The 104642-nt window shown below is 34.2% G+C and carries 94 protein-coding genes and 1 pseudogene (1 of these 95 only partly in view); 64 read left to right on the forward strand and 31 right to left on the reverse strand.

From position 1 onward, the window contains the following. From FF52_RS03795 to FF52_RS03815, 5 genes are all read right to left on the reverse strand, one after another. Positions 1-135 carry the start of an ion transporter gene (locus FF52_RS03795; RefSeq protein WP_008463086.1) on the reverse strand. The gene continues 705 nt to the left of window position 1, outside the view, so the window shows 135 of its 840 coding nt (coding positions 1-135); the start codon lies at positions 133-135; the stop codon falls past the left edge of the window. A gap of 31 nt (positions 136-166) precedes the next feature. Beyond that, complete coding sequence (locus FF52_RS03800; protein ID WP_008463088.1) at positions 167-1528, reverse strand: exonuclease domain-containing protein; 1362 nt, start codon at positions 1526-1528, stop codon at positions 167-169. Between the two features lie 73 nt (positions 1529-1601). Beyond that, on the reverse strand, positions 1602-2258 hold the full coding sequence (locus FF52_RS03805; RefSeq protein WP_008463090.1) for a YggS family pyridoxal phosphate-dependent enzyme: 657 nt from the start codon (positions 2256-2258) through the stop codon (positions 1602-1604). Between the two features lie 11 nt (positions 2259-2269). Then, positions 2270-3157 (reverse strand): 3-hydroxyacyl-CoA dehydrogenase family protein, encoded by an 888-nt coding sequence (locus FF52_RS03810; RefSeq protein WP_008463093.1) that lies wholly within the window; start codon positions 3155-3157, stop codon positions 2270-2272. A gap of 86 nt (positions 3158-3243) precedes the next feature. Beyond that, positions 3244-4209, reverse strand: a complete 966-nt coding sequence (locus FF52_RS03815) for a Gfo/Idh/MocA family protein (protein WP_008463096.1) — start codon at positions 4207-4209, stop codon at positions 3244-3246. A gap of 312 nt (positions 4210-4521) precedes the next feature. On the opposite strand from FF52_RS03815, the gene FF52_RS03820 reads away from it, so the two are divergent. After that, on the forward strand, positions 4522-5163 hold the full coding sequence (locus FF52_RS03820; protein WP_008463097.1) for a protein-L-isoaspartate(D-aspartate) O-methyltransferase: 642 nt from the start codon (positions 4522-4524) through the stop codon (positions 5161-5163). Between the two features lie 28 nt (positions 5164-5191). Here FF52_RS03820 and FF52_RS03825 read toward each other — a convergent pair whose 3' ends face one another. The 3 genes from FF52_RS03825 to smpB all read right to left on the reverse strand — a co-directional run bounded on the left by FF52_RS03825 (position 5192) and on the right by smpB (position 7495). Further along, entirely contained in the window at positions 5192-6241 is a 1050-nt protein-coding gene (locus FF52_RS03825) for a Fic family protein (RefSeq protein ID WP_008463099.1), read from the reverse strand. Positions 6242-6323: 82 nt separating this feature from the next. Next, a complete protein-coding gene (locus FF52_RS03830; RefSeq protein WP_008463101.1) occupies positions 6324-6959 on the reverse strand; it encodes a hypothetical protein in 636 nt (211 codons plus the stop codon). 80 nt (positions 6960-7039) lie between these two features. Beyond that, positions 7040-7495 (reverse strand): SsrA-binding protein SmpB, encoded by a 456-nt coding sequence (gene smpB, locus FF52_RS03835; RefSeq protein WP_008463103.1) that lies wholly within the window; start codon positions 7493-7495, stop codon positions 7040-7042. A gap of 136 nt (positions 7496-7631) precedes the next feature. Here smpB and FF52_RS03840 point away from each other — a divergent pair, with 136 nt between their 5' ends. After that, positions 7632-8270, forward strand: a complete 639-nt coding sequence (locus tag FF52_RS03840; protein ID WP_008463105.1) for an outer membrane beta-barrel protein — start codon at positions 7632-7634, stop codon at positions 8268-8270. A 107-nt stretch (positions 8271-8377) separates the two neighbouring features. Beyond that, positions 8378-8602, forward strand: a complete 225-nt coding sequence (locus FF52_RS03845; RefSeq protein ID WP_008463106.1) for a VF530 family DNA-binding protein — start codon at positions 8378-8380, stop codon at positions 8600-8602. Between the two features lie 3 nt (positions 8603-8605). On the opposite strand, the gene FF52_RS03850 is transcribed toward FF52_RS03845, so the two are convergent. From FF52_RS03850 to FF52_RS03860, 3 genes are all read right to left on the reverse strand, one after another. Next, the gene (locus tag FF52_RS03850) at positions 8606-9160 is read right to left on the reverse strand and encodes a DUF3575 domain-containing protein (RefSeq protein ID WP_008463108.1); all 555 of its coding nucleotides are present in this window, start codon (positions 9158-9160) and stop codon (positions 8606-8608) included. 107 nt (positions 9161-9267) lie between these two features. Further along, a complete protein-coding gene (locus FF52_RS03855) occupies positions 9268-9816 on the reverse strand; it encodes a GNAT family N-acetyltransferase (protein ID WP_008463110.1) in 549 nt (182 codons plus the stop codon). 8 nt (positions 9817-9824) lie between these two features. Further along, a complete protein-coding gene (locus FF52_RS03860; protein WP_008463112.1) occupies positions 9825-10676 on the reverse strand; it encodes an aldose 1-epimerase family protein in 852 nt (283 codons plus the stop codon). A gap of 185 nt (positions 10677-10861) precedes the next feature. Here FF52_RS03860 and FF52_RS03865 point away from each other — a divergent pair, with 185 nt between their 5' ends. Beyond that, positions 10862-13129, forward strand: a complete 2268-nt coding sequence (locus FF52_RS03865) for a M1 family metallopeptidase (protein WP_008463113.1) — start codon at positions 10862-10864, stop codon at positions 13127-13129. Positions 13130-13320: 191 nt separating this feature from the next. Here the strand turns inward: FF52_RS03865 and FF52_RS23580 are convergent, their stop codons facing one another. Further along, positions 13321-13488: a hypothetical protein gene (locus FF52_RS23580; RefSeq protein WP_157498507.1), complete on the reverse strand. Its 168-nt coding sequence runs from the start codon at positions 13486-13488 to the stop codon at positions 13321-13323. A 201-nt stretch (positions 13489-13689) separates the two neighbouring features. Here FF52_RS23580 and FF52_RS03870 point away from each other — a divergent pair, with 201 nt between their 5' ends. The 11 genes from FF52_RS03870 (at position 13690) to argH (ending at position 25361) form a co-directional block, all read left to right on the forward strand. Continuing rightward, positions 13690-14325 (forward strand): GNAT family N-acetyltransferase, encoded by a 636-nt coding sequence (locus FF52_RS03870; RefSeq protein ID WP_008463114.1) that lies wholly within the window; start codon positions 13690-13692, stop codon positions 14323-14325. 64 nt (positions 14326-14389) lie between these two features. Beyond that, the gene (locus FF52_RS03875) at positions 14390-15583 is read left to right on the forward strand and encodes an argininosuccinate synthase (RefSeq protein ID WP_008463115.1); all 1194 of its coding nucleotides are present in this window, start codon (positions 14390-14392) and stop codon (positions 15581-15583) included. Continuing rightward, the gene (gene argC, locus FF52_RS03880; RefSeq protein ID WP_008463116.1) at positions 15576-16553 is read left to right on the forward strand and encodes an N-acetyl-gamma-glutamyl-phosphate reductase; all 978 of its coding nucleotides are present in this window, start codon (positions 15576-15578) and stop codon (positions 16551-16553) included. The genes FF52_RS03875 and argC overlap by 8 nt, the downstream gene beginning before the upstream one ends. A gap of 87 nt (positions 16554-16640) precedes the next feature. Beyond that, the gene (locus FF52_RS03885; protein WP_008463117.1) at positions 16641-17780 is read left to right on the forward strand and encodes an aspartate aminotransferase family protein; all 1140 of its coding nucleotides are present in this window, start codon (positions 16641-16643) and stop codon (positions 17778-17780) included. Positions 17781-17879: 99 nt separating this feature from the next. After that, the gene (locus tag FF52_RS03890) at positions 17880-19073 is read left to right on the forward strand and encodes a glutamate-5-semialdehyde dehydrogenase (RefSeq protein WP_008463118.1); all 1194 of its coding nucleotides are present in this window, start codon (positions 17880-17882) and stop codon (positions 19071-19073) included. Positions 19074-19284: 211 nt separating this feature from the next. Next, entirely contained in the window at positions 19285-20046 is a 762-nt protein-coding gene (gene proB, locus FF52_RS03895) for a glutamate 5-kinase (protein WP_008463119.1), read from the forward strand. A gap of 414 nt (positions 20047-20460) precedes the next feature. Continuing rightward, positions 20461-20742 (forward strand): hypothetical protein, encoded by a 282-nt coding sequence (locus tag FF52_RS03900; protein WP_008463120.1) that lies wholly within the window; start codon positions 20461-20463, stop codon positions 20740-20742. 22 nt (positions 20743-20764) lie between these two features. Next, positions 20765-21718, forward strand: coding sequence for an N-acetylornithine carbamoyltransferase (locus FF52_RS03905; RefSeq protein WP_035690747.1), 954 nt, complete (start codon positions 20765-20767; stop codon positions 21716-21718). Between the two features lie 103 nt (positions 21719-21821). After that, positions 21822-22598, forward strand: a complete 777-nt coding sequence (argB, locus tag FF52_RS03910; RefSeq protein ID WP_008463124.1) for an acetylglutamate kinase — start codon at positions 21822-21824, stop codon at positions 22596-22598. A 247-nt stretch (positions 22599-22845) separates the two neighbouring features. Further along, on the forward strand, positions 22846-23916 hold the full coding sequence (locus tag FF52_RS03915; RefSeq protein ID WP_008463126.1) for a M20 family metallo-hydrolase: 1071 nt from the start codon (positions 22846-22848) through the stop codon (positions 23914-23916). A 164-nt stretch (positions 23917-24080) separates the two neighbouring features. Next, positions 24081-25361, forward strand: coding sequence for an argininosuccinate lyase (argH, locus tag FF52_RS03920; RefSeq protein WP_008463128.1), 1281 nt, complete (start codon positions 24081-24083; stop codon positions 25359-25361). 81 nt (positions 25362-25442) lie between these two features. Here argH and FF52_RS03925 read toward each other — a convergent pair whose 3' ends face one another. Next, on the reverse strand, positions 25443-26762 hold the full coding sequence (locus tag FF52_RS03925; RefSeq protein WP_008463130.1) for a T9SS type A sorting domain-containing protein: 1320 nt from the start codon (positions 26760-26762) through the stop codon (positions 25443-25445). A 261-nt stretch (positions 26763-27023) separates the two neighbouring features. On the opposite strand from FF52_RS03925, the gene FF52_RS03930 reads away from it, so the two are divergent. Next, positions 27024-28025: a DUF2157 domain-containing protein gene (locus FF52_RS03930; protein WP_008463132.1), complete on the forward strand. Its 1002-nt coding sequence runs from the start codon at positions 27024-27026 to the stop codon at positions 28023-28025. After that, positions 28022-29188 (forward strand): hypothetical protein, encoded by a 1167-nt coding sequence (locus FF52_RS03935; RefSeq protein WP_008463133.1) that lies wholly within the window; start codon positions 28022-28024, stop codon positions 29186-29188. The genes FF52_RS03930 and FF52_RS03935 overlap by 4 nt, the downstream gene beginning before the upstream one ends. Before the next feature lie 189 nt (positions 29189-29377). Here the strand turns inward: FF52_RS03935 and ytxJ are convergent, their stop codons facing one another. Then, on the reverse strand, positions 29378-29767 hold the full coding sequence (gene ytxJ / locus FF52_RS03940) for a bacillithiol system redox-active protein YtxJ (RefSeq protein WP_008463134.1): 390 nt from the start codon (positions 29765-29767) through the stop codon (positions 29378-29380). Positions 29768-29973: 206 nt separating this feature from the next. Here ytxJ and clpB point away from each other — a divergent pair, with 206 nt between their 5' ends. From clpB to FF52_RS03970, 5 genes are all read left to right on the forward strand, one after another. Then, positions 29974-32571 (forward strand): ATP-dependent chaperone ClpB, encoded by a 2598-nt coding sequence (gene clpB, locus FF52_RS03945; protein ID WP_008463135.1) that lies wholly within the window; start codon positions 29974-29976, stop codon positions 32569-32571. 399 nt (positions 32572-32970) lie between these two features. Then, on the forward strand, positions 32971-33855 hold the full coding sequence (locus tag FF52_RS03955; RefSeq protein WP_008463137.1) for a DUF808 domain-containing protein: 885 nt from the start codon (positions 32971-32973) through the stop codon (positions 33853-33855). 339 nt (positions 33856-34194) lie between these two features. After that, positions 34195-34608: a hypothetical protein gene (locus tag FF52_RS03960; protein ID WP_008463138.1), complete on the forward strand. Its 414-nt coding sequence runs from the start codon at positions 34195-34197 to the stop codon at positions 34606-34608. A 175-nt stretch (positions 34609-34783) separates the two neighbouring features. Then, positions 34784-35197, forward strand: a complete 414-nt coding sequence (locus FF52_RS03965; protein ID WP_008463140.1) for a hypothetical protein — start codon at positions 34784-34786, stop codon at positions 35195-35197. Positions 35198-35365: 168 nt separating this feature from the next. Continuing rightward, the gene (locus FF52_RS03970) at positions 35366-36256 is read left to right on the forward strand and encodes a carbon-nitrogen hydrolase (RefSeq protein WP_008463142.1); all 891 of its coding nucleotides are present in this window, start codon (positions 35366-35368) and stop codon (positions 36254-36256) included. Between the two features lie 243 nt (positions 36257-36499). Here the strand turns inward: FF52_RS03970 and FF52_RS03975 are convergent, their stop codons facing one another. Continuing rightward, the gene (locus tag FF52_RS03975) at positions 36500-37759 is read right to left on the reverse strand and encodes an OmpA family protein (protein ID WP_008463144.1); all 1260 of its coding nucleotides are present in this window, start codon (positions 37757-37759) and stop codon (positions 36500-36502) included. A 201-nt stretch (positions 37760-37960) separates the two neighbouring features. After that, positions 37961-39481, reverse strand: a complete 1521-nt coding sequence (locus FF52_RS03980; RefSeq protein WP_008463146.1) for a choice-of-anchor I family protein — start codon at positions 39479-39481, stop codon at positions 37961-37963. Between the two features lie 184 nt (positions 39482-39665). On the opposite strand from FF52_RS03980, the gene FF52_RS03985 reads away from it, so the two are divergent. Further along, positions 39666-40706, forward strand: a complete 1041-nt coding sequence (locus FF52_RS03985) for an agmatine deiminase family protein (protein ID WP_008463148.1) — start codon at positions 39666-39668, stop codon at positions 40704-40706. Between the two features lie 169 nt (positions 40707-40875). Here FF52_RS03985 and fahA read toward each other — a convergent pair whose 3' ends face one another. After that, positions 40876-42159, reverse strand: a complete 1284-nt coding sequence (fahA, locus tag FF52_RS03990) for a fumarylacetoacetase (RefSeq protein ID WP_008463150.1) — start codon at positions 42157-42159, stop codon at positions 40876-40878. A 109-nt stretch (positions 42160-42268) separates the two neighbouring features. Here fahA and glyA point away from each other — a divergent pair, with 109 nt between their 5' ends. The 4 genes from glyA (at position 42269) to FF52_RS04010 (ending at position 46067) form a co-directional block, all read left to right on the forward strand. Next, positions 42269-43543, forward strand: coding sequence for a serine hydroxymethyltransferase (gene glyA, locus FF52_RS03995; RefSeq protein ID WP_008463151.1), 1275 nt, complete (start codon positions 42269-42271; stop codon positions 43541-43543). A gap of 164 nt (positions 43544-43707) precedes the next feature. Then, entirely contained in the window at positions 43708-44301 is a 594-nt protein-coding gene (locus FF52_RS04000) for a tRNA-(ms[2]io[6]A)-hydroxylase (protein WP_008463152.1), read from the forward strand. 226 nt (positions 44302-44527) lie between these two features. Further along, a complete protein-coding gene (locus FF52_RS04005; RefSeq protein WP_008463153.1) occupies positions 44528-45568 on the forward strand; it encodes a GMP reductase in 1041 nt (346 codons plus the stop codon). A gap of 1 nt (position 45569) precedes the next feature. After that, positions 45570-46067: a GNAT family N-acetyltransferase gene (locus FF52_RS04010; RefSeq protein WP_008463154.1), complete on the forward strand. Its 498-nt coding sequence runs from the start codon at positions 45570-45572 to the stop codon at positions 46065-46067. A gap of 132 nt (positions 46068-46199) precedes the next feature. On the opposite strand, the gene FF52_RS04015 is transcribed toward FF52_RS04010, so the two are convergent. Then, positions 46200-46778, reverse strand: coding sequence for a pentapeptide repeat-containing protein (locus FF52_RS04015; protein WP_008463155.1), 579 nt, complete (start codon positions 46776-46778; stop codon positions 46200-46202). A 156-nt stretch (positions 46779-46934) separates the two neighbouring features. Here FF52_RS04015 and aspA point away from each other — a divergent pair. The 6 genes and pseudogenes from aspA (at position 46935) to FF52_RS04045 (ending at position 53871) form a co-directional block, all read left to right on the forward strand. Further along, a pseudogene (aspA, locus tag FF52_RS04020) lies at positions 46935-48343 on the forward strand (aspartate ammonia-lyase). A 157-nt stretch (positions 48344-48500) separates the two neighbouring features. After that, positions 48501-49787 (forward strand): BamA/TamA family outer membrane protein, encoded by a 1287-nt coding sequence (locus tag FF52_RS04025; RefSeq protein ID WP_008463156.1) that lies wholly within the window; start codon positions 48501-48503, stop codon positions 49785-49787. Positions 49788-49950: 163 nt separating this feature from the next. After that, entirely contained in the window at positions 49951-50625 is a 675-nt protein-coding gene (locus FF52_RS04030) for a response regulator transcription factor (RefSeq protein ID WP_008463157.1), read from the forward strand. Position 50626: 1 nt separating this feature from the next. Then, positions 50627-52009, forward strand: a complete 1383-nt coding sequence (locus FF52_RS04035; protein WP_008463158.1) for a HAMP domain-containing sensor histidine kinase — start codon at positions 50627-50629, stop codon at positions 52007-52009. Positions 52010-52092: 83 nt separating this feature from the next. Then, positions 52093-52815, forward strand: a complete 723-nt coding sequence (locus FF52_RS04040; RefSeq protein WP_008463159.1) for a hypothetical protein — start codon at positions 52093-52095, stop codon at positions 52813-52815. Positions 52816-52923: 108 nt separating this feature from the next. Beyond that, positions 52924-53871 (forward strand): bestrophin family protein, encoded by a 948-nt coding sequence (locus FF52_RS04045; protein ID WP_008463161.1) that lies wholly within the window; start codon positions 52924-52926, stop codon positions 53869-53871. Between the two features lie 302 nt (positions 53872-54173). Here FF52_RS04045 and FF52_RS04050 read toward each other — a convergent pair whose 3' ends face one another. Continuing rightward, the gene (locus FF52_RS04050) at positions 54174-55595 is read right to left on the reverse strand and encodes a PLP-dependent aminotransferase family protein (protein ID WP_035690752.1); all 1422 of its coding nucleotides are present in this window, start codon (positions 55593-55595) and stop codon (positions 54174-54176) included. A 111-nt stretch (positions 55596-55706) separates the two neighbouring features. On the opposite strand from FF52_RS04050, the gene FF52_RS04055 reads away from it, so the two are divergent. Further along, a complete protein-coding gene (locus FF52_RS04055) occupies positions 55707-56621 on the forward strand; it encodes an EamA family transporter (protein ID WP_008463163.1) in 915 nt (304 codons plus the stop codon). A gap of 215 nt (positions 56622-56836) precedes the next feature. Then, the gene (locus FF52_RS04060) at positions 56837-59095 is read left to right on the forward strand and encodes an acyl-CoA dehydrogenase (RefSeq protein WP_035690755.1); all 2259 of its coding nucleotides are present in this window, start codon (positions 56837-56839) and stop codon (positions 59093-59095) included. A gap of 120 nt (positions 59096-59215) precedes the next feature. Here FF52_RS04060 and FF52_RS04065 read toward each other — a convergent pair whose 3' ends face one another. Further along, a complete protein-coding gene (locus FF52_RS04065) occupies positions 59216-59560 on the reverse strand; it encodes a 5-carboxymethyl-2-hydroxymuconate Delta-isomerase (protein WP_008463166.1) in 345 nt (114 codons plus the stop codon). Between the two features lie 115 nt (positions 59561-59675). On the opposite strand from FF52_RS04065, the gene FF52_RS04070 reads away from it, so the two are divergent. The 4 genes from FF52_RS04070 (at position 59676) to FF52_RS04085 (ending at position 65849) form a co-directional block, all read left to right on the forward strand. After that, complete coding sequence (locus FF52_RS04070) at positions 59676-61322, forward strand: DUF6377 domain-containing protein (protein ID WP_035690740.1); 1647 nt, start codon at positions 59676-59678, stop codon at positions 61320-61322. A 206-nt stretch (positions 61323-61528) separates the two neighbouring features. Continuing rightward, the gene (locus FF52_RS04075) at positions 61529-63745 is read left to right on the forward strand and encodes a glycoside hydrolase family 3 C-terminal domain-containing protein (RefSeq protein WP_008463168.1); all 2217 of its coding nucleotides are present in this window, start codon (positions 61529-61531) and stop codon (positions 63743-63745) included. A 202-nt stretch (positions 63746-63947) separates the two neighbouring features. After that, on the forward strand, positions 63948-64595 hold the full coding sequence (locus FF52_RS04080) for a DUF1349 domain-containing protein (RefSeq protein ID WP_008463169.1): 648 nt from the start codon (positions 63948-63950) through the stop codon (positions 64593-64595). A gap of 120 nt (positions 64596-64715) precedes the next feature. After that, positions 64716-65849: an acyltransferase family protein gene (locus FF52_RS04085; RefSeq protein WP_008463170.1), complete on the forward strand. Its 1134-nt coding sequence runs from the start codon at positions 64716-64718 to the stop codon at positions 65847-65849. Positions 65850-66097: 248 nt separating this feature from the next. On the opposite strand, the gene FF52_RS04090 is transcribed toward FF52_RS04085, so the two are convergent. Both FF52_RS04090 and FF52_RS04095 read right to left on the reverse strand, forming a co-directional pair. Beyond that, positions 66098-67204, reverse strand: a complete 1107-nt coding sequence (locus tag FF52_RS04090; protein WP_008463171.1) for an NADH:flavin oxidoreductase — start codon at positions 67202-67204, stop codon at positions 66098-66100. Positions 67205-67211: 7 nt separating this feature from the next. After that, the gene (locus FF52_RS04095) at positions 67212-67514 is read right to left on the reverse strand and encodes an ArsR/SmtB family transcription factor (protein ID WP_008463172.1); all 303 of its coding nucleotides are present in this window, start codon (positions 67512-67514) and stop codon (positions 67212-67214) included. A gap of 305 nt (positions 67515-67819) precedes the next feature. Between FF52_RS04095 and FF52_RS04100 the strand changes: the two genes are divergently transcribed. Continuing rightward, a complete protein-coding gene (locus FF52_RS04100) occupies positions 67820-68314 on the forward strand; it encodes a TlpA family protein disulfide reductase (RefSeq protein ID WP_008463174.1) in 495 nt (164 codons plus the stop codon). Between the two features lie 212 nt (positions 68315-68526). Here the strand turns inward: FF52_RS04100 and FF52_RS04105 are convergent, their stop codons facing one another. Continuing rightward, a complete protein-coding gene (locus FF52_RS04105) occupies positions 68527-68907 on the reverse strand; it encodes a hypothetical protein (protein ID WP_008463176.1) in 381 nt (126 codons plus the stop codon). Positions 68908-69120: 213 nt separating this feature from the next. Between FF52_RS04105 and galA the strand changes: the two genes are divergently transcribed. The 4 genes from galA to FF52_RS04125 all read left to right on the forward strand — a co-directional run bounded on the left by galA (position 69121) and on the right by FF52_RS04125 (position 75216). Continuing rightward, the gene (galA, locus tag FF52_RS04110) at positions 69121-71940 is read left to right on the forward strand and encodes a beta-galactosidase GalA (RefSeq protein ID WP_008463177.1); all 2820 of its coding nucleotides are present in this window, start codon (positions 69121-69123) and stop codon (positions 71938-71940) included. Between the two features lie 408 nt (positions 71941-72348). Continuing rightward, positions 72349-73218 carry a helix-turn-helix domain-containing protein gene (locus tag FF52_RS04115; protein WP_008463179.1) on the forward strand — a complete coding sequence of 290 codons (870 nt, stop codon included), beginning with the start codon at positions 72349-72351 and terminating at the stop codon, positions 73216-73218. A gap of 311 nt (positions 73219-73529) precedes the next feature. Beyond that, positions 73530-73928, forward strand: a complete 399-nt coding sequence (locus FF52_RS04120) for a cupin domain-containing protein (RefSeq protein WP_008463182.1) — start codon at positions 73530-73532, stop codon at positions 73926-73928. Positions 73929-74163: 235 nt separating this feature from the next. Beyond that, complete coding sequence (locus tag FF52_RS04125) at positions 74164-75216, forward strand: NAD(P)-dependent alcohol dehydrogenase (RefSeq protein WP_008463184.1); 1053 nt, start codon at positions 74164-74166, stop codon at positions 75214-75216. Positions 75217-75438: 222 nt separating this feature from the next. On the opposite strand, the gene FF52_RS04130 is transcribed toward FF52_RS04125, so the two are convergent. Beyond that, positions 75439-76041: a DUF4142 domain-containing protein gene (locus tag FF52_RS04130; protein WP_008463185.1), complete on the reverse strand. Its 603-nt coding sequence runs from the start codon at positions 76039-76041 to the stop codon at positions 75439-75441. A 124-nt stretch (positions 76042-76165) separates the two neighbouring features. Here FF52_RS04130 and FF52_RS04135 point away from each other — a divergent pair, with 124 nt between their 5' ends. From FF52_RS04135 to FF52_RS23330, 5 genes are all read left to right on the forward strand, one after another. Continuing rightward, positions 76166-76402, forward strand: coding sequence for a hypothetical protein (locus FF52_RS04135; protein WP_008463186.1), 237 nt, complete (start codon positions 76166-76168; stop codon positions 76400-76402). A 27-nt stretch (positions 76403-76429) separates the two neighbouring features. After that, the gene (locus FF52_RS04140) at positions 76430-77020 is read left to right on the forward strand and encodes a hypothetical protein (protein WP_008463187.1); all 591 of its coding nucleotides are present in this window, start codon (positions 76430-76432) and stop codon (positions 77018-77020) included. A 234-nt stretch (positions 77021-77254) separates the two neighbouring features. Further along, positions 77255-77494, forward strand: coding sequence for a hypothetical protein (locus FF52_RS04145; RefSeq protein ID WP_008463188.1), 240 nt, complete (start codon positions 77255-77257; stop codon positions 77492-77494). Between the two features lie 68 nt (positions 77495-77562). Continuing rightward, positions 77563-78630 (forward strand): DNA topoisomerase IB, encoded by a 1068-nt coding sequence (locus tag FF52_RS04150; protein WP_237718518.1) that lies wholly within the window; start codon positions 77563-77565, stop codon positions 78628-78630. Positions 78631-78707: 77 nt separating this feature from the next. After that, the gene (locus FF52_RS23330) at positions 78708-78872 is read left to right on the forward strand and encodes a DUF1328 domain-containing protein (protein ID WP_008463190.1); all 165 of its coding nucleotides are present in this window, start codon (positions 78708-78710) and stop codon (positions 78870-78872) included. Between the two features lie 202 nt (positions 78873-79074). Here FF52_RS23330 and FF52_RS23585 read toward each other — a convergent pair whose 3' ends face one another. Next, a complete protein-coding gene (locus FF52_RS23585; RefSeq protein ID WP_008463191.1) occupies positions 79075-79620 on the reverse strand; it encodes a hypothetical protein in 546 nt (181 codons plus the stop codon). 188 nt (positions 79621-79808) lie between these two features. Here FF52_RS23585 and FF52_RS04165 point away from each other — a divergent pair, with 188 nt between their 5' ends. The 3 genes from FF52_RS04165 (at position 79809) to FF52_RS04175 (ending at position 81903) form a co-directional block, all read left to right on the forward strand. Then, positions 79809-80393 carry a ferritin-like domain-containing protein gene (locus FF52_RS04165; RefSeq protein ID WP_008463192.1) on the forward strand — a complete coding sequence of 195 codons (585 nt, stop codon included), beginning with the start codon at positions 79809-79811 and terminating at the stop codon, positions 80391-80393. A gap of 68 nt (positions 80394-80461) precedes the next feature. Continuing rightward, a complete protein-coding gene (locus tag FF52_RS04170) occupies positions 80462-81193 on the forward strand; it encodes a DNA-formamidopyrimidine glycosylase family protein (RefSeq protein ID WP_008463194.1) in 732 nt (243 codons plus the stop codon). After that, positions 81190-81903 carry a DUF72 domain-containing protein gene (locus FF52_RS04175; protein ID WP_008463195.1) on the forward strand — a complete coding sequence of 238 codons (714 nt, stop codon included), beginning with the start codon at positions 81190-81192 and terminating at the stop codon, positions 81901-81903. Before FF52_RS04170 ends, FF52_RS04175 begins: the two co-directional genes overlap by 4 nt. 172 nt (positions 81904-82075) lie before the next feature. Here FF52_RS04175 and FF52_RS04180 read toward each other — a convergent pair whose 3' ends face one another. Beyond that, on the reverse strand, positions 82076-82576 hold the full coding sequence (locus FF52_RS04180; protein WP_008463196.1) for a pyridoxamine 5'-phosphate oxidase family protein: 501 nt from the start codon (positions 82574-82576) through the stop codon (positions 82076-82078). A gap of 230 nt (positions 82577-82806) precedes the next feature. Here FF52_RS04180 and FF52_RS04185 point away from each other — a divergent pair, with 230 nt between their 5' ends. After that, positions 82807-83238: a response regulator gene (locus tag FF52_RS04185; protein ID WP_008463197.1), complete on the forward strand. Its 432-nt coding sequence runs from the start codon at positions 82807-82809 to the stop codon at positions 83236-83238. Here FF52_RS04185 and FF52_RS04190 read toward each other — a convergent pair. Further along, positions 83228-86050 (reverse strand): PAS domain-containing protein, encoded by a 2823-nt coding sequence (locus tag FF52_RS04190; protein ID WP_008463199.1) that lies wholly within the window; start codon positions 86048-86050, stop codon positions 83228-83230. The two genes, FF52_RS04185 and FF52_RS04190, sit on opposite strands and share 11 nt — an antisense overlap. A gap of 199 nt (positions 86051-86249) precedes the next feature. Here FF52_RS04190 and FF52_RS04195 point away from each other — a divergent pair, with 199 nt between their 5' ends. Both FF52_RS04195 and FF52_RS04200 read left to right on the forward strand, forming a co-directional pair. After that, positions 86250-86591, forward strand: a complete 342-nt coding sequence (locus FF52_RS04195) for a hypothetical protein (protein ID WP_008463201.1) — start codon at positions 86250-86252, stop codon at positions 86589-86591. Positions 86592-86970: 379 nt separating this feature from the next. Next, the gene (locus FF52_RS04200; RefSeq protein WP_008463203.1) at positions 86971-87795 is read left to right on the forward strand and encodes a hypothetical protein; all 825 of its coding nucleotides are present in this window, start codon (positions 86971-86973) and stop codon (positions 87793-87795) included. Positions 87796-87866: 71 nt separating this feature from the next. Here FF52_RS04200 and FF52_RS04205 read toward each other — a convergent pair whose 3' ends face one another. Next, the gene (locus FF52_RS04205) at positions 87867-88130 is read right to left on the reverse strand and encodes a SemiSWEET family sugar transporter (RefSeq protein WP_008463204.1); all 264 of its coding nucleotides are present in this window, start codon (positions 88128-88130) and stop codon (positions 87867-87869) included. Between the two features lie 183 nt (positions 88131-88313). Beyond that, positions 88314-89159 (reverse strand): SDR family oxidoreductase, encoded by an 846-nt coding sequence (locus FF52_RS04210; protein ID WP_008463207.1) that lies wholly within the window; start codon positions 89157-89159, stop codon positions 88314-88316. Positions 89160-89548: 389 nt separating this feature from the next. On the opposite strand from FF52_RS04210, the gene FF52_RS04215 reads away from it, so the two are divergent. Genes FF52_RS04215 through FF52_RS04235 form a run of 5 tightly spaced genes read left to right on the forward strand, consistent with a single transcriptional unit; the run spans position 89549 to position 96119 of the window. Next, a complete protein-coding gene (locus FF52_RS04215) occupies positions 89549-90763 on the forward strand; it encodes a response regulator (protein WP_008463209.1) in 1215 nt (404 codons plus the stop codon). A gap of 16 nt (positions 90764-90779) precedes the next feature. Beyond that, positions 90780-94343 carry a response regulator gene (locus FF52_RS04220; protein ID WP_008463211.1) on the forward strand — a complete coding sequence of 1188 codons (3564 nt, stop codon included), beginning with the start codon at positions 90780-90782 and terminating at the stop codon, positions 94341-94343. 17 nt (positions 94344-94360) lie between these two features. After that, positions 94361-94738 carry a response regulator gene (locus FF52_RS04225; protein WP_008463212.1) on the forward strand — a complete coding sequence of 126 codons (378 nt, stop codon included), beginning with the start codon at positions 94361-94363 and terminating at the stop codon, positions 94736-94738. After that, a complete protein-coding gene (locus FF52_RS04230) occupies positions 94735-95547 on the forward strand; it encodes a CheR family methyltransferase (protein WP_008463213.1) in 813 nt (270 codons plus the stop codon). The genes FF52_RS04225 and FF52_RS04230 overlap by 4 nt, the downstream gene beginning before the upstream one ends. Continuing rightward, on the forward strand, positions 95526-96119 hold the full coding sequence (locus tag FF52_RS04235) for a chemotaxis protein CheB (RefSeq protein ID WP_008463214.1): 594 nt from the start codon (positions 95526-95528) through the stop codon (positions 96117-96119). Before FF52_RS04230 ends, FF52_RS04235 begins: the two co-directional genes overlap by 22 nt. A gap of 70 nt (positions 96120-96189) precedes the next feature. On the opposite strand, the gene FF52_RS04240 is transcribed toward FF52_RS04235, so the two are convergent. Together FF52_RS04240 and FF52_RS04245 are read right to left on the reverse strand one after the other, a co-directional pair. Next, positions 96190-96954 (reverse strand): porin family protein, encoded by a 765-nt coding sequence (locus FF52_RS04240; protein ID WP_008463215.1) that lies wholly within the window; start codon positions 96952-96954, stop codon positions 96190-96192. Between the two features lie 10 nt (positions 96955-96964). Next, positions 96965-98086, reverse strand: a complete 1122-nt coding sequence (locus FF52_RS04245; RefSeq protein ID WP_008463216.1) for a hypothetical protein — start codon at positions 98084-98086, stop codon at positions 96965-96967. Positions 98087-98391: 305 nt separating this feature from the next. Between FF52_RS04245 and FF52_RS04250 the strand changes: the two genes are divergently transcribed. From FF52_RS04250 to FF52_RS04265, 4 genes are all read left to right on the forward strand, one after another. Further along, positions 98392-98715 (forward strand): DUF6660 family protein, encoded by a 324-nt coding sequence (locus tag FF52_RS04250; protein WP_157498509.1) that lies wholly within the window; start codon positions 98392-98394, stop codon positions 98713-98715. Between the two features lie 119 nt (positions 98716-98834). Then, entirely contained in the window at positions 98835-101975 is a 3141-nt protein-coding gene (locus FF52_RS04255; RefSeq protein WP_008463219.1) for an efflux RND transporter permease subunit, read from the forward strand. Positions 101976-102108: 133 nt separating this feature from the next. Beyond that, on the forward strand, positions 102109-103239 hold the full coding sequence (locus tag FF52_RS04260) for a TolC family protein (protein WP_237718519.1): 1131 nt from the start codon (positions 102109-102111) through the stop codon (positions 103237-103239). 2 nt (positions 103240-103241) lie between these two features. Beyond that, positions 103242-104519 (forward strand): efflux RND transporter periplasmic adaptor subunit, encoded by a 1278-nt coding sequence (locus FF52_RS04265; RefSeq protein WP_008463223.1) that lies wholly within the window; start codon positions 103242-103244, stop codon positions 104517-104519. Positions 104520-104642 lie beyond the last annotated feature (123 nt).

The raw sequence follows: 104642 nt of genomic DNA on the forward strand, positions 1-104642 counted from the left end.
TATAAGAAGAACGCTCAATAAGATTAAACCCAGCAACACTAAATCGAACATTCGTCCTAGAATGGTGTTGGTGCCATATAGGACGATTTTGACTTTTTCTCTAAAGATTTCGTATTGTGATTTTTTGTTTTTCATATCCTTAAAGATAATGAAAAGTTTCGTTTTGTTAAAAATGAAGTATTTTTAATGATTTACTTTTGCGGATATAACTCTGAATGATGTTCTTTACGTCGCGATTGTGCTGCATCGGAACCAGAATATTTTTTAAGATATCGATATTCGTGATTTGATAATTTAGATCATAATAGGCATAACCTTTGTAAATTCCGTTTTCGATCAGGATTGCGCTTCGTTCGTTTACATTTCTTCCCCTGTCTATCAATACCATGCTTTTGTTTTCGAAACTGTTTTCTGAGATAAATTGCTGTACTCGTAAATTATAAATTTCGGAAGTGACTTCACCAATGCATGCGCCGTCACATTCTTTGATTTTATATTGAAAACATTCTTTTTTGGTTTGGTATAAGCCTGTCAGTTTTTGGCACAAATGATATTTTGCCGTAATTTTAAAAAGCGCATTTTTGCCTTCCTGTAAAGAAGTATAAGAAGTAATTTCTTTTTTACGTCCGTCTGCTTTTTCAAGTATTAAATTGATGTAACCGTTTGAATCTATTTCTGAATATAAAGCGACGGGAAATACTGTTTTTTTCTGCGAACGATTGTATCGCGGACGATTTACTTTAACTTCTTGACTTTCTTTTAAAAGTGCAATTAATTCGCTTCCGGTTTCATCGTAAGTAATGGTGAAAACTTCTGCCTGAATTCGTTTGCTTTTGGTTGTAATTCCTGTAAAATGCTGATTGACTCTTTTTTTGATATTTTGGCTTTTTCCAATGTAGATTAAAGTCCCATCTTCTTTGTAGATATAATAAACGCCTGTTTTAGCCGGCATTTGATTTAAAATGTCTAAGAATTTTGGAGAAATTCCTTTTTCTACTTCTAGTTTTATAAAATCTTTTACGATGGTTTTTTCAACATCTTTTTCCAAAAGCATTTTGAAAAGCTTAGTCGTAGCCATAGCGTCTCCACTCGCGCGATGTCTGTCGGCCATTGGAATTCCGAGTGAACGAACTAGTTTTCCTAAACTATATGAAGGCTGTTCTGGAATTAGTTTTTTGGCTAATTCTACTGTGCAAAGTGTTTTGGCTTCAAAATCGTAGCCTAAACGACGGAATTCTGTGCGAAGGATTCTATAATCGAAAGAAGCATTATGTGCTACAATAACACAATCTTGAGTGATTTCTATAATTCGTTTAGCAACTTCGTAGAATTTTGGAGCAGAACGCAACATCGCATTGTTAATTCCAGTCAGTTTTACTACGAAAGGCTGAATCGGAATTTCAGGATTGACAAGGCTAATGAATTGATCAACTACTTCATGCCCATCAAATTTGTAGATAGCGATTTCGGTAATTCCCTCTTCATTAAACTGTCCCCCAGTGGTTTCTATGTCAAGTATTGCGTACAAATTAAGTGCTCAGTGTTCAGATTTTAGTATTCAGTTTGTAGAGAAGCACCGAAGTGCGTCTTTACGGCAGTTATTAACGACCGCCAAAAATGCTGCTTCCAATGCGAACCATTGTACTTCCGCATTCTATTGCCAATTGATAATCTCCAGACATTCCCATTGAAATAATTGTAAAATCTTTAATGTCTTGTGATTTTTGGATTGAATCAAAAATAGATTTTAAATGGGTAAATTCTTTTTTAATTTGGTTTTGGTCTTCGGTAAAAGTGGCCATTCCCATTAAACCTAAGATACGAATATTTTTTAACTCTTTAAACTCCGCAGAAGTTAAAAATTCATTTAGTTCATTTTCGTCCAAACCAAATTTAGATTCTTCTTCGGCAATATAAATTTGAAGAAGGCAATCTATTGTTCTGTTGTTTTTTAAAGCTTGTTTATTGATTTCTTGCAATAATTTCAAACTGTCAACGCCATGAATTAAAGTCACATAAGGCGCCATAAATTTGACTTTATTGGACTGAACGTGACCAATCATATGCCATTGGATATCTTTTGGCATTTGTTCCCATTTTTCAGTCATTTCCTGAATTTTGTTTTCTCCAAAGATGCGTTGCCCAGCTTCATAAGCCTGCATCAAATCGGATACAGGTTTGGTTTTTGAAACGGCAACTAGAGTTACATGTTCAGGTAAAGTTGCTTTAATTGTATTTAAATTCGATTGAATCGACATGATATTTCTTTTTATAAAAACTGCTTCGAGATTTTCTCTGCCTTTTTGCTTTCGCTATAATCGTAAAAACCTTCGCCAGATTTCACTCCCAGTTTTCCAGCTCTCACCATATTTACTAAAAGTGGGCAAGGAGCATATTTAGGATTTTTGAATCCGTCATACATTACATTTAGAATGGCTAAGCAAACATCAAGACCAATAAAATCAGCTAATTGAAGTGGTCCCATTGGATGTCCCATTCCTAATTTCATTACCGTATCGATTTCGTAAACTCCAGCAACTCCATTATATAACGTTTCGATTGCTTCGTTTAGCATTGGCATTAAAATTCTGTTTGCCACAAAACCTGGATAATCATTTACTTCTACAGGAACTTTCCCTAATTTTTCAGATAAATCCATGATGATTTTAGTTACTTCATCGCTTGTATTGTATCCGCGAATGATTTCAACTAATTTCATAATCGGCACCGGATTCATAAAGTGCATTCCGATAACGCGTTCTGGATGTGCTACAACAGCTCCAATTTGTGTAATTGAGATTGAAGAAGTGTTGGTTGCCAGAATAGTATTGTGAGAGCAAAATTCGTTTAATTGTTTAAATATGTTCAGTTTTAATTCAACGTTTTCAGTTGCGGCCTCAACTACTAAATCAACGCCAACAACTCCGTCTTTTAAATCTGTATAAGTAATAATATTGGTAATGGTTTTTGCAACATCTTCCTGAGTGATTGTTTCTTTAGACAGCATACGGTCTAAGTTGGCAGCAATAGTTGCCATTCCTTTATCTAATGATTTTTCAGAAACATCGATTAATTTTACGGTAAATCCGCTTTGTGCAAAAGTATGAGCAATTCCGTTACCCATTGTTCCTGCTCCAATTACAGCTATTGTTTTCATTTTATGCTAGATATTTTTTTATGATTTAGCCACGAATTCACCAAATAATTCGTGAATTCGTGGCTAATTTATTTTTTGAAATTTTATTATTTTTTGAAACAATCAATAATTTGATAAGCCACGCGTAATGCATCAGTTGCCTGCTCAAGTGTTACAACTGGAGTTGTGTCGTTATTGATAGCATCTGCAAACGAATTTAACTCGTCTAAGATTGCATTGTTTTGTTCTACATCTGGATTAGTGAAATAGATTTGTTTTTTTACGCCTTCAGCATTTTGAAGAATCATATCAAAATCTCCAGGAACTTCTGGTGCATCTTTCATACGAACCACTTCACATTTTTTCTCTAAAAAGTCAACAGAAATGTAGGCATCTTTTTGAAAGAAACGTGACTTACGCATGTTTTTCATTGAAATTCTGCTGGCAGTTAAGTTAGCAACACATCCGTTTTCGAATTCAATTCTGGCGTTGGCAATATCCGGAGTTTCGCTGATAACCGAAACACCGCTCGCATTGATGCTTTTTACTTTAGATTTTACAACGCTTAAAATAGCGTCGATATCGTGAATCATTAAATCCAAAACTACAGGAACATCTGTACCGCGAGGATTAAACTCTGCTAAACGATGCGTTTCTATAAACATCGGATTTTCGATCATTTCCTTAGTAGCGATAAAAGCTGGATTAAAGCGCTCTACGTGACCTACTTGTCCTTTTACGTTATGTTCTTTGGCCAAAGCAATAATTTCTTCAGCTTCTTCAACGGTATTGGCAATTGGTTTTTCGATAAAGATATGTTTTCCTGATTTTATGGCAACTTTTGCACATTTGTAGTGCGAAAGTGTTGGAGTTACAATATCAATCACGTCGACAGCGTGAATGAGTTTGGCAATTGTGCTGAAATTTTTATAGCCAAATTCTTTTGAGATTTTTTCGGCATTTTCTTGATTTTCGTCGTAAAATCCAACTAATTCGTATTTGTCAGATTGTTGTAATAAGCGTAAATGTATTTTACCAAGATGACCAGCACCTAAAACTCCTACTTTTAACATGAGAATGTATTTTAAACAAAAATATAATTTATTTGCTTAACGTGAAAATGAATTTATCTAATTGTGAGTTATGAATTATGAGTTATGAATTTTGAGTTACGATTGGAACTGTTCTTTTTTTGTTTAACACCCTGAGCGAAGTCGGCGGGCGCTTAGTTAGGACGCGAAAAGCTCCAATTTCGTTCAGCATAATAAATGAGAGCTTTCTACTTTCTACTTTTGGCTTTCGACTTTATAAAATTTATTATTTAAAAATCAATATTTGAAATCCTGTTTTGTTTCTTATTTTTGCGAAAATAAAACCTACCCATTTTGAAAGACACTGCCAAACATCAAGGACTTCGTAATCAATTAGTAACCACTTTAGAGCAAAAAGGAATTACTGATAGAGCGGTTCTAGATGCGATAAAAAAAATCCCGAGACACCTTTTTTTGAATTCCAGTTTTGAAGATTTCGCTTATCAGGATAAAGCTTTTCCTATTGGTGCGGGACAGACCATTTCTCAGCCTTATACGGTGGCTTTTCAGTCACAATTGCTCGAAGTCAAAAAGGACCACAAAGTTTTAGAAATAGGAACAGGCTCTGGCTATCAGACTGCTGTTTTGTTTGCTTTAGGCGCAAAAGTATATACTGTTGAGAGACAAAGCGAATTATTTAAAACCACGTCTAATTTATTTCCTAAATTAAATATTCGTCCAAAACACGTTACTTTTGGTGATGGTTATAAAGGATTGCCAAATTTTGCGCCTTTTGACAGTATTATAGTTACAGCAGGCGCACCGTTTATTCCGCAGCCATTAATGGCACAATTAAAAATAGGAGGAAGACTTGTTATTCCGTTAGGAGAAGATGTTCAGATTATGACTTTATTAATCAGGAAAAACGAAACGCAATTTGAAAAACATGAATTTGGAGAGTTTCGATTTGTTCCTTTATTAGAAGATAAAAATTAATGAGAAAGCCCGTTTTGAACGGGCTTTTTTATTGTGTAAGAATTGAAATATATCTTTCCAGACATTCTTTTTCTTTTTGAGCTATAAACAGAAAAAAATCTTCTTTGTTTTTTTGGGTTTGAGCAATTTCTAAAGACTGGTGATATTGCATTCTTGTTTCATAATCTCCTTTAATATTGGCTATTGGATAACCTTTTTGCATCAGAATTAAATTCATTATTAATCTTGAAGTTCTTCCGTTTCCATCAATAAATGGATGAATTGTAGCTAATCGTTCATGCATTTCAGCAGCAAGAATAATGGGGTGTAATTTATTTTTATTGATTTCATACCAAACAAAATATTCTTCCATTTCCTGTGGAATCATTAAAGGTTGTGGAGGCATGTGACTACTTCCCTGAATCATAACTTGAACTTTTCTATAGCGTCCTGCATCTTCTGGAATAATTCCGCGTAAAATTAGATTATGAATAGATAAAAGATCACGTTCGTTTAAAGAATTGTTTTTATTCATTAAATCTTTAATAAAGCCAATTGCTTCCTGATGATTTATAGCTTCAAGATGTTCCCGCATGCTTTTTCCAGAAATTGTCAAACCTTCATTGATGACCATATCTGTTTCACGAAGTGTCATTGTATTTCCTTCAATTCGATTGCTTTCAAAAGTATATTCCAATTCTAAAGCTTGTTTTATTTTAAAGCTGTCATACTGGCGGTAAGAACCTAGTTTTTCTTTTAAGGCATCAATTTCTTTTAAGATTTTTTCTAAAGAAGTAGATAATTTAAGATTTGAAACCGTTTTATTGTATTTGATTTCGTCTTCAGCAACTTTTAATGCTTTTAAGGCAAGTTCGTCATCCCCAATTTCATTAAGAATCTTTTCTTTAAGCCAAGCAATCATTAAAGTTTCATAATCAATTTCTAAAAGTTGAGAAAGTTTAATAATTTGATCTTTGGTTGGTTTTCGTGTTCCTGATTCAAATTTACTAATCAACGCTTGATCAATTCCTGCAAGATGAGCCAATTCACGCGTTTTTAATCCTTTCTGTTCTCTGGCGTTTTTTAATAAAGATTTCATTTAATGAAAATTTTAGTCTTGACAAATTTAGTCAATTTTAGATCAAAAGAAAAGCGATGTTTATACACCGCTTTTTCTATAATTATTTTGGAGGCAGAGAGCCGTCTTTTCTCATTTCTTTCACTACAGCTTGCATAATTGCATCAACCGTCTGGCCTAAATCTGTAACATATTGAGATTCTGTAGTTCCTGTCCAGATTAATTTGTTTTGTTTTAAAGAAAAAACATTGGTTTCTACCATATAAGAAGTGGTCTCCTGATAATAACCTGGATCATAAAAGTTAGGAGAATACATTCCGTACCAGTTTCCAAAACCATATCCATACATTCCGGTGTACATTCCGTCAAAACCTCCGTAATACATTCCTGTATAAGTGCCTGGAACATAATTAACTTCTTTTTCTTTGCTAACTAATCGCATACTGATTACTCCATCAAAGTTTTCATCTTGCAAAACCTTTAGCTTTTGTTCTTGCGTTAATTGAGAAGTTGCGTTTAAATATTGATACGAAGTTTTGAATATCGGATTGGCCGCTGCAATTCTGTTTTCTGTAATTCTTCTTGAAGCTTCGTCTTTGACTAAAGCTACAACCAAAACTTTTTTAAATTGTTCCTGAGTTATAGTTACATCAGGATCTCTCCAGCTGTTTACAATTGAAGTATTACTGCCACAACTTGAAAACACAATAGCGAAAAATAAAACTAAATACTTTTTCATATTTTACAGTTAAATTATTTGTAATAAAAATAACAATAAAATATTATAAATATATCATTAAGAGGAAATTAAATTTGCTATTAGTTGTAAGCTTTTTTAATTCTGTCCAAATCTCTTTTTGTATCTTGTTCTTTTAGAGATTCACGTTTGTCATAGTTTTTCTTTCCCTTACACAACCCGATCTGAAGTTTTGCTAAACCTTTTTCGTTGGTAAATAGCTTTAAAGGTATAATGGTTAAACCTTTTGCCTGAACATTTTTATGAAGTGTTTTTAATTCTTTTTTGTTTAAAAGTAGTTTTCTTTCGCTTCTTGATTTATGGTTGAATTGGTTTCCAAAAGAATACTCTTCAATATAAGTGTTAATGGCGAAAAGTTCCATGCCGCTAAACTCGCAGAAACTTTCGGTAATATTGGCTTTTCCTAAGCGGATAGATTTGATTTCTGTTCCTGCCAAAACAATTCCAGCAGTATAAGTATCGATTATTTCGTAATCGAATCGGGCTCTCTTGTTAAGTATATTGACTGATTTTATCATAGTTGCAAATGTAAGACAAAATTGAAAAATGTTGCAGTTAAAGATAATTAAAGTTTTCTTTTAATATATGATTTAAATCAGTCTTAAGCAGAAACCTTACTCATAAGTTTGTTCTGTAATTAAAAACAAAATAAAAATGAAAAAGATTGTTACCTTAGTGAGTATCGTATTAATCAGTTTAACTGCTAAAGCTCAAGATTCGTCTCAAGGATTAAAAGGGGCTTGGTTTGCCACTTCTCAATTTGGTTATCAGCAGACTAAAAATGAAGGCAATAAAAATACAAATTTATCTGTAATTCCAGTTGTAGGTACATTTGTTACTCCATCGGTTGCTGTTGGAGCGGGTGTAGGGTATATTAATATCAAAGCCGATACAGATGCAGGAACAGCAGCTAAAACAGATTTAATTGTTGTTCAGCCTTTAATTAGAAAATACTGGAATGTAGCTGGTTCGTTATACTTCTTCGGACAAGCAGCAATTCCAGTTATTACAGGTAAAGAAAAAGAGAGTGAGTTGAAAGTTAATCAGGTAGGGCTTTCAGTATCGGGAGGTTTAGATTATTTTGTTACTAAAAACTTCTCTGTAGAGTTCTCTTACGATTTGGCCAATTTTACTTCTACAACACTTAAAGCGAAGGATGGAGAAAAAACAACTGTTACCAATTTTGGTTTGGCACACGTTGCCAATGTAGATCCATTTTACAATACAGCATTAGCAGGAAGTAATCCAAACTTGACTTCTCCTGTTTCTGTCGGATTTAAATTCATATTCTAATTTATTCTTTATTTGATTAATGTAAAATTCTATTTAGTAATTTTGCGAAAAAGGAAGACCGTACTTTTTTGAAGTACGGTCTTTTAATATTGTTTAAAAAGTATAAGATGCAAAATCAATCCAAAGACCCCTTACATGGGATTACACTTCAAAAAATTGTTGAAACTTTAGTCGATTATTATGGCTTTGACACTTTAGGAGAATTAATTCCTATAAAGTGTTTTAATTCAGATCCAAGTGTAAAATCAAGTCTTACTTTCTTAAGAAAAACAGATTGGGCTCGTAAAAAAGTAGAGGATCTTTATATTAAAACGCTTCCTAAATTAAGCTGATTTTTATAATTTATACGAAATCATAACACCACCACGGTAAGGTAGCCATTCACCGCTTTTATTCCAGTGAATTGCTTTTTCATATCTTCCAGGAGTTCCGTCGTTATAATATCCATGATAAAATCCTTGGTGCCATCCGCCACCTACAAAAAAGTCAAGTAAAAATTTATCGCTTAATTTTAGATTGTAACCCACTGTAGCTCCAATTCTGTAACCAAAACCATCTTCGTAATGGGTGGTATTCCAATAATTCCATTTTTGTATTTCGTATTTATCAGCTCCAATGTGTGCGCCAGCATAAAAACCATTGTATTTCTCCTTAAAATGGTAGCGAATTTCTGGAGTAACGGTGACAAACTTCATTGGATTTTTTCCATCAAATGATTCCCAAAAAGAAGCCATTACATCGGCACTAAATGTGGTTTTTTCTCCAATGCTGGTTTCAATACCAATATTTGGGATTAGTAACAAAGCAGTTGCTCCATTAAATTTTACAAAAGTCTGACTTTGCATTTGCACACAAAGCAAAAGAAGAATTAAGGCGGATATCTTTTTCATATATTTTTGGGAATTCAAAACAGCCTTTTAGCTGATTTCGAGCGCAAATATAGCAGATAATGCTTGAGAACTATTAATTATAAGATTATTTTAACAAGTATAAAACTTTACTTTTCTAATAATGAATAAATTACTTTGTCTAAAAATTTTCCGTCCCAAAATTCTACTTCTCTCAGATGTGCTTCTTTAACAAAACCGCATTTTTGTAATACCTTTTCAGAGGCATAATTTTCGGGATCGATTACAGCTTCTATCGAATGTAGTTTTAGATCTTCAAAACCAAAAGTAATTAATTTCTTTACAGCTTCTGGAATAATTCCTTTTCCATGCTGATCAGGCGAAAGAATATAACCTATTTCAGCTCGGTAATTTTCGGGTTGCATTCGATAATAGCCAATAATCCCAAGTAATTTGGTGTTGCCTTTAAGTCTAATAGCCCAATTTATGCCAACATTAGTTTCAATTTTTTCATCAATCGTTCTGATGTGTTCCAGAGCGTCTTCATGGTCTTTCACTAAAGGTCTTGGGATGTATTTCATAGTCTCAGGATTAGAACGCAAGTCAAAAACTTCTTGTACGTCCTTATCTGTAAGCCTGTCTAAAACTAATCTTTCTGTTTCTATTACTGGAAATGGGGTAAAATTAAAATTTAACATTTTTTACTTTATAATATTGTAATACTAAATTTTGCACTGAAATTTTTGTTTTCTTCTAATGTCAAAATCCCTTCTTTGTTATATAAGTCACCTGTATTCTGATCGGTATCAGAATAACCAAGCCAAGGTTCGATGCAAACAAACGGAGCATTTTCTTTTGTCCAGATTCCTAAACTTGGAAAATCGTAATAATCCACCTTCACATAGGGTTTTGAATTGTTAAGAATGGTTAATGATTTTGATTCTAATGTTTTAAAAATCAAGGCGTCATTTTTGAACAGTTCATAATTTAAAGGAATTACATTATTTCTCGTTTCCAAAACTTTAGTCTTAGATGAAATTAAATCATTTTCAAGAAGATAGTATTTTAAATTTTCCTCTTTTTCAAATTGAAACGCATAATTTTCAAAGCTATCAGGAAGTGCTATTGCCGGATGTGCTCCAATAGAGAAAGGCATTTTTTCTTTTCCATTGTTTATTACTCTATATTCAAGCTCCAGTGCATTTTCGCTAAGCGTATAAATAAGTTGCAACTCAAATTCAAAAGGATATTTTGCGAATGTTTCTTGAGAAGATTTAAGAGAGAAAACAGCTTTGCTTTCAGTTTTTTCAATCAATTCAAAATCCATGTCACGTGCAAAACCATGGCGTGGCAAATGATATTCTTTTTCATTAATTGTGTAGGTGTTGTTTTTTAAAGTTCCTACGATTGGAAAAAGTACAGGTGAATGCTTGCCCCAGAAATCTGGATTTCCCTCCCAAATATATTCGTTGTTTTGATTGTCTTTTATAGAAAATAATTCGGCTCCAGCATGTTTGATAGAAGCTTTTAATATAGAATTTGAGATAGTTGTAGTCACAATGTTGAATCTAAAATGAATGTTTTTTTAATGGATGTAAATATATTTTATAAAATTTAGTTTTTTAAGAAAAAGGCTTAAATTATTTTATTGATAAAATTATGCTAAAATTAAATTTATGTTTTAAAATTTCTCTGTAAATAGCTTTTTTTTTCATTAATTTGCTACATAAACAGCTAAAAAATATGAAAAAGCAATCTGCAAAAGCCATTTTAACCGCGGCTTTATTTTTTGGGATTTCTTCAGTATGGGCGCAGCAAACTCCGTCAGCACCAGCAGCAAATCCAGTAAACAATTACAATTACCATGATGCCTTTGGACCTCATTTTTACAGTAAAAATGGTACTTCAACTCGTACTGCGAGCGGTGAACCAGGAGTAGAGTATTGGCAGAATAGAGCCGATTATCAGATTACGGCAAAATTAAATGCAACTACAAATGAGATTGTAGGTACAGATGAAATTACTTATACCAATAATAGCCCTAATAAATTATCATTTCTTTGGCTGAATTTAGATCAAAACTTATTCAAAGACGATTCTAGAGGAAATGCTGTTGTGCCTTTAACAGGAAGTCGTAACGGAGCTCAAGGACAAGTTTTTGATGGAGGAAATAAAATTAAATCTGTAAAAGTAGTTTCTGGAGGAAAAAACAAAACAGAAGTTGATGTTAAATATGTAGTTACAGATACCAGAATGCAGATTTTTCTTCCTCAAGCATTGGCTGCAAAAGGAGGTTCTGTAAAGGTTAAAATTGAATTCTCATTTATTGCGCCTTTCGAAGGATCAGACAGAATGGGGGTTTTGGAAACTAAAAACGGAAAAATCTTTACAATTGCACAGTGGTATCCGCGTATGTGTGTGTATGATGATGTGCGAGGATGGAATACGGCTCCTTATTTAGGTGCATCTGAGTTTTACTTAGAATATGGTGATTTTGATGTGAAACTTACAGTTCCCGGAAATCATTATGTTGTAGCTTCTGGTGAATTGTTAAACGGTCAGGAAGTGTTTTCTGCTGAGCAATTAAAAAGATATAAAGATGCTGCAAACAGTGATAAAACGGTGACAATTCGCTCAGAGCAAGAAGTTAATGCAACAGCAAATAGTAATTCAGGAACAGAAAAAACATGGCATTATAAAATCAAAAATGCGCGTGATTTCTCTTGGGCGTCATCTCCAGCATTCATTTTAGATGGAGCAAAAATTAATCTTCCAAGCGGTAAAAAATCATTGGCATTATCTGCTTATCCTGTTGAAAGTGCAGGACAAGGTGCTTACGGACGTTCTACAGAATATGTAAAAGCGTCAATTGAACATTATTCTAAACAATGGTTTGAATATCCTTATCCAGCAGCTACAAACGTTGCAGGAAATGAAGGAGGAATGGAATACCCAGGAATTGTTTTCTGTGGATGGAAATCTAAAGGACAAGATCTTTGGGGAGTGACCGATCATGAATTTGGACATATTTGGTTTCCAATGATTGTGGGGTCAAACGAAAGATTATTTGCGTGGATGGATGAAGGATTTAATACATTCATCAATTCTTTAAGCACTGCTGCGTTTAATAACGGCGAATACAAAGAACAGCCTACAGATTTACATCAAGAAGCAGAATCTTTCACACGCCCAGATTTGGAAACTATCATGAGTTCTCCTGATAATATGAAAGAAGCTAATATTGGAATGTTATGCTACTTTAAACCAAGCGCAGGTCTTATTTTATTAAGAGAACAAGTCTTAGGAAAAGAACGTTTTGATACTGCTTTTAGAACTTATATTGAGCGTTGGGCATATAAACATCCGCAGCCAGACGATTTTTTCAGAACTATGGAAAATGTGGCAGGAGAAGACTTGAGCTGGTTCTGGAGAAGCTGGTATGTAAACAACTGGCGTTTTGACCAAGGTGTTAACTCAGTTAAATATGTGAAAAACGATCCAGCTAAGGGTGCTGTAATCACAGTTGAGAATTTTGATAAAATGCCAATGCCAATTGTGTTAGATGTTAAAACAAAGAGCGGAAAAGTAACAAGAGTTAATTTACCTGTAGAAATTTGGCAAAGAAATAACTCTTGGTCTTTCAAACATAATTCGACTGAAGAAATTGAGAGCATTACTTTAGATCCTGACCATGCTTTCCCGGATAATAATGAGTCAAACAATGTTTGGACAGCGGGAAAAGGTAAAATAGAAAAAGATCTTATTTTAGATCCATATTTAGGTAATTATGTTACTGCAAAATCTCCTCTGACAATTGAATTGACAGAGAAAAATAGCGTTTTAAATGCAGAACTTCCTAATTATCCAAAATTTGCATTAGAGCCTGTTGCAAACGAAAAAGATACATTCGAATCTGCTAGAGCTGGCTTAAAACTTAAATTTAACGAAGCTAAAAACGGTTTCGATTTGATACTTTCAAACGGTCAAGTAATACCTTTTACTAGAAAGTAATTTAGAATAATAGAGAAAAATTTAAAGCCCGATAGTTATTTTAACTGTCGGGTTTTTCTTTTGTTTTAAGTTTCAAGTTTAGGTTTCAAGTTTTTAATTCGTTCAAGTTAAAAGTAAAACCTTAGAACCTCAGTACCTTAGGATTTTAAAATCTTTAAAAAACAACAAAACGTCAAAAAAATGTTAGAAATTTAATTTTTTGTTTTGTGAATAAAAAAAAGATGTACTTTTGCACCGATGAATAAAATAAGTTTACATATAACTTCTTTGTCACGGACAAACTCACCGATTACTTCTCCCGAAGTACGGACACTATCTCTATAGTGTTCACTGAGTTTTATAGCCGTATATTTATTCATATCCATTTTTCATTTTGAAATCACATAATTTGTCCATTGGACAAACACATCCTAAAAGTATTTATTATTTTGTAAATTTTCTTAATCAATGTTTTGATTTTGAGAATGTTACTTCTTTTATGCTTAATTTTATTGGATTCAATTCTGGATTTCAAGCGAATCAATATGCTTTAATTTTTAACTCTAACTTCAATAATTGAAATGAAGATCTCTATTGTTGTAACTCAAGAAGAACATTTTAAGTATGCGCAGGAAATCTGCGATACGATAGAATCATCTGCCTTATTAAGAGGTACGGGGATTGCTAAAAGAACTCCTGAGTACATTCAGAAAAAAATGGCAAATGGTGATGCAATGATTGCTTTGGCTGACGGAAAATTTGCAGGTTTTTGCTATATAGAAAGCTGGCAGCACGGAAAATTTGTTGCTCATTCTGGATTAATTGTACATCCTGATTATAGAAGTCATGGTTTGGCAAAAAAGATAAAATCGAAAGTTTTTGATTATTCTTTAAAGAGATTTCCAGATGCTAAAATCTTTGGTATTACAACTGGTTTGGCAGTTATGAAAATTAACTCTGAATTAGGTTATAAACCAGTTCCGTTCTCAGAATTAACAACCGATCCAAGTTTTTGGGCGGGTTGTAAAACCTGTACTAACTTCCCAATTTTACAAAGCAAAGAAAACAAAATGTGCCTTTGTACAGGAATGTTATACGACCCAAAAGAAAAACAAAAAACGCCACCAAGACATCCTTTTAACGAGGCTGTTTTAAGCAGACTTAAAAAAATTAAACAGGCATTATTCTTAAACAAAATCTTGTCATTATTTGTCTAAGTCAAATTAACTAGAAAAAATCTCAAACTGCTAAATACGAAAGTATTAGCCAAAATTATAAAAAATGAAAAAAGTAGTATTAGCTTATAGCGGAGGATTAGATACCTCGTATTGTTTGAAATATTTAAAAAATGAAAAAGGATACGAAGTTCATACTGTTCTTGTTGACACAGGAGGATTTTCTGCTGAAGAATTAACAGCTATTGAAAAAAGAGCTTACGAGTTAGGAAGTGCACAACACGCCAACTTAACAATTTTAGATAAATATTACGATAAAGCTATCAAATACTTGATTTTTGGAAACGTATTAAAAAATAACACATATCCATTATCAGTAAGTGCTGAACGTGTTTTTCAAGCAATTGAAGCTATAAAATATGCGAAAAAAGTAGGAGCTACTGCAATCGCTCACGGAAGTACTGGTGCAGGAAACGATCAAATTCGTTTCGATTTGATTTTCCAGACTATTGCTCCAGAAATCGAAATCATCACGCCAATTAGAGATTTAAAATTGTCAAGACAAGAAGAAGTGGAATATCTTCAAAAAAATGGTGTAAGCTATTCTTGGGAAAAAGCACAATATTCTATCAATAAAGGACTTTGGGGAACTAGCGTTGGAGGAAAAGAAACGTTGACTTCAGGACAACCGTTGCCAAGCGAAGCTTATCCATCGCAATTACAAAAAGAAGGAGAAGAGAAAGTAACACTTCATTTTGAGCAAGGAGAATTAGTTGGTTTAAACGGAAAAACGGATAAGCCTTCAAATAATATTGTAGCTCTTGAAAAATTGGCAAGTGCTTACGCAATTGGTAGAGATATTCACGTAGGAGATACCATTATCGGAATTAAAGGAAGAGTTGGTTTTGAAGCTGCAGCTCCGTTAATTATCATCAAAGCGCACCATTTATTAGAGAAACATACTCTTGGAAAATGGCAGCAATACTGGAAAGAACAATTAGGAAACTGGTACGGAATGTTATTCCACGAAGGTCAGTTCTTAGATCCAGTTATGAGAAACATTGAAACTTTCTTGCAAGACACTCAAAAAACAGTAAATGGAACTGTAACCGTTTCATTAAAACCATATCATTTCTCGCTTGACGGAATAGAATCTCCAAACGATTTGATGAACACAGGTTTTGGTCAGTACGGAGAAATGAACAATGCTTGGACATCAGAAGATGCAAAAGGATTTATCAAGATTTTAGGAAATGCACAAAACATATTCTCATCTGTAAACAAATTAGATCATGATTAATGTCGGAATTATTGGTGGTTCGGGTTATACGGCCGGAGAACTCATCAGAATTTTAATGTATCATCCAAAAGTAAACATCGATTTTGTTTACAGTACAACAAATGCTGGAAAGCCACTTTCTGTAGCGCATCACGATTTGATGGGAGATATCGAAATGAATTTCACAGCCGAAATCAATCCAAATGTGAATGTAGTTTTCTTGTGTTTAGGCCACGGAAAATCAATTTCATTTTTGAAAGAAAATCAGTTTGCAAGTCATACTAAGATTATTGATTTAGGAAATGATTTCAGATTGAATAAAGATGCGCATTTTGAAGGGAAAGATTTTGTCTACGGTTTGCCTGAGATCAATAAGGCTGAAATCAAAAAGACAAATTATATTGCTAATCCAGGTTGTTTTGCAACGGCTATTCAGTTGGCTTTATTGCCTTTAGCAAAACATAATCTGCTTAATAATGATGTTCATATTAATGCCACAACTGGAAGTACAGGAGCAGGAGTAGGTCTTTCAGAAACTTCTCATTTCAGTTGGAGAAACAACAATATGTCGCATTATAAAGCATTTGAACACCAGCATTTGGGCGAAATTGGAGAAGGTTTGGTGCAGTTGCAAGATGATTTTGACAGCGAATTGCTTTTTATTCCAAACAGAGGAGATTTTCCAAGAGGGATTTTCGCTACGCTTTATACATTGTGCGATGATAGTTTGGAACAATTGGTTGCTAAATACGAGGATTTCTATAAAAACGAACCTTTCGTAACCGTTACCACAACAAACATCAACATGAAACAAGTGGTGCAAACGAATAAATGTATTATCAGTTTATTGAAAAAAGGAAACCGGGTTCTCATAACATCAATTATCGATAACTTAACCAAAGGTGCTTCAGGACAAGCAATTCAAAACATGAATTTAATGTTCGGATTAGAAGAAAGCACAGGTTTACATTTGAAACCAATCGGATTTTAATATTATAGTTGATGGTTGTTGGTTTATAGTTTATGATATTGAGCTTAAACTATCAACCATCAACCAAAAACCAAAAACTAAAAAAAAATGAACTTATTCAACGTTTACCCATTATACGACATAACTCCAGTAAAAGCAGTAGATTGTACTATTATTGACGACAAAGGAGTAGAATATTTAGATTTATACAGCGGTCATGGTGTGATTTCTATTGGACACACACAGCCGGATTATGTAGCTAAACTTAAAAATCAAATAGATAATTTAGGTTTTTATTCGAATGCTATTCAGAATCCTTTACAGGTTGAATTGGCTCAAAAATTAGGAAAACTTTCAGGTCTTGAAGATTACGAATTGTTTTTATGCAGTTCTGGGGCTGAAGCGAATGAAAATGCTTTAAAATTAGCTTCTTTCCATAACGGAAAATCAAGAGTTGTAGCTTTTGATAATTCTTTCCACGGAAGAACTTCTGCAGCCGTTGCGGTTACAGATAACAAAAAGATCGTTGCGGCAATTAACGCACAGCAAGTTGTTACTTTTTTACCTTTAAATCAAATCGAATTAGTTGAAGCTGAATTAGCTAAAGGAGATGTTACAGCAGTAATTATCGAAGGAATTCAGGGAGTTGGAGGTTTAGACCAGGGAACAACTGAGTTTTTTCAGGCTTTAGAAAAAGCATGCAAAAAACACGATGTTGTTTTAATTTTAGATGAAGTACAATCAGGATACGGAAGAAGCGGGAAATTCTTCGCTTTCCAACATCACGGAATCAACGCTGATATTATTTCAGTTGCAAAAGGAATGGGGAACGGTTTTCCGGTTGGAGCGATTTTGATTTCTCCAAAATTCGAAGCAAGTTTCGGATTATTAGGAACTACTTTCGGCGGAAGCCACCTGTCGTGTGCAGCAGGAATTGCAGTTTTAGATGTAATCGAAAAACTAGATTTACAAAAAAATGTAAATGAAGTTTATGAATATTTCTTAGAGAAAATCAAAGAAGTTGACGGAATCAAACAAGTAAAAGGAAAAGGTCTAATGCTTGGAGTAGAATTTGATTTTGATGTAGCCGCTTTAAGAAAGAAATTAATCATCGAGAAACATATTTTTACAGGAAGCGCTAACAATAAAAATCTGTTAAGAATTTTACCGCCTTTGACTGTGAAAAAAGCTGATATCGATACGTTTGTAAAAGCTTTAAAAGAAAGTTTAGAAGAATTAAAAAACTAAACATAATACTATTATCCTAACAGGTTTCCAAAACCTGTTAGGTATTAATAAGTTTCTATAAAAAGAAACAACCAAAAAACAACCAACCCACTTGAAATTATGAAACCATTATCAATTGAAACACGCAATGCGGTTTTGCAGACTATGGCAAAGCTGGTCGAGCAAGAGCGGAATGAGATAATCTTGACCAATCAGGAAGATCTTGCCGATTACGACGGTTCAGATTTAGCGATGGAAGAACGCCTGAAAGTAGATGATAAAAAAGTCGATGAAATGATTTTATCATTAAACCAATTAGCTTCTCAAGAAGATCCCGTTGGTGTAGAGCGTTTTCATTTTACGCATGATAATGGAATAAAAGTAGTGAATAAAACCGCTGCTTTCGGAACGATTTTAATTATTTACGAATCTCGTCCAGACGTTACAATCGAAGCTGGTGGAATTGCCTTCAAATCTGGAAATAAGATTTTATTAAAAGGAGGAAAAGAGTCTTTAAAATCAAATTTGAAAATCGTAAGTCTTTGGCATAAAGCTTTAGAAGAAAATGGAGTTTCAAAAGACTGGGTGGAATATCTGAATTATAACAGAACTGAAACACAGGCTTTTTTAGAAAAACCAACTCAAAAAGTCGATTTAATAGTTCCGAGAGGTGGAGAAAAACTTATTGAATTTGTAAAAGCACATGCCACTTGCCCAGTTATTGTAAGCGGACGAGGAAATAATTTTATTTACGTTCATGAAGATGCCGATACAGATTTGGCTTTAAAAGTGATTTTAAACGCTAAAACAGCTAAAATTTCGGCTTGTAATGCACTAGATAAAGTTTTGATAAGTTCTAAACTTCCAAATTTTGAAGGTTTTACAGCTATGTTAATCGAAGCTTTAGTAGAATCAAAAGTGGAAGTTATCGTTGATAAATCATTAGAGAATTTTGAAAACACGAAAACACTTCAAAATGAAGATATTTGGTATGAAGAGTTTCTAGATTATAAAATTGTAATCGGAACTATCGATTCTCAGGAACATGCTATTGACAAGATTAATAAGTATTGTGGTGGACATTCTGCAGCAATTATTACCAGAAACGATGAAATCGCACAACAATTTATGGAATCAATAGACGCGGCAGCAGTTTACCAAAATGCTTCGACCCGTTTCACGGACGGCGGACAGTTTGGTTTAGGCGGAGAATTAGCGATAAGTACGGATAAACTCCATCAAAGAGGACCAATTGGTTTACAGCATTTGGTAACCAATAAATGGTACGTGTACGGAGAAGGACAAATACGTTAGAATTTTAGATTTTAGAGTTCAGATTTTAGATTGATGATTAACGATTTTTGATTTCAGATTATTAGAATTTGGAATTTATTTTTTGGAATTTATTATAGATAAAGCTTTGCGAACGTAGCGTTTGTAAGCACAAAGAATATAAAGCCTTGCGCACTTTGCGGTTTTAAAAAAAACTTAGTGCCTTAGCGCCTTCGCGGCAAAAACAAAAGACATGGCAAAAAAACGGATTTTATTAAAAATAGGAAGTAATACTTTAACCAAAGAAACCAATCATATTTCGAGGGGAAAGATTGAAGATCTTGGAATACAGATTGCATCTTTAAATGACGAATATGAATTTATCATAGTAAGTTCTGGAGCAATTGCGGCGGCAAAGCAATTTGTAAAATTGGACAATCAGGATAAAGATGTTTTTGTGAAACAGGCTTTAGCTTCAATTGGACAGCCTCATTTAATGCGGATTTACAATGAAAATTTTAAGGATTTAGGATTAAATACCTCTCAGTGTTTACTTTCTTATTCGGATTTCGAAAAAGAGCAAACCAAAAAGAACATTGTAAATACGATTAATGTATTAGTCAAAAACAATTACATTCCGATTATCAATGAAAATGATACCGTTGCTACAGATGAGATTAGGTTTGGAGATAATGACAAATTAGCGGCTTTAACAGCGGTATTGCTAAATGTTGATATTCTTATAATTGCGACCAATACAAACGGAATTTACACTAAGAATTCAATTCATGATGAAAATCCGGAAACGATTAAATTAGTAAATGATTTAAAAACGCTCGAGAAGGAAATCGGTGAATCAAAATCATCACATGGAACAGGGGGAATGCAATCTAAAATAGAAGCAGCCGCAATTTCAAAAGCAGCAAACATTGAAACCTGGATTGTAAATGGGCTGAATGATAATTTTATTTTGAAGGCGTTAAAAGATGAAATTCCTTTTACTAAGATATTATAATTAAAGATGAGAGTAATTACCTTAATTTTAGTAATCTTTTCATTAAAATTGAATGCTCAGATTGACGGGAAATTTCGACATGAAATATGTAAAGTAGGACCAAATTGTTTTGCTTATCAATTTTATAAAAATGGCGTTTTTGAATTTCATTATAGCTAAGATATTTTAGGAATAGGAATTATAAAAGGTAAATATTTAAAGGTTAAGGATACACTGAAATTAACTCCTGATAAGGTTTATTTTTCTAGGCCTACAAAAGTATTAGAAACTGATGACGGAAATTTAAATTCAACCAGAATATCAATTGTTTATCAGGAGGTTTCTAAAATTGGAGAAACTGGGGAAGATTCAGAAATACAATGGAAAGTTTCGATTAATGACGGAGAATATATTGAAACAGATCAATCTGGTGTTTTGATTTTACCTAAAACAGAAATTAAGAAAATAAAAATTAAGGATTTTTTTTATTTAAACGATGATAAGAGTGGCTTAATTGAAAATACTTTTTATCCAAAATTAAATACAAACAATATTGAGATTTTTGTGTCAGAAAGTGGTGCTGAAGATAAAAATCCAATGGTAAGCTGGATGACAAAATTATTGTTTATAAAAGGCAGAAAGTTGTATCCAATTACTTTTGAAGCTGAACAAGCTTATCTGGGAAAAGAGAAAACATATTACAAGAAGATTGATTGAAACAAAAAACAAAAGAAAACAAATGAACTATATTTCAATAAAAGACATCAACTCATTATCAAAATGGGTAAAACAAGCGATTAAGATCAAAAAGAATCCGCTTAAAAATCAAAGTTTAGGAAAGAATAAAACTCTTGGAATGTTATTCTTCAATCCAAGTTTAAGAACGCGTTTGAGTACTCAAAAAGCGGCAATGAACTTAGGAATGAATGTTATGGTAATGAATTTTACCAATGAAGGCTGGACATTAGAATTCGAAGATGGAGCCGTTATGAATTCTGGTGCGTCAGAGCACATCAAAGAAGCCGCAGAAGTAGTTTCGCAATACTGTGATATTATCGCAATCCGTGCTTTTGCAGGTTTGGTAGATAAAGAAAAAGATTATCAGGAAACAGTAATTTCAGGATTTTTGAAATATGCTACCGTGCCGATTGTTAATATGGAAAGTGCTATCCGTCACCCGCTGCAGTCACTTGCAGACGCAATTACAATGGAAGAATTCAAACCTAGACACAAAGATAAACCAAAAGTAGTGCTTTCGTGGGCGCCACATCCAAAAGCATTGCCACAGGCTGTAGCCAATTCATTCGTAGAAATGATGCAGATGCAGAAAGATATGGATTTTGTAATCACACATCCAGAAGGTTACGAGTTAAGTCCGGAAATCACAAAAGACTGCAAAATCGAATACGATCAAAACAAAGCTTTTGAAAATGCTGATTTCGTTTACGTAAAAAACTGGAGTAACTTCAACGATTACGGAAAAGTAACTAACAGCGATCCAAATTGGACCGTCACCGCTGAAAAAATGGCTTTAACCAACAACGGAAAATTCATGCACTGTCTTCCTGTACGTCGTAACGTAATTGTAAGCGATGAAGTTTTGGACGGAGAAAATTCAATCGTAATTGAACAGGCAAATAATAGAACGTATTCAGCACAATTAGTTTTACAAAAGATTTTGAAGAAATTGTAAATTAAAGTTACAAAGAAACAAAGTTACAAAGTGACAGAGGCTTAAACCTTGTAAAAAAAACTTTGCAACTTTGTTACTTTGTCACTTTGAACCTTTCAACCTCATGAAGAAAGTTACCGTAATAAAAATAGGTGGAAACATCATCGATAATTCAGCAGAATTAGAGCAATTTTTAACCGATTTTTCTAAAATAGAAGGATATAAAGTTTTAGTTCACGGCGGTGGAAAATCGGCTACAAAAATGGCACAGAGTATTGGATTAGTTCCGCAAATGATTGACGGACGCCGAATTACAGATGCTCCAATGCTTGATGTTGTGGTGATGATTTATGCAGGACAAATCAACAAACATATTGTAGCGCAGTTACAGGCTAAAGACAATAATGCGATCGGTTTTTCGGGAGCTGATGGAAATTTAATCCAGTCGACAAAAAGAAATCACCCTACGATCGATTACGGATTTGTGGGCGATGTAAAACAAGTCAATACCAAATTACTAGCGACTTTATTAGAAGCTGCAGTTGTTCCTGTTTTTTGTGCCATCACACACGACAAAAACGGACAATTGTTAAATACCAACGCTGATACAATCGCAAGTGAACTATCAATTGCTTTATCTGAAGTTTTTGATGTTACGCTGACCTACTGTTTTGAAAAACAAGGTGTTTTAATGGATTCAGAAGACGAATCATCTGTAATTACAGAAATCAACGAGACATTATATAATAAACTAAAAGAAGAAAAAGTAATCCATTCCGGAATGATTCCAAAATTGGATAACTGTTTCAATAGTTTGTCAAGAGGCGTGCAGAAAATCAAAATTGGACATCACAGAATGCTTCAAAATTCGGATATTCCACATACAACAATTACATTATAAAAAATGTTGCCACAAATTGACTTTGATTTTTGCTGTTAAAAGAGAAAATAATTTTAGAGAAACATTAAAAAGTTCATTTTGATTTTAAATCTACAACAAAAAAATAATGTTTGGAAATCCGTGTAATTAGTGGCAAAAAAATAGAGCGCGCGAGGTATTTTAAATAAATTTGCGCAAGTAAAAATGGTCAAAGGAAAGCTCAAAAACTTTGCTGCTTTGTTCCTTTGAGCCTTTGAACCTTATTAAAATGAAAAATATAGATACGCTTACCCAAGAAGCAATTAGTTTATTAAAAAGCTTAATCGAAACCCCTTCATTTTCAAGTGAAGAAGATCAGACGGCTCTTTTAATAGAAAATTGGTTCAATCAGAATGAAATTCCTTTCAAGAGAGAAAACAACAATGTGTGGGCTTTCAACAAATATTTCGACGAAAACAAACCGACACTTTTACTAAACTCACATCACGATACTGTTCGCCCAAATCAAGCGTATACCAACGATCCGTTTAAAGCAATCGAAAAAGACGGAAAATTATTTGGTTTAGGAAGTAACGACGCTGGAGGATGTTTAGTTTCATTACTAGCGACTTTTGTACATTTTTACGAAAATCAGAACCTTTCTCACAATATTGTAATTGTGGCTTCTGCGGAAGAAGAAAGTAGTGGTAAAAACGGTTTAAACAGTGTTTTAAAACATTTACCAGAACTAGATTGCGCTATTGTAGGAGAACCAACTTTAATGCAATTGGCAATTGCTGAAAAAGGACTTTTAGTTCTTGATGTAAAAGTAAAAGGAACTGCAAGCCACGCTGCACATCAAAACGACGATAATGCATTATATAAATCAATTCCAGTAATGGAGTGGTTTAAAAACTATAAATTCGACAAAATCTCAGACGTTTTAGGTCCTGTAAAAATGACTGTAACGCAGATTAACGCAGGAAAGCAGCACAATGTTGTGCCTTCAGAATGTGATTTAGTAGTTGACATTCGTGTAACAGACCGTTATACCAATGCCGAAATCTTGGAAGTGGTAAAAGCAAATGTAAACGCTGAAGTAACACCAAGATCAATGCACTTAAATTCATCGTCTATTCCAATCGAGCACGGTTTGGTTCAGGCAGGAATTGCTTTAGGAAGAACAACGTATGGTTCGCCAACACTTTCAGATCAGTCCGTTTTAAGCTGTCAGTCTCTGAAATTAGGGCCAGGAGAAACATTGCGTTCGCATTCAGCAGACGAATTTATTTTTGTAAATGAAATTGTAGAAGGAATCGACCTGTATATCAAAATACTAACGGGTTTCTTTAAATTATAATAAAAGAAAAACCGCCACCAATTCACGAATTGTTTTTTTACTATTGAAATGAAATATTAATTCGAATTAATTCGAAAAAATAATCGCAAAGATTTGAAAAAAATAATTCGTGAATTGCTTCGCCAGTTCGCTAGCGCTCGAGTCGTGGCAAAAAAATAAGACCTATGAAACTTTGGGAAAAAGGAATACCAACAGATAAACAAATCGAACAATTCACCGTTGGAAACGACCGTGAACTGGATTTAGTTTTAGCAAAATATGATGCTTTAGGTTCAATCGCGCACGCCAAAATGTTGGGTCAGATTGGTTTATTAACTCAGGAAGAAACAACATCTTTGGTTGATGCTTTAAACGAAATTATTGCAGATATTGTAGTAGGTAATTTCGAAATCGAAGATAGTTTTGAAGATGTCCATTCTAAAATTGAATATCTGTTAACGGTAAAACTAGGCGATGCAGGAAAGAAAATCCACACCGCGCGTTCTCGTAATGATCAGGTTTTAGTAGATGTTCATTTGTATTTAAAAGATGAATTAAAAACAATCAAAGAGCAGGTAAAAACATTGTTTGATTTGTTGATGGAATCGGCAGAAAAACATCAAAATGTGTTATTACCAGGTTATACGCATTTGCAAATTGCAATGCCATCATCATTCGGAATGTGGTTTTCTGCTTATGCTGAAAGTTTGATCGACGATATTACAATGCTGAATGCTGCTTCAAAAATTGTAGATCAGAATCCGTTGGGATCTGCAGCTGGTTATGGAAGTTCATTTCCAATCAACAGAACGTTTACGACTCAGGAGTTAGGTTTCGAAACTTTGAAATACAATGCTGTTGCGGCACAAATGAGCCGTGGAAAAGCAGAAAAAACAGTTGCCTTTGCAATGACAAGCGTTGCAGGAACGTTGTCAAAATTTGCGATGGATGTTTGTCTGTATATGAGCCAGAATTTCGATTTTATTGGACTTCCGGCGCATCTTACAACAGGTTCGAGCATTATGCCTCACAAAAAGAATCCAGATGTTTTCGAATTAATCAGAGGAAAATGCAATAAAATTCAGGCGCTTCCATACGAAATCACTTTGATTACAAACAATCTTCCAAGTGGTTATCATAGAGATTTACAACTTTTAAAAGAAGGTTTGTTTCCAGCGATTCAAAACCTGAAAGCTTGTTTGGATATTGCAATCTTTTCAATAAAAGACATTACAGTAAAAGATCATATTTTAGAAGATAAAAAATACGATTATCTATTTACTGTAGATACTCTAAACGAAATGGTTGTTGCAGGAATGCCGTTTAGAGATGCTTACAAAGCTGTTGCTGAACAATTAGAATCAGGAACGTATCAGTCTCCAAAAGCGACAAAACATACGCATGAAGGCAGTATCAACAATTTATGCTTAGATGCAATAAAAGATAAAATGAAAGCGGCTTTTTAGTTTTGTTAAATGTGAAAAATAAGCTGTAAAAAGTAAAAAGGTCATTGAAACAAATCAATGACCTTTTGATTTATAGAAGAATTAGTTTTTTACTAATTTAAATGTTTTGCTTCGATTGTCAATTTGTACTTTGCACACATAAATGCCTTTTGCAAGATTGCCAACGTTTAGTTCTAATTTTTCTTCAGGAGATACATTTTTTGAATGCGAATATACTTTCGATCCATTCGATGAAAATAAATGTACTTCAGCTAAACCATTATCTGAACTTGAAAAATCAATATTCAAAAGACGATTTATAACTGATGGATAATACTTCAAATCCAGATTATTTGAATTATTGTCATTAAGGCCTAAATTATTGCAGCTTGTAGAAAGAACGCCTTGAGGAGTAACCTGAAGTGTCGCTCCGGCTCCGCACGAAGCGTTTGAAATATAGCCCGCAACATTCCCGATTGGCAGAACACTATAAGGGTAAGAAGGTTTTGTAACTGCAGTTCCTGAATTTGCAGGCGCATTCAAACAATCTGTAAAGGTAATTCCGATTGTTCCACCATCAGTACTTACATAATTTTTAAAGGCAGTTCCAATTTTAGCAAAATCAGTTCCTTCAACGTAGCAAGTTGTGTTATTACTTCCGCCGCCTAAACCAATGGCTAGTGAACCAGAAACAGAGGTATTATAATAGCAGTTTAAAATATGAAGTTCAGCATTTCTTGCTCTTGGCATTCTTTCTTTGCATCCTTCAGCCCAATAGCAATTTTTAAAAGTGATGCTGTAATGGCCGTCAGAAGGAGCATCAGTTTTAGAAGAGCCCACCAAATCAGAAAAGCGATGATCATCTGCTCCGCCAGAACCTCCAGCTTTTGGCGCTTTCAGATAAATGAATTTGCACCAAGAAACAGTCACGTTATCGGCAGCGCCTTTATTGTCAAAATTGCCATCCACTCCGTCTTGAAATTCGCAATGATCGACCCAAAGATTCGTTGCTTCTGAAGTAAGGTTGTCACGCCCATCAACATCATATGCGCCTGGTCCTTCAAAAATTAAATTTCTTATGATAATGTTATTAGAACCAGGTTTCAAACTTAAAATCCCTGAGCCAGCAGCCGTTTGATCCAGATTTAATAATCGTGAGCCCGGAAGGCCAATTATGGTTTTATCATTCACCAATAAACTCGTATAAGTGCAATTTATAGTTCCTGAAACTAAAATAACCTGTGGTGTAGTTAGTTTTAGTTTTGCAGTCAAATCAGCTAGAGTAGTAACTGTAACGGGAGTTGCATTCCCACCGCCAGTTGCGGAGGCGCCAAATCCTTCGGGAGCACTCATAAAATAATTTTGAGCAAACAGAAAGGAGCAAGGCAGAAGCAATGCTAATAAAATAATTTTTGTTTTCATTTTTTAAAGTGTGGTTTTTTGTGGTTTTAATTGTAAATGTAATCGATTGCACAAATGTAAAAGAATTAAAATAATTTCAAATTAATTTATCAGATTTTGTGTTTTAAGGTTTTGATTTTTAGAATTATAAATGTTGTTTTTACGTTTATAATATCAAATAAATTGTAGATATATTTATAAAAAATAGTAAAGGTTGTTAGGTTAAAAGCAGAAAATTCATGCTAAATACATATATTTGATGTGCCAGTTTAAAACACGCCAATGGAAAAATTCAAAGATCAGTCGACCCTCCATCTTTTTGAGAAAGGCTTAATTACTGAAAATCAGTTTGAAGAAGTTAAAACCTATAGAAGCCTAAAAATCTTTTCATTAAATGCGGAATTAAAATTGTTCCTTTATTTATCAGTATTGCTGTTTACTTCAGGAATTGGAATTTTGATTTATGAAAATATTGATACCATCGGGCATATTGCCATTTTATCATTGCTTTTAATTGTGATTGCAGTTTGCTTTTTTTATTGTTTCAAACATTCCAAAGGTTTTCAGAAATCAGAAACAACATTTGAACATCCTGTTTTAGAATATCTGGTTTTGGCGGGAAATATTCTAACCTGTATTTTCATTGGGTATCTCCAATTTCAATATAAACCCTTTGGAGAGCATTACGGATTGGCGACTTTAGTACCAACCATTGTTAGTTTCTTTTGCGCATATTATTTTGATAATCGAAGCGTTTTAACTATTGCAATTACTGGTTTGGCGGCTTATGTGGGACTTTCAGTTACACCACAAGATATATTTAATGACAGCAATAATTTGTATGCAAGCCAAAGTTTAAGCTATTCAGCAGTAATGTTAGGAGTTTTATTGGTTTTATGGACAATCTATAGCGAGCGAATTTCACTCAAAGCTCATTTTGGTTTGGTTTTTCTCACTTTTGCGCTACACATTGTAAGCATCGCGGCAATTAGTAATTTAACCGGTTATGATACTTTAACTTGGATACTATTTGCTCTAATTTTAGCTGGTTCAACGTATTATTTTTATAAAGCCAGTTATCAGTATAAAGCCATGTCTCTATATGTATTTATGATTGTTTACGCTTATATCGGCGGAAACATTGTTTTGTTCAGAATTTTTGAAAATGTTGATTTCTCTGATATTTGGGAATTACTTATTTTCTTGTTGCCAGCTTACTTTGTTGGTTCGATTATTATGTTTATTAAATTGATTAAAAACTTCCATAAAGAAATCGCAGAATGATAGTATACAACAAACAATTATTGGATAATGAGGTTTTAACGGATGAAGCGGATGCTTTGTACAAAGGAGGTTTTATCAGTAAAGAACAGAAGAAATTTATAGAAAAAGAACTTCCAGTTTTAAAAAGCCAGAAAAATATCCTTGTTAGAATAGGTTTCTTTTTGCTTGGCTGTTTATTATTTGGTTCAATTTGTGGAGCAATTTCTTTGTTTGGGCTAAGCGCTGAGAATACATTTTTTAAAATCTGCTGTTATATTTTTGCTGTGGTTGGATTTGTAGGAACAGAATTGCTTGCGAATCAAGAATTTCATAATCACGGTTTAGATGATGCTTTTATATTGAGTGCGCTTTTATGCTTAGGAGCGGCAATAGGAATAACAACGGAAGGTTACGAAATGGTAATTGCTTTTTTTGTAGCAGTTGGAGCGCTTTTTATCTTTCTAAGGTATTTGCATGTAATTTCAATGCTTGTGTTCTGCCTTTCTGCAACGGCATTTTTGTTTTTTGGAATGTTTGAATTTGGAGATATCGGAAAAGCTATTTTACCATTTACAGCAATGATTTTTGCAGGAGTTTTTTACTTTTTGACGAAAAAAATGATGAATCGTCTGAACGAAAGGTATTATTACAACGGACTATTATTGGCAAATAGTTTTTGTCTAGTTTTATTTTATCTTTCTTGTAATTACTTGGTTGTTAGAGAACTTTCAGCAGAGCTTTTAGGAACAGAAGTAAAACATGGAATAGATATTCCGTTTGCATATTTCTTTTATGCTTTCACTTTTATAGTTCCAGTACTTTATTTGGTTCAGGCTTTAAAAACGAAAGACAGATTAATGCTTTGGATTAGCTTTTTAGCTATAGGATTTTCAATTTATACGATTCGATTTTATCATTCGGTTTTACCGATTGAGGTTGCGCTTACACTTGGCGGTATAGTTTTATTCGGAATTGCTTATTTTTCAATTAGAAATTTAAAAGAAAAAGAAAGCGGTCTGACTTTTAAACCAGATAGAATCAATCATTCAGATAGCTTATTAAATGCAGAAGCTTTAGTTGTAGCTTCAACTTTCGGTATGAAACCAGAAGTAAAGCCGCAAGCTTCTCCAATGGAGTTTGGAGGAGGAGGTTTCAGTGGAGGCGGATCTGATGGAAGTTTTTAAGTTTAATTATGAGTTGTGAATTATGAATTATGAGTTGAGCGCTAATTTGAATTAAAATTGGACTTGGCGTAAAAATATAAAAGCCTGGAATTATACAAATAATTTCAGGCTTTTAATTTTTAAAATTTGTTGTATTCTAAGTTAAGTAATTAACTCATAATTCATAATTCACAACTCATAATTTATAACTTAGATCTTGCTTTTTAACGCTTCAGCATCAATATCGCTGTGCGAAACATCGTAAACTGCTTTTCCGTTTTTGATTAAAATCAATTGTGGAGATTCGTGATAAACGCCAAATCGGCTGGCGATTTCATTTGAAATATCTCTGTGTGCGATTAAATCTAAAAAATACGCATCAACCACACCTTCAAGATCAAATTCTCTTTCAAATTGCTTTAAAGCCATACGGCTGATGCTGCATCTTGTGCTATGCTTGAAAATTACAACTGGTCTTTCTTGAGAAATGGCTTCAATTTCCATTAATTGAAGCATATCGGTTAATTCTGTCCAGTTTACTTTACTTTTTGCGGCTTCTGAGTTCTCAGAACTTCCGAAGATTGAATTAAAAAAACTCATATTTGGCTTGTTTTATGACTTTTTGACGCGTTAAATCGAGAAAAACTTGATTTAAACTGTCTTTTTGTCTGTTTTTATGCTATGGAATATAATTTGTCTGTTTCAATGCAAAGTTAAATTATTTGAGTTAAAAAAGTACCTCAATAAATCGTAACTTTAATCTTATAAAATGTCAAACAAATAAAATCAATCAAAAACGTAAAAATATGAATATAAATAAGTTTACTATTAAATCGCAAGAAGCCATTCAGCTGTCTCAGCAGTTAGCACAGCGAAATGGCCAACAGCAAATTGAAAATGAACACATTTTCAAAGCTATTTTTGAAGTTGATGAAAACGTGGCACCATTTATCTTGAAAAAACTAAATGTAAATGTGCCTTTGTTTTTACAAATTTTAGACAGTACAATTCAGAGTTTTCCAAAAGTTTCTGGAGGAGATGTAATGCTTTCCAGAGATGCTAATAAAGCTTTGAATGAAGCTGAAATTATCGCACAAAAAATGAACGACGAATACGTTTCGATCGAGCATTTAATTTTAGCCATTTTTGACTCAAAAAGTAAAGTTTCTCAGATTTTAAAAGATCAGGGAGTTACAGGAAAGGGTCTTAAAGCTGCTATTGAAGAATTAAGAAAAGGCGAAAGAGTAACTTCAGCTTCGGCAGAAGAAACCTATAATTCGCTAAATAAATATGCTAAAAATTTAAACGAATTAGCTCGTACAGGAAAACTAGATCCAGTTATTGGACGTGACGAAGAAATTCGTCGTGTATTGCAGATTTTGACTCGTAGAACCAAAAACAACCCTATGCTTATTGGTGAGCCTGGAGTTGGTAAAACTGCGATTGCAGAAGGATTAGCGCACAGAATTGTGGATGGTGACGTTCCTGAAAACTTAAAAGAAAAAATCGTTTTCTCATTAGATATGGGAGCTTTGATTGCCGGAGCGAAATACAAAGGAGAATTCGAAGAACGTTTAAAATCGGTTGTAAAAGAAGTTACAGCTGCAGAAGGTGACATCGTATTGTTTATCGATGAGATTCATACGCTTGTAGGAGCGGGTGGAGGTGAAGGTGCGATGGACGCGGCAAACATCTTAAAACCAGCTTTAGCACGTGGAGAATTAAGAGCAATTGGAGCTACGACTTTAGATGAATATCAAAAATATTTTGAAAAAGATAAAGCGCTTGAAAGACGTTTCCAAAAGGTGTTAATCGATGAACCTGATACTGAAAGCGCGATTTCAATTCTTCGTGGAATCAAAGAAAAATACGAAACGCACCATAAAGTTCAGATTAAAGATGAAGCAATTATTGCGGCAGTTGAGCTTTCGCAAAGATATATTACGAATCGTTTCTTGCCAGATAAAGCGATCGACTTAATGGACGAAGCGGCTTCTAAATTGCGTATGGAAATCAATTCGAAACCAGAAGAATTAGATGTTTTGGATCGTAAAATCATGCAGTTGGAAATCGAAATTGAAGCCATAAAACGTGAAAAAGAAGAAAGCAAACTGAAAATTTTAGGTATGGAATTAGCCAACCTGAAAGAAGAACGCAACGAAATCTATGCAAAATGGAAACAGGAAAAAGATATCGTTGACGGAATTCAGGCTGTAAAACACGAAATTGAAGACTTTAAATACGAAGCAGAACGTGCAGAACGTGACGGAGATTACGGAAAAGTAGCTGAAATTCGTTACGGAAAAATAAAAGAAGCACAGGAACGCCAAGAAACATTGCAGAAACAATTGCTTGAATTCCAATCTGGAAATTCTTTAATCAAAGAAGAAGTTACCAGAGAAGATATAGCAGAAGTTGTAGCAAAATGGACAGGAATTCCGGTAACCAAGATGCTTCAGACAGAAAGAGAAAAACTATTGCATCTTGAAGATGAATTGCACAAACGTGTAGTAGGTCAGGAAGAAGCGATAGAAGCAGTGAGTGATGCGGTTCGTAGAAGCCGTGCCGGTTTACAGGATATGAAAAAACCTGTTGGATCATTCTTGTTCCTAGGAACAACTGGGGTTGGTAAAACGGAGCTGGCAAAAGCTTTGGCTGAATATCTTTTTGATGACGAAAATGCCATGACTCGTATCGATATGAGTGAGTATCAAGAACGCCACAGTGTGAGCCGTTTGGTTGGTGCGCCTCCAGGATATGTGGGTTATGATGAAGGAGGCCAGCTGACAGAAGCCGTTCGTAGAAAACCATATTCTGTTGTATTGTTGGATGAGATCGAAAAAGCGCATCCAGATACGTTCAATATTTTATTGCAGGTTCTAGATGAAGGACGTTTGACAGATAACAAAGGACGTCTGGCTGATTTTAGAAATACGATTATTATTATGACCTCAAATATGGGAAGTAATATTATTCAGGAGAAATTTGAAAACCTAAAAGGAAGTGTTGAAGCAGCAACAGAGGCAGCTAAAAACGAAGTTTTAGGATTATTAAAACAAACTGTTCGTCCTGAGTTTATCAACCGTATTGACGAGATTGTAATGTTTACACCGCTTACGGTAGAAAATATCTCGAGAATTGTGAGTTTACAATTAAAGAGCGTGACCAAAATGCTGGCTATGCAAGGCATTACAATGGATGCAACTCCAGAAGCTATTGGGTATTTGGCAGAAAAAGGTTACGATCCACATTTTGGAGCTCGACCAGTGAAACGTGTGGTTCAGCGTGAAGTTTTAAATCAATTGTCAAAAGAAATTTTGGCAGGAAATATTACAACAGACAGCATCATTTTATTAGATGCTTTCGACGGCAAATTGGTTTTTAGAAACCAGACAGTTAAATAATTATTTTTGTTTAGTTAATCTTGAAAAGCATCAGTGTTAAAGCTGGTGCTTTTTTTTTGCCGTGAATTCTGAAACTTTTTGCACAATTCTTATAACAATAAATCTTGAAGAAATATTCAATTTTAAGTTTATAAAAATCAGCAAATTATTAATTAAAAAAATCAAAATCATGAACAATATTTTCAGAGGATTATTAGCAGGATATGGTGCTAAAAAATTAGGAGGCGGATGTTTCGGAACCATTATAGTTTTTATTATTCTTTGGGTTCTTTTAGGACAATGCAACTAAAAAATGCTGTACAGAAAAATACGAATAAAAAGATAAATTTTGATGCAATATTATTGGGCAGATTAAGCCAAAATGTCTAGATTCGCGTCACTAAAAAATAAATTTAAAAAATGGGTTCAGGTTTTTTCGCACTATTAGATGATATCGCAGCAATTATGGATGATGTTGCAGTAATGAGTAAAGTTGCCGCAAAAAAAACAGCAGGGATTTTAGGTGACGATTTAGCTGTAAATGCAGAAAAAGCTTCTGGATTTGCATCTTCACGAGAATTGCCGGTTTTGTGGGCTATCAGTAAAGGTTCTTTATTGAATAAAATCATTATTCTTCCAGTTGCATTCCTTTTAAGTGCATTTTTTCCGATTGCCATTATAATAATCTTAGTTTTAGGAGGGCTTTTTTTAGCATACGAAGGAGCCGAAAAAATCTACGAGTTTATCGTTCCTCATAAACATGAAGAATCTGAGGGAATTACAGATGAAGTTCTTACTGAGGAACAAATTTTATTAATTGAAAAGGACAAGGTGAAATCGGCAATTGTAACAGATTTTATTCTTTCGGTTGAAATCGTGATTATCGCATTAGGAACTGTAATGGAACAGCCTCTCCTGCAGAAAATAATTGTAACTTCGATAATTGCAGTCGTAGCTACAATTGGGGTTTATGGAATAGTAGCGCTTATCGTTAGAATGGACGAAGCAGGTTTTAAGCTTATTAAATCTAGCAAAAGTGAAAAGAGTCTTTCAAGATTTATCGGAAACTTGTTAGTAAAAGCACTTCCGTTTGTAATAAAAAGTTTAACCGTAATTGGGACGATTGCTTTACTTTTAGTGGCTGGAGGAATATTTGTACATTATATTCCATTTTTTCACCATTTGTCAGAAGAAATTAAAATCCCTTCAATCTTCAAAGAATTTACGGTTGGATTAGTTCTAGGATTTATAGTTTTACTTTTTGTAAATCTTTTCAAAAAGATTTTTCAAAAGAAAACAGCTTAATTCAGCTTTAAAAAAAATAGTAAAAGAAACACCAGTACACGCTGGTGTTTTTTTGTTTTAGGAGCAGGAGTGATTCATTTAAAAGAAAGTTCAGTCCCGCTATTCACTATATTTTTTGTTGTGAACCCCACAACAAAAAGATGCCGTTTCTATCGGGGCTATTTTAGAGAGTTTTTATTTTTATAAGAAATAACGGTATTTTTTTTAATAATTTTTATTGAATAAGTTGTTGGTTTTGAAAAGATTAATTATTGGTCTGAATTTTTTAACATTTCTGCTAAGCAACCTTTGCCACTAAGTATTGTCTTCATAGTAATTAACAATTAATTATTATTTTATATGAAAAGTTTTAGATTAAAAACAGCTTTAGTAGTATTATTTTTATCAATTGGATTTGTTTCATGCAGCAGTGATGATGATAAGGATTCAGCACCAGCTCTAACCACAAAGGCAGCTTTAGTAACAGAAATTAAAGGACCGGCAACAGGAAAAGTTAATGATGAACTAAGCTACGATGTGACTTACATAGTTGATAACGCTTGTGCAGAATTTGATAAAATCTCGGAAGTAACAATTGGATCTGTAAAAGGTTTGCAAGTAATTGCGAAATACCCATCAGAAGTTTGTACCCAGCAAGTGCCAGAACCAAAGAAAACAGTTTATAAATTCAAGTCTACTACAAAAGGAACCTTTGAAATCAAATTCAAGAAATCAGAAACAGAATTCTTAACTCAGAAAGTAGTTATCGAATAATAAGAAGCTTAGCTGATATTTTTTTAGGTTGAAAGCCATTTTACAGAGATTTGAATCAATGTAAAATGGTTTTGTTTTTTATAATCACTTAAAATTTTTTGTATTATTTCACGCAACCTTTGTAATTTAGCACCATCTATATAATATATTCAGAATAACTAAATTTAAATTTTATATGAGAATTTTTAGAATACAAACGATTTTGGCAGTGTTATTTTTAGCTGTTTTTTCAGTAGCATGCAGCAGTGACGATAATGGAAAAGAAACACCTCAAACTATTTCTAGAGCTGCAAATGTTACAGCGATTTCTGGACCTGCAACTGGCAAAGTGGGTGTCGATGTTAATTATGATGTATCGTTTATAGTTGATAATGCTTGCGGTGAATTTGATAGAATTGGCAGTACATCAATTGGTAAAGAAGAAGGATTTCAAATAGAAGCAAAATACCCTACGGGAACTTGTGCGAATCAAACGCCAACTGCGCTACATACACTTTATACATTTTCACCACAGTCAAAAGGAACTTTTGAAATAAAATTTAGAAAATCTGAAACAGAATTTTTGGTTAAAAAGCTAGTTATCGAATAAGTTTTTTTTAGATATAATTTTAAAACCATTTTACAAGAGATTTTTATTCAATGTAAAATGGTTTTTTGATTTATATGAAATAATACAGGTCCATTAGTTGTTATATAAAAGTTATCGACTTTGCCATTCCTTTAAAAAGTACTATTTTTGCACTCTAAATTTTATGTCATGGCGAAAAGAAAGTATAAAATATCGGTTATTCAGTTAAACCTGAATGATGTTGCCGAAAATAATCTTAAAAAATGTATCAGCTGGGTAAGAGACGCTGCGAGTCAAGGTGCAGAAGTTATCTTATTACCTGAATTATATAGCAGTCATTATTTTTGTCAAAGTGAAGATGTAGAGAATTTTGCATTAGCAGAACCACTTTACAGCACTTCATTTATTGCATTCAGCGAATTGGCAAAAGAATTAGGAGTAGTAATTATTGTTCCTTTCTTCGAGAAAAGAATGGCTGGAATTTATCATAACAGTGCTTATATTATCGATACTGATGGAACTGAAGCTGGTTTATATCGTAAGATGCATATTCCAGACGATCCTCATTTCTATGAAAAATTCTATTTCACTCCAGGTGACTTAGGTTTCCAAGCGATTGAAACTAAAAAAGGAACTGTTGGAACTTTAATCTGCTGGGATCAATGGTATCCAGAAGCGGCTCGTATTACAGCGCTTAAAGGAGCAGAAGTTTTATTCTACCCAACAGCAATTGGATGGCATCCAAAAGAAAAAGAGCAATATGGAGAAAATCAATATGGCGCTTGGATGAACGTAATGAAAGGTCATGCTGTAGCAAATGGTGTTTTCGTTGCAGCTGCAAACCGAATCGGTTTAGAAAAGTATATCGACGGGACAGAAGGGATTCAATTCTGGGGAGCTTCTTTTATTGCTGGACCGCAGGGAGAAATTTTAGCCCAAGCTTCGCACGATAAAGAGGAAATCTTAATTGCTGAGGTTGATTTAGACCTTCAGGAAAATGTTCGCCAAAATTGGCCATTCTTCAGAGATAGAAGAATTGATGCTTTTGGAGATATTACAAAAAGAGCAATCGATAAATAATCAATTTATCTAAAATATAAAAAAAGGACAAAATGTGAATTTTGTCCTTTTTTTATGCAAAAGAGCATGTTACTCCTCTTGAGCTTTATATTATAAACATTTGTCATTTGTTATAAATATTTAACTTCTCCGAAGCTTTATAATCAGGCTTCAAAATTTAGTTTTTTAAACTCTCTTTTTATAAACAAAAAGGAGCCATTCAATTGAATAGCTCCTTTTCTCGTTTTTAGCTTTATATATAGATTACTTCACCTGGAAAGTAACTCTTCTCACGATTTGACGTGCTTCTTTAGAATTTTTGTTAACAGAAGTATCTTCTCCATTAGCAATTACATTCAATCTTGAAGCGTCAATTCCAGCATTTACTGCTACTTTTTTCACAGCTTCAGCTCTTTTTCTAGATAACTCAACATTGTAGTTTGAATTTCCAATTTCGTCAGCATAACCAATAATGTCAGCAGATTTTCCAGGATTATTTTTCAAGTATTTCACTAAGAAATCAACACCAGATAAAGATGCATTTGTTGGTTTAGACGAATTGAAATCGAAATAAACATTTACATAACCTCCGTTGATTAATTCTTCAACCGTATTGTTTGTAGCTGTTCCTGCACCTTTCTTTTCGTAAGTTTTATCTAAGTAGCTTTCTAATTCATCTGGCACACCATTTTGATTAGTATCAATAGATTGTCCTTTAGTGTTAACGGCAACTCCTGCAATAGAATTTGGTTCTAAATCGTATAAATCAGCAACTCCATCTTTGTCTGTGTCCAAAAGACCAGTTTCGATTAAGTCCACTCTTTTTTCCAATTCGCTAATTCTGTCTTCTTCGCCAACCCAATCAGCATGTTTTTGGTTTTTACCTAAGTAGAATGTTAAACCAACAGAAGCGTTTAATAAAACACCATCAAAAGCACCTGTAGAAGTAGTTCCCATTCCGTCAAAGTTCCAGTTTTGTCTTCCGTTAACAATTCCAGTAAGATCTCCTGTCAAAGCAACTCGATCACTCAATCTGATTTGTCCCGTTAAACCAGCAATTCCATGAGCCATGTAATCTTGACCTCCAAATCCAGTTTCAGTACTAATTTGAGAAACCCCGAAACCACCATGAGCTAAAAGACCAATTGTGTTTGTCCAAGTCTCAAAATTTAAAGCACGTCCAACATTGATAACTCCTTGTAAACTTGCTCTAACATAACGGCTTTCAAAATCTGGAGTGTTTTTTTTCTCTTTAAATTGATCGTAACCAACATCTAATTTCACCCCAAATTTTGGACTAAACATATATCTAACACCTAAATCACCGTGGAAAAAGTTTAATGATTCTGTAGTATAACCTGGAGTCATAGTTCTAGTTGGTTTATTAACCCCGCCATTTAGTTCGATCGACCATTTGTTGTATTCTTGATCTACACTAGGTTTGGTAGAAGTGGTAGCCATATTTTGAGCGCCCGCAGCAAATGATAGCAATAATAAGGATACTGATACTAATTTCTTTTTCATGATATCAAAAATTAAATTGTTTTTATTTTAAACTCTGAAGCAAAATTAGAAGTCGAATTTTAGATTGTGTTGTATATACCCTTACATAATTCCCATCTTTTGGCATTTAATTGTGTAAATCCGTTAATATTAGTATAATAGAATGCATAAAAAAGGACAAAATTCACATTTTGTCCCATTTGCTATCCTAAAAAAAAGTTATTATTTTAAATCAGGCTGATAAATTTTAACAGATCCATCTCCTTCGCTACTTACCACTAATAAGCTTCTTTTTGTAGGGCTTTTTGAAGCTGGAATGAAAAGAATTCCTTCTGGCGCATCTCCTGTTTTTACAGTTTGCAAATATTGTGGTGAAGTTGGATTTGTAGCATCGTAAACCATAAAAGCGTCAGATCTTTCTAGACCAACAAACAAAATGTTTTGATTTCCCATTTTAGCCGCAACTACAGCTTCTGGCTCAGAACCTTTGTCATCACTTCTTTTATCGTCGTACGTGCCTATTTCGTTGGTCTTTTTGTCAACATCATTCTTGCTGTCATAAACAATTTTTCCAGTGTTTCCATTCCAAATAGAAAATGATCTTCCGCCAAAACTTACCATTTGGTCCAAATCGCCATCTCCATCAGTATCTCCCATATCTGCAACTAAATTTAATCTGCCTAAATTAGCATCTAATTTTAAGGTTGCTGCATCTGGAAAAACTGTTGCATCAAGTGTCATGCTTTTCATACGCTTCACATCAGTATAGGCGGTGTATTCTCTTGCGTCTCCTTCATTAGCTGTAACAAAATAAGGGGTATTGTTTACAGTAAAATGACTGATAGCATCTGGCATATAAAGACCTTTTACTTTCCAAGGATTAAAAGCAATTTTACTGTCACTGTCGCTTACGTCAATTGCGTTTTCAGCAGTATTGTAGTCTTTTAATCCTAAAGGGTAAATCGCAGTAATAGTTTTAGAAGTTAAATCAACTTTTGCAACACCATTATTCTCCTGTAAAGTTACCCAAGCAGTTTTAGAATCGTCAGAAATTGTAATGTATTCAGGCTCAATATCCTGAGCAAAACTCGTTTTAGCAAATTTTGAAATTCTAAATCCATCTTTTGCTAATGCCGCAGCTTGACCAGCTAATGAGCTAAAATCAAGTGTTGTAACATTATAAGTGCTTGTTTCAATAATAGAAACCGTTCCGTTAGGATCTTGTGTATAATCAGTATTTGGCTCACCTTCATTAGCAGTCATGATAAATTTTCCGTCTGGAGAAAAAGTAATCATATCAGGCAATGCTCCAACAGTAACTTGTTTGATTAAGCTGTAATCAGAAGTATTAAAAATAACTACTTTTCCGTTTCCTTGCTTGTTTACAGTAGATTCTAAAGCAACAGCAAGCTTTCCGTCAAAAACAGAAACGCTGTTCGCAGCACCTTCATAAGCAACTAAATCAATTTTTCCAATTTTCATTGGTTTTGTAGGGTCTGTAATGTCAATAACGTCAATCTGGTTTACCCCACTGTTGTTTACTGTAAAAAGTCTTTTTGTTTTTTCGCAGTAAGCAGAAATTTCAGCTGCAGCTTCTCCGCCAATTGTGATAGAACCAATTTCTTTAAAAGTTCCAGGATTTTCGTTAACAACAACTTCTGGTTCGCTGTTCGAATTTTCATCATTGTTACAGCTTGCTAATATGAAAAGTGCCGTTAATAATGAGATTGATAAATTTTTCATGTGTTAGTTTTTAGTTTTGGCAAAAGTAATTCTGAGGTCTCTGTTAAATATTAAGGATGTATTATTTAATCTTTAACTTAATTTTTGAAGGATATTTATTGTGAAATGGAGTATGATTTTTACTCATTTGTTTTAAAATCCTAACGAATGCTTATCTTTGCACTTTCTTAATTAGAACCTATTTATGTCAACAAATAATAGAAGATTTCCTGCAGAGTGGGAAAAACAGCAAGGAATTGTATTGTGTTTTCCGCACAATGGCAATGACTGGCCGGGAAAATACGAAGCAGTTCAATGGGCTTTTGTAGAATTTATAAAAAAAGTAGCCACTTTTGAAACTGTTTTTTTGGTGGTTGCCGATGAAAAACTAAAAGAAAGAGTTGCAGATATGCTTGAAAGAGCCCGCGTAAATATCAAAAACGTTTCTTATATTATTCATAAAACCAACAGAAGCTGGATGCGCGACTCGGGGCCAATTATTGTAAAGAATGGTTCAAAAAGAGAAGCATTAAACTTCAATTTTAATGGTTGGGCAAAATATAAAAATTATCAATTAGATAAGTTTGTTCCAGGTAAAGTGGCTGATTTTATTGATGTTCCGCTAACACAGGTCATATATAAAGGAAAGCCAGTAATTGTTGAAGGCGGAGCAATTGATGTAAATGGAAAAGGGACTTTACTGACTTCTGAAGAATGTTTAATGCATCCAACAATTCAGGTTAGAAATCCAGGTTTTACCAAAGAAGATTACGAAGCCGTTTTTAAAGAATATCTTGGTGTGACTAATGTAATTTGGCTTGGAGATGGAATTGAAGGCGATGATACTCACGGTCACATCGATGATTTATGTCGATTTGTAAATGAAGATACGATTGTAACAATTGTAGAAACAGATAAAAACGATTCAAATTACAAGCCTTTGCAGGATAATTTGAAACGTCTTCAGAATGCAAAATTAGAAAATGGGAAATCTCCAGTTATTGTAGCGCTTCCAATGCCAAAACGTGTTGATTTTGAAGATTTACGTTTGCCAGCAAGTTATGCTAATTTCTTGATTTTGAATAATTGTGTTTTAGTTCCGACCTTCAATGACAGCAATGATCGTGTAGCCTTAAACATATTAGCAGAATGTTTTCCTGATAGAGAAGTAATCGGAATCAGTTGTATTGATTTTATCTGGGGATTCGGAACTTTGCATTGCTTAAGTCAGCAGATTCCTGCTTAATATATAAAGCCATATAGGTGATAAAAGGAAATTAAGTCTGAATTAAATGAACTTAAATTACTTATATGGTTTAAAATTTCTACGATTTTAAGAGATTAAAAAGCATAAAAAAACCTTGGTTATCGCCAAGGTTTTTCTATTTCTATATTTCTTCAGACTGTTCTGCTCTTCATTGTCTTGTAAAAGGAGGCAACAATTGGCTAGAAACTTCACCAAAACCAATTCTTACTTCGTTATTTTCGCAGAAACCGCGAATAATAACAGTGTCATTATCTTCAATAAATTTGCGTTCGCTTCCGTCTTTTAGTTTCAGAGGATTTTTTCCACCCCAAGTTAATTCCAGCATAGAACCAAAACTGTCCGGAGTTGGGCCAGAAATAGTTCCAGAACCCATCATATCGCCAGAATTTACACGGCATCCGTTTGAGGTATGGTGTGTCAATTGCTGAGCCATAGACCAGTACATATATTTGAAGTTAGATCTTGAAATAACAGTTTCTTCTTGATCTTCTGGTTGTAAAGAAACTTCCAAATGAATGTCAAAAGCTTTTTTACCTTTTGTCTGTAAGTAAGGAAGCGGTGACGGATCTTGTTTTGGACCTTTTGTTCTAAAAGGCTCTAAAGCATCCATAGTAACAATCCAAGGTGAGATGGATGTGGCAAAGTTTTTAGCTAAAAATGGTCCAAGTGGCACATATTCCCATTTCTGGATATCGCGAGCGCTCCAGTCATTTAATAAAACCATTCCGAAAATATAGTCTTCAGCTTCATAAGTTGAAATATTTTCGCCCATTACATTCACATCTGTTGTGATAAAAGCAGTTTCTAATTCAAAGTCTACTAAGCGTGAAGCACCAAAAACAGGCGTGTCATGACCGGCAGGCAAGGTTTGCCCCATTGGTCTATGAACTGGAATTCCAGATGGCACAATTGTAGAACTTCTTCCGTGATATCCAACCGGAATATGGAGCCAGTTTGGCAATAATGCATTATCAGGATCACGGAACATCTTACCTACGTTTGTAGCATGTTCTCTGCTTGAATAAAAGTCAGTATAATCACCAATTAAAACAGGAAGCTGCATTTCTACATCTTCAATTTTAAATATAACAATATCTCGGTGTTTTGTTGAATCTCTTAGTTGCGGATTGTTTTCGTCGAAAATATCTGCGATACGATTTCGAACCAGACGCCATGTTTTTTTTCCGTCAGAAATAAAATCATTCAGCGTATCCTGCATAAACATATCATCGGTCAATTCTATTCCTTCAAAATAGTTTAATTGCTGTAAAGCCCCTAAATCTATGGCATAATCGCCAATTCTCGTTCCTACTGTAACGACATTTTCTTTGGTAAGAAATACACCAAAAGGAATATTCTGAATAGGGAAGTCGCTATTTTGAGGCACTTCTAACCATGATTTTCTACTGGTATCGTTGGCGGTTATTGGCATGTTTAATGTTAATTGTTTGTTGAAAAATTACATGTCAAATATATCATAATCTAGCTGTTTGACAAACGTTTTTTTGTATTTTTGCGTGAAATTAACGAAAAACAAAAAAATGCAACGCGACGAACAAATTTTTGATCTTATCCAAGAGGAAAAAGAAAGACAAATTCACGGACTAGAGCTTATCGCTTCTGAGAATTTTGTAAGTGATGAAGTAATGGCAGCAGCAGGGTCTGTTTTAACTAATAAATATGCTGAGGGTTATCCTGGCAAAAGATACTACGGCGGTTGCGAAGTAGTTGACGTTATTGAGCAGATTGCAATTGACAGAGCTAAAGAATTGTTTGGCGCTGAATATGCAAACGTACAGCCTCACTCTGGTTCTCAAGCAAATACAGCTGTATACCACGCTTGTTTAAATCCTGGTGATACTATTTTAGGTTTCGATTTATCTCACGGAGGTCACTTAACTCACGGTTCTCCAGTAAATTTCTCAGGCCGTTTATATCGTCCAGTATTCTACGGTGTAGATGCTGAAACTGGTCGTTTAGATTATGATAAAATTCAAGAAATTGCAACTAAAGAACAGCCAAAATTAATCATCGCTGGAGCTTCTGCTTATTCTCGTGATATGGATTTTGCTCGTTTCAGACAAATTGCTGACAGCGTAGGAGCGATCTTATTTGCTGATATTTCTCACCCAGCTGGTCTTATTGCAAAAGGACTATTAAGCGATCCAATTCCACATTGCCATATTGTTTCTACAACAACTCATAAAACATTAAGAGGACCACGCGGAGGTCTAATCTTAATGGGTAAAGATTTCCCAAATCCACAAGGATTAACAACTCCAAAAGGAGAAATCAGAATGATGTCTTCATTATTAGACTTAGCTGTTTTCCCAGGAAATCAAGGTGGACCTTTAATGCACATTATTGCAGCTAAAGCAGTTGCTTTTGGTGAAGCTCTTAAAGATGAGTTCTTTACTTACGCAATGCAATTACAAAAAAATGCAAACGCAATGGCTGATGCTTTCGTAAAAAGAGGTTACAACATTATCTCTGGCGGAACTGATAATCACATGATGCTTATTGACTTAAGAAATAAAAATATTTCTGGTAAAGAAGCTGAGAATGCATTAGTAAAGGCTGAAATTACAGTAAACAAAAACATGGTTCCTTTTGACGATAAATCTCCATTTATCACTTCTGGAATTCGTGTTGGAACAGCTGCAATCACAACTCGTGGTTTAGTTGAAAAAGATATGGAAACTATTGTTGAACTTATTGATAAAGTTTTATCTAACCATACAGATGAAGCAGTTATCGAAGAAGTTGCAGAACAAGTAAACGATATGATGAGCGAAAGACCAATTTTTGCTTATTAATTAGTTTAGAGTTTAAGGTTTCAAGTTTAAAGTTTTGTAATGCGATAATAAACGCATTATGAAACTTTAAACTTTTTTCGTTTAGAATAAAAACTTGAAACCTGACACGAGGCTTTAGCCGAATTGGCGAAGCAAACAAAATAAACCTGAAACAAATTAAAGAAATGGGCGTATTAAGATTACAATTGCCAACCGACCCAAGATGGGTAAATATTGTTGAGAAAAACATCGAAGAAATCTTAACAGATCACGCGTGGTGCGAACAAAAAGCAGCAACAAACGCGATTACAATTATTACAAACAATCCAGAGCATCAGGATTTGGTTCAAGATTTATTGGCTTTAGTAAAAGAAGAAGTAGATCATTTTGAACAAGTTCATAATATAATTATCAAAAGAGGACTAAAATTAGGTCGTGAGCGTAAAGACGAATATGTAAACGAACTATATCAATATATGAAAAGAAGCGGAGACGGAAGCCGCGTTTCTGGTCTTGTAGAAAGACTTCTTTTCTCTGCTATGATCGAAGCCAGAAGCTGTGAACGTTTTAAAGTGCTTTCAGAAAATATTCAAGATGAAGAATTGGCTGTTTTCTATAGAGAATTAATGGAAAGCGAAGCAGGACATTACACAACTTTCATTACTTATGCTCGTAAATATGGAGTTGGAATTGACGTTGAAAAACGTTGGAGAGAATGGTTAGCTTTTGAAGAATCTATCATTACCAATTACGGGAAAAACGAAACGATTCACGGATAGCTTTTTTTAGTGTCCAGTCTCAGTCACAGTTTTCAGTTTATATCTTTGCCAGGCTGAGCGAAGTCGAAGCCCGCGCAAAGTATATCAAATTAAAAGAACTTTAATTAGCGCTTTCGCGAAAGCAAACTAATGGACAATTGTTCAAAAGTTCAACTTTTTGTTAATCTAATATCTGAAATCTAAAATCAGAAATTCTTACATTTGAGAGTAACCAAAATCTCGAAATATGAGAATAGAAATGGACCTGAAATTAGGATTTAAAGATGTAATGTTTAGACCTAAAAGATCAACGCTAAAAAGCAGATCTGAAGTTTCCTTAGAACAGAATTTCAAATTTTTGCATAGCACTGCTAGTTGGACAGGAATTCCTATTATGGCAGCCAATATGGATACCGTGGGAACTTTTGAAATGGCAAAGGTTTTGGCAAAAGAAAAGCTATTTACGGCCATTCATAAACATTACACTTTAGAGGAATGGAATAATTTCTTAAAAAATGCAACTCCAGATTTCTACGATTATATTGCGGTAAGTACGGGGACTGGAAAAGAAGATTTTGAAAAGATTGAAAAAATAATCTCTGCAAATCCTTTACTGAAATTTATCTGTATTGATGTTGCAAATGGTTATTCGGAACATTTTGTTCAATTTTTAAAGAAAACCAGAAAACAGTATCCTGATAAAATCATTATTGCAGGAAACGTCGTTACAGGAGAAATGACCGAAGAACTTTTATTAGCCGGCGCTGATATTGTAAAAGTCGGAATTGGACCAGGTTCAGTCTGTACAACTCGCGTAAAAACAGGTGTTGGTTATCCGCAATTATCTGCAATTATAGAATGTGCTGATGCCGCTCACGGCTTAGGCGGACACATTATAAGCGATGGAGGATGTACAACTCCAGGTGATGTTGCAAAAGCTTTTGGAGCCGGAGCCGATTTTGTTATGCTTGGCGGAATGTTAGCAGGACATACGGAAAGCGGAGGCGAATTGATCGAAGTAAAAGGCGAAAAATTCAAACAATTTTACGGAATGAGTTCGAAAACTGCAATGGACAAACACGCTGGAGGTGTTGCAGAATACAGAGCAAGTGAAGGAAAAACAGTTCAAGTTCCGTTTAAAGGGGAAGTAATTTATACAGTTTTAGATATTTTAGGCGGAATAAGAAGCACTTGCACATATGTGGGAGCTTCTAGATTAAAAGAATTAACAAAAAGAACGACTTTCATCCGCGTAAGCGAACAAGAAAATCAAGTTTTTACAAAATAATATGATTAAAATTACCGAAGCATCTATTGATGATATTGCTAAAATTCAAGAAATCGCACATATAACTTGGCCAATTACGTATGGCGAAATTCTAACGAAGGAACAATTAGATTATATGCTAGATCTCATTTATTCTGACGAAGCTTTATCAAAACAAATTCAGAATAAAGAGCAGTTGTTTTATATGATTTCCGATACTGATTCTATAATTGGTTTTATCGGAATTGAACACCATTATAAAAACGAAGCGATAACCAAAATTCATAAAATCTATCTTTTGCCAGAAACACAAGGAAAAGGTTTTGGTAAAATAGTATTTGAAGAAATTGCAAAAATGGCTTCAGAAAATAATTCCAATCAACTTTTATTAAACGTAAACCGTTTTAATACCGCTTTGAATTTCTATAAAAAACTAGGTTTTGAAATAAAAGAAACGGTTGATATAGAAATTGGAAATGGGTATTTGATGGAGGATTATGTGATGTGGAAGAAAATCTAAAACAGCTTTTTTGTCATCCTAAGGAACGAAGGATCACACTAATATTTCCGTAAAGTATATCGCCAATCTTTGTCGAATTCCGAGTGTGATCCTTCGTTCCTCAGGATGACAAACTATACGTTTTTTGTTTGATTAACTCACAATCACATCATGCGTAAACAATAACCCTTTTACTTCACTCAAAGAAAAAATAGCTTTCTTCAGTTTAGTTTTAGACGGATCAATAGTATAATTATAACTAGTTTTAAAATCGGCTTTATTGGCGATGGCTTTGCTAAATTCTGAACGGTATAAATCACAATTTTCAAAAATTACATTCGTTAAATCTGCCGCCATAAAATCCACAGCTATTAAACTGCAATTGATAAACGGAGTTCCTTTTAATTTTAAAGTATAAAACTTCGAAAAGTCAAGAATACAATCGTTAAAACGAACTTCAAAAATGAGTTTGTCGCACATGGCAAAATTCATTTCTTTAATTTCACATCGATTGAAAGTAACCGTTCTCAAAGCAACGTAATTAATTTTGGCTTCGCTGAAAATACAATCATTAAAAACGCAATCGATAAAAGTAACTGCCAGAAAAGTGCAGGCAGAGAAATTACAATTGTTAAAAACGCAGCATTCGAAGTCTTTAAAATTTAGATCTTCTTTGGCGTAAACAATCGCATTGTATTCTTTATCAAGAAAATATTCGCTTTCTTTTTTCAACTCTTTTTAATAATTATTTGAGACCGAAAAGGTAATAATTTACCATAAAATAATCTGAACAAATCAGAAATGATTTTGATTCTATTCATATTTTTATGCATAAAATACTGTAGCTTTACACTTATTTTTTAAGTCAAAACATATCAATTTTATTATATGGAATCAACAAGAAAAGAACATGATTTTCTGGGAGAATTAGAAATTCCGAATCATTTATACTACGGAATCCAGACTTTTAGAGCGGTAGAGAATTTCAATATTACTGGAATTCCAATTTCAAAAGAGCCTTTATTTATTAAGGCTTTAGGATATGTAAAAAAAGCTGCAGCAATGGCAAATAAAGATTGCGGAGCGCTTGATCCTAAAATTGCCGAAGCCATCTGTTACGGAAGCGATCAGGTAATTGCAGGTAAATTTGATCAGGAATTCGTGAGCGATTTAATTCAGGGTGGAGCAGGAACTTCTGTAAATATGAATGCCAATGAAGTAATTGCCAATATCGGTTTAGAATATCTTGGCCATAAAAAAGGAGAGTATAATTTTCTACATCCAAATAATCATGTAAACTGTTCTCAGTCTACAAATGATGCTTATCCATCGGCTTTTAGAATTGCTTTGTATTTGAAAATGGAAAGTTTTATTAAAACTTTTGCAGGTTTAGAAGTAGCTTTTGCTAAAAAAGGAGAAGAATTTAAAGATGTCTTAAAAATGGGAAGAACGCAATTGCAAGATGCGGTTCCGATGCTTTAGGACAAGAATTTAAAGCCTATGCGACTACAATTGGTGAAGATATTCAGCGTTTGAAAAATGCTCAGGATTTATTGTTAGAAATCAATATGGGCGCAACTGCCATTGGAACAAAAGTAAATGCTCCTGAAGGTTATCCTGAAATCTGCGTGAAATATTTAGCAGATGAGGTTGGAATTCCGCTGACACTTTCACCCGATTTAATTGAAGCAACGGTTGATACGGGAGCTTATGTTCAGATTATGGGAACTCTTAAACGTTCTGCTGTAAAAATTTCTAAAATCTGCAACGATTTACGATTGTTGAGTTCAGGTCCAAGAACAGGTTTGAATGAAATTAATCTTCCAGCACGTCAGCCAGGATCTTCTATTATGCCAGGAAAAGTAAATCCGGTAATTCCAGAAGTGGTTAACCAGACTTGTTTTTATGTGATTGGTCAAGATTTAACGGTTACAATGGCTGCAGAAGCAGGGCAATTGCAATTGAATGTAATGGAACCTGTAATTGCTTTTGCGATGTTTACTTCGTTGGATTATCTCTCAAATGCGATTCAGACTTTAATTGACAAATGTATTAACGGAATCACAGCAAATGTGGATCACTGCTACAATATGGTGATGAACAGTATCGGAATTGTAACGCAATTGAATCCGATTTTAGGTTACGAAGAAAGTGCTAGTATTGCTGGAGAAGCTTTAAAAACAGGTAAAAGTGTTCATCAAATTGCTGTTCTCGAAAGAAAATTGATTACACAAGAAAAATGGGATGAAATTTATTCTTTAGAAAATCTAATCCATCCAAAGTTTATAACTAAATAATATTAAATAGCGATATGAAAAAGCTGTCAATATTTTTTGACGGCTTTTTTTGTTAAAATATTTTGAAAATTATTTGGTTTTAGTGTTTAACATGTTGAAAATAAGGCTTATATTTACAATGAGATAGTAATCTTATTTCTAAAACAAAACTTTGTAAATGGTGCTTTTTTTTCAAAATAATGCCGTTCAGTACAAGTCTAAAATCTTAGGATTATTATTTCTTATTTCTTTTAATTTATTTTCTCAAGAAGAAATTCAAAATCCTGAGATTCAAAATCCGAAAATTTGCCCTCCTAAAACGGTATTCGATCTTTTTAAGAAAGATGACGATGCACTGGTTGTTAAGCCCACAAAAAACAATTTCTTTTTAGTAATTCCTGCAATTGGCTCGCAGCCCGCAACTGGGTTCTTTTTTGGTGCGGTCGCACAATATACTTTTAAAGGAAAAGAAGAAAAAGACAAATATTCAATTGCTAATATTGGAATCACGTATACCTTAAAAAATCAGTGGCTGGTAAATGTAAAAAACAATATATTGCTTAAGAACAATAAAATCTTTTTAAGTGGCGATTATCGCTTGTATCTGTTTTCACAACCCAATTACGGATTAGGAACCGATATTATTCCGCCCAGACGGGACCGTCCTCCCGGTTTTAGTATAGATTCATTGGCTCAGGATATGGATTATAACTATTTCAAATTTCATCAGACAGTTTCTTTTGAAGTCAAAGAAAACTATTACATCGGAGGAGGTATTAATATTGACTGGTATTCGAGTATAGATGACAAAGAGTTGGATCTTGCAAACGAGAAGTATACGTATCATTATAATTATAGCCAAAAATACGGATTTAATAATTTTGAATATTTCTTAAACGGAGTAAGTTTAAATCTGGTTCACGATTCGCGTGATAATCAGGTAAATGCATCAAAAGGTTGGTTTGCCAATATTAACTACAGATTTAATCCTGTGCTTTTCAACAATCAGGAATACAGTAATGTGTTGTTTGCTGAGTATCGTCATTTTGTTCCTGTTTCTCATAAAAATCCAAATTATATTTTGGCATTTTGGACCTACGGACAATTTGTAACCAAAGGGAAAGTGCCGTACTTGAATCTACCTGCCATTGGTTGGGATCAGCGTAGTAGAAGTGGAGAAGGGTATACGCAAGGATTATTTAGAGGAAATGGATTGGTTTATTTATCTACTGAGTTCCGATTTCCGATAACTTGCAATCAATTGCTGAGCGGTACTGTTTTTACCAATTTTGTAACAACAAGTAATTCTGATAACGATCTTAAACTATTCAAGTCGATTCAGCCGGCAGCTGGAATTGGTTTAAGGCTTTTAATTGACAAAGCGTCCAAAACTAATCTTATTTTTGATTACTCGTGGGGTAACAATTCTAAAGGATTTTATTTGAATGCTGGAGAAACTTTTTAGTTTCAGAAATTAAGAATAAGAAACTTTAACGCTAAAAAATATCAAAAAACAGGCAATAAGGCCTGCTTTTTTTATTCTTCATAATTAAATCATAATTTGTAAAGTTGTTTAAAATTATTTTAAATTGTATTCTTATTTTTGTTGTATATACAAACTTCTTAATATGAAATTACTGATAGTCGAAGATGAGCCAAATCTATTATCGATATTACGAAAAGGTTTTGCAGAAAATAATAATGAAGTAAGCGTGGCTATGGATGGTAAAACGGCCATAGAAATGATTCATAATTATACTTTCGATGTGGTAATTTTAGACGTAATGCTTCCTGATATCAACGGGATTGAAATCTGCAGAAGACTTCGTGCCGCAAAAAACTTCGTGCCTATTTTACTCTTAACCGCTTTAGGAACTTCAGAAAACATTGTAACCGGACTTAATTCTGGCGCAGATGATTATTTGGTTAAGCCTTTTAAATTTGGAGAACTAGATGCTAGGGTAAATGCTTTATACAGAAGATCTCAGCAGGAAACAGAAAAAATAGATACCATCACAATTAGTGATTTAGAAATAAATGGGCGTGCAAAAACGGTTAAAAGAGATGGAGAGAATATTGTATTGACTGCTAAAGAATTTAAGCTTTTGTATTATTTGGCTAAAAATACGGGGCGTATTGTTTCGCGTGACCAAATTCTGGATAATGTTTGGGATATTAATTTTGATATGAATACCAACGTGGTTGATGTATATATTACGTATTTAAGAAGAAAGATAGATAAACCTTTTTCAACGAAACTGATTCACACCATGAAAGGTTTGGGATATGTAATAAAACCATAATATGGACATTAGGAAAAAAATCACTTTCAATTACGTTGCTCTTTCTACCTTTAGCACCTCGCTATTGTGTATCATCGTGTTTTTCTTATTTAGGGAAAATAATCGATATCACTTTTTAAAGCGTTTAGATGATAGAGCAAAAATTGTAGCTTCAATTCATTTTCAGAAAGATCCTGAGAAAATTAAATATTATAAAAATCTTCAAAAAAATGGTCTTGAAGAATTGATTGAAGAAGAGGAATACGTATTAAAAGTAAACAGCCACAATAGTTTTGATTATAATACAAATCTAAATCTTCCTAATACTTTTTATACCAATGTTTTAAGTACAGGAAAAGATTCTTACGAAATAGATAACAAGTATTATCTCGGACAGATTTTTCAAGAAAACAATCAAAAATATATTGTAATTGTTGGCGCGAGAGACCGTAAAGGAAAAGATACAACGGTTTATATAGTTAAAATTATGCTTTTTGGCGGAATCGGATTTGTGATTCTAGCTTTTCTTTTAGGACGATTTTTAGCAAAACGAGTTATCAATCCAGTAGCACGAATTACCAAAGAAGTAAAAAGAATTAGTGCTTCTAATCTGCACAATCGTCTTCCTGAAGTTAAAAACTCTGATGAAATATCAGATTTGACCAATACTTTTAATAATATGCTGGATCGATTGGAAACTTCATTTGAGATTCAGGCTAATTTTATCAATAATGCTTCTCATGAGTTAAAAACCCCAATCACAACTATCATTGCTGAAGCAGAAATTATGCTTCTCAAAGAAAGAGAAGTTAGCGAATATATTGGCTCATTAGAAAATATTTATAGCCAGGCTTCTAGATTAGGAAATCTAACAGAAAGTCTCCTTAAGCTTACTCAAACGGGTTATGACGGACAGAAACAAGTATCGGACATTGCTCGCATGGACGAACTATTATTGGATGTAAAATCTGATCTCGACAAGATTTATCCTGACAACCGCGTAAGCATTAAACTTAATTTTGCTCCAGAAGATTCTAATTTACTGCTTTTGCCGTGCAATAAACCGCTTTTAGAATTGGCAATCAACAATATTATTACCAATGGAGTAAAATATTCTGATAACAATGAAGTGTTTGTGAACCTTACGGCCAATAAAGAAATGATCAAAATCACGATCAATGATATCGGGATCGGAATTCCGCCAGAAGATATTCCGCATTTATACGAGCCTTTCTTTAGAGGTAAAATTGCAGCCAAATATATTGGCTATGGTTTAGGACTTCCTTTGGCGTCTAAAATTATTAGAATGCACGATGGCGAACTTCAAGTGCAATCTGAGCAAAACAAAGGAACAATCGTTACAATCATCTTCAAAAAAGGCAACATTAAAAAATCTAATGTTTAATTTTAGAAAATTCTAATTTTAGATTAATAAAGGTCTAATCTACTGAGAGTTATTTTGTAAGTATAAACTAAAAGAATATACTTATGAAAAATTTTCTTATACCTACAACTTTAAAAGATGACACCATTTCGGCTGTTAAATCTGCGGTAAATCAGTCTAAGAACACTGAGTCGGAAATTATTTTAGTATTAGTTTCAGAAGCTCCTGATACATTTTCGTCATCGGGTTTTTTAAGAGAAATGAAGTCAGGACTTACTAGGAGCCAGGAAGAAGTTCTGGAAACTTGCCGTTATATTATTGAACATACTTCAAATGTTAAGCTAAAAGTTCATAACCAATACGGACTTTCAGCGCCAATTTTCAAACGTCTGATAGAAGCTTTTTCAGTAAAATTGGTCATTCTCACGCATTCTTATAAACAGGAAACCAAAAGAATTCATCAATATCTCGTGCAATTGGCAGGAAATCAAAAATGTCCGATTCTGCATCTCAGTACAGAAGTTAATAAAGAGGTTTTCCATAAAGCATTGTATGTAGAAAATTCTAGCAAAAATATCCACGTAAAAGATGTGCAGGAATTTTTGAGCGCTAATTTCTCTTTCGAAATTGTAAGCCAGACCGCCAGTTTTGAAGATAACTACGAAAATGTAGCCCCATTTTTATCAGAAGCCATTTCAAAACACAACATCGATATGCTGGTAGAAACCCGAAAAGGCGAAAAAATCAAATTTAAAAAAGCGAAAAAAGAAAATGTCAACGAAAAACTAGGGCTCCCAGTTCTTTCATTGTACGAAGAGATGGTTTGAGACTAAAGTCCTCAGATTCTGAGGTTCTAAGGTACTAAGTTTTTTAATTTTTAGCCTTAGAATCTCAGAACCTTAGCCCCTTAAAAATATTAATTTAAATCCGAAAATATGTTATTAAAGAAAAGAATACCAATGAAGTACGTTCTCGGGAAAATTAAAGTAGAAATTGCATTAGTATTGGCTTATACGATATTGTTTGAAATTTTCCATCACTATTTTATCAATCTTCCTGTAGATATCCCGATTGCCATTCCGACTATGATTGGAACGATTATCTCCTTATTATTGGCCTTTAAGTCAAATCAGGCTTATGATAGATGGTGGGAAGCGAGAATTGTTTGGGGAGCCGTAGTAAACGATTCCAGAACCTTAATTCGTCAGGTTTTGACGTTTTACGAAGATCCTGACTTTTCTGTTGAAGCTAGCGAATTCAAAGAAAACTTTGCCAAAAGGCAAATTGCTTGGTGTTACAGTTTAGGGCAGTCGCTTCGAAATAGAGATGCCATAAAACCGCTTGAAGGATTAATGAGTGAAGAAGAAATCAAATACATCAAGAATCATCAAAATATTCCAAATGCTATTTTAATGCTACATGCAAGAGATTTGAGAAATGCGAAAAACGAAAAGAGGATCAATATGTATCAGCAGGTTGAAATCGATAATACATTGTCAAGATTATGTGATGAAATGGGAAAATGTGAACGAATTAAAAACACCATTTTTCCCACCACTTATAGCATGTATATTAGATTGACTTTATGTTTATTCATTTTTGTATTGCCTTTCGGACTAACAAGTGTATTGAGCTGGTTTGCAATTCCGCTCATTACTGCAATCGGTGCTGCTTTCTTTTTGATCGAAAGAATGGCGATTCATTTGCAAGATCCGTTCGAAAACAGACCAACAGATACGCCAGTTACTGCAATTGCAAATACGATTGAAAAAAATATCAAACAAATGCTGAACGAATATCAAAGCGAATTTGATATCCTGAAAGAATTTGATTTAAATGACGAACCTAAGAAAGTCGAAAAAGACGCTTATTTTGTCTTATAACTGTTTAATTTTGGTCTTTTTTTAATTGTTGGCTGGACAGTGTGTAGTTGCGCTGTCCAGTTTTTTTATTATTTAAGCACATAGTTTTTGTCATTTCGACTGAAAGGAGAAATCGCACAAAAAATTCTACAAAGAATAGGTAAACTTATAGTTTGTCATTTCGACGAAGGAGAAATCTCCACAAGTAACTCCGTAACAATTTTCCAATCTTTGCCGAGCTTCTCACGGAGATTTGCTTCGCCTGTTCGCTATCGCTCGAGTCTTCTTCGTCGAAATGACAATATTGTGTTTGTTTTTGGAGTCTAAAGCTGCTTCGCTAATCTTCCCAACGTCTGAATAGCAGTTCTCAACTCATTAGACCATGGCAATCCAAAACTCAATCGCATACAATTTGAAAACTGATCTTGAAATGAAAAGATCCTTCCTGGAGCAATACTAATATTATGTTTCAGCGCTAAATTATAAAAAGTGGCTGTGTCGATTTTTTTATCCAGTTCGAGCCATAAGAAGAATCCGCCTTGTGGTTGACTTACTTTTGTTCCTGCTGGAAAAGACTCTAAAACAGTATTAATGTAGTTAGTACAGTTTCGATTCAGAATCTGACGAATTTTTCTAAGATGATTTTCGTAGCGGCCATTTTTTAGAAAATCGCCAACCACTTCGTGTGTAATAGTTGAATTGGAGATCGTATGGTACAATTTGGTTCTCAGAACTTCTTTTTTAAACTTCCCCGGAGAAACCCAGCCCACACGATAGCCTGGTGCTAGACTTTTAGAAACCGAACTGCAACACAAGACAATACCGCTTTCGTCATAGGTTTTGCAATTCGTAGGACGGCTTGCGCCAAAGTACAAATCACCATGAATATCGTCTTCAATTAGAGGAACATTGTAGAAGTCCATTAAGCGGACAATTTCTTTTTTATGTTCATTTGGCATCATACTTCCGGAAGGATTACTGAAATTGCTCATTAAAACACAAGCTTTTACTTTGTTGGAAGCAAGTGTTTTTTTAACCGCTTCAAGCTCAATTCCAGTTGTCATATTGGTCGGAAGTTCCATTACATACAAGCCTAAAGATCGCGCAAGCTGAAGAATACCAAAGTAAACCGGACTTTCTGTAATAATCGTATCTCCTGGTTTAGTCAGTGTCAACAAACAATCTGAAATTGCCGAAATACATCCTGGAGTCGTTATAATATCATCTTCAGTAAGAGAACCGCCCCAAGTAAAAGACCAGCGTGCAATTTCTTTTCTTAGATTATTGTTTCCTTCAATTTCCTCATAACTCGTTCCGCTATTGGGTAGTTGGCGCATAGCTTGAACCATTCCTTTATTCAGTTTCGCAATCGGAAGCAATTCATTGGACGGAAAACCAAGCGAAAGCATCGTAATATCTTTTTTACGCATATCGCCATAAACCAAATCCACTAAATCTTCGCGTTCAATATTTTCAAGAGTTAAAAGAGGTTTACTTGCCGATGGTTCTGGAATTGTTCTGGCCGAAATGTTACTTACATAATAGCCTGATTGCGGTCTTGATTCTATCAAAGAGCGGCTCTCCACTTCATAATATGCTTTGCTGACAGTGCTCATACTATAGCCCGTTTCAGCACAAACCTCTCGTATAGAAGGCAGTTTGTCGCCTACATTTAAAAGCCCAGATTTGATCTGTTTTTCGATGAGGTCAGCAAATTGAAGATATAAGTAATTGGAATTTTTCATTATGAAAATAAAAACTGTTATGCTGCAATTTACAAAAACTGTATCTGTATTGCTGTTTAATTTTTCAGAAATTTGCTTCATCAAAAAGAAAACATTTCAAAAGCAACTTTAGTGAAAACAACAAAATATTATATCGCGGCTATTTCTGCCTTTACGACATGGGGACTTTTCAGTTTGGTTTTAAGACCAATTCATGAATATCCATCATTAGATATTTTATTTTTCCGCGTCTTCAGCTGTAGTATTTTGATGCTCTTAATTGCTTTCTTATTCAAAAGAAAACAGATAAAAGAGACCATCGAAATCTTTAAAGCGTTGCCAAAATCAGAAAAAAGAAAATCAATTCTGCTTAATATTGGCGGAAGTGCCTTTTTGATGGGAAATTGGTTTACGTATATTTATGTAATGAATCATGTCAGCGTAAAAGCAACTTCTCTGGCATATTTAGTTTGTCCTATTCTGACGACCATACTCGCTTATTTTATATTGCACGAAAAACTGTCCAAAACGCAGTGGATTTCTGTGGGATTAAGTATTTCAGGATGTGTTCTATTGTCATATGCCGCTATAATGGATATGGTTTTCAGCATCATTATAGGACTAACGTATGCATCTTATTTAGTAAGTCAGCGCGCTAATAAAGGTTTTGATAAGTTTATTGTACTGACTTTCCATATTACTTTGGCTGCATTAGTATTATTACCGTTTTATCCGGTTTTTGGTGGACCGGTTCCAACGGAATTTAAGTTTTATATCTGCATTGAAACCATTGCAATTGTATTTACTATAATTCCGTTATTTCTCAATTTGTATGCACTCTCAGGAATCAACTCTTCGACAGTTGGAATGTTATTAAACATTAATCCGATGATTGCATTTGGTTTGGCGGCCTTTTTTTTCAAAGAAAATATTACGCCTTTGCAGATTACAGCATACGGTATCATTTTTACCGCAGTGTTAGTTTTTAATTCGCATCATATTTTTGCCATAAAGCAAAAAATGACCACAATATCCAAGGGTTCTTAATTCTTAGTTTTCATATTTTTTATTGGTTTAAAATCGAAAATTGTCAGAATCTTAACAGGATGTTTAAACAGGAATGAGTATATTTCATTCCTGTTTTTTTATGCGATAAAGCGTAAAAAAGATAGCCACGAATTCACAAATTTTTTCAGCCTAATTTTTTAATAATTCGTGAATTCGTGGCTAAAAAAACTATTTCTAAACTGAATACTATTGATATGCAAAATACCAAACTTCAAGCCTTTACTCCATTATTTTATTTAGTGTGGTCAGATGATTTACTGACACAGAAAGAATTTGCAACCTTAAAAGAGTTTATAAATTCCTTAAATGTTTTGTCTCCAGACGAAAAAGAATATTTGCTTTCTAAAGCCGATATTTCAAATCCGCCTTCACGGAATGAACTCACACAATGGAAATTGGATATTGAAAAAAGTATTCAGGATACCTCTTCGATCAAGTCTATTTTTGATATTGCAAAAGCACTTTCAGGAAGTAATCTAGATTTAACTCCTATAGAATCTGATTTTAAAAAATTAGAAAATGATTTAGGAATTTTGGGAGAAGAAGCATTGCAAAATTTCAAGACGAAAGCAGGTTCTTTTACAGCCAATTCTCAAACTAATGCCAGTTTTGATATTCAGAAAATCACTCAAATTTTGGATGGAAAAGAAGCAGCAATAATCGAAAGAGTAAAATCGGTTATTTCAAGACCTGAATTTGCTTACGAAACTTCTACCGATATTAATGTTTTCAGACAGACTGTCTATAAATGGTGCAAGATTCTAGCCGATGAAAATCTCGGAAATATGGCATATCCAAAACAATATGGAGGAGGAGAAAACATAGCCGATTATTTTGCGATTATGGAAACGCTGAGTTATCATGATTTGAGTCTAGTAATTAAATTTGGTGTTCAATTCGGGCTTTGGGGAATGAGCGTTCAATCTTTAGGAACCGAAAAACATTATGCTAAATATTTAAAAGATATTGGTTCGCTGAAACTTCCTGGCTGTTTTGCTATGACCGAAACGCATCACGGATCTAATGTAAAAGGTCTGGAAACTACGGCAACTTATAACCATAGCGATCAGACTTTTACTATTCATACGCCAAACAAAAACGCCCAAAAAGAATATATTGGCAACGCAGCCGTTCACGGACAAATGGCAACAGTTTTTGCTAAACTTATTATTGATGATCATGATTATGGCGTAAATGCATTTGTGGTTCCATTACGAGATCCTAATGGAAATGTCGTAAATGGCGTGACAATTGGCGATTGCGGCCATAAAATGGGATTGAATGGCGTTGACAACGGAACCATTAGTTTTGATAATGTAGTGATTCCGAAAGAAAATATGCTAGATCGTTTTGCTTCTGTGAATGATAAAGGAGAATTCGAAAGCCCGATTCCGAGTGATAACCGTAGATTTTTTACAATGTTAGGCACTTTGGTAGGAGGGAGAATTGGGATTCCGCGTTCGGCTTTAGCAGCAGCAAAATCTGGATTGACAATTGCCATTCGCTACAGCGATCAAAGAAGACAATTCGGGCCAGAAGGTGGATCTGAGGTTCCAATTTTAAATTATAGAATGCATCAGCGTAGATTATTGCCGCATTTAGCGAAAACGTATGCAGTTCATTTTGCGCTGCAATATTTAACGAATCGATTTTTAAATAGAACCGAAGCCGAAATGCAAGAAATCGAAGCTTTGGCGGCGGGAATGAAATCTTTTTCTACTTGGAGCACTAGAGATATTTTGCAGGAATGCAGAGAAGCCTGCGGAGGAAAAGGCTATTTGTCTGAAAATAGAATCGATGCACTTAAAAATGACACTGAAATCTATACCACTTTTGAAGGCGATAATACAGTTTTAATGCAATTGGTAGCTAAAAATCGTTTGGCAGAATTCAGAAAATCGTTTGGAGAAATGGGTTCGTTGGGAATTATTAATTATGTCTACGAAAATGCAAAAACAGCTATTGCAGAGAAAAACCCAATTGCAACTCGAAGAACAGAAGACGAACATTTATTGGATGGAGAGTTTCATCTTCAGGCATTTGTGCACAGAGAAAAAACAATTTTGGCTTCAGCAGCGAGACGTATCAAGAAATTAATTGATGGCGGATTAGAACCTTATGACGCCTTTAATGTGGTGCAGCATCAAATGATTGATGTAGCGCAGGCGTATCTAGAAAGAATAGTTTTAGAACAATTTCAGATTGCAATAAAAGCGGTTGAGGATGAACCATCAAAAGCAATTTTGACAAAACTGAATCAGTTGTACGCGCTTTCAACAATAGAAAAAAATAAAGCTTGGTATCTAGAAGACGGTTATATGGAAGCGGTTAAAACGAAAGCAGTTCGTAAAATGGTGAATCAGCTTTGTTGGGATATTCGTCCAGATGCTGTGGCTTTGGTAAATGCTTTTGATATTCCTGAAAGCTGTTTAGCGGCGCCAATTGCGATCTAATTTTTTTACCATATAAGTGATATAAGAATTGAAGCAACTTTGTCAAAGTTTTAGACTTTGTCAAAGTTTTTTTTATGAAACAACATTTAATGACATAAGTTTATTTATATCTAAAAAGATTTATATCATTGTTTTATTGAAATAATTAGACTTTTCGAATTCCATTACATTAATTGAAATTACGGGAACTTCAGGAAGGAGCGCATTCAATTGTGTGACAATGATTTTTGATAAATTACCCTTTTGCTCGTCGTTTCTTCCTTCCATAATGTAGCTGAAGACATGAATAAAATCATCTAAGGTATTTCCGTTGTTATAATAAGTAAAGGAATTAATGCGTACTTTGATTTCAGAAGCGATAAAGAGATTCGTCGATAAAGCAGCATCAAAAACCTCTTGCATTATCTCATCTGCAGCTCTTCTGCGTAATACATTTTCTGAGCAGTCAATTATAAAGTGTGGCATAATTTTTAAGTTTTAGATAAGGTTTGCTGTAACAAAATTATAAAAAAGGATACTTGTAATATTATTGAATTTGCACTTTATTATATTTGTACATCTTATTAATTTTTTTGTTAGTTTGAAAAATCTATTTCTGTCCCTTTTTATAGTTCTTATCAGCTTTCCTCTTTTTGCATCAGAGAGCACAGATGCTATTTTAAAAGAATTAAACGAAGCAATCAAAAATAAACAGCATTACGTTAAGATTAAAGAAGAGCGAATTCTGAATTTCAAGAAAATTAAATCAGATAATCTTACTAGAGAGCAGGAATACAATTATAATAAAACACTGTATTTAGAATATCAGAAACTAAATTCTGATTCGGCTATTCAGTACGTAAAAAAGAATCTCAAAATCGCAGAAGAACTTCAGGATAAAGAGCTCTACGATTTAGCTCAGCTACAATTGGTAACGCTTTATTCTTCTTCTGGAAAATACCGTGAATCTGAAGCCATTCTGAAAAGTATCAACAAAAAGAACTTGGCTCTTTCATTGGTTCCTAATTATTACATTTCATATCGCGAATTTTTCGAGCATTATGCGGCTAATAGTTATAGCCCCGAATATAGAAAACAGATTGGCAAATATCGAGATTCATTGTTAAGTGTTCTCAACCCGAATACCTTAGAATATCAAATAAATAGAATTCAGCAAGATATTTTTATTCATAAAAAATACCGTGATCCCAAAAAGCAGTTATTGGTTTTATTGAATAAAACAAAAGAGGAAAACCCGCAATATGCGATGATTACCTATCTGCTAGGAAAAATAGGAGAAGCTACACATGACCTAGAATCTAGAAAAAAATATTACGCGCTTTCTGCGACTTCTGATATTAAAAATGCCAATAAAGACAATGCTTCATTGCAGGAACTCGCTTTGGTTTTTTACGAAATTGGCGATGTAGATATGGCGTATAAACTGACCCAATCGGCTATTGAAGATGCACTTTATTGCAATGTTCAGTTTAGAACTTTGCTGATGTCAGAAGTATATTCGATTATCAATACGGTATATTTAGAACGAGAAGCACAGCGAAAAAGCGAATTGCAAATTTATCTGCTTTGCATTAGTCTGCTTTCTTTATTTTTGATCGTTGCAGTTATTTATGTGTATATACAGATGAAAAAGGTTTCGAGAATTAAAACCGAACTTTTCGAAACCAGCCAGAAATTAGCTGAATTAAACAAAGATATTACCGAAACCAACAGCCAGCTTCAGGAAAGTAACTTGCAATTGTCTGAGTCTAATTTGGTTAAAGAAGAATATATTGCGCATTTCTTCAATCTTTGCTCAACCTACATCAATAAGCTCGAAAATTACCGCATTATTCTAAACAAGAAAGCTACTGCAAAACAATTTGATGAAATTTATAAAATTTTAAAATCAACTACTTTGGTTGATAATGAGCTGGAAGAATTGTACAAGAACTTCGATATTATCTTTTTAAACTTATATCCAACATTTGTCAAAGACTTTAATGCTTTATTAATTCCAGAAGAACAGATTGTTCTTAAACAAAATGAATTGCTGAATACCGAACTTCGAATTTTTGCTTTAATCAGACTCGGAATTACGGACAGTGTTAAAATAGCGGCATTTTTACGTTATTCTTTAAGCACAATTTACAACTATCGCACTAGAGCTCGAAATAAGGCTGCAGTTTCGCGAAATGATTTCGAAGAAATGGTCATGAAAATCGGTTCAATGGCTTTGAAAGCGTAAATATTTATTTTAAATCTACTACTTTTTTTAGTGCTTTTTAATTTTTAAATATTTGAAAATCAATATTTTAATTTTTTGATCTACTACTTTTTTTAGTCTAAAAATGTAACTTGTACGATAACGTTTTAGTTTTACAATATGATATAAAAGTTTTTCTCAAGAAGACTTTTCCCACTTAATGAACTAATGCTTTAATAATTACTGTTATGTTAAAAAACGTTAAAACAATTGTTGTTTTACTTTTACTAAGTTCTGCTGGAATGAATGCTCAGAACAAAGTGCCAGTTTATCTAGACGATAAAAAACCGATTGAAGAGCGTGTAGAAGATGCGCTTAAACGAATGACAACCGAAGAGAAAATCGCCATGATTCATGCGCAGTCTAAATTTAGTTCTCCAGGTGTAAAACGTCTTGGAATTCCAGAAAACTGGATGACCGATGGACCACACGGAATTCGTACAGAGGTAAAATGGGACGAATGGGATCAAGCAGGATGGACAAACGATTCTTGTATTGCTTTTCCAGCGCTGACAGCACTTTCGTCAACTTGGAACAAAGAATTGGCTTCTTTATATGGTAAATCTATTGGAGAAGAAGCACGTTACCGTAACAAAAACGTATTATTAGGACCTGGTGTAAACATTTATAGAAGCCCATTAAACGGACGTAACTTCGAATATATGGGAGAAGATCCGTTTTTAGCTGCCAAAATGGTTGTTCCTTACATTAAAGGAGTTCAATCAAACGGTGTTGCCGCGTGTGTAAAACATTTTGCTTTAAACAATCAGGAAACAAACCGTAATTCTGTGAACGTAATTGTTGACGATCGTGCCTTATACGAAATTTACCTTCCTGCTTTCAAAGCGGCTGTTCAAGAAGGAAATGTTTGGTCAATTATGGGATCTTACAACAAATATAAAGGACAGCAATGCTGCCACAACGAATATTTATTAAATGATATTCTTCGCGGAGAATGGGGCTTCAAAGGAGTTGTAGTTTCAGACTGGGGAGGAGTTAATGATACGAAGCAAGCCATCCACAATGGTTTGGATATGGAATTTGGTTCATGGACAAACGGTCTTTCTTGGGGAACAAGTAATGCTTATGACAACTATTATTTGGCAAAACCATACGCTGAAATGATCAAAAAAGGTGAGGTGGGAACTAAAGAATTAGACGAAAAAGTACGTCGCATTCTACGTCTATCTTTCTTGACAACAATGGACAGAAACCGTCCTTTCGGATCTTTTGGAACTGAAGAACATGCTTTGGCAGGACGCAAAATTGCTGAAGAAGGAATCGTTTTATTGCAAAACAACAACAATATTTTGCCAATCAACCTTTCTAAAACTAAAAAGATTGCTGTAATTGGAGAAAATGCCATTAAAATGATGACAGTTGGAGGAGGAAGTTCTTCACTTAAAGCAAGATACGAAATCACTCCGCTTGAAGGTTTAAAGAAAAGAATCGGAAACCAAGCTGAAATCGTTTATGCAAGAGGTTATGTTGGAGATCCTACAAGCAACTACAACGGCGTTGTGGCTAAAGTAAGTTTAGAAGAGAAACGTCCTCAAGCTGAATTGACTGCAGAAGCTTTAAAAGTTGCTAAAGATGCTGATATTGTTCTTTTTATTGGAGGATTAAACAAAAGTCCAAATCAGGATGATGAAGGACACGATCGTAAAGAATTGAATTTATCTTATGGTCAGGATAAATTAATCAGCGAATTAGCGAAAGTAAATAAAAACATTGTTTTTGTAAATATTTCTGGAAATGCAGTGGCAATGCCTTGGATTAAAGAAGTTCCGGGAGTTGTGCAAGGATGGTTTTTAGGAACAGAGGCAGGAAATGCATTGGCAAATGTATTGGTTGGAGATGTGAATCCATCAGGAAAATTATCTTTCACATTCCCAGTAAAATTATCTGATAATGGAGCTCATGCTTTAGGAGAATTTCCAGGTGGTGATGACGTAAAATACAACGAAGGCATTTATGTTGGATACCGTTGGACAGACAAAAACAAAATCAAACCTTTATTTCCTTTTGGACACGGTTTAAGCTATACGACTTTTGCTTATGGAAAAGTTACAGCAGACAAAAAGCAAGTGAATGCTGGAGATAAAATCACATTCTCAGTTAACGTAAAGAATACAGGAAGCAGAGAAGGTTCTGAAGTGGTACAATTATATATTTCTGATTTGAAATCTTCATTGCCACGTCCGATAAAAGAATTAAAAGGATTTGAAAAAGTAGCTCTTAAAGCTGGTGAAGAAAAAACAGTAACATTTACAATTGATAAATCGGCTTTAAGTTTCTTTGACAATAAAAAACATGACTGGGTTGCTGAACCTGGTGATTTTGAAGCGATTATTGGAGCTTCTTCGACAGATATTAAATCTAAAGTGAATTTTTCACTTAAATAAGTTTTTTTATTTCTAAAAATTGGTTGGTTTGTAAAGCTGCAAGTGTAAAAATTTGCAGCTTTGCTTTTGGTTAAAAATTCACCATTAAGACATTAAGAAACATAAAAAGAAGCTTTATTTTCTTAATATTTAAGTATTAAAAGTAGATTCATTAAGTCAAACTTAATTTTCTTAATATCTTAATGGTAAAAAAAGAAACAACATGAAAAAAATTACGATTGCAATATTGACTTTATTTTTTGCGAAAAATATTTCAGCACAAAGCCTGAATAAAATGCAATGGTTTAATGAACCTGAAAAATGGGAAATTAAAAACAATGCTTTAATTATGAATGTTACTGCAAACAGCGATTATTGGAGGATTTCGCATTATGGTTTTACGGTAGATGATGCGCCTTTTTATTATGCAACTTATGGAGGCGAGTTTGAAGCGAAAGTAAAATTGACAGGAAATTATATTGCTCGTTTTGATCAGATGGGATTAATGATTCGTATTGACGAAAAGAATTATATTAAAACAGGAGTAGAATTTGTAGACGGTAAATTTAATGTCAGTACTGTTGTAACGCATAACAAAAGCGATTGGAGTGTGATAACTTTAGAAAAAGCTCCGCCGTTTATCTGGATTAAAGCTGTGAGAAGATTAGATGCTGTTGAGGTATTTTATTCGTTTGATGATAAAAATTACATCCTAACCAGAAATGCTCCTTTGCAAGACAATACGCCAGTTATGGTGGGGCTAATGGCTGCTTCGCCAGACGGAAAAGGTTTTGAAGCAAAATTCGAAAATTTCTCTGTAAAGCATCTTCCAGACCAAAGAAGATTAGAGTGGCTTAAAAATCATCAATAGATTAAATTTCAATTTTTAAATTCCAAGCTAAAATATGGGGTTTTGAGAATGTAGAAAATCTAAAATCTGCAATCTAAAATCTTCAAATTAAAACCTAACTTAACCTTAAACCAAACAAAAATGAGTTCAATTTCAGTTGATATTAAACCCAAAAAACACTACGAAATACTTGATGGTTTGCGTGGTGTTGCTGCTATTTTAGTAGTTGCTTTTCATATTTTTGAAGCTTTTGCTGGTGGCAATCGATTTGTTCAAATAATCAATCACGGATATCTGGCCGTTGATTTCTTTTTCCTTTTATCTGGATTTGTTGTGGCTTATGCCTACGATGACCGCTGGGGTAAAATGGGCCAATGGGAGTTTTACAAACGCCGTTTAATCCGTTTACAGCCAATGGTAATTCTGGGAATGATCATTGGAGCTATATTTTACTATTTTCAAGCTTCAGACATACTGTTTCCGATGATTAAAGGAATGGAATTCTGGAAAGTTATTTTAACCATGGTAATAGGATTCACCTTATTGCCAATTCCGCCTTCAATGGAAATTAGAGGTTGGGGAGAAATGCATCCTTTAAACGGTCCGGCATGGTCGCTTTTTTTCGAATACATCGCAAATATCTTGTACGCCGTTATCTTCCGTAAATTTTCGAATAAAGTAATGTCAGTTTTTGTATTGATATTTGCCGGACTGTTAATTAATTATACAGTATTTGGCCCAAAAGGAGATGTAATTGGAGGATGGTCTCTGAATTTAGAGCAAATGAATGTTGGCTTTACCCGTCTATTATTCCCGTTTTTTGCTGGAGTTTTATTATGCCGTTTAGGGAAATTAATCCATGTAAAAAATGCTTTTTGGATTTGCAGTATTTTAATCACCATTGTTTTGGCATTGCCAAGATTTGGAGACGAAAACAGCCTTTGGATCAACGGTTTGTACGAATCGATCTGTATTATTTTTATTTTCCCTCTAATTGTAGCAATCGGGGCAGGGGGAGAAATTAAAAATGAATTTTCATTGAAAATCTGCAAACTTTTAGGAGATATTTCATATCCAATTTACATTACACATTACCCATTGATTTATTGGTTTACAGCTTGGGTTGTAGACAACAAAGTGACCATGGAAAATGGCTATTTAGAAGGAATAGGAGTATTGATAGTAAGTATCATACTAGCATTTGTATGCTTAAAATTATACGATGAACCAGTAAGAAACTGGCTTGTGAAAAAATTTCAAAAAAGGTCTAAATAAGGTACAAAGTAACAAAGTGACAAAGGCGCAAAGTTTTTATACTTTGTCCCTTTGTAGCTCTGCAAGTCTGAACCTAAAAAAAATGAATTTCTAAATTTTGTTAGTTATAGATATTCAAAAAGGGATGAAGTCTGACTTCATCCCTTTTTATTTTGTGTTTTTTTATTTAACAAGATAAAGAATAAGCAGTTTAGCAGAAAACCTTTGCCACTTTGTTTCTTTGTCCCTTTGAACCTTTAAAAAAAAAATTATTCTAAAACCAATTGTCCTAAAGCTTCTTTACTGAAACCTTTCAACTCATCAGTTTTTCCAGCTTTGATTTTAGCAACCCAATTCGGATCTGATAAAAGAGGTCTTCCAACGGCAACCAAATCAAAATCGCCTCTGTCGAAACGTCTGTTTAATTCTTCTAAAGAAGTTGGTTGCGAACTTTCTCCAGCAAAAGCACCGAAGAAATCACCAGAAAGCCCAACAGAACCAACAGTAATAGTTGGTGCTCCAGTAACTTTTTTAGCCCATCCTGCAAAGTTCAAATCAGAATCTTCAAATTCTGGTTCCCAGAAACGGCGTTGTGAAGCGTGAATAATATCAACTCCGGCATCAACAAGAGGAGTAAGCCAAGCTTCTAATTCTTGCGGATTTTTTGCCAATTTATAGTTGTAGTCAGAAGGTTTGAATTGAGAAAAACGCATAATTACTGCAAAATCATCACCAACTTGTCTTCTCACTTCTTTAATTACTTCAATTGCAAATCGGTTACGTTCTGGCAAAGTTTTTCCGCCATAAATATCGTCACGCAAGTTAGTTTCAGCTCTAAAGAACTGATCAATTAAGTAACCGTGTGCACCGTGAATTTCAACAGTGTCAAATCCTAATCTTTTGGCATCAGCAGCAGCTTTTCCAAAAGCAAGAATAGTATCTTCAATATCTTTTTCAGTCATGGCAACGCCGTTTCTGAAATCAGGTCGGTTTAATCCAGACGGCCCTTCAAAAGGAACAGGCGGAACCCATCCAGAATGATGGTTGTCCATAATTCCCATATGCCAGATTTGCGGTCCCATTTTTCCGCCCCCAGCATGAACTCCATCAATCACTTTTTTCCATCCATTTAAAGCTAAATCGCCATAAAAGTGAGGAACATTCGCATCATTAGAAGATGATTTTCTGTCAATAACAGTTCCTTCAGACAAAATTAATCCAACTTCGCCTTCAGCTCTTTTTTGGTAGTAAGCTGCGACTTCATCGGTTGGGACTCCGTTAGGAGAAAAAGAGCGCGTCATTGGCGCCATTACAATTCGGTTTTTCAGGTTTAACGATTTTAAGTTAAACTCCGAGAATAGGTTGTTTGTACTCATAGTAATTTTACAAATTAGATTGAATTAATTTACTAAGTGCTTCAAAGGCACCTTCGTTACGTTTATAATAAGTCCATTGTCCAACACGTTTGGCTTCAACAAAACCAGCGCGCTGTAAAATGGACAGGTATTCAGATACAGTAGATTGTGTCAAACCAGCTTTGGCTTGAATCTGTCCAACGCAGACTCCATGCTCAAATCCTGCATGTTCCAGTTGGCCAGGAAAGTTAATTTCGGGCTCTTTTAGCCATTCCAACATTTGCAGTCGGGACTTATTAGATAATGCTTTAAAAATTTCGATCGTTTCCATAGTGCAAATATATCGACTTTTCCCGATATATGGATTTGAAGAGAAATATTTAGTATAATTTTATGATTGGCAATACAGAAAACTAGATGTTTTGTGAAAGAAAATTTATATTTGCCTATAGAAAAATCTCGTAAAGACGCGAAGTCGCAAAGTTTTTTAATCTATTGCCTCCAGCTTTAGATGCAGGTTAAAAAAAGGTAAGAGAGAAGGCTTTAGCCGAATGCTTAACTTAATTATAAAACTTAGCGCCTCTGCGACTTGCGAGAGATAAATTTCAGCCCCGTAATCTAATTATAAACTTAATCATGAAAAAAACTGTACTCATTCTAGCATTCTTATGCTGTGTAATTACCAATTCTAAAGCTCAAGTTGTAGGCGTAGATGTTGGAGATATTGCTCCAGAAATCGATCTTCCAGATACAAAAGGAGAGAAAGTAGCGCTTTCTTCTTTGCGTGGCTCATTAGTTTTAGTTGATTTCTGGGCTTCTTGGTGTGGACCTTGCATTAAAGAACAGCCATTGCTAATCAAATTGCATAATGCTTATCCAGACAAATTATCGATTTATGGAGTTTCTATGGATACTAAAAAACCTTTATGGACAGGAGCAATCGCAAAAGCAAAATTGCCTTGGACGAATGTTAGTGATTTAAAATATTGGCAGTCTCCTGTTGTCGGAGATTATATGCTGCAATCTGTTCCTTTGAACTTTTTAATCGATAAAAACGGAATCATTTTAGCAAAAAACATTCATGGACAGGCTTTAGAAGCTAAAATTAAAGAGCTTTTAGAGGTACAATAAATTTTTCTTAACCGCAAAGTATTTCATCTAAAAGATTTTCTCTCGCAGATTTGGCAGATTGAGCAGATTTAATCTTTTATAAATAGCAGAAAAAATCCCCATAATCTGCCAAATCTGCGAGAGAAAATAAAATTTTGCGAGTGCAGTTAAAAACAAAAAAGCCCAATATCGATTGGGCTTTTAATTTTTAATTCCAGATTTTTAATTCTTTTCTAAGATTCCTTAATAACTTTCTTTACACCTCCAAAACTCGTTTTCAGCATTTCTCTAATCTGAAACTGCGTTTTGTTTTGCGAAGCGCTTTTCCAATCTTTCAGATCAAAAATATGAATCTGATCTGCGTAAGGATTAGTCAAGAATGAAATTCGTGAAATGGTATATTTATAATATTTCAGTTCGTGAGAGACATGTCGATTTGGAACTACAATTAGTATATTTTCCCAGTTCAAAAAGTCTTTTGGAACATCTTTTCTTTCCAATAATCCTAAAGATTCAAAAAAAGCGACAATCTTCTGATCATTAAGTTTGCTAATCTTCTGATCAAGGTTTTTAAAAGTTGTCTGGAGTCTATTTTCGTTAATAATAGTACTCATAGTGGTAATTGCTTTTTATGATTTAAATATAAAATTACATCAAAAGAAAATCATTTTTGAATCTGAAGCCATTAGATTCATTCTAAATTTTGAAAGCCCATTCTAGAAGCATTTGTTATGAATGGCTTATCATATTTTGACAAAATACTATTAATGTTTCTTCTCTAAAAGCTTTATTTTTATCACTATCTGATTTTACTAACAACTAAACCTATGAAAACCAATTTCCTTTTAAGAACAATTCTTTGTTTTTTAATTCTATTTTCAATTCCTGTTTTTGCACAGAAAGAATCAGCAAGAGAAGTCATTCTAATTGATAAAGATTGGCGGTTTTCATTTGGACATTCATACGATACAAAGAAAGATTTTGGCCATGCAGAAGGCTATTTTTCCTATTTAACTAAAACTGGATTTGGCGATGGGCCAGCTGCTTCTGGATTTGATGATCGAGCTTGGAGAAAATTAGATCTTCCGCACGATTGGGCAGTCGAACAGCCTTTTAGCGAAAGCGCAAGTTTCAGCCACGGATTTAAAGCAGCAGGGAAAAATTTCCCAGAGAAAAGCATTGGCTGGTACAGAAAGAAAATAACGATTTCAAATGATGATTTAGGAAAAATCATTTCTTTAAAATTTGATGGCGTTTTTAGAAATTCAAAAGTCTTTTTTAATGGATTTTATTTAGGTACACAGGAAAGCGGTTATAATGGTTTTGAGTATGATGTAACGGCTTACGTTAATTATGGAGGCGAAAATACCATCGTAGTTCGTGTCGATGCTTCTATGGAAGAAGGCTGGTTTTATGAAGGCGCAGGGATTTACAGGCATGTTTATCTTCAGAAAACGAATCCTCTTCATGTGGTGCTGAATGGAACGTACGTAACTTCCGAAATCGTGAATGATAATGCTTCAATTACTGCAGAAGTAAAATTGGAAAATAAAGGTCATTTTAAAGGAAATGTAGAAATAAACCAAACTATTTTGGATGCTTTGGGAAAACAAGTTGCAGTAAATACTGAAAATGTTTTAGCTCCTGAATTTTACAAAACAAATACTTACACAGCAAAATTAAACGTCAAAAATCCGCTTTTGTGGGATATTGATAATCCAAATTTGTATCAATTGGTCACAGAAATTAAAAGTGAAGGAAAAGTAATTGATCACTACAAAACTTCTTTCGGAATCAGAACCATAAAGTTCGATCCAGAAAATGGCTTTTTCCTTAACGAAAAACAGGTTAAACTTAAAGGAACAAACAACCATCAAGATCATGCGGGAATTGGAACAGCCCTTCCAGATGAAATTCAGTACTACAGAATCGCAAAACTGAAAGAAATGGGCTCGAATGCGTATCGTTGTTCGCACCATCCGCCAACGCCAGAATTATTGGACGCTTGCGACAAATTGGGAATGCTGGTTATTGATGAAACGCGTTTGATGGGAATCAACGATTATCATTTGAATGATTTACAACGAATTATCGAGCGCGACCGAAATCATCCGAGTATTTTCTGCTGGTCTGTTGGAAATGAAGAGTGGCAGATTGAAGGCGGAATTACGGGTGAAAGAATTACCAATGTAATGCAGGATTTCAGCAAAAGCATTGATCCGACAAGACCTGTAACGGTAGGAATCAGCAGCGGATTTAAGAGCGGAATATCGAATGTAGTGGAAATCATGGGCTATAATTATCTTGGAAATGGAGATATCGATGCGCATAGAAATCAGTTTAAGCATCAGCCAGGAATGGGTACAGAAGAAGGTTCGACCTTTGCCACGCGAGGCATTTATTTTACCGATGATGCCAAACATTACCAAAGCGCTTATGATAAAAAACCTCGTCCCACTTTTTATAGTATCGAAGAAGGGTGGAAATTTTATGCTGAAAGACCTTATTTAGCTGGAATGTTTATTTGGACAGGTTTTGATTATCGAGGCGAACCAACGCCTTATGGCTGGCCTTCTGTGACTTCTTATTTCGGAATGATGGACGTTTGCGGTTTCCCTAAAGACAATGTGTTCTATTTAAAATCATGGTGGGGGAAAGAACCTATTTTACACATATTCCCACATTGGAATTGGAGCGGAATGGAAGGTGCAGCAATTGATGTCTGGGCGTATTCGAATTGCGATGAAGTAGAGCTATTCCTGAATAAAAAAAGTTTAGGAAAAAAGAAGATGGTGCAAAACAGCCATTTGGAATGGAAAGTAAATTACGCTGCAGGAACTTTGGAAGCTGTGGGTTATAAAAACGGAAAAAAAGTGCTTTCAGATATTCAAAAAACAACTGGAAAACCAGAAAACATCAAATTGTCATTAGATAAAGAAAATGTTTTAAAGGGAAATGTTTCGGTTGTAACGGTTGAAACTACTGATAAAAATGGCTTGCACGTTCCGACCGCAAACGACGAAATTACGTTATCTATAAAAGGCGGAAAAATTTTAGGAGTGGGCAACGGAGATCCAACTTCATTAGAAAGTGATCAGTTTATTGATGACATTGCATTAGTTGCCATAAATAATTTTAAAGAGCAAAAGGTAGAAAGTGCTTCTTTGCCTCAACAATTGCCTAATTATCCTGAAAATGAATGGAGTGATGCTTTTAAAGATCGTGATTATAAAAAACAAGCGCCATCATATATTTATAAAGGTGAATTTGATTTGAAAAGTAATTCGGCTTCTAATCACGTGAGCTTCTTTTATAAAAAAATAGGAGCAGAGGCAGTGATTTTCGTTAACGGAACTAAAGTGGAACCAAACAAAGAAGATTCTCAAAAATATATTTTGAATGCATCTATTCTAAAAGAAGGCAAAAACACGATTCACATTGCAGCAACGCCCTTGCAAAAAATAAAAGATTGGGATGTTATGAATACCGATCCAGGAATCATTCAGGTTATAACGCCTGCAGAACCTTGGAAAAGAAAGCTTTTTAATGGTTATGCGCAAATTATCATTCAAAAAGATGAAAATGCTAAAGAAGTGGTTTTATATGCTTCTGGGAAAGGATTGCGAGCTGCTAGTTTAAAGAATTAGTTTTTTATCGCAATCCCGATAACTATCGGGAGCAAAGATTTACGCTAAGTTTTTAATCTCGCAATCCCGATAGCTATCGGGAGCAGAGACGCAAAGTTTTTTTAATACCAATAAATGAATTGCGTCCAGCTTTAGCTGGATGTGAAAAAAAGGTACTTTTAAAGGCTTTAGCCAAACGGTTCTAAGTTTGGCTAAAGCCTCTTTGACTTAGCTTTTTAGACCTCCAGCTAAAGCTGGAGGCAATTCAAAAAGAACTTTGCGTCTCTGTGACTTTGCGAGCATTTTCTTTAATTAAAAAAAACTTAGTGAACTTAGCGTAAACCTTAGCGCTCTTTGCGGTTAAACCTAAAACCTGAAACTTTAAACCTGAAACAAAAAAATATTGTTTGATTTTCATAACTTTGCAAAATGAATAGTCAGACAGAAACTCAGAATTGCGATTTTACTTCAGATTTAAAAATGAAGGGTTTTAAAGTGTATCCTATAAATGGAGATTTCAGTAAAGTTCCCGTTTACAGCCGAAGAGACTTCTATAAAATCTGCATCAATACCAGCAAAAGCATCATTCAATACGCCGACCGTGGAATAGAAACCGACGGAACGATTTTGTTTTTCGGTAATCCGATTATTCCATATTCTTGGGAAACGGTTTCTGAGAAATTTGAAGGTTATGCTTGCGTTTTTACTGAGGAATTTTTTAAAACAAAAGACCGTTCAGAAACCCTTCAGGAATCGCCTTTGTTTAAAATAGGAGGAACGCCAATTTTTACTTTAACTCCTGAACAAAAGGTGTTTATCGATTCGTTATTCCAAAAAATGATTCAAGAATACGAAACCGATTATGCATTCAAAGATGATTTGATGCGCAGTTACGTCAATTTGATTATTCATGAATCTATGAAAATGCAGCCTTCAGAGAACTTCTTTAAACATAAAAATGCTTCTTCAAGAATTACTTCTTTGTTTTTAGAATTATTAGAAAGACAATTTCCAATAGAGACAAAAGATCAGCCCTTAGCTTTAAAAACTCCTCAAGATTATGCGCAAAGCCTTTCTGTACATGTGAATCACTTAAATCGTTCTGTGAAAGAAGTTACAGGAAAACCGACAACGGCACACATTACAGAAAGAGTGATTAATGAAGCAAAAGCTTTGTTGCAGCACACAGATTGGAGCATTTCTGATATTGGTTATTCGCTTGGATTTGAATATCCGAGTTACTTCAATAATTATTTTAAAAGACTTACAGGAACGGTTCCAAAATCGCTTCGAATGTAAATTGTTTCAATTTCTTAATTTTTTGTTTGAATATTGTTATTTCTGCATTGCAGTATTGCACTACATTTGCCCTGAAATAAACAACGAACCTTTGCATCAGTTTTTTTAATGACTAAATAATACTTCACAAAAGCATGTTCCGCTTTGCATTTAGTTTTAAATTTTGATAATAGAAAAAAATAAAAATCTTTAAAGTATTAATTAAAAGCAAAATCTCCTTCTAAAAAAGAGATTCGTTGTACTGATTATTTCATTCAAATAAGCTTATAAGAATTTTAAAAATTAATTATTAACCTAAAAACAACGAAATTATGTCGACACATTTCACTGCTGTAATCGAAGAAGGTAAAATTCCAAACACTTATATGACAGGCGAAGTGTCATATAAAAAGCAGACAAGCGAAATTCACCCTGAAAATACTGTAATAAAAGATATTTCTTTTGAACCCGGAGCGAGAAGCAATTGGCACAGTAGTGCGAGTCTGCAATTAATCATTGTAACAGATGGAGTTGGCTATTACCAAGAAAGAGGCGGACAAATAAATCTTATCGAAAAAGGAAAGGTAATTACTGTTTTGCCTGGAGTAGAACATTGGTACGGAGCAACACCAAACACCAAATATTCTCATATCACCATTGTGACAGAAGTAGACAAAGGCTCGGGAGTATGGCTGGATAGTGTTACTGATGAAGAGTATTATTCTTTCTAAGTTTCTAAGACACTAAGTTGCTATCCCGATAGCTATCGGGACTAAGTTTTTTTACGCAGATCTTACTGATTTATAACATATTATATTTTTTGATTAGATAAAAATAATCGAAATTTATATAACTGTTTGCAAATCAGTATAAGTCAGCTAGATTTCTATTGCAATTTCAGAACGGTTTTAGACCTGTCCCGATAGCTATCGGGATGAAACAAAAACAAAAAACAACAAATAAATTATGGAAACAAAAAGCATTAAAGCCTTTGGAACGGAAGCTGCCGAAGCACCATTAAAAACTTTAGATATTAAAAGAAGAGCTGTAAAGGCGCATGACGTAGAAATTGAAATTTTGTATTGCGGAATCTGCCACTCAGATTTACATACGGCTAGAAATGAATGGCATGGCACCATTTATCCGATTGTTCCGGGACATGAGATTGTGGGACGCGTGACTAAAGTTGGAGATCATGTAAAAGGCTTCAAAGTTGGTGATTTGGCAGGTGTGGGCTGTTTAGTTGATTCTTGCAGAGAATGCGAACATTGCAAAAATGATTTAGAGCAATTCTGTGATGAGGGAAGTACTCAGACTTTTAATTCTCCAGACAAACACTTAGGAGGACAAACTTATGGAGGTTATTCTCAAAGCATTATTGTAGACGAGAGCTTCGTTTTGCATATTTCAGATAAGTTAGATTTAGCTGCTGTTGCTCCGTTATTATGCGCTGGAATTACAACTTATTCACCATTAAAGCATTGGAAAGTTGGTCCTGGTCAAAAAGTTGGAATTGTAGGTATCGGTGGTTTGGGCCACATGGGAATCAAAATAGCTAAAGCTATGGGCGCTCATGTAGTGGTTTTTACAACATCTTTATCTAAAACAGACGATGCAAAACGTCTTGGAGCAGATGAGGTGGTATTGTCTACAGACGAAGCGCAAATGGCAGCGCATGCAAGAAGTTTGAACTTTATTTTAGATTGCGTTTCTGCCGAACACAATATTGACGCATACTTAAATTTACTAAAAGTAGACGGAACATTAACTCTGGTTGGAGCACCAATGGATCCGCTTCCTGTAACTTCTTTCAGCTTGATTTTAGGTAGAAGAAGCTTCTCAGGATCTCTTATTGGAGGAATTGCCGAAACTCAAGAAATGCTTGATTTTTGTGCCGAACATAATATCACATCAGATGTCGAAGTAATCGGTGTAAATGATGTAAACGACGCCTACGAAAGATTATTAAAAGGAGACGTTAAATATCGTTTTGTGATTGATATGGCGTCGCTTAAATAAGATGCTAAGTTGGTAAGATTCTAAGATACTAAGTTTTTCTTTTGTGCTTAGAATCTTAGCGAATTTAGAAATTAATAAAGCAGAACGATGATCTTAGCATCTCAAAAAAACAACCCCCTCAAGCAATTCAACTCTTGAAGGGGTTTTTAGCAAAGATTTGAGTTTCTTAGACTCAATAGCTTAGAATCTCAGAACCTTAGAATCTTAGCGTCTTAATTCATTTTACTTTTTGTCTAGGTTTTGTTTCAGCATTTTGGCATGTTCCAAATGCGCTGTTAAACCTGCAATATTATTAGAAGCCCAAGTTCTTATTTCTTGATCGTTAGCATCTTTTGCGGCTTTTTCTAATTTCTTGATCGCTTTTTCGTGACCATCAATCATCATATCAGCGAATTTTTTATCAAAATCAACACCCGATTTTTCGTTTAATTTATTGTATTCTTCTTGACCTTCTTCAGTTAAAGAAGTTGGAAGAGTAAAATTTTTCGCTTTTGCTAAAGCACTCACTTCAGAAGCCGATTTAGTGTGCTCATCAACAAGCATTTTACCAAATTTTTTCACTTCAGCGTTAGTACTTTTTGTTTGAGCCAGTTTACCAATTTCGATTTCAGCTAAATTAATTTCAGCTTGATCTACTAAAAATTCAGAGTCATCTTCTTTGCTGTCAATAGAATCAAATTTTGTTTCGTTCGCATCTTCTGCAACCTCTTTTGGATCTTCTTGTTTTGGATCTTCTTGTTTGGTTTCGTTTTTACAAGATTGAAGGAATATAATAATAAGTGCTGCTCCTAAAATGGCTTTTCCGGCTAATAATAACTTTTTCATGATTTTAATAGTTTAATGTTATAATGTAAAATTATAGACAAGTTAAAGGAATGTCTTACAGGATTTTTAGAGATTGTTATAGGATTAAAATGTAAATTTTTAAATTAGCCTAAAATCACTTTATATGGAGAAAGATTTTATTTATGGAATGAAAGTTTCTTTAGGTAATGAATTTGGTGTTGTTATAAAAGATGAAAATGATCAGTCTACTTTTTATGGATTGATTCGTTGGGATACACCGAAAGAAAATGATATTGAAGATTGGAAAGGACAATTTGGGACATTTATTAGGATAGGAGGTAGTATTTTAAATAGTGATTACGAATTTAAATACATAACTGAAGAAGGATTCTCTAAATAGTAATTGGAGATTTTATTTAATACTAAAATGAAAAAGGCACTTTTTATAATTTTAGTTTCAATACTAATAATTTCATGTAAACAGAAGAAAAAATATAAAACCATCGATTTCGGTGATTTTGAAATAACAGTTCTAGAACAATGGAATAAATTGGAATTTAAAGGAGTTGACAGTTATGTTGGTGGAATAATTACACCAGAAAAAGATTCTTTAATTTTTGATATTGGCTTGTATTCTGGAGATGCCTCAAATGATTTTCCATTAGTTTTTGATAAACAATCTTATGCAGAGTTAACTAAAAAGCAAAAAGAACTTTTAAAAGAAACGAAACATTTAATCGTTGATTCTTTGTGCGGAGATATTGATTTTAGAAAATATGAAAAATATAAATCTGTCTTTTATTCAATAGATTGTTTTAAAGCGAAAATGACAATACCAACTAATGTAGAATTTGGTGCTACGGGGATTTATATTGATAGTTTGAAAGGAAACTCCAAAGATTTTAATAAAGTAAAAATGGCTTTCTATGGTTTTAATTTAAAAGAGAAGACTCAAAATCAATTTGTAAGTGCTTTAAAAACAATAAAGCTAAAGGGATATTGTCATTCAAAAAAATAAGATTAAAAGAGATAATTTAATCCCAACTCCAAAAGAGTTGGGATTTTTTATATTTAACATTTTAGATTTCTCAAAAAAAGAAAAATTTACATTTCCACTTTCACAATTCCCATCCTACAAAAATGAAATTTGCGACAAAAATTCTATAACAAAAATTCCTGTGTTAATGATGAATTTTGATATAACAGATTTTGACATATGAAATGTCAAATGTTAACCATAAAAATTAAAGTCATGCCAGATCCAAGAATTAAGAATGAAGAGCAGTATGAAGCATTGGTGAAAAAGGGATACAGCAAAGAAAAGTCGGCTCGTATCGCTAATACGCCAAACGCAGGAAAGAAAGGCGGAAAAGCAAAGCCTTATGATGAATGGACAAAAGAAGAACTTTTGAAACAAGCCAGTAAAGTAGGCATAAAGGGAAGGTCTTATATGAACAAAAAAGACTTAATCGAGTCTTTAAGAAATAATTAAAATTAATTCAAAACTATTTCTGTGATAAATTTTTAAATACCATGAATGCGGCGAAAAAAGAAAATTTAATGAATCAGCTAATTAAAGCGCCACATCTAGTAATTGAAAAACTAGACTTAGAATATATTAATGATCATCAATTAACAATTGTTCGCTGCCGCGAAGGAGAAAATTTCGTTTATAAAAAGAACGGAAAAAATGTAAAAAGTAAAAACGAAATTAAACGCATTAATAGTTTGGTGCTTCCGCCGGCATGGGAAAATGTCCGAATAACAGATATTACAAACGGACATTTGCAAGCTGTAGGAACAGATCTTAAAAACAGGAAACAATACCGTTATCATCCAAGATGGAATTTGATTCGAAACCAAACCAAGTTTTACAAAATTGCAGAATTTGGCGCTAAACTTCCAACAATAAGAAAACAAGTCGATCTTGATTTGGAACAAAAAGAATGGTCTAAAGAAAAAGTTACTGCTTTGGTGATTCGTTTAATGGAAGAAACGCATATTCGAATCGGAAATGAGAAATATGCCAAAGACAACAAATCTTACGGACTTTCGACTTTAAGAAAACGCCACATCAATATCAATAAAAATTCCCTCCGATTTGAATTTGTTGGAAAAAAAGGAAAACAGCATACTATTACCACTCGCAATAAACAATTGGTAAAATTGGTAAGCCGTTGCGAAGAAATTCCAGGCTATGAGGTTTTTAAATATTATGATAAAAATGGCGAACGAAAAGTTCTGGACAGTCATGCCGTTAATGAATATCTGCACAATATTTCGGGCGAATATTTTAGTGCAAAGGACTTTAGAACTTGGGCAGCGTCTATTATTTTCTTTGAAAGTTTAATGGAAATAGGAGTGGCTTCAGATGAAAAAGAAGTCAAACAGAATATTATAACCGCTTTTGATCTCACGGCCGAAGCGCTTGGAAACACTCGAAAAGTCTGCAAAGATTATTACGTTCATCCGCTTTTGATTTCAACTTACGAAGATGGTTCCATTCAGAAATATTTTGATTTGGCAAAAAAAAGCCGAAGCACAAGAAGATATTTTACAAAATCAGAAATAGCATTTTCTGAATTGATTCAGAATTACGAAATCAATTTAGAAACGCCTTGTTCATAAAAGAGTTACTGCATCTCTCCAAAAGCTTAAAAGTTTGCAATACAAACAAAATCATTATTAACTAAAAAACTATTATTATGTTACGTTGGACAGTCACTTTTATTATTCTAGCCATAGTGGCAGGAATATTTGGTTTCGGTGGAATTGCCGCTGGAGCCGCTAGTATCGCTAAAATTTTATTCTTTATATTTTTAGTTCTATTCGTTATTTCATTAATCAGCGGAAGATCTACAAGGGTATAAAAATCAGTAAATAAAAACAAATTTAAAACGGCACATTGACTTTTATAATGTGTCGTTTTGTGGTTTCTGTAATAATTATAAAACCACGAAAGACGGTAATCCAGTACTGAAAATTATTGGAGATTAAGTAGTTAAATTTTAGACTCAAAAAAAACCGTCCCGTTATTTAACGGGACGGTTTTATTTTAATACGAATAAAAGATTAAAATCTGCGCGGATCATTTTCGGGATAACTTTCTTCATCATCATCTTCCTGAACATCATCTTCTACATAATCATTATCATCGTCGTCAATATCTTCTTCGATATAATCGTCATCATCTTCGTCATCATTTTCATCTTCGTCCTCATCGTCAATGTCTTCTAGCACATCTTCGGTTTCGTTAAAGTCATACTCATCTTCTTTTAGATCTGAAGGATTGTCGAATTCGTCATTTTCTTCTGCAAAATTATCATCTTCCAATTCGACTTCATAGATTTCATCATTATTGTCCTCTAGATCTCTGTCGTTATGGAAATCGTCATTAAGGTCGTCCAAATCATCATCGTTTAGATAATCTTCCTGATCTGGATTTGGCTTGTTCGGATTATATCCGTTTCTAACAGTATAGCCACGCTCTGCAATTTCTCGATTATCATTATCCGTTTGTCGTCTATCGTCTTTTAAGTCTTCACCTAAATTTCGATCATCAGAAAAATGATTTTTTAAATCTGTATTATAACCGTTTTTTTTATCGATAGTATTCATGATGTTTGTTTTTTATGATTAATATTTACAAATCTAACACCAAGACGAAGGAATTTTTTATAAGATTTTTTAGTGTAATTCTATAATTAACAGATGTTTAGAATAGAATTTTAATTTAAAATCTTGTAACCTCTCTCGCTATTCACGAAGTAATTTTATCATGTTATTAATCATAAAAAATTATTACCATGAAAACTACAAATAGTAAAAATGCAAGTACAGCAAAAGAAAGTACAAAAGACACAACACCAAGAGGAGTTACAAAGCCAAAATCGAGTGCAGCCTCAGGATTGACTGAATTATTTGAAGAAGCACTAAAAGATATCTATTGGGCAGAAAAAGCGTTGACAAAAGCTTTGCCTGTAATGGTTAAAAATGCTTCTTCTGTTGAATTGAAAGATGCAATTGACAATCATTTAACTGAAACGGAGGAGCAAATTGCCCGTTTAGAAGAAGTATTTAAAATCGTCGGTAAAAAACCAACGGCAAAAAAATGCGATGCCATGGAAGGTTTGATCGAAGAAGCTAAAGGAATGCTGGAAGAAACAGAATTTGGAGTAGTGCGTGATGCAGGAATTATTGCTGCGAGCCAGAAAATTGAGCATTACGAAATTGCTACTTACGGTACTTTAAGACAGTTTGCCGAAACTCTAGGTATTCCTGAAGCAGCCACTTTGTTAGAGCAAACACTCGATGAAGAAAAAGGTGCTGATAAAACCCTGACAGAAGTTGCTGTAAATGCAGTAAATCTTGAAGCTGCAGAAATTGAATAAGCATAAGAAATAAAATAAAAGTGCAGTTTTAGAGCTGCACTTTTTTAGTTAAATAAAAAATTGAGTATATGCCCGAAGGTCCGTCAATAGTAATTTTAAAAGAAGAAGTGCAGCAATTTACGGGACAGAAAATAATTTCTGTATCTGGGAATACGCATATTGATATTTCTAGGCTACAGGATAAAACCATTCTAGCTTTTAAAACTTGGGGAAAACATTTCTTAATCTGTTTTGATTCATTTACAGTAAAAATTCACATGCTCATGTTTGGGACATACCGAATAAATGAGCGTAAAGTTTCAAAACCCAGATTAAGTTTAGTTTTTGAAAACGGAGAGCTTAATTTTTATACTTGTTCTGTAAAAATTTTAGAGGGAGACATTAATTCTCATTACGATTGGAGTGTTGATGTCATGAATGAAAATTGGAATCCTAAAAAAGCACAAGAGAGTATCGAAAAAATGCCTCAAAAAATGATCTGCGATGTCATCTTAGATCAGGATATTTTTTCTGGAGTAGGCAACATTATAAAAAATGAAGTTTTGTACCGCTGTTATGTGCATCCAGAATCGATTGTAGAGAAAATTCCGCCTCATATAAAAAGCCAGCTTATTGCTGAATGCTCCACATACAGTTTTGAATTTCTATACTGGAAAAAGAAGTTTGAACTTAAAAAACATTGGGAAGCCTATACAAAAAGTATATGTTTACGATGCAATCTTCCTTTCCAGAAAAAACAGACTGGAGATCGAAAACGCAGAAGCTTTTTCTGCACTAACTGCCAACAATTATATATATGAAAAATCACGTAAAAATAGGCTGTTCCAGTTTTTACAACAGTTTTTGGAAGAACGTTTTTTACCCTCAAAATCTTCCTTCCAAAAAATGGTTTGAGTTCTATTGCCAGCATTTTGACACTTATGAGTTTAATGGCAGTTTTTATAAATTTCCGACCATTCGTATTTTCCAAAATTGGTACAATAAAACCCCAGAATCTTTTTTGTTTTCGGTAAAAGTGCCAAAAGAAATCACACATATCAAAAAGCTTATAGACTGTGAAAGCCGTTTGAATGACTTTTATAACATTTGTAAGGAAGGCATGAGAGACAAACTCGCTGCTGTTCTCTTTCAATTTCCGCCAAGTTATGCTTTTAGCAGAGAAAAATTACATGCCATAATCGGAATTCTTAATTACAATTTCAAAAATGTAGTCGAATTTCGCCACGAAAGCTGGTGGAACGATGAAGTTTGGAACGCATTTAAGGAAAACAATATCACATTTTGCAGTGTGAGTTATCCCAATCTTCCTCAAACTATCTTCAAAGATTTTCCACTACTTTACATGCGTTTTCATGGAATCCCAAGATTGTTTCATTCAAGTTATTCTACGGAAGAATTACGGGAGGTATATCGCCAGATTCGTTCCAAGAAAGGATTTATTTATTTTAATAATACAGCAAGCGAAGCAGGTATTTTGAATGCTTTAGAATTGAAAAGAATGACTGTTTGATTTTAATTTTTAAATTTTTAATTTAGTAATGATGTTTAACCGCAAAGAGCGCAAAGGTTCACGCTAAGTTCGCTAAGATTATTTTCTTTTGCGTGCCTTGCGTAAACCTTTGCGCTCTTTGCGGTTTAAAAAAACCTTTGCGGTTCAAAAAAACCTTTGCGGTTCAAAAAAACTACAATTTTAAGCTTCCCTCGATTCCGTCATCCATAGTTTTTCCTGTAATAAAAGCAGCTGTCATTTTTGCAATCGCAACCATTTTTCCGTTTTTATTATTCCAGTAGTAACCATCTTCCGGAACTACTTTAATTACGCTTAAATTTGGGTCATCGACACCGCCTGGCATCCATATTTTTACTGCTGGATTCCATAATTTTTCAATTGTTTCTCGATCGTATGAAATACTTGCCGTTCCATGAAGAGTTAAGAATTTATCATGCGGTTCGGCAAAAAAGATTTCAACCATTGGATTCAGTGTGATTTCTGCATTCTGTCCGCTGTTTCTGTCAGATAAGAACCATAGGTTTCCCAAATCATCAATTTTCTGCACAGACATAGGTCGAGATTGTATCCTGTATTCGTTATATGTACAAAACATACACGTTTTAATATGCGCAGCCAGATCTTTTATTTTGTCTACTGCAAATTCATCTGTAAGGTCTTTATGATCGCCCATAACGTTATATTTTTAAGTTGTTTTTTATATTTAATTATTTGACAAACAGAAGGTATTGTCTGAAAAATATTAAAGTAAAGTTGGAGATTTTTACACTTTTTCAGCTTATATAATTAAACTTATAAATTATGATATTTCAATTTACTTTGTAAGAAATTAAATCTAAATCCTATTTATTAGATAAAATTGCACTATATTTGGGCATATTAAAATTCTAAGCCAAAAATACGATGACAGATTTCACCATATTCTATACTGATGACGACGAAGATGATTTATGTATTTTTGCAGATGCCGTAGAATCTATTCCCCATAACATTAAACTGCAAACATATTCTGGAAGTCAAAATTTTTTGAATGCCATTTCGGAATCATCTGTTGTTCCATCCGTGATTTTCTTGGATTTAAATATGCCTGGAAAAAATGGATTTGACGTTTTGGAAGAACTAAGAAGTTCTGATGACAAAAAAGACATTCCAGTAGTCATCTATTCCACTTCGAGTGAGCCAGGTAATATTGAAAAATGTCTTAAACTTGGAGCCAATTGCTTTATTACCAAACCCGTTTTAATGAGTGATATTATAAAAGCAATAGAACACGCAATACAAATTGATTGGAAAAAGTTTATCCCGACCCAATCCAATTTTGTATTTAAATACTGATTTCAGATAAATCTGGAATATAAATATTAAAGACAGAACCTTTTCCTTTTTCACTATCAACGGTGATAAAGCCTTTATGGTTTTCTACAATTTTTTTCACAATTGCAAGGCCAATACCTGTTCCTCGATATTCGCTCTCGGTGTTTAAACGCTGGAAAACTTCAAAGATTTTTTCTTTATAAACGAGCTCAAAACCAATTCCGTTATCCGAAACTTGGAGATGGTGGTATTTTTTGTCTTTAAATTCAGCATTTGGAAGCGATTTTCCATCAACTTTTTTAACTGATATTTTTACTTTTGGAGGAACGCCAGGACGTGAAAATTTTAGGGCATTTTCCACCAGATTGTGAAGTAGCTGTCTAAATTGGAACTGTATCAGTGTTGCTTCTCCCAAATCGTGATATTCTACAATGGCATTTTTTTCTTCAATGCGATCTGAAAAATCACTGATTACTTCTTCAGCGATTTCGTCTATTTTAATTTTTGTAAATATGCGATCGGCAGAATTGGCGCGGGAATAGGTTAATAAATCCTGTATTAAATTTTGCATTTTTTTAGCCGAAAACTCAATCCTGTTTAAATAGGTTTTGGCATTCGCCGAAATATTCTGCTCATCCAAATCGGCCAATCGGCTAGCAAAAGTCTGGATTTTACGCAAAGGTTCCTGAAGATCATGACTCGATATATAAGCAAATGACTGCAGTTCTATATTCATATTAACCAGATCTCTGTTTTTGAGTTCCAGTTGCGTTGTGCGTTCAATAATCTGTTCTTCCAGCTGATTGGTAAAGTTTTTTTGTTCTTCTATATCGGTACTGCTTCCCACCCACATGGTCACTTTTCCAGACTCGTCCAATTGGGCAACAGCACGGCTGAGCTGCCATCTGTATTCGCCATCATAACGTTTAAATCGGTGGATAAAAAGAAAATCATGTCCCGTTTTTACTGATTCCATCCAGAGTTTAACATTTTCTTCGCGATCGTCTGGATGGATAATTTGTAGCCAGCCATTCTTTTCAATCTCTTCTTTAGAAAGTCCAGAATAGTTGTAGACGGTTTCATTAAAATAATTTAGATTCCCCAATGTATCGCTTGTCCAGATAAGTTGGGGCATAGAATCGGCGAGGAGTCTAAACTTTTGCTCGCTTTTTACTAGAACATGCTGCATATTTTTTTCTACAGTTACATCCATTACAGTTCCAATCATTTTTGAAGGAATATTATTTTCATCAAAAAAGATTTTGCCATGCATTTTAATCCATCCAATTGAATTGTCTACTTTTAAAATGCGAGCTTCATATTTGTAAATGCCTTCCTTTAAAGCCTTTTCAAAAGCCTCTTTAACAATATGTTCGTCTTTAGGAAGAATACGGCTTCGAACGTCTTCATGTATTATTTTAGTGCCTTTTTCAAATCCGAAGATATCTAGAATGTTATCGCTATAAAGTAACTTTTTGGTTTTAAGATTTAAATCCCAGGTAGCAATTTTTCCAATTTCAGTTGCCAAACGTGCTCTTTCTTCTGTAGTCTCCACTTTTTTTCGAGCTTTGACTTTAGAAGTTACGTCATAAACGGTGAACATAATTCCAGAAGCTTTTCCATTTTTTTCATATAACGTCGTAAATTCATAATCGAGGTAGAATTTTTTAAGCTTTCCTTTAATATTAATATGGGTAACAGCTTCGTTTTCGCTGATTTTTTTTCCAGTTGTGAGCACTTCGTGCAATATTTCAGGATATTTCTGATTGTATAATTCTGGAAAAACCTCCAATAAGGGACGACCAATAAAGTCTTTTTCTTCTTTCTGCCAAATATCCTTCATCATGGCTTTATTGGCCATTTCGATTACATAATCTTTTCCTCTAAAAATTGCCATTGCAATAGGAGATTCCATAACAATATTGCGAAACGCAACTTCATTTTCTGTGAGCAGATGTCTTCCTTTTACATCTTCTGTTACTTCATAAGCCACCACTATGATTCCTGTTATAGTATTGTTTTCTTCTTTTAAAGGATAAAAAACGACATTGAAGTAGGCTAATTCCTGTTTGTTATATCTATTTAAAGTTACAGCAAATTCATCTTGAGAATAAGGAATTCCAGTTTCAAAGACGTTTTTTAGCAAGGGATAAACAGCTTCTTTAGTTTCAGGAAACGAATCAAAAATGGGTTGGTTTAAAATATCACTTTCTTCTTTGCCTGCAATATGAAGATACGTTGCATTAGCCATTTCAGCAATGAATTCTGGTCCTTTTAAAATACAGATGCCAAGCGGAATTTGTTTTACAGTGTTTCTAAAACGTCTTTCACTTTCTTCCAGATTTTTGCGTGTAAGCACTTGTTTTGTGGTTTCATTGCAGATTACCAAAACACCGTTTGTTTTTCCATTTTCATCATTCACAGGACTGTAGCTAAAAGTCCAGTACACATCTTCCATTTTACCATTTCTGTAAATCGGCAACAATTGGTCTTCATGCCATGTCGCTTCGCCTTTATCAAAAACTTGATCGATTAAAGGTTTTATGAAATCCCAGATTTCAGGCCAGTAATCGGCACCTTTTTCGCCAAGAATAGCGGGATGTTTGCCATCATTTCCTAAACTAGGACGATAGGCGTCATTATAAAAGCATATATGATCTGGCCCCCAAAACAAAAACATGGGGAACTTGGAGTTTAACAGAATTCCTAAAGTTGTACGCAGACTTTGTGGCCATAATTCTACTGGTCCAACAGCCGTTTTGCTCCAATCTTTAGCACGGGTTAGTTGTCCCATTTCTCCTCCTTTTGCCAGAAAAGAATAATTTTTACTCATTTAAGGGGTGTATTTATTGGTCTCAAAATCAGCTAATTTTTCAATGTTTTCTAGTGTTTCAAATTAGCCTTAGCTAAAATTAAGAAAAAATAAATATTCAATTAAAAGCGATTTTTGAATGAGGCAACATTAAAATCAATTGAGTTAATTTTATCTTGTTTCTATACGGAAATTTGATAAACAGATAAAGTTAAAAGATATGAAACGAGAAGATTCAAAACATGAAACCGACAATATAAAGAGATATCAGGACGAAGGTTATACTGCTAGTTATCTATTCGAAAATGATCGTTTAATAGATGCAGAAACAAAAGAAGCCTACAAACCTGAAGACATATTTATTGTAGCTCATCATCGATATGAAGGAATGAGCGATCCTGATGATATGTCGATTTTGTATGTTATAGAAACAAGAGATAAAAGAAAAGGAACACATTTATTAGGATATGGTCCGATGGCCGATTTAGAAGAAGCCGAATTTTTTAAAGATATTCCGAAAGCCAATTATTCTAAAAATGCTGATATAAACGAATTGACTTAAAAGAATAAAAATAGATTGGTATTTTTATTTTGCTGATGAGCAGTTGTTTCAAATTTATTTGAGGCAGCTGCTTTTTTTTTAGGTTCCAAGTTCCTAAGATTCTAAGATGCTAAGATTTTTCCAGCTTTTTTTGAAAGCTTTTAAGTTACTAAGACTTTGATAGGGTAAAATTTTCTAGTTCTAAGAAACTTATAAACCCAGCATCTTAGCACCTTAGAATCTTAGAAATAAAAATTATGAAATTTCTTCGCAAAATTCTATAAAGATTTAGCTTCCAATATAAACGAAATTTGGATTATAGAAATGAAATAAAAACCAAAGTTAGTTTTTGTACGTAAATAACTACTAACTGATTCATTAAAAACCAAAATTCTAATACATGAAAAAACTTTACATAAATACTGGAAGCTTTGACGCTGTTTTTAATAATTTGAAAGAAAGCTTTGGCGGAGACTTATCTATTACAGCCAATGAATATAGACTGGCGGTAAAATCAAAATGGGCAACTGGGAATATTTCTGGAGTGCGTTTTGAGAAAGAAATGTCGTACCTCAATTTTGATTTGACTTTCAATCAAGATGTTAATTTAAGTATTGAATCCAATCCTTATTTGCCTGTATTTTTTGTGTATTGCGAAAAAGGAAGCGTATTGCACCGTTTTGGAGCAAATGGAGCTGTTAAACGTTTAAAAGAGCAGCAATCGGGTATTATGAGCAATTCGTCTTCAATAAATAGCGTATTGTGCTTTGAAAGCCATAAAAAGATTCAGTTTTCATTAATTGGAATACCAACAAATGTAAATGACGCAGCAAATGCTGATTTTGCTTTTCAGATTAAAAAAAGATTTACACATGAATCTGGAAATTATATTTATATCGGAGCTGAGGGCTCAAAAATAGGAGAGAAGTTTCAAGAACTTAAAACGATTCCGAAACAAGGAACGGTTCGTTATTTGCTAATGAAAAGCATTTTGCGCGAAATTGTACAGTTAGAGATAGCTCAGCATAGTTATAATTATCTGACTCCGTTTGTACCTGTTTTAAATTTTGCGTCTAAACAGCTGACAGAAATCAAAAAGCTATCAGAAATCAATTTCGGACATTTTGTAGCGCCAGTGCTATCTTTAAAAAGAAATTTACAATCAAAAATTCTAAAGGAAAAATATTTAGAATTAGAACCTTACAACCAAAAATTAGCTAGCTAGTAAGCATTATTATATCCTTCACTTTTCAATAAAAAACAGCTTCGATCGAGCTGTTTTTTTTCTTTTTAAGGCTACTGCTCTTTTTCAAAATAAATAATAAAATAAACCATAGTAAGATTTAAAATCAGTGAAATGCTGTTGGTGATAATAATCGGCAAATCGTTTTTCAGAATGCCGTAAATAACCCACACCGCGATTCCGAAAGTAAGCGTGCCAAACATTTTAAGCGAAATCTGCTTCACTTTTTTGGTTTTCCAAACCTTCAAAATTTGCGGAATTGTCGATATTGTAACGCACGCTCCAGCAAAAAGTCCTATGATGTCTATATAATTCATTTCTATAAGATTTGTATTTAAGTTGGTTAGAAAATAATCTCGCAAAGACGCAGAGCCGTGAAGTCTTTCATTAAGTTGTAGAAACAAAACTTTGCGACTCTGCGTCTTTGGAAGAACAAATCATAAAATCTTGGCTTTGTTAGCGGTTAAAAAAGAAAAAGTTTAGAACCTTAGCATCTTTTTTTAACCTACCAATTCACCGCCATTTACATGAATAAATTGCCCTGTAATATAACTGCTGTCTTCAGAAGCTAGAAAAACATAAGCAGGTGCCACCTCAGAAGGTTGTCCGGCTCTTTCCATCGGATTGTCTTTTCCAAATTCAGATAATTTATCGAAGCTGGCTACAATCAAAGGTGTCCAAATTGGTCCTGGCGCTACACCATTGACACGTATTTTCCTTTTTGCCAACATGCTCGAAAGCGAACGCGTAAAACTTACAATGGCGCCTTTTGTACTAGCATAATCCGCTAAATGTTCGCTGCCGCGAAAAGCTGTTACAGAAGTCGTATTAATAATGGTATCGCCTTCTTTTAAAAAAGGAAGCGCGGCCTTGGTAATATAGAAAAACGGATAAATATTCGTTTCAAAAGTTTTATGGAGCTGTACATTTGTTATCTTTTCCAATTCATTTTGAGGAAAATGTACCGCCGCATTATTTACCAAAATATTGATATTTTTAAAAGTCGTATGACATTTTTTGATGGCGGCACGACAAAATTTTTCATCCTTCAAATCACCACTTATTAAGAGACATTGCTGGCCTTCCTTTTCAATTAGATCTTTTGTTTCTTTAGCATCTTTGTCTTCTTTTAAATAAACAATGGCAATATTGGCGCCTTCTCTTGCAAAGTGTACCGCAACACTTCGACCAATTCCGCTGTCGCCTCCCGTAATAAAAGCGGTTTTTCCTAAGAGTTTGCCGCTTCCAGTATAATTTTCTCGTATAATTTCTGGTTCGGGGGTCATCATATATTCGTTACCAGGAAGATTTTGTTTCTGTTCGGGGAATGTTTGTTTCTTTTTCATGATTTCTGCGTATTTAAACATTATATGCTATTTAAAATTAGCTTTAAGCAAAAATTTTGTTTGTCTTAAAAGAAATTTTATTTACCTCAATAAAAAACAAATTGTAAATCACGTATGAAAATACTTCTGTTTTCAAAAAAGGTTCATTTATTAAGAATTTCTAACAGGCTAGGAATCATATATAACGTTCAGAATAGTGTTAAAAGATGGGAATTTTGTAAAGATTTTTGATTTAAATAAAAAAGGTCCCCATTATTTTTTTTATACATTTGAGATTTCCACATCATTTTTTAACAGACAATTTTGCAATTTGTTTAAGAAATAAGAAAATTTTTATATTTTATTTTAAAATTAAGTGTTTTGATTTACAACCGATTTAGTTTTCCGACATGGTATTAATTGTAGACGATATAAGAGCGAATATTATCGCTCTAAAAAAGACATTAGAGCTGCATAATATCGATGTTGATAGTGCTGAATCTGGAGAAGAGGCACTAAAAAAAATCCTTAAAACAGATTACTGTCTGATTATTATGGATGTTCAAATGCCTGGACTTGATGGCTTTGAAGTGGTAAAAATCCTTTCTGGAAATCAGCGTACCAAAGATATTCCCGTAATTTTTCTTTCGGCTCTTAATACCGAGAAAAAATATATTTTTAAAGGTTACGAAACAGGCGCTGTTGAGTATATTACAAAACCTGTAGACTCTGATTTGCTGATACTTAAAGTAAAAACTTTCCTTAAGATTTACGAGCAGCAGAACGAGCTTAAAGCTATGAAAGACCTGCTTTCTAAAGAAATCAAAATTAGAAAAGAAGCGCAGGACAATCTTGAAATTAAAATTGCAGAAAGGACAAAAGAACTAGTTCAGAAAAATGAAGAACTAGAGCTTCGAAATCATGAATTACAGCAGTTTTCTTGGGTTGTGTCGCACGATTTGAATGAACCTATCCGTAAAATTCAAATTTTCATCAAAATAATAAAAGACCTTTACTTAAAAGCAGATGATAAAGCGGTAGATTATGTTGATCGAACTATAAAATCTGCAGAAAGAATGCAGACTTTAATTACCGATCTTTTGGCTTATTCGAGACTTTCGGCACAGGTTAAACCTGAAAAAACAGATTTAAATGTTGTTTTGCAGGAAGTTTTGGGGGATTTTGATTATTTGATTGAACGGAAAAATGCCATTATAAAAACCAATGAACTTCCAACGGTTGACAGCATTCCGAGTCAGATGCGCCAAGTGTTTCAAAATCTGATTGGAAATGCTTTGAAGTTTTCTGGAAATGAAGAAAAGCCGGTAATCGAAATCACTTCAGAAACCATTTTGGAGAAATCAATAGAAAGTCCGACTTCTCCAGAAGGTAAATTTTGCAGAATAATAGTAAGAGACAACGGAATCGGTTTTGATGAAATGTATCTGGATCGAATTTTCATTATCTTTCAAAGCCTAAACGACCGCCAAACCTATGAAGGAACTGGAATCGGATTGGCAATCGCGAAGAAAATCATAGAAAAACACAACGGATTAATCACTGCAAAAAGTAAACCGGGAGAAGGAGCAAGTTTTATCATTGTTCTTCCTTTAAAATACGAATAAAAATAACTTAGAATATATGAATGGTAATTTTAAAAGAAATTTATTAATTAGTTCACTAGTATCACTGCTTGTACTTACTGTGAGTTCGGTTGCTTCTTTTATAAGTATTAAAAGTTTACTAAATAGTAATTTCTGGGTCAATCATACTCAAGATGTAATTTATAACCTAAACGAAGGTTCATCGATTATTACCGAAGCCCAAACCAGCATGAGGGGATATTTGCTTACAGGCGACGAACAGTTTGTAGAGCGATTTAATGATGCTGAAAATAAATCAAATGAATATTTCGAAAAATTAGATGAACTCACATCCGACAATCCTTCACAGAGAAAATTATTAGAAGAGTTGCGAAACAAACGTTCTGGTTTCTTTAAGTATTTAAACAATCAAATTGTAAAAAAACGTTTAAGCAAACAAACGCTTATTTTCGACCTGAATGAAGGAAGGAAAATGATGAATGAGATAAGAGCAATCATCAGAAAAGTAGAAAATACAGAACAAAAACTTTTAGAAGAACGCAATTTAAACTCAGAACGCTACGGCAATTATAGTTTGATTTTAATCGTTGTTGCCTTTTTTATTGCTTTTCTTATTTCTATCGTTTTTATGATTAGAATTCTAAAAGATTACAACGAAAGATCTTTGCTGCAGCATGAGTTGGAGAAAAAAGATAAAGAAACTGCTGAAAGGCTTCAAGTAATAAGCGGTATCGCATCTCAAATTTCTAGAGGAAATTATGACGTTCAGATTGATGATAGAAAATCTGATACTTTGGGAGCTCTTGGAGTTTCTATTCATGAGATGAAAGATTCTTTAAAAAATTCTTTTGAATTATTATCTCAAAAAGAATGGCTTCAGTCAGGAGTCGCAGCTTTGAATGACAAAATGCTGGGCGAAAAGACTATTCAGAAATTATCTAAGGATGTTATCGAATTTTTATGCCAGTACACCAACAGCAGTGCTGGGGTTTTGTATGTTGTAGATGGAGAAGAAATGGCAATTTCTGGAGGTTATAGCTATATACCGAGTAAAAATAGAGAACGCATTAAAAAGGGTGAAGGTCTGATTGGTCAAGCAATTGTTTCGGGTAAAATGTTGGAATTAAAATCACTTTCGCCAGATAACATTCATATCAATTATGCTTTAGGTGAAATTAAGCCTACTCATATTGTGGCGCTTCCGCTAATGGATTTTAAAGTAGAAGGTGCTGTTGAATTGGCGAGTATTTATGGTTTTTCTGTGCTGCAATTAGAGTTCCTGAATATGGTTGCCAACAATATCGGAATTGCTTTGAAAGCGACGCAAAACCGTAAAAGAGTTATGGAACTGCTGGAAGAAACGAAATCTCAGGCAGAAGAATTGCAGATTCAGCATAGCGAATTGGAAGCGATAAATGCAGAGTTAGAAGCTCAAACCGAAAAATTGCAAGCTTCGGAAGAAGAACTTCGCGTGCAACAGGAAGAATTGGAGCAAACCAACGAAGAATTATCGGAAAGAAGCGTTCTGTTAGAAGAGAAAAATACAGAAATTCAGAAAAAATCAGAAGCTTTAGAATTAACAACTCGTTACAAATCTGAGTTTTTGGCCAATATGTCTCATGAATTGAGAACACCGCTGAATTCAATTTTATTGTTGAGCCGTTTGTTGTCTGAAAATAACAATAAAACTATGAACAATGAAGAAATCGAATTTGCAAAAGTAATTCAGAGTTCAGGAAACAGTTTGTTAGGATTAATTGATGAAATTCTTGATTTATCTAAGATTGAAGCAGGTAAAATGGATCTGGAATTCTTAGATGTTTCGACCAAAGAAATTACAGATAACCTTCATAATCTGTTTTATATGGTGGCAAAAGAAAAGGGAATTAATTTTGAAATTATTGCCAAAGAAGCGCCAATCGTTATTAAAACAGACAAAATGCGTTTGGAGCAGATTTTGAAAAATTTGATTTCGAATGCCATTAAATTCACCGAAAAAGGAACTGTTTCTCTTGAAATCAAAGTAGATACAGACGATGATAAAATAATCTGCTTTATTGTAAAAGATACTGGAATCGGAATTCCGTTAGAAAAACAGCCTTTAATTTTCGAAGCTTTCCAGCAGGCAGACGGTTCGACCAAACGTAAATATGGCGGAACTGGTCTAGGATTGTCTATTAGCCGTGAATTGGCTAAACTATTGAGAGGAGAAATTATTCTGCATAGTAAAGTCAATGAAGGTAGTACATTTACGTTGTGTCTTCCAGTTTTTGGATTCGCAATCAATAAAGTTACAGCAGATAAAATTCCGCATGTAGAAGAAGTCGAAGAAACTGCCGAGATCGAAGAGGTAAAACCAAAATATATCAGCGAAGTCGTTCCTGAAGAAATTGAAGACGACAGAGATTCAATTGTAGAAGGCGATAAAGTAATTCTGATTGTAGAAGACGACATAAGTTTTGCCAAATCATTATTGGCTTTTACGCAGAAAAAAGGATATAAAGGTGTAGTAGCAGTTAGAGGTGATTATGCCTTAAATTTTGCCTTAATCTACAAACCAATCGGAATTTTATTGGATATCGAATTGCCAATAAAAAGCGGCTGGCAAGTTTTGGAAGAATTGAAAAATCATTCACAAACCAAGCACATTTCGGTACACATTATGTCATCGCACAAATTAAAACAGGAAAGTTTATTGAAAGGCGCCGTAGATTTCTTAGACAAACCTGTGGCTTTTGATAAAATTCCCGAAGTCTTTATGCGTATTGAACACATCATAAACAAAGAATCTCAAAAGGTTTTAATTATTGAAGATAATCCGAAACACGCTAAGGCATTGGCTTATTTCTTGGAGACTTATAGCATCAATTCTGAAATAAAAAGCGAAGTTTCGGCAGGTTTATCGGCTTTGAGCAAAGAAGATGTAGACTGCGTGATTCTAGATATGGGAATTCCAGACAAACAGGCTTATGAAATTTTAGACGGCGTAAAGAAAAGTCCAGGATTAGAAAATCTGCCAGTGATTGTTTTTACCGGAAAAAGTTTATCGATAAAAGAAGAATTAAAAATCAGAAAGTACGCCGATTCGATTATTGTAAAAACGGCACATTCGTATCAAAGAATGCTCGATGAGGTTTCACTTTTCCTTCATTTGGTAGAAGAAAAGAAAGAAGGAAATAATAAAGAAAACTACAAAAAACTGAATTCGCTGAACAACATTCTGTTCGAGAAAAAAGTATTAATTGTAGATGATGATGTACGAAATATATATTCGCTTTCAAAAGCTTTAGAAGCATTTAAAATGAATGTCATTACGGCTTTTGACGGAAAAGAAGCGATTAAAATTTTAGATGAAAATCCAGATACCGATGTGGTATTGCTGGATATGATGATGCCAAATATGGATGGTTATGAAACAGCAGAAAAGATAAGAAGCAACCCTAAATTTCTTAACTTAGCTGTAATAGCAGTAACGGCCAAAGCAATGACTGGCGATAGAGAGAAATGTATTAAGGCGGGAGCCTCAGATTATATTACAAAACCTGTAGATGTTGACCAGCTGTTATCATTGCTGCGAGTATGGCTTTATGATAAAATCTAATCTTTAAAATGCTTTAAATGGGAAAAAAACGTGTGTTGATTGTAGATGATGATTCAAGAAATATTTTTGCTATGGTGAATACCTTAAAAGCAAAATCGTATGATTGTATCTCTTGTCTAAGTGCCGAAGAAGCATTAAGAATATTAAAAGAAGACTCATCGATAGATGTCGTTTTGATAGATATGATGATGCCCGAAATGGATGGTTATGAGGCAATTCCGCTTATAAAAGCAATTCCATCACAAAAATCCACATTGGTGGTTGCCGTAACAGCGCAGGCAATGGCAGGAGATAAAGAAAAATGTTTACAAGCCGGAGCAGATGCTTATATCTCAAAACCTGTAGATGTTGATAAATTACTTCAGATTTTGGGAGGAAATTTAAATGAATTATGATTGAAGATATTGAATTAGAAACTCTTATAAATGATGTTTACGAATATTACGGTTTTGATTTTGGAAGTTATTCCAGAGCCTCACTTAAAAGACGTGTAAGCCGTGTTTTCTATTTAGACGGATTTAAGCATTTTCATGATTTTTTGTCCAAAGTCCGTACTGATCCCGAATATTGTAAAAGAATGATTGACGAAATTACGGTTAACGTAACCGAGATGTTTCGCGATCCATCATTTTATTTGACACTCAGAAAAGAAGTCCTTCCGCTATTAGGAACCAAACCTTTTATCCGTATTTGGCATGCAGGATGTTCTACGGGAGAAGAAGTCTATTCGATGGCTATTATGCTGAAAGAAGCTGGATTGCTGCATAAATCGATATTGTATGCAACAGACATAAATGCTTCAGTATTAGAAACAGCAAAAAGCGGTATCTTTCCATTACGAATGATAAAAGATTACGCTGATAATTATCGCGATGCTGGCGGACAGCAGGATTTTTCAGACTATTACATCGCCAATTACGGCTTTGCAAAATTTAATGAAAGTCTTTCTGAAAAAATGGTTTTTTCGCAACATAACTTAGTTTCAGACACTTCATTCAATGAGTTTGATCTTATTTTGTGCCGCAATGTTTTAATTTATTTTGATAATAATCTGCAGAAAAGAGTCGTTAATTTATTTGATGACAGTCTCGCTGTTTTGGGTTTTTTGGCACTCGGAACAAAAGAAACGATAAAATATTCTATATCTCAGACCAAATACAAACAATTTGCTAAAGAGAAAATATGGAGAAAAATAAAAGAATAACAAATTGTAAAGTAGTAATAATTGGCGGCTCGGCAGGAAGTTTACAGGCATTATTGCAGATTTTGCCTTTTATAGAAAAACCAATTTCATTTGCGATTGTAATTGTGGTTCACAGAAAAAACTCAGACGAACAAACCTTAGAAAGTTTAATTGCTTTAAAATCTAAAATTACTGTAAAAGAAGTAGAAGATAAAGTAAAATTTGAATCTGGATTTGTTTATATCGCACCTTCCAATTATCATTTATTGTTTGAGAAAAACGAAACGCTTTCATTAGATACTTCAGAAAAAGTTAACTATAGCAGGCCAAGCATAGATGTCTCTTTTGAGTCTGCGGCCGAAATATATGGTGAACATTTGATTGGAATATTACTTTCAGGTTCCAATTCAGATGGAACAATCGGATTGAGGGCAATCCAAGCTGCGGGCGGAATAAGTGTCGTTCAGAATCCGCTTTCTGCAGAAATGCCTTTTATGCCCAATAATGCCATTCTGCATACAGTTCCTGACTTTGTTTTAAGCACAGAAGAAATTCTGGAATTTATAAAAGGAATTAATATTGCTGGTTTTTGATTAACGATTTTTGATTTCAGATGGAAGAAATCAAAAAATCGTTAATTCTCAATCTAAAATCTTCAATCTCTTAATTTTTCTCATCTTCAGGAAGAACCACTTTGTTGAGTTCAGCCTCTTTCTGAGCTCTTTTTTGTGCCGCTTTACCTTTTCCAATCGGAATTCCTGCTGTAACATACAAAGATCTGTTGAATTGATTGTTCGGGCCGTCACCTTTCATTACAGTAACGAGTCCGTAATAATATTGAACAGTGACATTCAAACCGTTTCCAACATTCATATGATAGCCAGCACCAAAAGCAAGTCCAGCATCTATAACATGAATCTGATCTCTAATGTTTTTCTTATAGACCACATCGTCATTATTGATTTCGTTTTTAAACTCATCAAAGGCTTTGGCCAATAAACCAAATTGAGGTCCTGTTTTGAGGTAAATATTGTTTTTGAATTGATATTTAATTAATATCGGAACATTAAAATAACGGATTTCACGATTCACATGACCGCCGGCAAAAGTGTTGTCGAGATTTTCATCATTTAAAGAATACACCGGAATATCCTGAGCTCCCATAGGCGATTTTACAATTACGCCAGTATTGATCATCCAAGCGGGGTTTTTTCTAGATTTCAAATCAAAATAAAAGCCAAGATTAAAACCGGGGTTCAAAGCAGAGGAGCCCATATTAGAAATCGTAGAAAAATTGGCACCGCCTTCCAAACCAAATTCCAAAAACTCTGAATTGAGTTTATCTCCAAATATTAAGGAAATTAAGACTTGTGATTGTGCCGTGGTAATACAAAAAAATGTGATAAAGATTAGAAAACCTTTTTTCATGCCATTTGAATTAAAGTCCAAAACGGTATTGAAAACTTCCTAATACCTGTGTTCGAGAACCTAAGAAGCCACATTCTGCTCGAAACATAAAATGTTTGTTGAACTGATATTGAGATCCAATGATAAAGTTCCACATATCTTTTGGTCTTTTTTGAAGAGAATATTGCACAGAAGAATTTTCAGCTGTACTTAGCGCTCCGTCTAATGTATTTAAAATATTGCCAGCGCTTTCTAAAGCTCTATTTGCCGTATTATGCTTCGCGATATTAGCAGGATTTTTTTGTTCGGCAGGAGTTAAACCATCCCACCAGTTGTCTACTTTGGTTTGGTTTTCTGCCACTTTAGCCAGACCATTATCTACTTTTTCTTGTGCTCCTTCTAAATTAATGAAATCAGATAAAGGCAGATCTCCGTTTGTATCTCCAGCAATATGAACTCTAAATCCGCCGACCCAAACCGCTATATTTGTGTCTGGTTTATTAAACTTAAAGGTTTTTCCTAATCGAGGTCCAAATACATAAGAAAAGGCGGGTTTGTCAAGCGAGCTAATATCGGTCCAAGCCATATTCATATCAAGAGCCAGCCAGCCGCCTCCAATACCTATGGTTGGTGTCATTCCCAGACCAAATGTTGTGGCATTAAAATTGGCTCTGGTGCTGAAAGTAGTTATTTCTGACCAATTATTATCAGCATCTGGAATCCAAATTCCGGCATTAATTTTAGTGGCAGTATTAGCTTTTCCAAAAATTCCATAAATATTTAAAAAAGGAAGAAGCCAGATATCAGGTCTGATCGTTAACGCGGTAGCCTCAACTGATGATTTGTCAAATCGTACAATCTCATCTAGATTATATTGTGGCCCATGATTAAAGCCAATTTGCAGATTGTTGATTACAATATCAGACTCCTGCCAAAACCAGTTTACAGATAAACCGGCTGAATAAGGAAGTTTATATCCTTTTTGGGCTACTTTTTCTCCCCAGATAGGAAGAGCGTAAGGATATTTTTCTGTTTTAAGACTGTCTTTTAATGTCTGGTTTTTTTCTCCTACAATTTTATCGGTATAAACCTGTCCGAAAATTTGCATGCTGAAAAATAATAAAGAGGCTGATATTAGTGTCTTACATTTCATTGATTAGAATATTTAAAATTAATTAATTAGACTGCGAAAAATAAAATTGTACTAATGTGCGTAGAGAATCTCTTGTTATTTTTTTTGGCTTATAGAAAAATGATTTTTTAAAGAATTAAAATTAGGAACTTAAAGAAGTGTTAAAATTATTGTTAAAGTTAACGAAATTTTCTTACCTCTCATAAAATTTTTGAATAAAATAAAAAACTATTGGAATAATTTTCAGACCATTAGACGATATTTTATTTTGCTATTATTATTTCGCCCAAATGAAAAATTAAAGAATAAATTGTATTTTTACAACTGTGAAATGGATAAGAATCATATTGTCAATTTATCTGCTGGCGTTGTCTAATATGCCATGCGCGGATATGGAAGTAAACAGTGTGATGCATAAAACAGCTCAGTTTGCTTCAGAAGACAATCATTCTCATGATAAAACCAACGATTTATGTTCTCCGTTTTGCGCCTGCAATTGTTGCGGTGTACAGGTTTTAAGTTACCATTCTGCTGTAAGTTTTGAATTCCCTAAAGCTTACAATCAAATTTCTATTGCTTTACCCAATTATAATTCTGTTTTTATTTCCAATTTCTACGGAAGTATTTGGCAGCCCCCTCAGATAGCATAATGATTATGCCTGTTCAGTTTCGATAGTTATCGGAATCGGAAATGGGCGAGAGAGTTGTGGACTTTCCACAGATTTACAGGCAATTTATTGTCTAATTTCTCACGTCATTATATATTCAAATGTTAGATAAAATCATTCAATTCAGTATACGAAACAAATTCGTAATACTATTATTTACCCTTGCGCTTATAGCTTGGGGAAGTTATTCGCTTAAAAAGTTACCGCTCGATGCCCTTCCAGATGTAACCAACAATCAGGTTCAGATTATTACAACTTCGCCAACACTGGCAAGTCAGGAAGTCGAGCAATTAATTACGTATCCCTTAGAAAGAGCTGTAAAAACAGTTCCAAAAGTAATAGAACTACGTAGTATTTCCCGTTTCGGATTATCCGTAGTAACTGTTGTTTTTGAAGACGATGTAGACATTTACTGGGCTCGTGAACAGATATTCCAGCGCTTAAAACAAGCCGAAGAAAACATTCCCGATTATGTAAATTCTCCCGAATTAGCGCCCATTTCGACAGGATTGGGAGAGATCTACCAATATGACGTTTATGCCAAAAAAGGCTACGAAAATAAATACAGTGCAATTGAATTGAGAACTATTCAAGATTGGATTATTATTCCGCAATTGCAGGGAATTAAAGGCGTTGCCGAGGTAACTTCTTGGGGAGGAAAACTCAAACAGTTCGAAATTGCCGTAAACCCAAATATGCTCAATAGTTTGGGCGTTACGATTACCGAAATTTTTGAGGCGCTGGAAAAAAACAATCAAAATACGGGAGGCGCTTATATTGAAAAAGATCAGTATACCTATTTTATCCGCGGTGTCGGAATGGCTAAAGGCATAAAAGATCTTGAAAATGTAGTGGTGAAAAACCGAAATGGTTCGCCTGTTTTGGTTCGAAATGTAGCACAGGTTCGCGAAGGCATTGCATTACGTTATGGAGCTTCGACCAAAGATGGAAAAGGTGAAATTGTTTCCGGAATGGTTTTAATGCTGAAAGGCGAAAATTCGAGCGCTGTTGTAAACCGTGTTCACGAAAAAATGGAGCAGATAAACAAAAGCCTTCCAGAAGGAGTGGTTGCGGAAGCTTTTATTGATAGAGGAAAACTCGTAGATAACTCTATTAGTACCGTTGCAAAGAATTTATTAGAAGGAGCATTAATCGTCATTTTTGTCTTGATTTTATTCTTAGGAAATCTTCGTGCAGGACTCATTGTCGCTTCAGTAATTCCTCTGGCGATGCTGTTTGCCGTTATTTTAATGAATGCCTTTGGCGTAAGCGGAAACCTAATGAGTCTTGGTGCCATAGATTTCGGAATCATAGTCGACGGTGCCGTTATTATCGTGGAAGCCACGATGCATCATCTCCAGAAATTCAAAAACAAAAAAGAATTAACGCAGGAAGAAATGGACATTGAGGTTTATAATTCGGCTTCAAAAATTAGAAATAGTGCGGCTTTTGGCGAAATTATCATTTTAATAGTCTATTTGCCAATCCTAGCTTTAATCGGAACCGAAGGAAAAATGTTCAAGCCAATGGCTATGACCGTTGGTTTTGCCATTATCGGAGCTTTTATTCTTTCTCTGACCTATATCCCGATGATGAGCGCTTTATTTCTTTCAAAAAAAACAGAGCACAAAGAAAATTTCAGCGACCGCATGATGGCATGGTTAGAAAACCTATATACTCCTTTATTGAAAAAAGCTTTAGAGTTTAAAAAAGTGGTGCTTTCAGTCGCTGTCGGACTTTTTGCTTTTGCATTTATTGTTTTTCAAAACATGGGAGGCGAATTTATCCCAACAATCGAAGAAGGCGATTTGGCAATCAATGCCACTATTATGACGGGAAGTTCACTTACGCAGATGGTTGAAACTGCGACTAGATATGAACAGATTCTCAAAGCCAAATTCCCAGAAATCAAAACTATTGTGACCAAAATAGGAAGCGGTGAAATTCCAACCGATCCCATGCCAATTGAAAGTGGGGATTTGATTATTGTTTTAAAAGACAAGAAAGAATGGAGAAGCAAATACCGAAATTGGGAAGAAATCGCCAATGCCATGAAAAAGGAGATGGAAATTATTCCTGGTGCGAATATCGAGATTTCGCAACCCATTCAGATGCGTTTTAATGAATTAATGACAGGAAGCCGTTCTGACATTGCGATCAAGATTTTTGGAGACGATTTGGAAATACTGGATGCCAAAGCAGCAGAATTGATTTCGAAAATAAAAGGAATTGATGGAATTGGAGATTTAAAAGCTGATAAAGTAACAGGATTGCCACAGATTACCATTAAATATGATTATGATAAAATCGCGCTGTACGGGCTGAATATTTCAGACATTAACCAAATCATCCGTTCGTCTTTTGCGGGAGAAGTGGCAGGAAAAATTTATGACGAAAGCAAAAGGTTTGATGTTGTGGTGAGAATGGACGAAAACAATCGTGGCGATATAACAGATGTGAGCAATTTGTTTATTCCGCTTCCAAGCGGCCAGCAAGTGCCGCTTTCGCAAGTGGCTTCTGTCGAATATGAGCAAGGCCCTGTACAAGTCATTCGCGAAGACGGAAAACGAAGAATAACGGTTGGATTAAATGTTCGCGGAAGAGACATTAAAAGTGTCGTAGAAGAAATTCAAGCAAAACTGGACAAAAGTTTCAAACTTCCAGCTGGTTATTATGTGACTTATGGAGGGCAATTTGAAAATCTGATTGAAGCATCCAAACGACTTTCTGTAGCATTGCCAATTGCTTTAGGACTGATTTTAGTCTTGCTGTATTTTACTTTTAAAAGTGCCAAACAAGCGTTGCTAATTTTTAGTGCGATTCCGTTATCGGCGATTGGAGGTGTTTTTGCGCTTTCGCTGAGAGTAATGCCGTTTAGTATTTCTGCCGGAATTGGTTTTATCGCTTTGTTCGGAATTGCCGTTCTAAACGGAATCGTACTGATTTCGTATTTCAATCAATTAAAAACAGAAGGTATTTCAGATCCGTTTCAAAGAATCTTGATCGGAACCAAAACACGTTTACGTCCTGTTTTAATGACGGCGGCGGTGGCTTCATTAGGATTTCTGCCAATGGCATTATCTACAAGCGGCGGAGCAGAAGTGCAAAAACCGCTAGCAACCGTAGTGATCGGCGGATTAATTTCAGCGACTTTATTAACCTTAATTGTTTTGCCAATTTTGTATTTATTGTTGGAGAAGTTTAACCGCAAAGAGCGCAAAGATTTACGCGAAGAACGCTAAGAAAAATTTAAAGAAAATGAAAAAGTTATTATACAGTTTAAGAAAAATAACCTTTGCGAACTTCGCGCTTCTTTTGCGAACTTTGCGGTTAATTGCGTTTCTATTGGTTGCCTTACCCTTGCAAGCACAGCAAATGATAAGTCTGGAAAAAGCCATAGAACTAGCAAAATCAAACAACATCGATTTAAAAATTGCCGATAAAGAAATCGAAAAACAAACCGTTCTCAAAAAAGCAGCTTTTCAGCCAGATCCTTTGCAAGTACAGTATCAGGGCGGTCAGTTCAATAGTGTCGATTTTGACCATAATGTCTCGGTACAGCAGTTTTTTCCGCTAGGAAATATTACAAAAGCCAACCGACAATTGCAGGAAGAATTGGCTAAACTCGCCGAAAAACGAAAAGCTTTGTCTTCTTATGAAATCGAAAAAGCGGTTACATTGGCATATTATCAATATTTGTATGGCGTTTCGATACAGAAACTCAATTCAGAATTGAATGATATTTATACGAAATTCCTAAAGAACGCTGAACTGCGTTTTAAAACAGGGGAAAGCGGAAACATTGAAGTCATCAGCGCCAAAGCGAAAGTAAAAGAAATTGAAACCCAGAAAGCACAGTTAGAATACGATTTGGCGATTTATCAGAAACAATTGCAGTTTTTCATTCAGACAGATGAAAATATAGTTCCTGATTCAAATACCGCTTTGCAATACACTCTTATAGAAAGTCAGGAAAATACAAAAGCAGAAGTTCTAATGACCGATTTTTATCAGCAGCAAATTTCAGTATATCAGAAAGAGGCAGGAACACTTAAGGCGCTGCGTACGCCAAAAGTTGGTTTAGGATATTTTGCACAGACGATAAATACTGAATCTTTGTTTCAGGGATTTACGGCAGGTTTGCAGATTCCGTTGTTTGGAGGTGTTAATACTACTAAAGCAAAAGCAGCAGAAATTAGTGTTTCGCAATCTCAATTGGCTTTAGATAGAAACAAAATGATGCTGAATCTGCAACGAGAAGAATTGCAGAACAACTTTCAAAAACAGCAGAAGAACCTAAATTATTATAAAAATGAAGGTTTGCAATACGCTAATCAGATTATTGAAACGGCTCAAAAAAGTTATGCTAATGGCGATATGAGTTATTGGTCGTACATAAGCTTTCTAAATCAAGCAATCGATATTAAAAAACAATTTGCCGAGGCAACGCACAGCTATAATCAAAGTGCCATCGAACTTCAATTTCCAACTATCAAAAACAATTAAAAATGAAAAATATATCTGAAAATAATTTAACCGCAAAGAGCGCAAAGATTTTAACGCAAAGTTCGCAAAGTTTAATTTCCTTGCGTGCCTTGCTCCCGATAGCTATCGGGATTGCGCTCTTTGCGGTTACCTTAATTAGTTGTAGCGAAAAAAAGACAGAAGAACCACAGGAAGAAGAAAAATCAACTACAGAAGTGGCGTTAACAGTTTCTCAATACAAAACAGTGGGAATTGAAACTGGATTTGTAGAAGATAGAAACCTAAATAAAGTCATTAAAGCAAATGGTTATACGACGGTTCCCCCGCAAAATTCTGCTGAAGTTTCGACTTTGATTGGCGGAACGGTTAAAGACATTTTTGTTTTGGAAGGAACGTATGTAAACAAAGGAAAAGTATTGGCCACAATTCAAAATCTGGAAGTTATTGGAATGCAGGAAGATTACCAATCGGCTGTAGCCAATGTGGAATATTTACAGTTAGAATATAACCGCCAGAAAACCTTGAGTGATGAAAATGTGAATCCGAGAAAGACTTTTCAAGAAGTAAAAGCGAAATTAGCAGCAGAAAGAGCTCGCGCACAAGCGGCAAAAAATAAACTTGATGCTTTGCATGTGAATACAAAAGGAAGTTCGTCTGTCGTTCCAATTGTTTCCCCGATAAATGGTTTTGTTGGAAAAATCAATATTGCGAAAGGCGCTTTTGCGAATACAGGGGTTTCGCTTTTTGAAGTGGTTGACAACAGTCAGATGCATTTGGATTTGAATGTGTATGAGAAAGATTTGGGATCCATTTCGATTGGTCAAGTCATTGATTTTGTCTTAACGAATCAATCCAATAAATCGATTAAAGGAAAGATTTTCGGAATCAATAAATCTTTCTCCAACGAAAGCAAAACTGTCGCTGTTCACGCTAAAATCGATCCTGCTGATGCCAAAGGGCTGATTCCGGGAATGTATGTTTCGGCAAATATCAATATTACAAACACCACTGTCCCAGCTCTTCCAAAAGATGCGGTTGTCAAAAATGCCGATAAGTATTTTGTCTTCATTGAAGAAGAAGAGCATGCGGAAGAAAAACATGAACATTCAGCAGGAGAAAAGGAAGAAGCTCATGAAAAAGAAATTCATTTTAAAGCAATAGAAGTTATGCCGGGAACAACCGATTTGGGTTTTACCGAAGTGAAGTTCGTACATGATATTTCGGCCAATGCTAGAATTGTCACAAAAGGCGCATTTTATCTGCTGTCTGCCATGAAGGGCGGAGGAGAGCACACCCACTAGCTAGTTTTGCCACGAAGACGCTAAGGCACAAAGTTTTTTTTAAGATGCTAAGTTGCTAAGATACTAAGGGGCTAAGTTTTTTGTTGGAGTAGAATTTGCTCACAATCCCGATAGCTATCGGGA

The organism is Flavobacterium sp. F52, from assembly GCF_000278705.1.
In the GTDB taxonomy this organism is placed as follows: Bacteria; Bacteroidota; Bacteroidia; order Flavobacteriales; family Flavobacteriaceae; genus Flavobacterium; species Flavobacterium anhuiense.

Excerpts from the sequence above, each read along its gene's own strand:
- FF52_RS03805 (WP_008463090.1), bottom strand. The coding sequence starts at position 2,258 with ATGTCGATTCAATCGAATTTAAATACAATTAAAGCAACTTTACCTGAA.
- FF52_RS03810 (WP_008463093.1), bottom strand. The coding sequence starts at position 3,157 with ATGAAAACAATAGCTGTAATTGGAGCAGGAACAATGGGTAACGGAATT.
- FF52_RS03815 (WP_008463096.1), bottom strand. The coding sequence starts at position 4,209 with ATGTTAAAAGTAGGAGTTTTAGGTGCTGGTCATCTTGGTAAAATACAT.
- FF52_RS03825 (WP_008463099.1), bottom strand. The coding sequence starts at position 6,241 with ATGAAATCTTTATTAAAAAACGCCAGAGAACAGAAAGGATTAAAAACG.
- FF52_RS03830 (WP_008463101.1), bottom strand. The coding sequence starts at position 6,959 with ATGAAAAAGTATTTAGTTTTATTTTTCGCTATTGTGTTTTCAAGTTGT.
- smpB (WP_008463103.1), bottom strand. The coding sequence starts at position 7,495 with ATGATAAAATCAGTCAATATACTTAACAAGAGAGCCCGATTCGATTAC.
- FF52_RS03840 (WP_008463105.1), top strand. The coding sequence starts at position 7,632 with ATGAAAAAGATTGTTACCTTAGTGAGTATCGTATTAATCAGTTTAACT.
- FF52_RS03845 (WP_008463106.1), top strand. The coding sequence starts at position 8,378 with ATGCAAAATCAATCCAAAGACCCCTTACATGGGATTACACTTCAAAAA.
- FF52_RS03850 (WP_008463108.1), bottom strand. The coding sequence starts at position 9,160 with ATGAAAAAGATATCCGCCTTAATTCTTCTTTTGCTTTGTGTGCAAATG.
- FF52_RS03855 (WP_008463110.1), bottom strand. The coding sequence starts at position 9,816 with ATGTTAAATTTTAATTTTACCCCATTTCCAGTAATAGAAACAGAAAGA.
- FF52_RS03865 (WP_008463113.1), top strand. The coding sequence starts at position 10,862 with ATGAAAAAGCAATCTGCAAAAGCCATTTTAACCGCGGCTTTATTTTTT.
- FF52_RS23580 (WP_157498507.1), bottom strand. The coding sequence starts at position 13,488 with ATGAATAAATATACGGCTATAAAACTCAGTGAACACTATAGAGATAGT.
- FF52_RS03870 (WP_008463114.1), top strand. The coding sequence starts at position 13,690 with ATGAAGATCTCTATTGTTGTAACTCAAGAAGAACATTTTAAGTATGCG.
- FF52_RS03875 (WP_008463115.1), top strand. The coding sequence starts at position 14,390 with ATGAAAAAAGTAGTATTAGCTTATAGCGGAGGATTAGATACCTCGTAT.
- argC (WP_008463116.1), top strand. The coding sequence starts at position 15,576 with ATGATTAATGTCGGAATTATTGGTGGTTCGGGTTATACGGCCGGAGAA.
- FF52_RS03885 (WP_008463117.1), top strand. The coding sequence starts at position 16,641 with ATGAACTTATTCAACGTTTACCCATTATACGACATAACTCCAGTAAAA.
- FF52_RS03890 (WP_008463118.1), top strand. The coding sequence starts at position 17,880 with ATGAAACCATTATCAATTGAAACACGCAATGCGGTTTTGCAGACTATG.
- proB (WP_008463119.1), top strand. The coding sequence starts at position 19,285 with ATGGCAAAAAAACGGATTTTATTAAAAATAGGAAGTAATACTTTAACC.
- FF52_RS03905 (WP_035690747.1), top strand. The coding sequence starts at position 20,765 with ATGAACTATATTTCAATAAAAGACATCAACTCATTATCAAAATGGGTA.
- argB (WP_008463124.1), top strand. The coding sequence starts at position 21,822 with ATGAAGAAAGTTACCGTAATAAAAATAGGTGGAAACATCATCGATAAT.
- FF52_RS03915 (WP_008463126.1), top strand. The coding sequence starts at position 22,846 with ATGAAAAATATAGATACGCTTACCCAAGAAGCAATTAGTTTATTAAAA.
- argH (WP_008463128.1), top strand. The coding sequence starts at position 24,081 with ATGAAACTTTGGGAAAAAGGAATACCAACAGATAAACAAATCGAACAA.
- FF52_RS03925 (WP_008463130.1), bottom strand. The coding sequence starts at position 26,762 with ATGAAAACAAAAATTATTTTATTAGCATTGCTTCTGCCTTGCTCCTTT.
- FF52_RS03930 (WP_008463132.1), top strand. The coding sequence starts at position 27,024 with ATGGAAAAATTCAAAGATCAGTCGACCCTCCATCTTTTTGAGAAAGGC.
- FF52_RS03935 (WP_008463133.1), top strand. The coding sequence starts at position 28,022 with ATGATAGTATACAACAAACAATTATTGGATAATGAGGTTTTAACGGAT.
- ytxJ (WP_008463134.1), bottom strand. The coding sequence starts at position 29,767 with ATGAGTTTTTTTAATTCAATCTTCGGAAGTTCTGAGAACTCAGAAGCC.
- clpB (WP_008463135.1), top strand. The coding sequence starts at position 29,974 with ATGAATATAAATAAGTTTACTATTAAATCGCAAGAAGCCATTCAGCTG.
- FF52_RS03955 (WP_008463137.1), top strand. The coding sequence starts at position 32,971 with ATGGGTTCAGGTTTTTTCGCACTATTAGATGATATCGCAGCAATTATG.
- FF52_RS03960 (WP_008463138.1), top strand. The coding sequence starts at position 34,195 with ATGAAAAGTTTTAGATTAAAAACAGCTTTAGTAGTATTATTTTTATCA.
- FF52_RS03965 (WP_008463140.1), top strand. The coding sequence starts at position 34,784 with ATGAGAATTTTTAGAATACAAACGATTTTGGCAGTGTTATTTTTAGCT.
- FF52_RS03970 (WP_008463142.1), top strand. The coding sequence starts at position 35,366 with ATGGCGAAAAGAAAGTATAAAATATCGGTTATTCAGTTAAACCTGAAT.
- FF52_RS03975 (WP_008463144.1), bottom strand. The coding sequence starts at position 37,759 with ATGAAAAAGAAATTAGTATCAGTATCCTTATTATTGCTATCATTTGCT.
- FF52_RS03980 (WP_008463146.1), bottom strand. The coding sequence starts at position 39,481 with ATGAAAAATTTATCAATCTCATTATTAACGGCACTTTTCATATTAGCA.
- FF52_RS03985 (WP_008463148.1), top strand. The coding sequence starts at position 39,666 with ATGTCAACAAATAATAGAAGATTTCCTGCAGAGTGGGAAAAACAGCAA.
- fahA (WP_008463150.1), bottom strand. The coding sequence starts at position 42,159 with ATGCCAATAACCGCCAACGATACCAGTAGAAAATCATGGTTAGAAGTG.
- glyA (WP_008463151.1), top strand. The coding sequence starts at position 42,269 with ATGCAACGCGACGAACAAATTTTTGATCTTATCCAAGAGGAAAAAGAA.
- FF52_RS04000 (WP_008463152.1), top strand. The coding sequence starts at position 43,708 with ATGGGCGTATTAAGATTACAATTGCCAACCGACCCAAGATGGGTAAAT.
- FF52_RS04005 (WP_008463153.1), top strand. The coding sequence starts at position 44,528 with ATGAGAATAGAAATGGACCTGAAATTAGGATTTAAAGATGTAATGTTT.
- FF52_RS04010 (WP_008463154.1), top strand. The coding sequence starts at position 45,570 with ATGATTAAAATTACCGAAGCATCTATTGATGATATTGCTAAAATTCAA.
- FF52_RS04025 (WP_008463156.1), top strand. The coding sequence starts at position 48,501 with ATGGTGCTTTTTTTTCAAAATAATGCCGTTCAGTACAAGTCTAAAATC.
- FF52_RS04030 (WP_008463157.1), top strand. The coding sequence starts at position 49,951 with ATGAAATTACTGATAGTCGAAGATGAGCCAAATCTATTATCGATATTA.
- FF52_RS04035 (WP_008463158.1), top strand. The coding sequence starts at position 50,627 with ATGGACATTAGGAAAAAAATCACTTTCAATTACGTTGCTCTTTCTACC.
- FF52_RS04040 (WP_008463159.1), top strand. The coding sequence starts at position 52,093 with ATGAAAAATTTTCTTATACCTACAACTTTAAAAGATGACACCATTTCG.
- FF52_RS04045 (WP_008463161.1), top strand. The coding sequence starts at position 52,924 with ATGTTATTAAAGAAAAGAATACCAATGAAGTACGTTCTCGGGAAAATT.
- FF52_RS04050 (WP_035690752.1), bottom strand. The coding sequence starts at position 55,595 with ATGAAAAATTCCAATTACTTATATCTTCAATTTGCTGACCTCATCGAA.
- FF52_RS04060 (WP_035690755.1), top strand. The coding sequence starts at position 56,837 with ATGCAAAATACCAAACTTCAAGCCTTTACTCCATTATTTTATTTAGTG.
- FF52_RS04065 (WP_008463166.1), bottom strand. The coding sequence starts at position 59,560 with ATGCCACACTTTATAATTGACTGCTCAGAAAATGTATTACGCAGAAGA.
- FF52_RS04075 (WP_008463168.1), top strand. The coding sequence starts at position 61,529 with ATGTTAAAAAACGTTAAAACAATTGTTGTTTTACTTTTACTAAGTTCT.
- FF52_RS04080 (WP_008463169.1), top strand. The coding sequence starts at position 63,948 with ATGAAAAAAATTACGATTGCAATATTGACTTTATTTTTTGCGAAAAAT.
- FF52_RS04085 (WP_008463170.1), top strand. The coding sequence starts at position 64,716 with ATGAGTTCAATTTCAGTTGATATTAAACCCAAAAAACACTACGAAATA.
- FF52_RS04090 (WP_008463171.1), bottom strand. The coding sequence starts at position 67,204 with ATGAGTACAAACAACCTATTCTCGGAGTTTAACTTAAAATCGTTAAAC.
- FF52_RS04095 (WP_008463172.1), bottom strand. The coding sequence starts at position 67,514 with ATGGAAACGATCGAAATTTTTAAAGCATTATCTAATAAGTCCCGACTG.
- FF52_RS04100 (WP_008463174.1), top strand. The coding sequence starts at position 67,820 with ATGAAAAAAACTGTACTCATTCTAGCATTCTTATGCTGTGTAATTACC.
- FF52_RS04105 (WP_008463176.1), bottom strand. The coding sequence starts at position 68,907 with ATGAGTACTATTATTAACGAAAATAGACTCCAGACAACTTTTAAAAAC.
- galA (WP_008463177.1), top strand. The coding sequence starts at position 69,121 with ATGAAAACCAATTTCCTTTTAAGAACAATTCTTTGTTTTTTAATTCTA.
- FF52_RS04115 (WP_008463179.1), top strand. The coding sequence starts at position 72,349 with ATGAATAGTCAGACAGAAACTCAGAATTGCGATTTTACTTCAGATTTA.
- FF52_RS04120 (WP_008463182.1), top strand. The coding sequence starts at position 73,530 with ATGTCGACACATTTCACTGCTGTAATCGAAGAAGGTAAAATTCCAAAC.
- FF52_RS04125 (WP_008463184.1), top strand. The coding sequence starts at position 74,164 with ATGGAAACAAAAAGCATTAAAGCCTTTGGAACGGAAGCTGCCGAAGCA.
- FF52_RS04130 (WP_008463185.1), bottom strand. The coding sequence starts at position 76,041 with ATGAAAAAGTTATTATTAGCCGGAAAAGCCATTTTAGGAGCAGCACTT.
- FF52_RS04135 (WP_008463186.1), top strand. The coding sequence starts at position 76,166 with ATGGAGAAAGATTTTATTTATGGAATGAAAGTTTCTTTAGGTAATGAA.
- FF52_RS04140 (WP_008463187.1), top strand. The coding sequence starts at position 76,430 with ATGAAAAAGGCACTTTTTATAATTTTAGTTTCAATACTAATAATTTCA.
- FF52_RS04145 (WP_008463188.1), top strand. The coding sequence starts at position 77,255 with ATGCCAGATCCAAGAATTAAGAATGAAGAGCAGTATGAAGCATTGGTG.
- FF52_RS04150 (WP_237718518.1), top strand. The coding sequence starts at position 77,563 with ATGAATCAGCTAATTAAAGCGCCACATCTAGTAATTGAAAAACTAGAC.
- FF52_RS23330 (WP_008463190.1), top strand. The coding sequence starts at position 78,708 with ATGTTACGTTGGACAGTCACTTTTATTATTCTAGCCATAGTGGCAGGA.
- FF52_RS23585 (WP_008463191.1), bottom strand. The coding sequence starts at position 79,620 with ATGAATACTATCGATAAAAAAAACGGTTATAATACAGATTTAAAAAAT.
- FF52_RS04165 (WP_008463192.1), top strand. The coding sequence starts at position 79,809 with ATGAAAACTACAAATAGTAAAAATGCAAGTACAGCAAAAGAAAGTACA.
- FF52_RS04170 (WP_008463194.1), top strand. The coding sequence starts at position 80,462 with ATGCCCGAAGGTCCGTCAATAGTAATTTTAAAAGAAGAAGTGCAGCAA.
- FF52_RS04175 (WP_008463195.1), top strand. The coding sequence starts at position 81,190 with ATGAAAAATCACGTAAAAATAGGCTGTTCCAGTTTTTACAACAGTTTT.
- FF52_RS04180 (WP_008463196.1), bottom strand. The coding sequence starts at position 82,576 with ATGGGCGATCATAAAGACCTTACAGATGAATTTGCAGTAGACAAAATA.
- FF52_RS04185 (WP_008463197.1), top strand. The coding sequence starts at position 82,807 with ATGACAGATTTCACCATATTCTATACTGATGACGACGAAGATGATTTA.
- FF52_RS04190 (WP_008463199.1), bottom strand. The coding sequence starts at position 86,050 with ATGAGTAAAAATTATTCTTTTCTGGCAAAAGGAGGAGAAATGGGACAA.
- FF52_RS04195 (WP_008463201.1), top strand. The coding sequence starts at position 86,250 with ATGAAACGAGAAGATTCAAAACATGAAACCGACAATATAAAGAGATAT.
- FF52_RS04200 (WP_008463203.1), top strand. The coding sequence starts at position 86,971 with ATGAAAAAACTTTACATAAATACTGGAAGCTTTGACGCTGTTTTTAAT.
- FF52_RS04205 (WP_008463204.1), bottom strand. The coding sequence starts at position 88,130 with ATGAATTATATAGACATCATAGGACTTTTTGCTGGAGCGTGCGTTACA.
- FF52_RS04210 (WP_008463207.1), bottom strand. The coding sequence starts at position 89,159 with ATGAAAAAGAAACAAACATTCCCCGAACAGAAACAAAATCTTCCTGGT.
- FF52_RS04215 (WP_008463209.1), top strand. The coding sequence starts at position 89,549 with ATGGTATTAATTGTAGACGATATAAGAGCGAATATTATCGCTCTAAAA.
- FF52_RS04220 (WP_008463211.1), top strand. The coding sequence starts at position 90,780 with ATGAATGGTAATTTTAAAAGAAATTTATTAATTAGTTCACTAGTATCA.
- FF52_RS04225 (WP_008463212.1), top strand. The coding sequence starts at position 94,361 with ATGGGAAAAAAACGTGTGTTGATTGTAGATGATGATTCAAGAAATATT.
- FF52_RS04230 (WP_008463213.1), top strand. The coding sequence starts at position 94,735 with ATGATTGAAGATATTGAATTAGAAACTCTTATAAATGATGTTTACGAA.
- FF52_RS04235 (WP_008463214.1), top strand. The coding sequence starts at position 95,526 with ATGGAGAAAAATAAAAGAATAACAAATTGTAAAGTAGTAATAATTGGC.
- FF52_RS04240 (WP_008463215.1), bottom strand. The coding sequence starts at position 96,954 with ATGAAAAAAGGTTTTCTAATCTTTATCACATTTTTTTGTATTACCACG.
- FF52_RS04245 (WP_008463216.1), bottom strand. The coding sequence starts at position 98,086 with ATGAAATGTAAGACACTAATATCAGCCTCTTTATTATTTTTCAGCATG.
- FF52_RS04255 (WP_008463219.1), top strand. The coding sequence starts at position 98,835 with ATGTTAGATAAAATCATTCAATTCAGTATACGAAACAAATTCGTAATA.
- FF52_RS04260 (WP_237718519.1), top strand. The coding sequence starts at position 102,109 with ATGATAAGTCTGGAAAAAGCCATAGAACTAGCAAAATCAAACAACATC.
- FF52_RS04265 (WP_008463223.1), top strand. The coding sequence starts at position 103,242 with ATGAAAAATATATCTGAAAATAATTTAACCGCAAAGAGCGCAAAGATT.